The organism is Corynebacterium curieae (genome assembly GCF_027570035.1).
In the GTDB taxonomy this organism is placed as follows: domain Bacteria; phylum Actinomycetota; class Actinomycetes; order Mycobacteriales; family Mycobacteriaceae; genus Corynebacterium; species Corynebacterium curieae.
The window spans coordinates 1-108,176 of the sequence record NZ_JAKMUU010000006.1; the positions used below are offsets into that span (position 1 = coordinate 1).

Sequence of the window (108,176 nt, forward strand, 5' to 3'; positions counted from 1 at the left end):
CCGCGCGGGATCTGGGGGCTAATTGATCGAAATGCGAAAAAGAAGAGCGCACCGCGAAGGGACCCCGCGCTCCGCGCCGGGAACGGCGCTTGGAGAGGTTCGCTCTAGAGAATCTCACCCGGGTTATACGAGGCAGCCTTGGGGTGCTCGCCTACTAGGGCGTTGATGCGGTTGAGGACCTGGCTGACCTGGGACTCAGCGGCACCGATGAAGGCGTGCTTATCGGCTAGGGCGGCCTCGAGGTCGGACTCGTCCATGGGCAGGCGATCATCGGCAGCGAGGCGTTGGACTAGGTCCTGCTCTCCGCCGTTTTCACGCATATTAAGCGCAACGGCAACGGCGTTTTCCTTGATGACCTCGTGGGCGGTCTCGCGGCCCACGCCGGCGCGCACGGCCGCCATGAGGATGCGGGTGGTGGCCAGGAAGGGCAGGTAGCGCTCCAGCTCGCGATCAATCATGGCCGGGAAGGCGCCGAACTCATCGAGGACGGTGAGGAAGGTTTCGAATTGGCCGTCGAGGGCGAAGAAGGCGTCGGGAAGCGCGACGCGGCGGACCACGGAGCAGAAGACATCGCCTTCGTTCCACTGCTGCCCAGCCAGGTCTGCTGCCATGGTGAGGTAGCCGCGGAGGATGACTTGCAGGCCGCCGACGCGCTCGCAGGAGCGGGCGTTCATCTTGTGCGGCATAGCAGAGGAGCCGACCTGGCCCTCCTTGAAGCCCTCGGTGACGGTCTCGTTGCCAGCCATGAGGCGGATGGTAGTAGCCAGCGAAGATGGGGCGGCGCCGAGCTCAACCAGCGCGGAGATGGCGTCGAAGTCAAGGGAGCGCGGGTAGACTTGGCCCACGGAATTAAAGATACGGTGGAAGCCTAGGTAATCTGCGATCGCGGTCTCCAAGGAGGCGAGCTTGTCCTCGGATCCTCCCATGAGATCGAGCATGTCCTGAGAGGTGCCCATCGGGCCCTTGATGCCGCGCAGCGGGTAGCGCGCGAGGAGGTCTTCGACGCGTTCGATGGCCAGCAGCATCTCATCGCCGGCCGTGGCGAAGCGCTTGCCCAGCGTCGTGGCCTGCGCGGCCACGTTGTGGGAGCGGCCGGCCATGACCAAGGACTGGTACTCGGCGGCGTGGCGGCCGATGCGCGCGACCACGGCGATGGCCTTATCGCGGATGATCTCCAGCGAGGTATGGATCTGCAGCTGCTCCACGTTCTCGGTGAGATCGCGGCTGGTCATGCCCTTGTGGATGTGCTCGTAGCCGGCCAGCGCATTGAATTCCTCGATGCGGGCCTTCACATCGTGGCGGGTGACGCGCTCGCGCTCCGCGATGGACTCGAGGTTCACGTCCTCGACCACAGCCTCGTAGGCATCGATGGCCTTGGCGGGGATGTCTACGCCCAGGTCCTTCTGGGCGCGCATTACGGCAATCCAGAGCTTGCGCTCCAGGATGATTTTGTGCTCCGGGCTCCAGATATTGGAAAGCTCTGCGGAGGCATAGCGGGAGGACAGGACGTTGGAAATCTTCTTCTTTTCAGCCACGAGGCTATTATTCCATGCCTGCCCCACCGCGGGGTGAAGGGTTAGAGAGAAATCTCACCGTCTTCTGCACGCTTGCCGATGTCCCGGCGCACAAAGCCACCCGCAAACTCGATGCTGTCGACGGTGGCGTAGGCGTCGGCGCGGGCCTCGGCAAGCGTAGCACCCTTGCCGAGCACGCTGAGCACGCGGCCGCCTGCGGTGCGATAAGCCCCATCGGCGTGGGCAGTGCCAGCATGGAGGACGCGCTGCGGATCGTCGAGGGCAGCGCCGGAAATGGCATCGCCCTTGCGCGGGGAAGCCGGGTAGCCTTCGGCCGCCATGACGACGATGACGGCGAAGCCGTCCTCCCACTCCAGCGGCGCGAGCTCGGAGAGCATGCCGGTGGCCGTGGCGTGGAGGGCCTCAGCCAGCGGAGACTTGAGGAGGGAGAGCACGGCCTGGGTCTCAGGATCGCCGAAGCGGCAGTTGAACTCTACGACGGCTGGGCCTTCTTCGCCCCAGGCCAGGCCAGCGTAGAGCAGGCCGGAATAAGGGGTGCCGCGGCGCGCCATCTCCTTGGCTACGGGGATACAGACCTCGTCCACGATGCGCTGCACGCCATCCTCCGGCAACCAGGGCAGCGGGGTGTACGCACCCATACCGCCGGTATTGGGGCCCTCGTCGTTGTCATAGGCGCGCTTGTGATCTTGGGCCGGCAGGAGCGGGATAACGGTCTCGCCGTCGACCAAGCAGAAGAGCGATACCTCGGGGCCGTCAAGGAAGGATTCCAGCAGAACCGGGTTGCCGGCTGCGAGGACGGCATCGACATGGGCGCGGGCGGCGGCGCGGTCTGGGGTGACCACGACGCCCTTGCCGCCGGCCAAGCCATCGTCTTTGACTACGAACTGCGGGCCGAAACGATCGAGGGCGGTTTCAATCTCGTTCTCGTCCGCGCCTGGGCGCAGTTGTTCCGCGCGGGCGGTTTTGACGCCGGCGGCATCCATAACGTCCTTGGCAAAGGCCTTGGAACCCTCGATTTGGGCTGCTTCCTTGCTGGGGCCGAAGACCGCGATGCCGGCCGCACGCAGGGCGTCGGCTACGCCAGCAACGAGGGGAACCTCAGGGCCGATGACTACGAGGTCCGCGGCGATATTCCGGGCGAGCTCCACCATGCGGTCAGCGTCATCTACCTGGGAGTATTCCGGGTGGATGGTGGACAGGGCGGACATGGCCGCGCTGCCAGGAGCGGCGTGGATTTCGGTGCTCTTGGGGTCGGCGGACAGGCCCTTGACAAGGGCGTGTTCACGGCCGCCCGAACCAATTACGAGAATGCGCATGCCCACCATCATAACCAGCGGGTAGCCTGGCACACATGGCTTCTGTATTTACAAAGATCATTAAAGGTGAACTACCCGCTCGCTTTGTCTACCGCGATGAGACCTGCGTGGCTTTCCTCTCCATCGAGCCGCTGCGCTACGGCCACACCTTGGTCGTGCCCATCGAGGAAGTAGATAAGTGGACCGACCTGGATCCGCAGACTTGGGCCCACCTCAACGAGGTCGCCCTGGAAATCGGCGGCGCTATCAAGACCGCGTTTGATACCCCGCGTACCGGCTACATCATCGCCGGCTTCGATGTTCCGCATACGCACATCCACCTCTTCCCCACCGAGAAGATGGAAGAGTATGACTTTGCCAAGGCCTTCGACGCCGATAACACCGACGACGCCGCTATGGATGAGGCGGCCGCCCGCATTCGCCAGCACCTCGGCTGCAACGAGGAAGGCTTTCGGGAGGAGGATTAGGCCTCGGAGGGGGCGTCGGCAAGCGCGGGCAGGCGCACCGTGAAGGTGGTGCCGCGGCCGAGCTCGGAGTCGACGCTAATGCTGCCACCGTGCTGCTCCACCAGGGAGTGGACGATGGCCAAGCCCAGGCCGGAGCCGCCGGTATCGCGGGTGCGCGAGGTATCCGCGCGGTAAAAGCGCTCGAAGATATGCGCGGCATCTTCCTGCGACATGCCTTTGCCATCATCACTGACATCGACTAGCACGTCATTGGCCTCGCGGCGCAGGCGCAGCGTCACGGTCGCATCCTCGCCGCCGTGGCGGATGCCGTTGGTCACCAGGTTGAGCAACACCTGGTGCAGGCGGCTGGCATCACCATTGACCACCGGGATGGACTTGGCGTCATTGGCCACCGTAATCTCGCGGCCGGGGAAGGCCGCGCGCGCGGAAGAGCCCACGGACAGGGCCAGCTCCAATAGGTCCACTGGGCGCAGGTCTAGACGCGTGCCCTCGGCGCGGGTAAGGGCCAGCAGGTCCTCCACCAGTAAGGACATGCGCTTGGACTCATCATCGATCTTGGAAAAGACCAGGTCCACGTCCTTGGTGGCGCCGGAGCGATAAAGCTCGGTATAGCCGCGCAGGCTCGTCAGCGGCGTGCGCAGCTCATGCGAGGCATCGCCCACAAAGCGGCGCATCTGTTCCTCTTTTTCCTGCGCGCGCACGACGGAGCGCTGCAGCTGCCCCAACATGATATTGAGCGCAGCAGCCAGCTGGCCCACCTCGGTGTGCAGCGGCCACTTGGGCACGCGCTTGTCTAGGTCTCCGGCCGCGATTTGCGACGCCGTCTTTTCCACCACCCGCAGCGGCCGCAACGCCCTGCGGATAAACCAGAAACCTACGGCCGCAATGGCAGCCAAAGCGATGGCGGCAATGGTCACCTGCACCATGGCTAGGCCGTGCAGGATTTCCTTCTCATGGGTCATATCCTTGGCGATGACCGTGATGACGCCATTGGAATCCGCAAAAGCGAGCGCACGCCACTTCGTATTGTTCTCGATGGAGCCAACGGTGGTGGGATAGCCGCCGAGCGGGATATTTTCCGCATTCGGCGTGGTGGAAGACGGCCCCGAGTAGCGGATGGTGCCATTAGGCAGGTAATTCAGCACCACGTATTCGGTGGGCGGGCGCTTGGTGTGATCACCGATAAAGAAGTCATTGCTAATATCGCGTGCCCAGGTAGTTGATGCGGAGCGCAGCTCATCATCAACGTTATTGAACAGCACGTTGCGCATGATGGAGTTCACCGCAAAGGACGAGCCGGTGATGCCCAGTCCAGAAACTACGACGAGGAGGATGACCAGCCACGTGCGCAGCGGCATCGCCTGCGGAATCCGGGATAGCATCCGCCGCTTGGAGGATTTTCCCTCCCCCTCGTCTTGCCCCAGATCTTCATGCCACATGGACTGTGGGCGCGCCGCCGCTGGGGCTTGGTCCTGGTTCTCCTGTGAATCTTCCATCACTACAGCACTTTAGGAGCGCGGGGTGCGCAGTACATAACCCACGCCGCGCACGGTGTGGATCAACTGAGTATCACCCGTATCGATCTTGCGGCGCAGGTAGGAGATATAAGATTCCACCACGTTACCATCGCCGCCGAAATCGTAGTGCCAGACGTTGTCCAAGATCTTGGACTTGGAGAGCACCACTTCCTTGTTTTGCATCAGGTAGCGCAGGAGGTTGAACTCGGTGGGAGAAAGCTCGATGAGCTCGCCGGCTTTGGTGACCTCATGGGTGTCATCATTAAGCGTGAGGTCCGCGTAGCTCATGGTGGCATCGTTGGTGGACTCTTCCGCCGCACCGCCGCGGCGCATGATAACGCGCAGGCGGGTGATGACCTCTTCTAGGCTAAATGGCTTGGTCACGTAGTCATCCGCGCCAATGGTAAGGCCGTGGATGCGCTGGTCCACACCATCCTTTGCCGTCAGGTACAGCACCGGGCCATCCAGCCCCTCCTGGCGTAGCTTGCCCAGCAGCTCGAAGCCGTCCATTCCTGGCATCATGACGTCCAGAATGTAGGCATCTGGGTTTACCTCGCGGGCCACGCGCAGCGCCTCGTTGCCGGAATTGGCGCTGTAGACGTCGAAGTTCTGGAACTTCAACGATACGGTGAGCAGCTCCACGATATTGGGCTCGTCATCGACGACAAGAACCTTGGCGAGTTTATTGTCTTCCATGTTCTCTTCAGACTCCCTTAAAGGTTGTGATTTTCTAACACGCCATCATGACACGCTTGCTTCCCAGCCTACTGAAGAGTTTCTGCCTGATTCCTGTGAACGTGGATGCTCGCCCTGGCCTCCACATAAGAAAACCACGCCCCTCTCCTCGATGAGGAGCAAGGGCGTGGCAGCTAACGCGGTGGACTATTTAGAAGTCCTGCGGGCGCGGAATATTACGCAGGTTGGACTTTGCCATGGTGATCATCTGGCCCACGCCGCCGTCTAGGACGGTGCGGGTTGCAGCCTTGGAAAAGCCCATGAGCTGCTCGATGGTCAGCGTCGGCGGCAGGGACAGGGCGTTGGGGTCCGTGACGACGTCGATGAGAGCCGGGCCATTGTAGGCCAACGCCTTCTTGATCTGCTTCGGCGCGTCCTTCGGATCCTCGATGCGGAAGTGCTTGATGCCGGAAGCCTCTGCAATCTTGGCAAAGTTGACGGACTCATGATCGGTCTCGTGCTCCGGTAGACCCTGAACCAGCATCTCCAGCTTAACCATGCCCAAAGAAGAGTTATTGAACACGAACATCTTGATGGGCAGGTTGTGCAGCTTCACGGTGAGCAGCTCGCCCATCAGCATGGACAGCCCACCATCGCCGGAGAAGGTGATGACCTGGCGGCCCGGGTTAGCGGCCTGAGCGCCCAGCGCCTGCGGCAGAGCATTGGCCATCGTGCCGTGGCGGAAGGAACCGATCTGCTCGCGCTTGCCATTAGCGGTGATGTAGCGAGCGCCCCACACGTTGCACATGCCGGTATCGACGGTGAAGATGGCGTCCTCATCCGCATTCTGGTCAATAAGATCCGCTACATACTCTGGGTGGATCGGGGTGTGCTTGTCCACGTTGGAGGTATAAGCCTCCACGACGTGCTCCAGCTTGCCGTAGTGCTTCTTGAGCATCTTATCCAAGAAGGAACGGTCCTTCTTCTCATCCACGTGCGGCAAGATGTTTTCGATGGTGGCGGCTACGTCACCGGTGACTGGGTAGGAAATCTTGGTGCGGCGGCCGATGTGTGCGCCATTGATATCCACCTGTGCCACGTTGGCATCCGGCAGGAAGTCGTTGTACGGGAAGTCAGTGCCCAGCAGGATAAGCAGATCCGCCTCGTGGGTGGCCTCGTGCGCTGCGCCGTAGCCCAGCAGGCCGTTCATACCCACATCGAACGGGTTCTCGTACTGGATGTACATCTTGCCGCCCAGGGCGTGGCCAATTGGGGCCTTGATCTTCTCGGCGAGCTTAAGCACCTGCTCGCGGGCGTCCTTGACGCCAGCGCCTACGAAGAGGGTAACGGACTTAGCCTCATTGATGGCCTGGGTGAGCGCTGCAGCCTCTACTGGGTCTGGGTAGACAACTGGGCGGCCAGCGGAGATCTTGGACTCGACAAAGGCATCATCTTCCGCCTCCTGCATGGAGACGTCACCCGGGATAACAAGGACGGAAACGCCATTGCCCGCCATGGTGGACTGGATGGCATGGTGCAGGACAACGCCGCCCTGCTCAGCGGAGTTCACCATCTCGCAGTAGCCAGAGCACTCCTGGAAGATGGCCTCCGGATGGGTCTCCTGGAAGAACTTGGAGCCGATCTGGCGAGAAGGGATATGGGAGGCTAGGGCTAGGACCTTTGCACCGTTGCGGTGGGCGTCGTACAGGCCCTGGATGAGGTGGGTATTGCCTGGGCCGCAGGATGCGGCACACACAGCCAGCTTGCCCGTGGTCAGGGAATCTGCCTCAGCGGCAAAGGCTGCGGCCTCCTCGTTGCGGACGTGGATCCACTCGATGGAGGAGCGGCGAACGGCGTCCACAATCGGGTTCAGGGAGTCACCGACGAGGCCATAAATGCGCTCGACACCCTGCTTTTCTAGGGTGTCAACCAGCTGTTCTGCGTAGTTACGTGCCATTAACAATCATCCTTTAACTCTTAATTGGTGTTAATACCACTGTGCTACTTAGAACGCAGGAAAGTCCACTATTCTCTTATACACTCACACACCACGTTCAGCTGTGAGGAAGGTAATACTAACCTATCTTCAGCTGCAAACTGCAACGACCGTTCGGTACTGTTTACAGCGCTATGAGTATCCCCCCACCTCGCGTGCTTACTTCCACCGCCGCGGCCCCCTCGGCCAGACAGCGGTGGTCTTTGTGCGCCGTCATCTCTCTGGGGCTACTCATGGTTGGACTGGATAACTCCATCCTCTACACCGCGCTGCCACAGCTTGCGCAGCAACTGCACACCACCGATACCCAGCAACTGTGGATCATTAATGCCTATGCTTTGGTGCTCTCCGGCTTCCTTCTTGGGGCCGGCACGCTGGGAGATCGCACCGGCCACCGGCGGATGTTCCTCATCGGCTTGGCCATCTTTGGCGGCGCATCCCTACTCGCCGCCTATTCCCCCAGCGCTTGGACGCTGATAGCCAGCCGCGCGTTCCTAGGATGCGGCGCCGCCATCATGATGCCGTCTAGCCTCGCGCTAATCCGCCTTACTTTTCCCAACGAGGTAGAGCGCAACACGGCCATTGGCATCTGGAGTTCTGTCGCCGTCATCGGCGCGGCGGCCGGCCCCACCGTAGGCGGCTTTTTCTTGGAACATTTTTGGTGGGGCTCCGTCTTCCTCCTCAACGTCCCCCTCGTGGCAGTAGCCATAGCGTTGACTCTGCTGCTCGCCCCACCGAATGTCCCTAATCCCCATAAGTATTGGGACTTCCCCTCGTCCCTGTATTCCCTTATCACTCTTGCCAGCCTGGTTCTGGCCATCAAATCCCTGGCGGATAATTGGCCGGTATGCGCCGCTGCGGCCGTCGCCTTTGTCTGCGGTGCGCTCGCCTTTGCTCGCCGCCAGGCTCGACTCTCGGATCCTCTCCTGACCTTCGACGTTTTCCGCTCCCGCATCTTCAGCGGTGGGGCGCTAACGGCCGGCGGCGCTATGTTCTGCCTTGCCGGATTGGAGCTTTTAAGTACCCAAAAGCTCCAGCTTGTCGACGCCCTATCACCCCTTAACGCCGGCATCATCATCTCCGCCATGGCGCTATCCGCGATTCCCACCTCCATCCTGGGCGGCGCCACCTTGCACCGCGTGGGATTCCTTCCGCTCATTAGCGGCGGATTTCTCTTCATGGCCGCCGGCATGGCCTTAGTGGTGTGGACCGGTGGCACTATGCTTCCCTTAATGGTCTGCGGACTGGTACTTACCGGCCTTGGCGCAGGCCTCGCCATGTCCGTATCCTCTACCGCCATCATTAATGCCGCACCGCCCCACCGCGCCGGCATGGCCTCTGGCGTAGAAGCGGTCTCCTACGAGTTCGGCACCCTCATCTCCATTGCACTCACCGGCTCTCTCGTGCCGCTATTGATGGCCAGGAAACTGCCGCCCCATCTCTCAGAACTGGGAACAGACGCGCTCCACCACCATTCCTCCCACGCGGCCGCCACAAGCGCCTACAATGCCGGATATCTTTTCACCATTGGCGGCCTAGCCTGTTTTGCTTTACTCCTTGCTGCGATAACCGCCTGGTGTTTCCGCGATAATCCCAAATCAGGAGATCCGCATGCCGCGCATCAACAAAAAGACCGCAGCCCTTGAAGCTGCGCTCGACATCATTGCCGCAGAGGATGTCTCCGGCCTCACCTATGACTCCCTGGCGCAGGCGACTGGCATGTCCAAGTCCGGGCTTATCTACCACTTTCCTACCCGCCACGACCTACTGGTAGATTGTCACCGGTTTTGCGCCGAGCGCTGGGAAGAAGAACTCGAGCATCTAGCCGGCGGCCGCCCTGCTAGCGAGCTCAGCTTGGCCGAGCGTTCCCGCGCGCTCGTGTTGTCCATGGGCAAAAATGACCCCCTCGTCAAGCTTTTGATGTGCGTGCACTCCCAAACCCACCCAGATTTTTCCAATCAGTGGGCGGATGTGGATGCGCGGTGGATGGTGGACCCTTCCTCCGCCGAGACGGACGAGGATGACCTGCTGGTCATGCTGCTGAGTACCGGACTGTGGGTCCACGATCATCTCAACCAACGCAAGCTCTCCCCCGCCAATCGCCAGCGCATGGTTGACCGGCTGCGCGCGCTTATCGATTCCCCCACACAAAGCCACGAAGGCTAGGCCCCCATCTAGGCCCAGCCTCCATTTGAGCTGGAGACGAGACTTGAACTCGCAACCTACGCATTACAAGTGCGTTGCGCTACCAATTGCGCCACTCCAGCACCGCGGGAGAAACCCGCTCGTTGCATAGTACCCGAGCACCGGCCGCAAAGGGAAAGCCGGTCTCCCCCATCTATGCATCGGGTAGGTACAAGGGCTAAAGTTCAGGCAGAATCTATCCCAGTTTCCCAGCGCTTTATCGAGGGTTATTTCCGTGTCATTTTTGTCCGCTATGCGGGAGCGCCTGCGCGCTTCCTCGGGCCAAGTAGCCATCATCGACGCGGCTAAAGCCGCACCGCCGCCATCCCCACTCGCCCCGGTCGATCTCACCGACGCCGCCCAAGTTACCGGCGTCATGGAAATCGCCGCCCGCATTGGCGAACTCCTCATCGGCGCCGGCACCGCCAACTCGGATGCCCGCGCCCAGGTCCACCTGGCGGCCTCTTCTTATGGCCTGCACTACTGCCACGTGGACATCTTGATGAATGCCATTACCATCCACACCACCATCGGAACCGGCGAGCGGCGCCAGAACCTGCACGTCTTCCGCGTGGTGCCGAGCATTGGTGTGGATTTCTCCAAGCTCTCGGCCGTCGATAAGCTCATTCGCTCCATCCACTCCGGCCAGATGCCGCCGGCAATGGCGGAGCAGCGACTCGACGAGATTGACCGCATGCCCGCCCCCTATAAGCCGTCCACGGTGATGCTCGGCTGGGGCGCGATGGGCGGCCTGATTTCTATGATGCTTGGCGGCGACCTGCTCGTCGGCGTGGTGGCGTTTGTCGTTTCCGCATTCATTATGGGGTTGAACGCCTGGTTGGCCAACTACCGCCTGCCGCCGTTCTATCAAAATGTGGTCGGCGGGTTCTTTGCGGTCTTCCCGGCCGCCATTTTGTACAACGTGGCCGCCTCCTTCGGCATTAATTTCTCACCCGCGCAGATTATCGCCTCCGGCATCATCGTGCTGGTGGCGGGGCTGACGTTGGTGCAATCGCTTGTCGACGGCATCACGCGCGCCCCTGTTACCTCCTCCGCCAGATTCTTCGAGGCACTGCTGTCTACCGGCGCCATCATCGCCGGCGTAGGCGTGGGCATCCAGCTGGCCGATTCGCTGGGCTTTAACCTGCCGCCACTGGCCACGCTAGCCCCGCCGGTCTACCACGAAATTCCACTGCTGGTGGTGCTTGGCGGCACCGGTTCCGCTGCCTTTGCACTGGCCTGCGGCGCTGCTTGGATTGAGGTCACCATGTCCGGACTGACGGCCGCGGCCGGCATGATTTTCTACTACTTCGTGGTCGTGCCCTTCGGTGTGGGCCCAGTGATTGCCTCAGGTCTGTCCGCGGTGGTCGTCGGCCTCGCCGGTGGTTTGATGTCGCGCCGCTGGGGCATCCCACCGCTTATCACCATGATCGTGGGCTATACGCCTATGCTTCCCGGCCTTATGCTTTATCGCGGCATGTACGCCTCGCTCAATGAGCAGATGATTACCGGCTTTACCAATATGGCAACGGCGCTGGCTATTTCCGGCGCGCTGGCCGCCGGCGTGGTGCTGGGCGAGCGCGTGGCCCGCCGCCTGCGCCGCCCGCAGTACTTCCGCCCGTACACCACCTTCAAGCGCATCGGCCGGTTCTCCTTCCACAAGGCCACACACCTCGCTCGCAAGGCCCCGCGCATCCCGCGCGTGCCGATGTCCCCGTTCGCCCCGCGCGTTACCCGCCCAGAGCTACCGCCCAAGCTCGGGCCGAAGCCGCCGCAGCAAGACTCGCGCCACGAGGTCCAAAGCCGTGCGCCACACGCCCGCCCAGCAACTGACCTGTGGCCGGAGGATTCCCAGTGGCCGGCCCAGCCACAAGCGCGCGAGAAGACCACCTATACGGTGCCAGGCACCGAAACGTTCCAGGCGCAGAAGCCAGGGCAGCCGGGCACGGATTCCGGACCCGAGCGGCCGTAAACGCCGCCGGTAGCGTACAATATTTGCTCTGATAGCTTTTCTTGCAAGCGCTTAAGTAGTTTCCACAACGTTCAGGAGGACACGTCGTGCCACCCAAGGTCCAAGACACCCACCCACAGGCTGACCAGAATCACGCCCTTGAGGAAGAGACCTCCCGCGCAGCCCGCCGCATCGTGGCCACCTATGCGCAGGACTTCCTCGATGGCGTGACCCTGATGTCCATGCTGGGCGTGGAACCAAAGGGCTTGGTGCACAAGAAGGTCCTAGCGGAGCAAGCCGATGCCGCTCCGAAGAAGTCGACCAAGAAATCCAGCAAGAAGTCAACCAAAAAGTCCACTAAGAAATCGACAAAGAAGTCGACCAAGAAGGCCACCAAAAAGGCGACGAAGAAGGCCTCCAAGAAGGCTACAAAGAAGTCCGCTAAGAAGTCTTAAGCTATTCTTGCACCATGAGTGAGCGTGGCAATGACTTCGTGGTGGTGGCTAACCGCCTGCCGGTAGACCTAGAAACACAGCCCGATGGCAGCCATACTTGGACGCCCTCGCCCGGCGGCTTGGTTGCCGCCTTATCGCCGGTTCTCGAGGCCCACGAGGGCTGCTGGGTGGGCTGGCCCGGCGTGACTGATGCCGCGCCCGAGCCCTTCCGTACCGATGCCGGTGTGCTCTTGCACCCAGTCAAGCTCACCGAGGCCGATTTCGAGGGCTTTTATGAAGGCTTTTCCAACGCCACCCTGTGGCCGCTCTACCACGATCTCATCGTCACCCCCACCTATGACCGCGATTGGTGGCACGCCTATCGCGAGGTCAACCTGCGCTTTGCAGATGAAGTAGCCGAAGTCGCCGCCGAGGGCGCCACCGTGTGGGTACAGGACTATCAGCTACAGCTTTTGCCCGGCATCCTGCGCCAAAAACGCCCCGATCTCACCATCGGATTCTTCCTGCACATCCCGTTTCCCTCTGCCGATCTCTTCCGCCAGCTACCTTGGCGCGAAGAAATCGTGCGCGGCTTGCTCGGCGCGGATCTCATCGGCTTCCACTTAGAGGCTAATGCCCGGAACTTCTTGGGGCTCGCCCGCCGCCAGGGCCTCGAGGTTTCCGGCGAGGCCAGCACCCGCGAGGTCACCGCGCATATTCACCTTCCACAAGGCCGCACCATCGGCGTGGGCGCGTTCCCCATTTCCATCGCCGCGAAGGACTTTGCCGCATTCACCGCGGAGGATGAAAGGGGCGTTACCAAGCTGCGCGAAGAGCTGGGCTCACCCCAGCGCATCATCTTGGGCGTAGATCGCCTCGATTACACCAAGGGCATCCTGCAGCGGCTCACCGCATTTGAGGAGCTGCTGGAGACCGGCGCGCTCGATCCAGAGGAGGTCGCGCTGGTGCAGCTGGCCACACCTTCGCGCGAGCGCCTCGACCATTACAAGGCCACCCGCTCCAAGGTGGAAGAGGCCGTCGGCCGCATCAATGGGCGCTTTGCCCGCGTTGGCCACCCGGTGGTGCACTACCAGCACCGGGGCGTGGCCAAAAGCCTACTGCGCTGCTACTACCGCATGGCCGATGTCATGCTGGTCACCCCCTTCAAGGACGGCATGAACCTGGTAGCCAAGGAGTATGTGGCCTGCCACGATAATGGATCGGGCGCGCTCGTCCTCTCCGAGTTTGCCGGCGCGGCCGATGAGCTTAGCCAGGCCTACCTGTGCAACCCCTTCGATATCGAGTCCGTCAAGGCCGCCTTGCTCAATGCGCTCAAGGCTCTTGACGACGCCCCCTCGGCAATGTCTCAACGCATGCTCACCATGCACCAGCAGGTCACCGAGCACGACGTGCAGCTCTGGTCCCAATCCTTCTTGGGATGCCTGCGCGATGCCGACGCCCAGGGGGACGGCGCATGATGCCTCGCTTCCCCCGCCTTGCCGCCACACTGTTCACTGCGGTGAGTTCCGCGGCCCTGCTTAGCGGCTGCGGCTCTGACGAGGACGAGCCCCAAGCTCCCGGCGATGAGCAGATTCTGGATAAGCAGTGGCAGGTAGTCTCCATCAATACCAATCCGGATGCGGCCTCCACCATCCCGGAGTCCATCCCTCAAGCACCCACGTTGAGCTTTGGTGAATCCACGATGGTGGGAAATACCGGCTGCACCCAGATGGTGGGCAAGGTGACCTATTCCGCCGATGATGAGCGCGAAAATATTCGCGATGGCAACCGCCTCCACTTTGATGAGGTGGATTATGACGAGACCGCCAAGGATTGCCACGGCGCGTCCGTGTGGGCCGATAACCTGCTGCGCAACCTGATTTCCGCGGACCGCGATTTCCGCTATACCGTCAATAGCAATAATCAGCTGGTCTTGGAGCTAGTTTCGGATGCGGTGGACTCGCCGTCTATCAAGTTGGTTTCCCTCGGCGATTAATTACGTAGGCTGGAAGCCATGACGCTTTCAACCACCATCAAGGCCCTTGCCGCCGCCGAGCACCTCGCGGTGGTCTCGGACTTCGACGGCACGCTCTCTCCCTTTGCCACGGCCATCTATGAGGTCGAAATGAACGAGGAATCGCTGCGCGCCCTCGATAAGCTGGCCCACCTGCCGAATACCACCGCGGCGGTGCTCTCCGGCCGCCACCTGGAAGGCCTGCAGCGCGTCTGCCCACTGCGCGAGCCCGTGCTCTTCGGCGGCTCCCACGGCGCCGAATCCTCGTGGGAGAATACCGAACTCACTCCGTCCATGCGCGAGCACCTCGCCACCAAGGAAGCCGAGATTCGCGAGATCATGGAGCGCTTCCCCGGCGCGGATATCGAGGTCAAGCCCTTCCAGCGCGTGTTGCACCTGCGCGCGCTCGAGGACTCCGACCCAGAGGCTGCCGCCCAAGCTTATGAGGCCGGCCTCGCGCTCGATCCGGGCGGCTTCCCGCGCACGGCCGGCAAGTCCGTCGTGGAGTTCTCCGCCACCCAGGCCACCAAGGGCACTTGGTTAGACCAGCTACGCGAGCGCACCAGCGCCACCGCCATGGTTTTCTTGGGCGATGACGTCACCGATGAGGATGGTTTCCGCGCCCTGCACCAGCCGCCGGACGTTGGCGTGAAGGTCGGCGAGGGCGATACGGCGGCCGTAGTGCAGCTTGCCGACGTCGACGCCGTCGCCCACTTCCTCACCGAGCTCGCCGCCGCCCGCGCGGCCCACACCGGCGCCACCGACGCCACCAGCGGCACGGGTGACAGCGCCTAGCGAGGCGGCGCCACGGTCCTCCCAGCCGCAAAGCTCGTCTGCAGCACACGCCGCGGCACTGCTCCCTCATCCGCGCCGGATGACTCAGCGCCGGCGATGAGCTTGGCAAGCATGTGGCCGGCGGCCGCGCCTTTGGCCTTATTGGGCTGAATAATCGTGGTCAGCCCGATTCTTTGCGCAGCATCGATACCATCGAAGCCGGTAACGGAAAGATCGCCCGGAATATCGATGCCCTGCTCCCGCGCATAGGTCATAACACCTAGCGCCATGGAGTCGGTGGTGCATAAGACAGCGGTGAGGTCTGGGTGGGCGTCGAGAAGCAACTGCGCCGCCGCCCGCGTGGTCTGCGCATCGTTGATGTGCTGGGTGACCACGGGAACGGTCTCGGGCGCGATGCCCGCCCGCGCAAACACGTCCATAGCGCCCATCACCCGCGCGCGCTGGACGTGCATATCCGCACCTTGCAGCTCACCCCAAGAAATGGGGCCATCATGGCGCTCGCGCTTGAGACGAATCGCCAGCACACCAATCTTGCGGTGGCCAGCCTCCACCAGCGCACGGGCGGCCGGGGCAATCGCCGCACGGTCATCGATACCTACGAACGGCAGGCCCGAGTCCGTCGGCTGATCACAGACCACCACCGGTAGCCCCCGCCCGCGTGCCGCCTCGAGGTAGGCATCCCCGGCCGCCACGGAATAGACCACAAAGCCATCCACCGCGGCCGCGCCCACCAAGCTGGCGGCCTCCGCTTCGCCTTCCGGACCGGCCGGGATGAGGGTGAGCGTGGTCTGCGCGCCGGCCGAGGCCTCTGCCATGCCGGCCAAGAAATCCACCGAAGCCATGTCCTCGAAGGCATAGGACAGGTGCTCGGTCAACAGCACGCCCACCGAACCCGCGCGACGGGTGCGCAGGCTGCGGGCCGTGGGGTCCGGCCCGGGGTACCCCCGCGCCTTCGCGGCGGCCAGAATGCGCTCGCGGGTCGCGGCCGAAAGCTGGTCCGGCCGGCTATAGGCATTGGACACCGTCGTGCGCGAAACACCCAGTTCGGCGGCCAGTGAGGCCAGCGTCTTGCGGGTGGGGCTACGTTTCACCATGGCCGCAAGCTTACCCCGTGGCCGCGTTTTCAATACATATTCAATTGACAATGGTTCCCATCAAGGCCACACTGGGAGCTATGCAAAAATCACTTCGCGCAACCACCGCCCTCCTCGCGGCCGGTGGCCTTCTGCTTACCGCCACCGCCTGCGCTTCCTCCGACTCAAAGGACTCGGACGCCGAGCCAGGCGCGCAGAAGAAGATCTCCATCGTCGCTTCCACCTCCATCTGGGCCGATGTTGCCCAAGCCGTGGCCGATACCGCCTCTGGCGTGGATATCGAGGTCAAGCCCATCGTCGAGGGCAACGGCGTCGACCCCCACCACTTCGAGCCTTCCGCGGCCGATATAGCCAGGGCCGAGGACGCCGACGTGCTCGTGGTCAACGGCGGCGGCTACGATTCCTGGATTTATCAGGCCGTCTCCGAGCAGGACAACATCATCTCCGCCCTGCCGCTGACCGATCACGGCAAGCTGGCCGATGACCCCAATGTCATGACCATCGACGCCGCCAAAGCCACCGCCAAGAAGGACCCGGAAAAGGTCACCAATATCGAGGGCAATGAGCACATCTGGTACGACCCTGCCGCGCTCGACGAGGTCGCGGGCACTATCGCCGACCAAATCAATGAGCTAAATACCGACGCGCACGCCAGCACGGAACGCGTGGACTCCCACGTCGACCGCCTGCGCAACAAACTCAAGGAACTGCCGGACAATCTCTCCTACGCACAGACCGAGCCCATCGCGGACTACATCATGAAGTATGCCTCCGGCAAGGACGTCACCCCGGAGGGCTACCGCAAGGCCACCATTTCTGAGGGCGAGCCCACCGCGGCCGACCTCGCGGCCTTCACCAAGGCCATCAAGGAGGACAAGGTGGATCTGCTCATCTTCAACCCGCAGACCGAAACCGATACCGCCGGCCGCATCAAGTCCGCCGCGGAGGATGCGGATGTCACTATCGTCGAAATTGGCGAGACCCCGCCAGACGGTAAGGAATTCTGGACCTACTATGACGAAGTAACCGACTCCCTGGGGCAGCTATAGTGCTCATTCAATTTAAAGACGCGGCGGTCGCCCCGCTGTGGTCCAGCCTTAACCTCGCCGTTGACCGCGGCGAGTTTATCGCCGTTTTGGGCCCCAATGGCGTGGGCAAATCCACCCTGCTCGGTACCATCTTGGGTACCCGCAAGCTTACGGCCGGCAGCGTAGACGTCGGCTGCCGCGTCGGCTTCATCCCGCAGCAACGCATGTTCCCGGCCGATCTTCCCCTGCGCGCCCGCGACTTAGTCTCGCTCTCGCTCGCCCACGGCGCTTTCCGACGCAGCCGCCCGCCCCGCCACCGCGTCGACGAGCTCCTCGCCGAGGTAGGGGCCACCGGCCTGCGCGACCGCCGCGTGGGACAACTATCCGGTGGCCAACAGCAGCTCATCCGGCAGGCTCAGGCGCTGGCCAACGACCCCGAGCTCATCCTCGCCGATGAGCCGCTGCTCTCGCTCGACCCGGCGCGCCAGCAGGCCACCGTGGACAAGCTGGATGCGCTGCGCCGCGAGCGCGGTACCTCCATCATGTTTGTCACCCACGGCATCAACCCGGTGCTCGGCGTGACCGATAAGGTGCTCTACCTCGCCCCCGGCGGCCATACCTTCGGCACGGTGGATGAGGTCATGCGCTCCGATGTCCTTTCCGAGCTCTACGGTTCCAAGGTCAACGTCTTAAACGTCGATGGGAGGCTTATCGTTGTCTAGCTTTGTAGAAGACACCCAGTACCTGCTCAGCGTGGACTTTGTGCAGTCCTCGCTCATCGCCTCCGCGCTACTGGGCATTCTCTCCGGCGTGATGACCTCGCTCATCGTGCTGCGCCAGATGTCCTTTTCCGTCCACGCCACCTCCGAGCTTGCGCTCATGGGCGCCTCGGCCGCGCTGCTTTTCGGCCTCAACCTGGGCTTCGGCGCGGTGGCCGGTGCCATTGTGGCCGCCATTATCCTCGCCGTGCTGGGCTTTAAGGGCCAGCAAGACAGCGCCATCGGCGTGGTCATGAGCTTCGGCCTCGGCCTCTCGGTGCTGTTTTTACACCTCTACCCTGGCAACGCGAATACCGCGATGACGTTGCTGACCGGCCAGATCGTCGGCGTATCTTCGGCCTCGGTGTGGCTTTTGGCCGCGACCACCGTGGTCATCCTCGCCGCCGTGGCCATCCTATGGCGGCCCATGCTCTTCGCCTCGGCCGACCCGGTCATGGCCCAGGCGGCCGGTGTGCCCACCCGTTTCATCTCGGTCGCCTTCGCCGTGCTGGTGGGGCTCGCGGCCGCGCAGTCGGTACAAATCGTTGGCTCGCTGCTCGTTATGGCGCTGCTCATCACCCCCGGCGCGGCGGCCGTGCAGATTACTTCCTCGCCCCTGCGCGCGGTCATGTGGGCGACCCTCTTCGCCGAGGTTTCGGCCGTCGGCGGCTTCGTCTTATCGCTCGCACCCGGCCTGCCGGTCTCGGTTTTCGTCACCACAATTTCCTTTGTCATTTACCTGGTGTGCCGCCTCATTGGCTGGCAGCGCAACAAGAACGCGGTGCGAGACGAAGTCGCCGCCAAACGCTTCCATGCCGACTGCCACAGCACCGCCGAAGAGCACCACGCCGACTAGACTGGGCGGCTATGCACGTACACCGCCGCACCGCGGATGTGGATGGCCGCACCCGCCGCTTTCTCGTCATCGCGCCGGATAATCCCGGCCCGCGCCCTGACCTCTTGCTCTTCTTCCACGGTTCACTGCAATCCGGAAACGTGATGCGCCGCTTTACCAACGGCACCTTCGACGAGCTTGCCGACGCCACCAACACCATCCTCGTCTACCCCGACGGCGTCGACCGCCATTTCAACGATTGCCGCAGCATCCTGCCGGTCACCGCCCGCGCGGAAAACGTCGATGACGTTGCCTTTAGCACTTACCTGGTTAGCGCCATGCAGCGCGAGTTCGGCACTGAGCGCACCTTTGCCTGCGGCTATTCCAATGGTGGGCAGATGGTGCTCCGCCTGCTTTTCGACGCCCCCTTTAGCCTCACCCGCGCCTGCATTTTCGCCTCCACCCTGGGCGAGGGCGATAACCACGCGCCCAGTAACCCGGACGGCTACCGGCCCACGCCGCTGCTGTTTTTCCACGGCACCGCCGACCCGTACGCGCCTTATGAGGGCGGCGTCGCCGGGCTGGACGCCGAGCGCACCCGCGGCCGCGTGCTCTCCGCCCCGGCCACCGCCGAGCGCTTTGCACTAGCCAATGGTTGCCAACGACCGAGCGACTACCACCCCACCCCGGATGTCACCGCCACCGAATACGCCGGCGATTTTCCCGTCGAGCTGTGGACCATGGAAGGCCTCGGCCACGTGATTCCCTCTAACATGAAAACCGACCCACGCATAGGCCCAAATACGGATTCCTTCCGCGCTGTGGATAAAGTCCGCGAGTTCTTCGGCCTCGACACTGCGCAGGCTTAGTTATCCACACCCGCGCCCAATGCGCCGCGCGCCCGCTTGCGCCCGCACTTAACGTGTGGAGCCGTGAACGCGCTACAAACATTCTTGAAAGGCCTAGCCGCCGGCATGGACATCATCGCCGACTGCCATGGCTTGACTAAGCGCGCGCTTATCGACGCCGGCTGCCCCGATACCACCGCCGCTCGCCTTCTCACCCTCGCCGATGCCTACTTCGGCCCCACCGCTTTTAGCCGCCTCCAGCGCGAATCCATCGCAGCGGCCCGCACCAACGAGCACAGCCTCACCGCGTTGCTGGCCATCGAGCGCCACGCCTGCAAGCTGACAAATAAGCGCCAGGCCTGGGCGCTACGCCGGGAGCTATGTGGGATGAAGGGGGACGTGTCGGACGGCGAAAAGCAGGGGCGCAAGCGCGTGCGCGAGATTAAAGGCCCGCCGCAGCGCAAGCCCGGTGTCAAGCTCTACCGCCGCGCCGATGGGCCGTGGACCATGACGATTACCGGCAAATCCGCCGATATCGCGGATATGCACGCCGCGCTTGATAAGGACGCCCCGCTCGATTCTGTACGCAAGATTTTCCAAGGCGACGCCGCTGCTTCCCGCCCAGCCGTGACCACCAATGTGGTGCTGCACTTGGACGAGCTCGACCGCGTCGTCGACACCGCAGGCGATGACATCACACTGCAACTGACCAATGGCGCCCGGATGACCGGCGCGGATCTAGTGCGCCGCGCATTTACCGCGCACGGCTATGTCACCCTTATCCACCCCGTTAAAGGCCCGGTAAACCTCTACCGCACCGAGCGGCTCGCCTCACCGAAGCAACGCACCATGGCCGCCGCGGAAAATCCCACCTGCCCGTGGCCCCAGTGCAATTACCCCGCCGATGAATGCCAAGTCCACCACCTCACCGCGTGGCACCACGGCGGCGAGACCAACCCCGAAAATTTCACCATCGCCTGCCCGTATCACAACGGCGTCAACGACGATGACCCCAACGCCCCGCCGCTGCGCGGCCGCCTAGCCCGGGTGAATGGAACCATTAAGTGGCTGCCGCCCTGGGCAGAAAGTGGTTAGAGATTACTGGGCCGCGCGGCGTTGGCGTGCGAATTCGGAAAGCACGGAACCGGCCGCGACGGAAGCATTGAGAGACTCGACCCAGTCCGTCATCGGGATGGACATGATGACGTCGCAGTTTTCGCGCACCAAGCGGGAAATACCCTTGCCCTCGGAGCCGATGACGATGACTACGGGATCCGTCGCGCCGTTATAGGTATCCAGCGTGTGCTCGCCGCCGGCGTCCAGGCCGACAACCTGGTAACCGCTCTTTTGGAATTGCTGCACGGTGCGGGTGATATTTGTCGCGCGGGCGACCGGCAAGCGCGCCGCCGTGCCGGCCGAGGTACGCCACGCCACGGCGGTCACGGACGCGGAGCGACGCTCAGGGATAATGACGCCGTCGCCACCGAAGGCCGCCACAGAGCGGATAACCGCACCGAGGTTGCGCGGGTCGGTGATGTTATCCAGGATGACGAACATACCTGGGCGCGCATTCTCGGCCGCGCGGGCGATGAGCTCGTCGACGTCGGCGTACTTATACGGCGGAATCTGCAGCCCGATGCCCTGGTGCATGCCATTGCCGGTCATGCGGTCCATCTCGTGGCGCTGCACCTCGATGATGGGGATATTGCGGGTATTGCACATGGCCACGGCCTCGGACAGTCGCTTGTCATTGCGGGTACCAGCCACGATGTAGAGCGTGGTGGCCGGCACCTTTGCGTGCAGACACTCGATGACCGGGTTGCGGCCCACGACCATCTCGGCGGTCTCCTTCTGGTGGCGACCGGAGTTGCGGCGCTCGCGTTCCAGCTTCGCCTTGTGCTTGGCGTGGTAGATGCGGTCCTCCGCCTTGGGCGTCGGGCCCTTGCCGGCCAGCCCCTTACGGCGTTGGCCGCCTGAGCCCTTGGTTGCGCCCTTCTTATTGGTCTTGCGGATTCCCGCGCCACCGCGGCCGTGGGTACGTGCCATAATTTATGTCCTTTCGGGGTGCTTAACGCTGCGCCAGCGACCAAGTCGGGCCGTCTGGGGTATCGGTGATGGTGATGCCGGCGGCCGCGAGGCGGTCACGGACGCCGTCGGCAGTAGCGAAGTCCTTATCTGCACGCGCCTGGGTGCGCCGCTCCAGCTCAGCTTGTACCAGCGCATCCAGCGCAGCATCCGCCCCGCTAGCTTGCGCTCCATCTTCCCACTCCAACGGGTCAAAACCAAGTACGTGCGCCATCGCGCGCACCTGGCCGGCCAGCGTGCGTGCCTCGGCTTCATCACCGGCCGCCAGCGCCTTATTGCCGGCGCGGACGGTGGTGTGGATTTCCGCCAAGGCCTTGGGCACACCGATGTCATCATTCATCGCATCTTCAAAGCCCTGCGTCCATTCCCCGAGCTCCAAGTCATCGAAGTGGCCAAGGAAGTCCTCAATGCGGCGGTAGCCGGCGGCGGCCTCGGTCAGCGCGGCTTCGGAATACTCCAGCACGGAGCGATAATGCGCCGAGCCCAGGTAGTAGCGCAGCTCCACCGGGCGCACCAGCTCGAGCATATTCGGGATGGATAGCACGTTGCCCAGCGACTTCGACATCTTCTCGCCCGACATCGTCACCCAGTGGTTGTGCATCCAGTAGTTAGCGAACTTATCGCCGGCCGCGTGCGACTGTGCAATCTCGTTCTCATGGTGCGGGAACTGCAGGTCCAATCCGCCACAGTGGATATCGAAATTAGACCCTAGGTAATAGGTGGACATGGCCGAGCACTCCAGGTGCCAGCCAGGGCGGCCGTCGCCCCACGGGGTGGGCCAGCTGGGCTCGCCCGGCTTGGCGGCCTTCCACAGGGCAAAGTCCTGGGCACCGCGCTTGGCGGAATCCTCGCCTTCGCCCTGCTCCATTTCCTCCACTTTATTGCCGGACAGCGAGCCATAATCGGAGCCTTCGGCCTTAGTCCAGGCGGCAACGTCGAAGTAGACGGAGCCGTCGGCGGGGTAGGCAAAGCCGGCGTCGATAAGCCGCTGCATATAGTCGACCATCTGGGTGACAAAGCCGGTCGCGCGCGGCTCTACCGAAGGTGGGATAACGCCCAGGGTGTTATACGCCTTGGTGAACTCGCGCTCGTAGGTGGACACCCACTCCCACCAGGGACGATTATTCTCGGCCGCCTTGGTGAGGATCTTGTCATCAATATCGGTGACGTTGCGCACTAGAGCTACGTCGTAGCCTTGGGCGAGCAGCCAGCGGCGCAGAATGTCGAAGGCGACGCCGGAGCGCAGGTGCCCAATGTGCGGCTGCGCCTGCGGGGTGGCGCCGCACAAATAAATCGAGGCGTGGCCGGGGCGAATCGGCTCGAAATCGCGTTGGCTGCGGGTGGCTGTGTCATAAATGCGCAAAGTACTCACGCCAACCAGTCTAATTGACGCGTGCACGGGGTTAGTGTGGTGGGCTAGGCGCGCCAGACGACGGCCGTGGCAACCGCCGCGCGGCCCTCCTTCCGGCCGGTGAAGCCTAGGTGGTCCGTCGTGGTGGCAGAGACGGACACGGGGGCACCGAGGATTTCGCTTAACACAGCCTCGGCCTCTGCACGGCGCGGGCCCATTTTGGGGGTTTGGCCGATAAGCTGCGCGGCGGCATTGCCGATGATGAACCCTTCGGATTCGAGCAGCTCGCGGCACTCGCGCAGCAGCTGGGCACCAGCGACGCCGTCATATTCGGGGCGGCCGACGCCCACGAAGGAGCCAAGGTCGCCGAGGTGGGAGGCGGATAAGAGGGCGTCGACAAGCGCGTGCGCTACCACGTCCCCGTCGGAATGGCCCTCGCAGCCAGCATCGCCCTCGAAGAGCAGGCCGGCGATCCAGCAGTCCTTGCCGGCCTCGATCTGGTGGGCGTCGGTGGCGATGCCAACGCGCGGGATAATCGGGTTAGTCATGGGCCTCCTCGGTCAGGGCGTGGGCCAGGGTGAGATCGATGGGCGTGGTGATTTTGAACGCCAGGGTATCGCCCGGCACGGTTGCCACGCGCTCGCCGTGCCATTCCATGAGGCTGGCGTCGTCCGTCGCGGTAAACTCCGGCCGCTGGGCCCAATAATCCAGGTTGGCCTGGCGCAGCGCAGAAAGGCGGAATGCCTGCGGGGTTTGCACGGCGCGCAGGCGGGAGCGATCGGGAGTGCCAATCACGGCGTCGGCCGCGACTTCCTTGATGGTATCGGCCACGGGAACCACCGGCACGGCCGCGGGGGCGCCTTCCAGCACGCGCTTGGCGACGCCCCGCACCATCGCCGGCGGCGTCAACGCCCGGGCCGCATCGTGGATGAGCACCACGGCGTCCGCGTCCGGGATTGCTTGCAGGCCGGCCCACACGGAATCGGCGCGCTCGCTGCCGCCGTGTACGAGGCGGATGGGGGCTGGGGTGGCGGCGATTGTAGCGCCAGCGGTGTCGATGCGGCCGATGATGCGCGCGGCCTCGGCTTCCATGTCTGGGCTGACCAGCACGATGGCCTCTTCAACCACACCGGAGGCCAGCAGCGTCCGTACGGAGCGCTCCAGCAAGGTGCGGCCACGCAGTTCGACGAAAGCCTTTGGCACCTCGGCGCCGAGGCGGGTACCCTGCCCGGCGGCCGCGATGAGCGCGATGACGCGCGGTTTAGTCTTCGTCGTCGAAGGAGAGGTCATCGAGATCGATGTCGTTGTCGATATCGGTGGTGATGGACTTATCGTCTACCAAGCCGGCCGCGCGATGGCGCTCGATGGTGGCATCGATTTCTTCCATCATGGTATCGGCCTTCTTCTCATCGACCGGCTTGGCCAGCGCCAGCTCGCCTACCAGAATGGTCCGGGCCTTACCCAGCATGCGCTTCTCGCCGGCCGAGAGGCCACGGTCCTGATCGCGGCGCCACAGGTCGCGCACAACCTCGGCGACCTTATTGATATCGCCGGAGGCGAGGCGCTCCTGGTTGGCCTTATAACGGCGGGACCAGTTGCCGGCCTCTTCGACGTCCTCGTCACGCAGCACGGAAAAGACCTTTTCTAGGCCCTCCTTGCCCACAACGTCGCGCACACCGACGTTATCGGCGTTCTTAATGGGCACGCGGACGACTAGGTCGGACTGGTTGATGTGCAGCACCAGGTATTCCAGCGTTTCGCCGCCCATCTCGCGGGTCTCGATATCCTCGATAACGGCCGCACCGTGGTGCGGGTAGACGACGACCTCGCCGACCTTATACTCCATTGCCACTCCTTGTTTTCCCGTTTTATCCCGGTTGACTAAGGCCGCCATTTTATCACGAGCAGCCGCCCCGCCTGCGGATACCCCCGTATACCCCCACGGTCTACCCGCCCGGTTTGGGACAAACTGTGTACTTTAATGCGAAAGGGACTAGGCTAAAGCGTTGATAAGCCCTGTGATCGCAATTGATGGAGGATGCTCAACGTGCAGTCCCTGAAGTCCGCCGCCCGCCGCGGTGCCATTATTTCCGTTACCGCCGTCTCCGCTCTGGCGCTGGCTTCTTGCTCGGCGGGTCACGTCACCCAGACCGCTGAAAAGGTGGCAGCGGTCGATGGCGCTTCTGCAAGCACGGATGATAACAAGGTTGCAGTTCGCGATGTCACCATCTTGGTAGAGCCGGATGGCAGCGCAGCGTTGAAGTTTAGCGCGGTCAACCAGGGCTATGACACCGACGTCGTCTCCTTGGAATCCGTCAAGGTTGATGGCCAGAGCGTCGAGATGAAGCAGACCAAGCCGCTGCACCGCGATCAGTCCATCATTGCTGATTCCCAGAAGAACCTGGAAGCCCACCCCCAGCAGGATTCCGAAACCGTCCAGTACATCGCCACCAAGCTGAAGAACGATGACTTTGGCTACGCCGGCGACCGCCCGGTTACCTTCAAGTTCTCCAATGGCTCCGTTGATGTAAACGCCACCATCGCTGCCACCCAGATGCAGTCCGGCGAATTCGATCGTGATGTCGAGTCCCCAGAGGGTTACTCCGAGGCCCCGAAGGACTAAGCCGCAGCGCTTCCGCCCCCAGCCTCCCTTTCCGGGCTGGGGGCGTTTATGTGTTTTAGGCTAGAAGCTATGGCCAAGAAATCTCGCCCCATCCATACCTGCTCCGAATGCGGATACGTCTCCCCCAAGTGGCTCGGGCGCTGCCCGGACTGTGGGTCGTGGGGAACGTTGGAGGAAAGGGCACCGGTGGTGGCGAGCCCGGGGGCAGGGGCGTCGGCAAGCAAGGGCGTGGCGCCGTCGAGCCCGGCGCAGCCGATTACCAAGATTGGGGCGCAGGCGACAAAGACGGTGCGCACCGGCATCGGCGAGCTCGACCGCGTCTTGGGCACCGGCATCGTGCCGGGTTCGGTGGTACTTATGGCCGGCGAGCCCGGTGTGGGAAAATCCACGCTGTTGCTGGAAGTAGCCTCGCGGTGGGCGCAGCTCGGCCGCACCGTGCTCTATGCGACGGCCGAGGAGTCCGCCGGCCAGGTCCGCTCCCGCGCCGAGCGCACCGGGGCGCTGCAGGAATCGCTGTATTTGGCGGCCGAGTCCAACTTGGATGCGGTCTTTGGGCACGTCGATAAGCTTAAGCCGAGCCTTATTATCGTCGACTCCGTACAGACCATGCACGCCGTGGGTGTGGAGGGCGTATCCGGTGGCGTGGCGCAATCGCGCGCGGTGACGGCCGCGCTGACCTCCCTGGCGAAATCCACCGGCATTCCAGTGCTGCTGGTCGGCCACGTGACCAAGGATGGCAATGTGGCCGGCCCGCGCGTGCTGGAGCATCTTGTCGACGTCGTCTTAAACTTCGAAGGCGACCGCCAATCCAGCCTGCGCATGCTGCGCGGCATCAAGAATCGCTTCGGCGCCACCGATGAGGTGGGCTGCTTTGAGCAGACGGCCGGCGGCATTCGGGAGGTTGCAGACCCCTCTGGGCTCTTCCTCTCGCACCGCGGTACGACACCGGATGGCTCGGCCGTGACGGTCGCGATGGACGGCGTGCGGCCGATACTGGCAGAAGTACAGGCGCTGACGGTGGACCCGGTGGCGAAGAACCCGCGGCGCGTGGTTACCGGGCTAGATTCCAATCGCGTGCCGATGGTGCTCGCGGTGCTGCAGGCGCGGGCCGGCCAGCGCACCAACGACAAGGACGCCTACGTGGCCACGGTGGGTGGGATGCGGATTACGGAGACCGCGACGGATTTGGCGGTTGCGCTGGCGACGTGGTCCTCGCTGCACGAGCAGCCGCTGCCGGCCAAGACGGTAGTCATCGGCGAGGTCGGCCTGGCCGGCGAGTTGCGCCCAGTATCTAATGTGGAACGGCGCTTGATGGAGGGCGCGCGGCTGGGCTACAAGCACGCGCTCGTCCCGCGCGGGGATATCGAGCCGGTCGAAGGCATGCAGGTGCGCCAAGTGGCGACGCTGGGGCAAGCCATCGCTGCAGTGTCGGGGTAGCGCCTAGCGCAGGGTGAAATCCTGCGGCGGGGAGGAGTTATCGCCGATGACGGTGTGGGCAAAGTAGGCACCGGGCTCGGCCGCAGGGCGGTTGGTGCATTCGCCCGGCTTGGAGGCTTGGCGGGACCATTCGGCCTCGAATTTAACGTCCTTGCCGGCCGGGAAGGTCTGCGATCCGGTCTGCACGGAGGCATAGCAATCCGTATCGGACCACACGCGCTCATTATCGGCCATCTTGTAGACCTCGAAGCGCAATAGGTTCTTATCAAGGTCGATTTTGCAGTCCGCGGCCGTGGGGTTGGTGACGGTCATAAAGAATTTCGGCAGCTCGCCTTCCGGCACGGAGTAGTTCAGCATTGAGGTGCGGACATCGAGATCCGCGAGGTCGCAGGTTTTCTTGGCTGCCTCGGAGCTTGCAGGCGCAGCGCTCGACGGCTCGCTTTCGGCCGCCTTGCTTTCCGAATCCCCCTCGGCCGACGTCTCCGTCTCTGAGACGGCCGCGGAGGATTCCGGGGCGACAGAGGAGGAGGTTTCTTCAACTGCGGACGTAGGCGCAGGTGCGGCGGTATCGGCCGGCTCGTCGCTGCTGCCCCCGAAGGCGGCCACGGCCGCCCAGATCAGCACCACGGCCAACACGAGCACGATGATGAGCGCAGCCACGCGGCGGCGCTTGTAGATCTCTTCTGGTAGGGGCTTTTTCTGCGTCACGCTGTCAATTTTAAGCGGTGGGCGCGGGCCGGTGCGCTAAGCCCGCGCCGCGTGTCAGGCCGCTACTTCACGCCAAGGGTCTGCAGCGTCTCCACGCTGGAGTCCTCCAGCAGGTAGCGCGCGCCGACAACGCCCAAGGCGCCCTCGTCGAGCAGGCGGCGGACGTTGGGAACGCTGGCGACTAGTTGGGCGACGGTCTGGCGGGTGTGTTCCCGTTCGACGTCGTCAGTCGTGGCCTTTGAGCCTGCTACCAGCGCGGAGGCAGCGACCTTTTCAATGATGGGGCGCTGCAGGCCGGTGGGCAGCTCGCCGCCGCCAACAAAGCCGGTAGCCGCACCGACCGCGCCGCAAGATTGATGGCCCAGGACCACCAATAGGTTGGGCTTGAGGGCGGCGAGGGCGTAGTCGAGGGAGGCTACGACGGCGTCGTCAAGAATGTGGCCGGCGGTGCGGATGACAAAGGCATCGCCGAAGCCAATATTGAATACGTGCTCGATAGGGGCGCGGGAATCGGAACAGGAAATGACCACCACGCGGGGATCCTGGCCGTGGGTCAGGCCCTCGCGGTTATAGATCTCGCGCACGTCGACGGTCTCGCCGTCGAGAACGCGCTGGTTTCCGGCCTGGAGGGCCTCCCAAACGGCCTGGGGTTCGTGGGCAACATTACGTAAAGGCATAGGCCACATTCTAATGCCTTAGACTATCCCTCACGATGGATACGCAAGCTCTTCTTTCCTGGTTCGATGCCAATGAGCGCGACCTGCCGTGGCGCCGACCTGGCACCAGCGCCTGGGGCGTGCTGCTCAGTGAGGTCATGAGCCAGCAAACCCCCGTCGCCCGCGTGGCCCCCGTGTGGGAGGAATGGATGCGGCGTTGGCCCACCCCTGCGGACTTCGCACAGGCTACCCGGGCGGAGGTGCTGCGCGCTTGGGGCAAGCTGGGCTACCCGCGCCGCGCCCTGCGCCTGTGGGAGTGCGCGGGGGTAATTGGCATCGGCGAGGTTCCCGCGGACGTCGATGAATTGCTACGCCTACCAGGTATTGGGGACTACACCGCGCGCGCCGTGGCGTGCTTTCACTATGGGGTAAATGTGCCGGTGGTCGATACCAATGTGCGGCGGGTTTATGCCCGGGCGGAAGAGGGCCGGTTCTTGGCGCCGCAGCCCGCGAAGCGGGAGTTGGCGGCCGTAGCCGAGCTTTTGCCGGCCGAGAATGGGCCGCGCTTTTCGGCCGCGCTCATGGAGTTGGGCGCGCTAGTGTGCACGGCAAAGAACCCCTCCTGCGAGCAGTGCCCGCTGCGCGCAAGCTGTGCGTGGCAGTTAGCTGGCCGGCCGGAGCCCAGTGCGCAGGAGCAGGCGCGGGCGAAAAAGCGCGTGCAGAAGTTCGTGGGCACGGACCGGCAGGTGCGCGGCAAGATTTTGGATGTGCTGCGCGCGGCGGATGGGCCGGTGCCCCAGTCCGAGATTGATGTGGTCTGGCCCGATGCGGCACAGCGCTCTCGGGCGTTGGCTTCGCTGCTTGCCGACGGCCTCGCCGAGCAAAACGACGCCGGCCTATTCCACCTACCCATTTAGGGAGTTAATAACGGCCGGCTATATTCGCAGGTCGCGATCTTGCGGGTGTGATCTGTTTAACGCCACCGACCGCGGAAATTGAAGCCGCCGGGTAGATTTACCCACATTCCGCCGCGGGAATTAAACGTTACCGGCCCTACCTTGGTAGACATCGAGGCTCCGGAGCCAGAAACGTTGATCCAGCTATTCTTGCCGGTCTTTTTTCTTGAACGATACTGAAGTCCCATGGGCATTTATTTTAGCAATTTCACCTCCACCGTTCCTACTGACCAGTAGGTTTTGGATATGGAAAAGATTTGCATAAGGCTTTTGGCCGTTTGTTCACTAATTCTCGGTACCCTCTTCGTTCCGCCGACAGCGCAGGCGGCGGTGACCTCGGCCCGGCCTTCGCCGCATGTGCTCGATGGCGTCGGCCGCGGGCAGGTATTCACGTATGACACCACTACGGATGATGGTCGGCCGATTCAGGCCTCGGCAACCTTATACGAGCCGAATACACCGTGGCGCGGCAAAGGCGAGCGGCCGACCATCATCTTCGCGCCTGGTACCCGCGGCGCAGGCGACCAGTGCGCGCCGTCGCGTGCCGGCATGGGCCTGGGCTCGGTGGGGCTAAGCAAGGTCGGCTCCCCCACCATCAACGCGAACTACGAGTACGGCTTCTACATGGGTGCGCTCCAGCATGGTGCCCGAGTCATCGTGGCGGACCTCATCGGCCTTGGCATGCCGGGGCACCACACCTATGTCAATCACATTGAAGAAGCGCACGCCATGCTCGATGCCGCCCGCTCCGGCCTGGAGCTGGCCCACGCTCCAAAGGACGCGCCTATTGGCTTTGCGGGCTACTCTCAGGGCGGCGGTGCCTCGCTGGCCGCCGCGGAATTCGCCGACTCTTATGCGCCCGAGCTGAACGTGGCCGGTACCTACTCCGGCGCGCCGCCGGCCGACCTACCAAAGGTGATGAAGGCCATCGACGGCTCCTCCATCGTCCATGTGCTGGGTTACGCCATCAACGGCTTTGCTGAGCGCGACCCCAAGTTCCGCGATGCGGTCCTAGAAGAGCTCAATCCACGCGGCATTGATTTCCTGCGTTCGGCGGCCACCAGCTGCACGGGTGACTCCATCCTCATGTGGGGCTTTAGCACTACCCGCCAGCTCACTCGCACAGGGGAATCACTCTCTGATCTTGTGGAGCGCAAGCCCATCATTAAAGAGACCCTGCTACGCCAGAACCTAGGAAAACATGCGCTGAAGGGACCGGCGTTGATCGCCAGCTCGCCGCACGATGACCTCATCCCGCATGAACAAGTTCGGTCCACCGCAGGGGCGTACTGCCAGATGGGCGGGACCGTGGACTTCATGGCCGCGCCTGGTACCGCAACGATTCCGGGCGCCGGCGCCGATCACGCATTACCTCTATACGTTAATATCCCAGTGGGCTTGAAGTATCTCTTTGACCGCTTCGACGGGAAACCGGCGCCGTCGAATTGTGCGGGCTGAGCCGGCCCAGAAGATCCGAACCGCTCGCAACGCAAAACCACCCAGCCTCGCAGAAAGCGAGATGCTGGGTGGTTTTAACTCGTGCTCCTGATTACATCGGCTGGCCGGCGCCTGCTGGCGGCGGGTTGTGGCCGCCGTCATCAGAGTCGGAGTCAGACTCTAGGTCGGTGCCGGCGGCGGCGGAACCGCCATCGCCTGGGACGTCGGGGCTGATGGTGTCGGGCTCGCCGGAATCGGTGGGCTCGGCGTCGTTGTCGCGCACCTCGGCGTCGTCAAGCTGTAGCTCCTCAGTGTCCTCCGGCAGAGGCTTCGGGCGTGGGCTAAAGGTGAACTTCGCGCCCGTATTGTCCTTGGACTCGCCGTCCCAGCCTTCGACGTCGACGGTGATGATCTCGCCGGCGCCGATTTCGCCGAAGAGGATCTTCTCGGAGAGCTGATCCTCGATCTCGCGCTGGATGGTGCGGCGCAGCGGGCGAGCGCCCAAGACAGGGTCGAAGCCGCGCTGGGCCAGGAGGTTCTTGGCCTTGTCGGTGAGCTCGATGCCCATATCGCGCTCATCCAGCTGCTTGGCCACGCGGCCGATGAGCAGCTCGACCATCTCCACAATCTGCTCCTGGGTGAGCTGGTGGAAGACAACGATGTCATCGATACGGTTCAAGAACTCCGGGCGGAAGTGCTTCTTCAGCTCGTCGTTGACCTTCTGCTTCATCCGATCGTACTGCGCGTCCGCATCATTCTCGGAGGAGCCGGTAAAGCCCAAGCCCACCGGCTTCGAGATGTCCTGGGTGCCCAGATTCGAGGTGAAGATAAGGACGGTGTTCTTGAAGTCGACGACGCGCCCCTGGCCGTCAGTAAGCCGGCCATCTTCCAGCACCTGCAAGAGGGTGTTGTAGATCTCCTTGTGGGCCTTCTCGATCTCATCGAAGAGCACAACGGAGAACGGCTTGCGACGGACCTTCTCGGTCAGCTGGCCGCCCTCTTCGTAGCCAACGTATCCCGGAGGGGCACCGAAGAGGCGGGAGGCGGTGAAGCGGTCGTGGAACTCGCCCATATCGATCTGGATGAGGTCATCATCCGAGCCGAAGAGGAAATTAGCCAGGGACTTCGACAGCTCGGTCTTACCCACACCGGACGGTCCGGCAAAGATGAAGGAGCCGGACGGGCGGCGCGGATCCTTAAGGCCTGCACGGGTGCGGCGGATGGCACGGGAGACGGACTTGACCGCCTCGTCCTGGCCAATGATGCGCTTGTGCAGCTCTTCTTCCATGTTGAGCAGGCGGTTGGATTCCTTCTCCGTCAGCTTCAGCACAGGGATACCGGTCCAGTGCGCCAAGACCTCTGCGATCTGGTCCTCGCCCACCTCGGCGATTTCCTCAAGGTCACCGGAGCGCCACTGCTTTTCCTTTTCGGCGCGCTCCTCGCCCAACTTGCGTTCCTTATCGCGCAGGCCGGCTGCCTTTTCGAAGTCTTGGGCATCGATGGCAGCTTCCTTTTCCTTGCGGACCTCGGCGATGCGGTCATCGACCTCGCGCAGGCCCTTTGGCGCGGTCATGCGCTTGATGCGCATGCGGGCACCGGCCTCATCAAGGAGGTCGACGGCCTTATCCGGCAAGAAGCGGTCATTGATGTAGCGGTCCGAGAGGGAGGCTGCAGCGTGCAGCGCTTCGTCCGTATAGGAAACGCGGTGGTGTGCCTCGTACTTATCGCGCAGGCCCTTCAGGATCAGGAAGGTGTCATCCAGGGAAGGCTCGTCTACCTTGACCGGTTGGAAGCGGCGCTCCAGCGCGGCGTCCTTCTCGATGTGCTTGCGGTACTCATCCAGGGTGGTAGCACCGATGGTCTGCAGCTCGCCGCGGGCCAACTTTGGCTTCAGCAGCGAGGCAGCATCAATGGCGCCCTCGGCAGCACCAGCACCAACCAGGGTGTGGATCTCATCGATGAACAAGATGATATCGCCGCGCTGATTGATCTCCTTAAGGACCTTCTTCAGGCGTTCCTCAAAGTCACCACGGTAACGGGAACCGGCCACCAGGGAGCCCAAATCCAGCGAGTACAGCTGCTTATCCTTGAGGGTCTCCGGCACCTTGCCGTTAACGATGTCGAGCGCCAAGCCCTCGACGACGGCGGTCTTACCAACGCCCGGCTCACCAATGAGGACCGGGTTATTCTTCGTGCGGCGAGACAGCACCTGCATGATGCGCTCTACCTCAGACTCGCGGCCCACGACGGGATCGAGCTTGCCGTCCTTGGCGGCCTGGGTAAGGTTGCGGCCGAACTGATCAAGGACCAGGGAGTTGGAGCGTTCACCAGAACCACCAGAGCCGCCGCGGCCGCCAGCTCCGGCACCTGCACCAGCGCCCGCGCCCACCGGACCGGAGCCCTGGCCATTAGAGGAACCACCCTCCTGCTGGCCGCCCTCATAACCGGAGAGCAGCTGAATAACCTGCTGGCGCACACGCGGCAGATCCGCGCCGAGCTTGGTCAGCACCTGGGCGGCGACGCCGTCGCCCTCGCGAATGAGACCAAGCAAGAGGAACTCAGTACCGATGTACTTGTGCCCCATCTGCAGGCCCTCACGCAGGGAGAGCTCCAAAACCTTCTTGGCACGTGGAGTAAAGGGGATGTGGCCGGTGTGCGGCTGGCTGCCTTGGCCGATGATTTCCTCGACCTCGCGGCGGACATCCTCCAGGGAGATACCCATGGACTCCAGCGCCTTGGCGGCTACGCCTTCACCCTCATGGATAAGGCCGAGCAGGATGTGCTCGGTGCCGATGTAATTGTGGTTAAGCATGCGTGCTTCTTCCTGCGCCAAAACGATGACGCGGCGAGCACGATCGGTAAACCTCTCGAACATGATTCCCCTATACTTTCGCTTCTAATGTGGTACCCACTCTAACGCGGCAATCCGCCGATAATTTCCGGTTTTGTCCCCAGATGCCCGCAATGCCTCGAGAATCCACCATCCTCGCAGCTCACACGGGTGTACGCCGGTAGCGAACAGGGGCACGGGAATGTAATCTAGAATCGTTTTATTGTTCCCTGCCCTCTCCCGCATTGTTTAAGGAAATCTCGACCGTGCCCCAGCTTCCTGAGTTCTTTGCCACCCAGCACAACTTGCACGAATTGGCCGTAGTGGATGACGCCCCTTCCTCCACACTCTTCGCCGTAGAAGACGGAACCACCCACCAGCGGTTGAGCGTGGAGATCTTTGCCCCGGGCACCACCGGCATGGTGGAAAAGTCCACCGCGTTGCACGGATTGCATCACCCAGCTATCGCACCGCTGGTCGGCACGGGCACCACCGCAGACGACCAAGAATTCATCGTGCGCGAGGGTTTTTCCGGCACGCAGCTTTCGCAGCTGCCCAATAACCTCAGCCGCGAGGATGCCGTGGAGGTCTTCGGCCCGCTGGCGGGTGCGGTGGACTTTTTGGTTTCTCGCAATCAGGCGGATTTTGCGGTGCATGGGCTGAGGGAGGCCCGAGTGGGCGTCGATAAGCAACGCCAAATTTCGGTGCTGGCCGCGGCCGGCCCGTCTGGTGAGGAGCACGGCGATGCGGTAGCGGCATTTGAAGAGCTCGTCGCCCGCAAGTGCCCAGAGTATAAGCCCACCGGCAATGCGGGTAGTGCCAAGGATGTGGTGGCTGACCTGCGCCCGCAGCGCGAGTTTGATACCGCGCAGATTCCGCGCGTGCAGGAGCCGGAGCCGCGCCCACAGCAGCAATTCGCCCCACCGCAACAACAGCAACAACCGCAACCGCTGGCGATGGCACAGCCCACGGCGCAGCAGCCGATGGCCCCGGCGCCGAAGAAAAAGGGCAAGGGCGGACTCATTGCGCTCATCTCTGTATTGGCAGTGGCCGCGATTGCTGCGGCGGCCGCGCTGTGGTTCTTCCTGTCCTACCCCAGCTGGAATGACAAGGAGCAAAACCTGGCGGATGCCTATCCAAACCTGGTGGGCTCGCGCAGCGGCCAGGACGGCTTCGATGGGGCAAAATGCTCGTCGCGCGATCCGGAAACTGGCCAGGAGGCAAAGATTTCCTGCGTGGGCGATGGGTTTAGCTATATCGTGACCTACTACCCCAGCGTGGAGGAGCGCGACGCGATGCTTCCCGACGCCGAACCGGTCGAGCTTTCCAATGACCAATGCACCATCCAAAGCTTCGAGACTACTGCGGATGTGCCTACCTATGTCATGGCCGTTGAAGGCACACAGTCCGCATTCTTGGTGTGGGGCGATAGGGCCGAGGATGAGCGACTGAACCTGCCGCTATGTGCCTCTTAACCGCGCCATAATTTCAGGCCCGCATGCCACGCGTGCGGGCCTCTTGCATGCTCTGGTGGCTAGTTTGCGGATGGCACCCGCTTTAGGAATGGGGCAAGCACCACGACCACGATCGAGAGCACTCCAGCGAAAAGGAAGGCCCAGTGCGCACCGTGAGCGGTGGCGGCGGCCTCATTCATGCCTTGGGCGGCACCGGACTTGGTGCCGCGGGTGAGGAAGGTCATCAAAAAGGCGGTGCCGGCTGCGCCCGCCAGCTGCTGGAGGGTATTGAGGATGGCAGAACCGTGGGAATAGAGATCGTCCGGTAGGGAGGCCAGAGACGTCGTCATCAGCGGCGTCATCATGAGCGCAATGCCAAGGGCAAAGAGGACATGCATGCCAATGACCATCCATACCGCGCTGTCCTGGCTAAGTAGGGTCATCAACCAAGTTCCTGCGGCGAATATCAGGGCGCCGGGGATCATGAGCGGGCGGGGTCCGTGGACATCATAAAGGCGGCCGACCAAAGGCGAGATGCCGCCTTGGAGCAATCCGCCAGGCATGACGACGAGCCCGGTAACCAAGGAGCTTACCGCCAGAGAGGTTTGCAGATAGATGGGCAAAATATTGACCACGCCGAGCAGCAACCCGAACATGAGCAGCATGCCAAGTACCGCCACGGTGAAGTTCGGGACCGTAAACGGGCGCATGTCCAAAAGGGCACGGTTATCTTTGGCTAGGCGCAGTTGGCGGCGGGTAAATAGCGCTAGAGTCACCAAGCCAACCGCGAGGACGATGATGTCACCTACGCCATCGCCATCCAGCATGTTCTCGATGGAGGAAACAGCGTATACAAGCCCGCCAAAGCCGACGATGGACAAGATGACGGAAGGGAAATCCAGCGGGGTATCACGCTTATCGCCCACGTTGACTAGGCGGAAGTAGCCTGCGGCGCAGATGAGACCGAGCAACGGCACCATGGCCCAGAAAATGACATGCCAGGTAGAAACGCTCAAGATGACGCCACCTACCGTGGGGCCAAGCGCCGGGGCGACGGAAATGACCACGGAAATAATGCCCATGACGCTGCCGCGGCGCTGCGGCGGGACGAGGGTCATGGCCACCGTCATCAGGGTGGGGATCATCAACGCTGTCCCGACAGCTTGAAAGACGCGCCCCGCGAGTAAGACACCGAAGGCGGGGGCAAGGGCAGCCAACACGGTACCGGCTAGGAATACCCCAGACGAGGCCAGAAAGATCTGTCGGGTGGTGAACTTATCCATGAGAAAACCTGTGGTAGGGATGACCACGCCCATGGTGAGCAGGAAACCGGTAAGCAGCCACTGCGCAGAGGTGGCTAGGATCCCATAGTCCGCCATGATGGTGGGCAGCGCCACCGAAAGTGCGGTCTCGTTCAGGATCATCACCATCGCACCAAGGACGAGGATGGTGAGGTTGATTTTTACCTCTGCGGAAATGTGGGGATCTGGTTTCTGAGACACCCAGACAGGATACTGAGGCCTCGGGTATGGGGAAAGTCGGGGAGTATAATTTTAGTGTCTTCATTCGCGCGGTGATTCCGCGCCACCCAAGTACACAGAGAGGCCATCCCAGTGCGTTTTCTCAATGATTCCCACCCGCCGTATGAACTGACCTACTCCGATGTCTTCATGGTGCCCAGCCACTCCGAGGTGGGCTCGCGCCAGTCGGTGGATCTCACTACCGAAGACGGCACTGGCAACACCATCCCCCTCATCGTGGCCAATATGACCGCGGTGGCCGGACGCCGCATGGCTGAGACCATCGCTCGGCGCGGCGGGCTGGCCATTTTGCCGCAGGATCTCTCCTTAGAGGCGGCCGCTGACACCATTGCGTCAGTAAAAGCCGCCGACTTGGTCTATGACACCCCCATTACCGTAAAGCCGCACCATACCGTGGGCTATACCAATAATCTTTTGCACAAGCGCGCCCACGGCGCCGCCATTGTGGTCGATGGTGACATGCCCATCGGCATCATCACGCCAAAGGATCTGCGCGGCCAAGATAACTTCACCGCCGTTGGCCAGCTGATGACCACGGATCTGGTCACGCTGCCGGTGGGCATAGACCCGCAGGAGGCCTTTACCAAACTGCGCAAGACTTCCCGCAAGCTGGCACCGGTGGTGAATCCAGACGGCACCCTGGCCGGCATCCTCACGCGTAAGGGTGCGGTGCGGGCGAAGATGTATAAGCCGGGCGTCGACAAGCAGGGCCGCCTGCACATTGGTGCTGCGGTGGGTATTAACGGCGATGTGGAGGGCCGCGCCCGCGCCTTGGCGGAGGCCGGTGCCGATGTGCTGGTCATCGATACCGCGCACGGGCACCAAGACAGCATGCTCAGGGCACTGCGCAAGGTCAAGACCCTGAACCTGGGGCTTCCCATTGCCGCAGGCAATATCGTGACGGCCGAGGGTGTGCGCGAGCTGGCAGCGGCCGGCGCCGACATCATCAAGGTCGGTGTGGGCCCAGGCGCGATGTGCACCACCCGCATGCAAACTGGTGTGGGCCGCCCGCAATTCTCGGCCGTTCTGGAGTGCGCCGCGGCCGCCCGCGAGGTTGGCGCCCACGTCTGGGCCGACGGCGGTGTACGCGACCCGCGCGATGTCGCCCTCGCCCTAGCCGCAGGTGCATCCAATGTAATGATCGGCTCTTGGTTCGCCGGCACTTTCGAATCCCCAGGTGACCTACACAAGGACGCCGACGGTGCCTTCTACAAAGAATCCTTCGGTATGGCCTCGCGCCGAGCTGTGCGCGGCCGCAACTCCGATACCGAGGCCTTTGAGCGTGCCCGCCGCGAGATGTTCGAAGAAGGCATTTCTACCTCCCGCATCTACCTCGACCCCGAACACGGCGGCGTGGAGCACCTGGTGGACCGAATCATTTCTGGCGTGCGTTCCTCGTGTACCTACGCCGGCGCCGATTCTTTGGCCGCCTTCCGCGAGCGCGCCACCGTGGGCGTGCAGTCCGCTGCCGGCTTTGCTGAGGGGCAGCCACGGGCCACGAACCGTTGACAGGCTGCATGCTACGTTGACAGATATGTTGACTCGCTATGACCACGCGGCCTCCCGCGCGGCCGCGCAGGTTATGGGGCAGTACTCCACCAGTTTCTCACTGGCCACGCGGCTTCTGCGCGGGCGGGTGCGCGCCGATATCCGCCACCTATACGCGGTGGTGCGCATTGCAGATGAGCTTGTCGACGGCGCCGCTGCCCAAGCCCACACCGACCCCGCCGCCGCATTGGATGCCTACGAAAAGACCATCCTGGCTGCACCGCAGCAGCGACTGCACACGGATCCCGTGGTGCACGCTTATGCGCTTACCGCTCGTCGCTGCGGTTTCCAGCGCGAGCACCTTGCTGCATTCTTTCGCTCCATGCGCGCTGACCTTAATCAGCACGAATATTCCACGTCGGAGCTGCAGGACTATATTTACGGCTCGGCGGAAGTAATTGGGCTTTTGTGCCTGCAGATCTTCTTGGCCGAAGAAAACGTCTCCGCTGCCGACCGCGCCGCCATGGAGCGTGGTGCCCGCGCGCTGGGGTCAGCCTTTCAGAAGATTAATTTCCTTCGTGACCTTGGCGAAGACAGCTCAACTTTGGGTCGCACCTATTTTCAGCAAGCACCATCCGGGCACATAGATGAGGCCACCAAGTCCACGCTCATCGCGGAAATACGCCAAGAGCTCGCTACCGCCGCGCTCACCATCGACTTGCTGCCGGCCTCTGCGCGGGTGGGTGTGAGCGCGGCGGCGGATATCTTTGCCGAGCTCACCAATCGCCTTGCCGCCACCCCGGCTACGGACCTTGCCACCTCACGCGTATCCGTGCCGAACCACACCAAGGCTTGGCTAGCAGCCCGCGCAGTACGACGCCGCGGACACAGCAGCCAAACCCCACACCCAGCCGGAGATTAAGGAGAACGTCATGCACGCCGTCGTCATTGGAGCCGGCATCGCCGGTCTCGCCACCGCCGCTTTGCTCGGCCGCGAGGGCTACGAGGTCACCGTCGTGGATTCGCTGGATGAGGTAGGCGGGCGTGCCGGCAGCTTCGAGGAAGCCGGCTTCCGGTGGGACACCGGCCCGTCTTGGTACCTGATGCCAGAGGCCTTCGACCACTTCTTTGCGCTCTGCGGCACCTCCACCGAGGCGGAGCTGCATCTAGTGGACCTCTCCCCCGCCTACCGCGTATTTCACGGCGATGCGCCGGTGGACGTGCGCTCCGGCATCGAAGAAGTCACCGCTCTTTTCGAGTCACTCGAGCCCGGCGCGGGAGAAAAGGTGCGCGAGTATTTGGTGCAGGCCAGCGATACCTATGACATGGCACTCAAGCACTTCCTCTACACCACCTTCTCCGCGCCGCTAAACTTGGTGCACCGCGATATCCGCAGCCGGCTTTCCCAGCTGGTGGCGTTGCTTACGGCGAACCTAAAGCAGCATGTGGGCCGGACGTTTTCTGATGCCCGCCTGCGCCAAATCTTGAGCTACCCGGCGGTCTTTTTGTCCTCCGAGCCGGCCGCCGCCCCAGCCCTGTATTCCCTGATGAGCCATACCGACTTGGTGGAGGGCGTTCGCTACCCGCAGGGTGGGTTCGCGGCCGTGGTCCAGGCCATCTACCGCCAGGCACAGAAATTCGGCGCCACCTTCCGCTTGGGCGAGGAGGTTACTTCCATCAAGGTCGCCAATCGTCAGGTCACAGGCGTGCGCACGAATAAGGGCGCTATCCACGCCGATATTGTGGTGTCGGCGGCGGACTTGCACCACACCGAGACCCAATTATTGCCACCACAGCTGCGCACCTACCCGGAGCGCTACTGGGGCCGGCGCAATCCGGGCTTGGGCACGGTGCTCATTCTGGCCGGGGTGAAAGGCGAGCTGCCCGAGCTAGCGCACCATACGTTGTTCTTTAGCGAGGACTGGGATCCGGATTTCCGCGCCGTCTATTCCGGTCCGGAGCCCACCCGACCGTTGGGGGCCTCCGAGTCCATCTACGTCTCGAAGACTTCCGCCACCGATCCAGACGTAGCCCCCGAGGGACACGAAAACCTCTTTATCCTTGTGCCGGTGCCGGCCACAGAGGCACCCGGGTTTGGAAATACCTACCACGGCGAGGAATCCAGCCGCGTTGCCGCGATTGCCGACGCCGCCCTTAACCACATCGCAGCCACGGCCGGGGTGCCAGATTTGGTTGAAAGGGTCGTCGTCAAGCGCACGCTCGGCCCGGCCGATTTTGCCGAGCGCTACCATGCCTGGTCGGCCGGATCCATTGGACCCGCGCACACGCTGCGGCAATCGGCGTTTCTGCGCGGCCGCAACGCCTCGCGCAAGGTAGGCGGGCTCTACTACGCAGGAGCCACCACCGTGCCGGGCGTAGGCGCGCCAATGTGCCTGATTTCTGCCGAGAACATTATTAAGCGCCTGCGCGGCGATAAATCCGCCGGCCCGCTTGTGCGATAGATGCTCTAGGTATCCAGCAAAACTACGCGTCCGCTCCCGCTCATGTCTAAGCATTTGGGCAGGCGGTTTTCAGGCTCTGCATCGTTTAAAAATTTCGGCGCAGAGACATCGCACTGCCAGCCATCGACTCTGAGGAAGCCACGGGTATTCATTTCCTCCGGCTTAAATTCGTGGTGCACATAGCTATCCACTACCTGCATAGCTTTGGTGCAGTTCGTACCATCAACTTGGACGTAGACGTTCTTCCGTCCCCATTTGGTATCCATCTGCTCACAGATTGTGCCCATTCTTGCAGAGCCGTTGGAATCGGGCTTAGGCGGGAAGTTATCCGCATAGTACTGACCGTTATCTTTTACGGTGAAATGATGCCCCTTTGCCGTGACCGTGAACTCGTCCGAGTTTGGGGCCTCGAAGGTAACGCCTTCAATTTCAACCTTCTCCCCTGCCTTGAGCTGTTTCGCTGGGGTCGTATCGCCTGGCTCCACCACAGCTGAGGGGAAGAACCCCGCGCCCTTATTAAAACTGACCATATTCGCCTCCCACTGCGGCTGGTCTGGATCTGGAAGTAGCGGTGGATCTGCAAATTGTACGTTGCACCACGGGCCTTCGGCCTGCTTATTGAATGAGCACCGAACCTTTTTATCGGGACTTTCAACTCCCCATGCGTCTAATTGCGCGTGTTCGGGATCTTTCGCCAGAAAATCCTTGGCCGAGCGCATCTTGAGACCGGACGAGTCCGCGTTCTTTTCTGACTTGGTAGTATCCTGCGCTGTGGTCTCTGGAGAAGAGGTTTCTGCCGATCTGGCTGCGGAGTTTTCGGTCATCTGCGGCCGAAATCGAGGTGCTTCCTCGTGACTATCATCCGTGGAACACGACGCAAGTCCGGCAGCCAGCAAAGGTAGAGCGAGGAGAGAGAAAAATCTTTTCATGCCCCGCATTTTTCCATGTGGCGGGGTATCGCGCTGGACTTCCGGGACGCGGGTGTAGGCATGAACGCCGGCACGAAATAGCAAAGCCGCCAGCCACGCGGGCTGACGGCCAGCGATGAGCCGCTGTGGGCTACTTTTGTTCCGGCTTAACCAGCGGGAAAAGCACGGTTTCGCGGATGCCCAGGCCGGTCAGGGCCATCAACAGGCGGTCCATGCCCATGCCGGTGCCGGCTGTAGGAGGCATGCCCTGCTCCATGGCAGCAAGGAAGTCCTCATCCAGCACCATGGCTTCGTCATCGCCACCGGCGGCCAGGCGGGCCTGATCCTCAAAGCGCTCGCGCTGGATAACAGGATCCACCAGCTCGGAGTAGCCGGTTGCCAGCTCGAAGCCGCGTACGTAGAGGTCCCACTTCTCGGTCACGCCCGGCTCGGAGCGGTGCTGACGGGTCAACGGGGAAGTCTCAACTGGGAAGTTCTTGACAAAGATGGGGCCTTCCAGCTGGTCCTCGCACAGGACCTCCCAGATTTCCTCCACCAGCTTGCCGTGGCCCCAGCCGCCGTCCTTCGGGACGTCGAGCCCGATGGCATCGGCAATGCCCTTGAGCGTATCGATGTCGGTATCGATGGTGACCTCCGGTTGTCCCGGGAATTTGCGCTGCAGGGCCTCGTTCAGGGAAGGATACATCTCGATCTCGGGCCATTCTTCGCCGCCGAAGTCGAACTCGGTGCCATCCGCAAGAGTCACGGTGGTCGAGCCAAAGACATCGCGGGCTACGGCCTGGATGGACTCGCGCGTCATGCGCGCACAATCGTTGTAATCGCCCCACGCAGCGTAGGTCTCCAGCATGGCGAACTCTGGCGAGTGGGAGCGGTCCACGCCCTCATTGCGGAAGTTGCGGTTGATTTCAAAGACGCGGTCAATGCCGCCGACGACGGCGCGCTTCAAGTACAGCTCTGGGGCGATGCGCAGGTAGAGGTCAATATCCAGCGCATTGGAATGGGTGATAAACGGGCGAGCGGCCGCGCCACCGTGCAGGGTCTGCAGCATCGGGGTTTCGATCTCTACAAAGTCCTGGCTTTCCAGGTAGTTGCGCAGCGCGCGCATGACCTTCACGCGGATCATGGCGTTCTTGCGGGCATCTTCGCGGATAATGAGATCGTTATAGCGCTGGCGTACGCGGGTATCTTCTGCCATTTCGGCGAAGGAAACCGGCAGCGGGCGCAGAGACTTAGCAGCCATGGTCCACTCGGAGACCATAATCGACAACTCACCGCGGCGGGAGGAAATGACGCGGCCGCGCACGGAGATGAAATCGCCCAAGTCCACGTCGGCCTTCCAAGCGTCGAGGCGCTCTTTGCCTACCTCCGCTAGGGAAAGCATGGCCTGCACCTGGGTGCCATCGCCATCCTGCAGGGTGGCAAAGCACAACTTGCCGGTATTGCGCATAAAGATAAGGCGGCCGGCAATCGCGTGGGTAACCTCGGTTTCCTCACCAGCGGCCAGGTAGGTCACGCCCTCCTCATTGCCCGGCTCTTCGCCTTCGGCCACTACGCGGAAATCATGGCGCAAATCCTTTAGGGAGATGGTGCGCTCAACGGTTACCGGGTAGGCCTCAACGCCGGATTCCAGCAGGCGATCGCGCTTCTCACGGCGGATGCGCAGCTGCTCAGGGACATCATTTACTTCAGTATTCTTCTGCTCGCTCACGTTAGCCTAGGGTAGTCGATCCCCACTGCAGCACGCGATTTAGCCCATTCCGCCCCTACCCCGGGAAAGATTTACACATAGTTCACTTCACCGTCATCTCGAGGCCAACGCACAGTTACTGAAATCCCCTTATATAAATGGCTGACCCCATGTCTTATCAATATTTTCGAACTCCTTTGGAGCAGTAATAATGGCGCTTAAAGGCCGCAACCTTCTTTCTAGTCTCTTCGCATCCTCTCGTTCCAGCCTGACCTGCACTTACAAGTGCGGCAATGCCTGCTTCGGTGAATGCGAAAACAAGTCTGATAACCCATACTTCGGTGACCAGTTCTCCCGCCGTACCGCTCTGCGCGCGGGCAGCTTGTCCGTAGTAACCGTCGGTGGCGGCGCCGCGCTGGCCGCCTGCTCTAACCCGGATGATGCCTCCAATGAAGCCTCTTCCTCCGAGGACAAGGGTGGCAAGACTTCCGAGGCCAATGTAGAACTCACCTCCGCAGAGGGTATGAAGTTTGATCCAGTTCAACCGAATGAAAAGGACGAGGTAGTCATCCCGGATGGCTATGAGCAGTCCGTTCTCATCGCCTGGGGCGACCCACTGTTCAAAGATGCGCCGGAGTTTGATGATAAGAACCAGACGGCCGAGGCCGCCGAGAAGCAGTTCGGCTTCAATAACGACTTCGCCGGCCTTATCGAGCACCCGGATGATGACAATCGCCTTATCTACGTCTGCTCCCATGAGTACACCACCGAGCCGCAGATGTTCCCTAACTACGATGCGGATAACCCCACCGAAGAGCAGGCCAAGATTGGTTGGGCTGGCCACGGCCACTCCATCGTAGAGGTGTCCAAGGTGGGCGATACCGGTGAACTCAAGCGCGAGTTTGGCCCGCTCAACCGCCGCATTACCGCCACGACCGAGTTCACCCTGGTTGGTCCAGCGGCCGGCTCCGAGCTTGTAAAAACCTCCGCAGATAAGACCGGCAAGAAGGTCAAGGGCACCCTGAATAACTGCTCCGGCGGCATCACCCCGTGGAACACCATGCTCTCCGGCGAGGAGAACTTTGACCAGTACTTCGCTCACGCCAACCTGGATGGCAAGAAGGCGCAGGAATCCCTCGAGCGCTTCGGCATGGAAGATGGCGAATCCCAGCGCAAGTGGGAGCGCTTTGATAAGCGTTTCGACGTCTCCAAGGAGCCGAATGAGCCCAACCGCTTCGGTTGGATCGTAGAAATCAACCCACTGGACCCGAAGTCCACCCCGATCAAGCACACCGCGCTGGGACGCTTCAAGCACGAGGCTGGCAATATTCACATCGCTTCCGATGGCACCGTCGTGTGCTACTCCGGCGATGACTCCCGCTTCGAGTACATCTACAAGTTCATCTCCACCAAGAAGTACGAAGAAGGCAACATCGAGCACAACCTCAGCATCTTGGACCACGGCACCCTGTACGTGGCCAAGGTGGAGGGCAACTCCCCAGAAAATGAGATTGATGGCTCCGGCGTGCTGCCAGAGGATGGTGCCTTCGACGGCAAGGGTAAATGGATCAAGCTGCTGACCTCCGATACGGAGAACAACAAATTCGAATCCCACGTCGATGGCATGTCCGCCGAAGAGGTTGCCGTCTACACCCGCGAGGCCGCCGATAAGGTGGGCGCTACCAAGATGGACCGCCCCGAGGACATGCAGGTCCACCCAGACTCTGAGAAGGTCTACGTGGCCCTGACCAATAACTCCTACCGCGGCGCTACCGGTGAGAACGCCAAGAAGAACAAGGAAGAGCCGATGGAGTGGGCTCCCATAAAGGAAAATAAAAACGGCTTGGTCATGGAGATTGAAGATGACCACGCTGGTGAGAAGTTCACCTGGAACCTCTTCCTGGTCTGTGGTGATCCGAAGGAGGCCAATACCTACTTCGGCGGCTTTGACAAGGAGAAGGTATCCCCAATTTCCTGTCCGGATAACCTGGCCTTTGATAGCCACGGCAATATGTGGATCTCCACCGACGGCAACGCGCTCGAGTCCAACGACGGCCTTTACGCCGTAACCACCGAGGGCGATACCCGCGGTGAGCTCAAGTGCTTCCTGACGGTTCCGGCAGGCGCTGAGACCTGCGGCCCCATCGTCACCGATGAGCGCGTGATGGTCAACGTCCAGCACCCAGGCGAGACCGATGATGCCACCTTTGAAAAGCAAACCTCCCACTGGCCAGGTGGCGGCAAGTCCACCCCACGCCCAGCAGTGGTTGTGGTGTGGAAGAAGGACGGCAATATCGGCGTCGATAAGAAGTAAACGCCACCCGGTTTAAGCACCCACCGCGCGGCCCTCGTTCCTCTAGGAACAAGGGCCGCACTTTCCTTCTGTCGACAGCGGTTGAACCGGGATGTGTACTCCGGCCCGCCTTCCAAATATAAATCCGCCCACCGGTCTCCCCCACAGGCAAATACATATGTGAGTTATGGCATACTGTCCGCACGTGTGAGACACGCCACCTGCCCGCCTATGAGGAGACACACACTATGAACTCTCTTGTCCTCGCCATTGTCGGCATCGCGATGATGGTCGCCGGCTACTTGCTCTACTCCAAGTTCCTAGGAAAGAGCATTTTCCGGCTTTCCCCGAAATACTCCACCCCGGCCCACACCATGGAAGACGGCGTTGATTATGTACCTACCAATAAATACGTCCTGTGGGGCCACCATTTCACCTCTGTGGCGGGCGCCGCACCCATCATTGGTCCAGCCGTGGCTGTGATTTGGGGTTGGGTACCGGCGTTTTTGTGGGTAACCATCGGCACCTTCTTCTTCGCCGGCATGCACGATCTGGGTGCGCTGTGGGCCTCGCAGCGCCATAAGGGCCAATCCATCGGTACCTTGTCCGGGCGCTACATTGGCAAGCGCGGGCGCAACCTCTTTCTCATCGTCATTTTCCTGCTGCTATTGATGGTGAACGCGGCCTTCGCCGTGGTCATTTCAAACCTGCTGGTGTCTACCCCCACGGCCGTCATCCCCACGTGGGGCGCTATCGTCGTCGCGCTGCTTATCGGCCAGGCCATCTACCGCCTGAATTGGAACCTGCCGTTGGTCTCCATCGTGGGTGTTGTCGCACTCTACGCGCTGATGATCATCGGTGACCGCGTGCCCGTGGTCCTGCCAGATACCGTCCTGGGAATCCCCGCCAACGGCGTGTGGATCATCTTGTTATTCATCTACGCCTTCATCGCTTCGATGCTGCCGGTATGGGTGCTGCTGCAGCCGCGCGATTACATCAACGGCCTGCAGTTTTTCGTAGGATTGGCCATCCTATACGGTTCCTTCCTTTTCACCCGTCCTTCGCTTGCTGCCCCAGCCCTGCGCGATAACGTGCCAGAAGGCACCCCGGGTATCTTCCCGCTGCTCTTTGTCACCATCGCCTGCGGCGCTATCTCCGGCTTCCATGGCGTGGTGGCCTCCGGCACCTCCTCCAAGCAGGTGGATAAGGAAACCGATGTGCGCTTTGTGGGCTACTTCGGCGCCGTGGGCGAGGGCTTGCTCGCGCTAGGCACCATCATCGCTACTACCGCTGGTTTCAAAACCGCCGCGCAGTGGGAGAACATCTACTCCGAATGGAATGCCGGCGGCGTGGATGCCTTTGTGCAAGGCGGCGGCGCGCTCATGAACGAGGGCATGGGCATTCCTACCTCCCTTTCCGGCACCATCTTGGCCACCATGGCTGTGCTTTTCGCCGCCACCACCATGGATTCGGGCGTGCGCCTGCAGCGCCTTGTGGTACAAGAAATCGGCGAGATCATGGGAGTGCGCATCAAGGCTCTGGTATCCACCATCATTGCGGTGGGCTTGGCCTTCGGGCTGACTTTCTCCGCCGGCGCGGATGGTTCAGGCGGCATGACCATCTGGCCGCTATTCGGTACCACTAACCAGCTCATGGCGGGGCTCTCCTTGGCCATCGTGGTGGTTATCCTCACCCACCTACGCCGGCCGACGTGGCCGGTGGTTATCCCGCTCGTCTTCGTTACCGCAATGTCCCTGTGGGCCGCACTCTTGCAGCTAAAGTCCCTTTTCACCAGCCAGAATTGGCTTCTGTTCTGCATGGACGTCATCATCGTGGTGGCTGCCATCTGGGTCATTGTGGAAGCCATCGGCGCCATCTCCCGCGCGCGCAAGGAGGCCCCTCTGGAGTGGAACGATGAAGACCTTGACGCCCCGTTGCCCGAGCATGCTCGACAAGCTTAAGGCACTCGCGGCCGGGCTCAATGAGTACTACCAGGCCCCGTACCGCGCCAGCTTTGCCAAGGCCCAGCAGCAGGAAGACGATCTCTTCATGATGCTGGTTGCCTCGGAGGCCCTGGGCATTCCTAACCCGGCCAGCTACTACACCCTGGAGCTTTTGCCGCTGGTTTATGAGGATTTCCACGCCTGGCATACGCGCATGGGAATGGATAGATCCCCGCTGGAGAATATTCAATGTTGCTAGAGACCGCACCCATCATGTTTTTCGGTGGCAAGGGAGGGGTGGGCAAGACCACCCTGGCTACCGCCACCGCATTGCGCCTGTCCCGCGCGCACCGCGTCTGCCTAGTTTCCACCGACCCGGCGCATAACCTGGGGCATATTTTTGGCGCCTCGCTTGGTGACGCCCCCGTAGGCCTCACCCCTACCCTTTCCGCCATCGAGATTGACCCGGCGCGCGCCACGGAGCAACACCTAGCGCAGGTGGGAAACTCTATGCGCCGCTTTATGCCCGAGCACCTGCACGGCGAGGTGAAAAAGCACCTCGACTTGGCACGGCAATCGCCCGGCACGCAGGAGGCGGCGTTGCTGGAGCGCATCGCTGCCCTCGTCGTGGAGGAGTCCGACTTTGATTACCTCATTTTCGATACCGCTCCCTCTGGCCATACCTCGCGGCTGATGGCCCTGCCGGAGATCATGGCCGCCTATACCGATGGATTGCTCTCCCGGCGCGAGAAATCCGATAAATTCGGCTCGCTGGTGCGCGGAATGTCGCAAGGAAGCGGCGCGGATAATGACCCGGTGGACCGGCGCAATCAGGAAATTCGCGCCACGCTTTTCCAACGCCGCGAGCGCTTTGCCCAGCTGCGCACCGCGCTGACTTCCTCACGAACGGTCTTTCATATCGCGCTTACCGCCGAGCGTCTGCCCGTGCTGGAGTCGGCCGAATTCCATGCCGACCTCACCAGCAACGGTGTGTGGGTGGGTTCCATGCTGGTCAACCGGCGCACCCCGGCCGACCAAGGCGAGTTCTTGGCCGCCCGGCGCGCCGCCGAGGATGAGGCGCTCGCGCTGCTGCGTGCCAAACTCCCACAGACCCCGGTGCGCGAGGTTCCGTGGCTGCCGGAGGAAGTGGGGACTCCGGGGGCCGTCGGCAAGCTGGCGGCATACCTCTAGCTCTACCCACCCACGCCCCCAAAGGCGCGGGTCTGCTAAAACCGAAATATGTCTTTGCTCACCACGGAATACCTGTCCCAGTTGCGCAAGGAGGCCGCGGCCGATGCACGGCTGCGGCTGGCCCGCAACGCCATTACCAATGTCGGGGCGGCCAAGGCTGCGCTGGACCGCGACCGCATCACGGCCCTCTACCCCACCACCGAGGTCAAGCTGGATAGCCTGAGCGTATCGGACCAGAAACGCTCGGGCCGTTGCTGGATGTTCGCGGCGTTGAACGTCTTTCGCCACCGCGCGGCTAAGGAACTCAACGTAGATAACTTTGAGTTTTCCTTTACCTACCTGCAGTACTTTGACAAGCTGGAGCGCGCCAACCTGGTGCTCAACCAGCTACTGGATAAGAAGGAAGTCGGCTGGGATGAGCGCACCGTGGCCGCAGTACTCGATCACACCGGCGCCGATGGCGGCTGGTGGTGCTTCTTTAGCAACCTAGTGGCCAAATATGGCGCGGTACCTGCAGAGGTCATGCCGGAGGTGCGCTCGTCTGGAAATACCGCGGAGATGAACCGCGATCTTGCCACCGTGATACGCCGCGCCGCCGCACAGGACGGCCCGCGCGAAGAAATCCTGACCCAAGCCCGCAAAGATTTCCACCACATCCTGGCCATCCATCTGGGCACCCCGCCGGAGGAATTTACCTGGGCGTATCGCACCAAGGACGAGCAATTCGTGCGCCTGCACTCCACCCCGCGCGAGTTTGCCAATAAGTACCTGCCGCACTTGGACGAGTACGTGGTACTGGCCGATGACCCTCGCTCCACCAACCCCAAGCATCGCGTCTTTAGGAGTGCCGAGGAAACCAATGTGCTGGGTGGCGCACCGCAGGAGTACTTGAACGCAACCGTGGAGGAACTCAAGGAGACCGCCAAGCGCAGCCTGGCTGCCGGCGAGCCGGTGTGGTTTAGCTGCGATGTCAACCGCCAGTTCTCCTTCCTCAACGGCGTGTGGGACGAGGGCCTAGTGGATACTGATGGCCTCTACGGCATCGATTCCTCCATGAGCAAGGAGGAGCGTTTCACCTCCGGCGAGACCGCGCCTACCCACGCGATGGTGCTCACCGGCGTCGATGGTGACCGAGCTTGGCGCGTGGAGAACTCCTGGGGTTCCAAGCCACCGCGCAAGCACGACGGCGAGGACGTGCCAGGCAAAGGCTTTGCCACGATGGCTGATGCCTGGTTTGACCAGAACGTCTTCCACATCGCCGTGCGCAAGGAGCACCTCAGCGACGCGCTTGCCCAGGCCCTTGCCACCGAACCGATTGAGCTTCCCCTCTGGGACCGGATGAACTAAGGAGCATCGAGAAATGACCGAGATTAACCCGAACGAGGTTCATGCCGCCAATGCCGAGCTCACCAGCGATGCCGCGCTGCGCCTGGTGCACAATGGGGTGGCTCAAGAAAGCGCCGATAAGCTCAGCCTCGACCGCGAAGTACTGCGCACCCTCACCCCGGTAACCAGCCATAAGCTAGATTCCTGGGGCGTGGCCGACCAGAAAGCCTCTGGCCGCTGCTGGATTTTTGCCGGCCTCAATTCCCTGCGCGGCGGCCTCATGGACAAGGCCAACCTCAAGGATTTTGAGTTTTCCCAGACCTATATTTACTTCTTTGACAAGCTGGAAAAAGCCAATTGGTTCCTTACCGCCATGGCCGAGCTGAAGGACCGCGAAATTACGGACCGCACCGTTTCCAAGCTCATGGATGATCCCATCGATGACGGCGGCCAGTGGTCCATGTTCGTCGCCCTGGTGGAGAAGTACGGCGTGGTGCCGCAGTACGCGATGCCAGAGACCGCCTCCTCGGAGGCCACGGCGATGCTTAACCGCAACCTGCAGACCGTGCTGCGCCGGGCCGCCCACCACATCCGCAGCGGCGAAGCGGGCGCGCATGAGCAAGCGCTTGCCGACGTCTACCGTATCCTCACCGCCAACCTTGGCCTGCCGCCCGAGGACTTTATTTGGCAGTACCGCGATAAGGACGATGAGTTCCACCGCGCTGGTACTTATACCCCGCAGGAGTTTGCCAAGGAATACCTGCCGGCGGACCTAAGCGAGTACGTGTGCGTGGTAAACGATCCCCGCAACGCCTATGGCGAGCTCTACACCGTGGATTACCTGGGCAACGTAGCTGGCAAGCGCGTGACCTATTTGAACGCGCCTGTGGAGGTGCTGCGCGATGCCGCGCGTGCCTCCATCGAGGATGGCCAGCCGGTGTGGTTTGGTTGCGATACCGACCAGCAATCCGATGATGAGCACGGCGTGTGGGCCAAGCACCTGCACGATTATGAGGCCTTCTATGGCGTGGAGATGGATCTGGACAAGGCACAGCGTTTACGCCTGCATGAGTCCCTCATGACCCACGCGATGGTCTTTACCGGCGCCGATATCGCAGACGACGGCACCGTCAATCGTTGGCGCGTAGAGAATTCCTGGGGCCCGAAGAAGGCGGATAAAGGCTTTTGGACGATGGCGGATGACTGGTTCGACGAGTTCGTCTTCGAAATCGCCGTGCATCCCTCTCGCCTGCCGGAGCAGTACCAGGCGGCTCTCAAGTCCGATTCCGTGACTACCCTGCCGGCATGGGACCCGATGGGTGCGTTGGCGCGTTAAGCCTGCGGCACGCTAAGCCTGCGGCGTGCCAAGGCGCCGCACATAGAGCATGCACACCAAGTCGCGGTCCTCATTGACCGCGATGGTGCGCTCGCCCACCTGGGTGAAGCCACGGCTGTCGTAGAACTGGTACGTGCAGCCGTCATCGGTATACAGGTAGATATTCTTCCCCGCGTGGCGGGCTTCGAAGGCCTCCAGCAATGCCGTGCCCACTCCATTCACGCCAGAGTTCGGCTCGGCGACGAGGAAGCCGATTTCGCCGTCGACGGCGTGCCCGCCCAAGTACTCAAGCAACATGTCCTTATTAGCGGAATCATAATCATCGCGGTGTCCGCCTGGGCGCAGGTTATTGAAGATTTCCACCGCACGGACATAGGCCTTGCGCCACCACGGATACGGCAACGCGGGCTTGCCCTTCATGGAGGCCAAAAGCACGCCGAGGAAGCGGTCGCCATCGTAGGCCGCCAAAATATCGGTAGCCTTGGCGCGCTCTAAATCCCAAAAGTAGCGGCCGTAGGCGCGCTCAAAGCGCGGGTTCTTCACAAACCAGTGCAGGTGCATGCCCTCGATAGCGAAGGAAATGGCTTGGGACTCATCGCGCGGGTCGAGGTCGCGGATCTGAATATCGCTCATTAGTCCTCCGATGGCTGCGAAGTGCCGGAATTCTGCGTACGCTGTTTTTCGCGCTGCTGCTCGCGCTCGAGCTCGGCCTTGGCTTCGTGCTCTTCAATATTATTAAAGCCGATTCCCAGCGGCAGGCCCACATTATCGATGAGCCGGACGCCGCCGATTGTCGCGGCGACGAGCAAGCGGGCATCACCCTCCTCGGGAGGCGTGCCGAGGTCGCGGCCGCGCACCTCGAGATATTCGGGCTCAACGCCGGCGGCGCGCAGCACCTCCGCGGCGACCTCGCGGACCTGCTCGGCACCGGCCTCGGCGGCATGCGCACCAGCGGTCAGCGCGGCAGAGAGAGCCGCGGCCTGCTCGCGGGCGGCGGCAGGAACATCGGTATTGCGCAGGCTCATCACCACTCCATCGGGCATGCGCACGGCGGGCACGCCTTGCACGCGCACGCCCAAGTGGAAGTCTTGAACCGCATGGTAGATGGCGAGGAGGAGCTCGTAGTCTTTTTCGCCCAAGAGGACATCGGTAGGCGAAAGCGTCAGGATGAGCGTGAGGTAGAGCGTGAGATCCTTACTTAGCTCCGGTTCCAGCGGGGCCTCGGCGTTGGCCGGGGACACCGCGCTGCGGCGTCCATGCGGCCACAAGGTCTCTGTCGAGTAATTCCAGACTATGTCTACGCCCTCGGCGCGCAGGAGTTCAAGGTCCTCCTCGCGCGGAGACTGCAGGGCCACGACGGTAACGGCGCCTCGGATGCGCTTGGCCGCGCGCACCAGCGCGATATGGCCCGCATGCACGCCAGTAGTCAAGGGCACGAAGGCCACTGGGCGGCCAGTCTTGTGGAAGGCGCTGCCGACCATTCGGATACGCTCAATCTCGCTGATAACAGTGGCGTTTCCCAGCTCTAGGCTCATCGGCTCTCCTCTTGTAGGGCCCACATTTCTAGATCTTCGCGGCCGTCCACCTCGCCCAAGCGGCGGGCAACCTCCACGTAGCTGCGGCGCAGGCCGGGATCGGTGGCGCCACGGTAGGCGGCGATGATTTCTTCTGTGTCCATGTCCTCACCCACCAAGGGCGGTTCTTCTGAAGGCGAGACGAAAAGGGCGTCGACCGCCGCAGAGACATGCAAGCGGCGCAGCATCTCGGCGTAGCAGGCGCGGGCGGCAAAGGGGGGACGTTCGGCGTCGGAAAGCGCAACCGCTTCGCCTCGGAACTCGGTGATGTTGAGTTCCACCACGGTCTCGCCCAGCTCATCCAGAGTGGTCACGGCCCAGCGCATGGGCGCAAATGGCGCGAGTGCTGCAACAACGCAACCGCGGGTTTCTAGCGGATCTAATACTTGGACGCCTCGCGAAAGGCAGGTGTGGAAGGCGATGAGCCCGCGATGGACGTGCGGTTCGAGCAGCTCTACGGTGGCCTCCAAGCGGGTATCGCCGACCGCGATGATGAGTGCCTCAAAGGCAGAAAGCTCGGCCGGATCCGAGAGCATCTGCACCTCATGACCGGCACGTTCCATGGAATTAGCCAAGGTAAAGCCAGCCAAGCTACGGCCGAAGAGTGCTACCCGCATGCGTGGCGGGCGCATTTATTTATCCTTCTTTTTCTTTGCCTGGGCCAAAAGCTCGGCCACGGACACCGCGCCCTCGCGCTTGTCGTCGCTGCGACGGCGGCCGCGTGTCTGCTCCTCCGGCTGCGGTTCAGCCGCACGGTGATGTGGGCGGGCTGCCTTCTGGCGTACTGGTTCGGCCGATTCCGGAGCCACGTGCTGACCCGAGCCTGGATATTCCGCGCGTTCGTCGCGCTGCGACGCCTTCTGCTGTGGAATGTCCTGGGTTTCGTCGCTGGCGGTGGTAGCGGCCTCCGGCTTGCGGTGGCTGCCGTGGTGCTCGCTGGCTGCGGAAGTGCGGGAAATCTTCAGCGAATCATCACCGCCGGTATCCCAGCGCACGGCCTGGAAGCCACCGGTATCAAAGGTGGAGGCGCCTGAAGGCTTGCCGGAGGTGCGCTGTGCGCGCGTCTTTTCACTAATGATGTCATTGAGCGGGTTGGACTCGGTGTGCGCAGCGGATGGCTGGCTGCCCAGGCGGCCGGCGATGGCATCGGCGGATGGGGCGCCGGAGGAGGACTGGGTGAAGTCCACATTGCCTTCTTCTGCACTGGGGCGTGCGGCGGCCGCGGTCTGGGCCTCAAGCTGCATGATGCGGCGGGCCTCGGCGTGCAGTGCGGCCGGCTCATAGGTGAAGTCGTGGCCGGAGAGGTCTTCAATCTGCTTGCGGATAGAGGCAAGTTCGGTGCGGATCTCATCGAGCAGCTCCTGATCCGGCAGGGGCTGGCCTTCGGCGGCGCGGACCTGCTTAAGTTCGGCGCGGTGAGCGCGCTCCTGCAGCTCCAGCTTGGTCACGGACTCCTCTGCCTGGCGGCGGTAGCGCATGACCAAGAAGAAGCCGAGCACGGCGGCCCACAGGGCAGCAATGAGGGCGATCTTGAGAGCGGCGGCAGAGCCGGAGATTAGCATGACGATGCTGGCCACCACGGCCAGCACCACGAGGACGATAAGGCCGATCTGGCCCAAGTCCGGCTTGGTCGTCTTGGCGGAAGTTTTGCTAGAAGAAGAGCGCGGCTCAGTCATGCTCACTAATGTACCGCTTGAACCCCATCTGGTGGGGGCGGGGTCTCGCAGTGTCGCTCTAGCCGCAGGCCAGCGGCAGACATCGCGAGCCCACCGAGCGCGGAGGCAATGACCCCCACGAGGTCATCGGAAGCTGCCGCGAGCGTGCCTGCATTGGGGATAACATAAACGGCAATGCCAGCATAGATGCCGCCCACGATGGCGCCCGTCCACGCCGAAGCCTTGCCCACCAACATGAACTGCGTGATGGTCATGGGGTTGAGCTGCGAGTTATCCAGGCCGATTCCATGCTCGTCCTCGGTGGCTTGGTCCACCTTCCAGGTCAGCACCAGGCAGATAACGGCCATGAGCCACAGCGTGGCCGAAACCGTCACCGGGATTTGCAGCATGGAGCCATAAAAGCGCGTGGTGAGGATGGCCGCGGCGGCGGCAAAGAAGACCCCGGTGCCGATGAGGGCACCCAGCGAGGTCCGTGTCATAGCTCCTCCATCATGCCCAGCCGGCGAATCTCGGCGCGCTCTTTCGGGTCGAGTGCTGCTACCCGCTTGGCGACGCCCTCCCCACTCAACCTAGCACCACCATCGGCCGCCAACCAGGGAATCAGTACGAAGGCGCGCTCATGGGCATAAGGATGCGGAACGATAAGCTCTGGGTCGTCAGAGGTATAACCTTCAATATCGACGATGTCCACGTCCAGCGTGCGCGGGCCCCAGTGGCGCACTCGTACGCGCTCGGCGGCCTCTTCCAGTTTCTGTCCGCGGCGCAGGAGTTCCTTCGGGGACTCGTCGACGTCCACGATAAGCACGGCGTTGAGGAATTCGTCCTGGTCCGTAACGCCCCACGGCGGGGTGGCATAGACGGGCGAGGCGGCGACGATCTCGCCGGCGAACTCATCAAATACCGTGCGCAGAAGCCCCACGCGGTCATCCATATTGGATCCGATGGACAGCACCGCGCGCATTAGAGGGTCCTCGCGTGCTTGCGGGAGCGGCGGGCGACCACGGCGACGTCGGCAAAAGTGCGCGGAATCGGCGCCTTCGGCTTGTGGAGGGTGACCTCTACAGCGTGCAGGCCTTCGAAGGTCTCCATGATGGTATCGGCCACCTCGCTGGCGACGGTCTCGATGAGGTCGCGGGCGGGGCCTTCGATGATATTTGCGGCGACGTCGGCAAGCTCGGCGTAATTGATGGTCTTGGTCAGATCATCGGTGGCGGCGGCGTCGGCGAATTCGGACCAGCAGGTGATATCCACGATGAAGGGCTGGCCGGTGCGCTTTTCTTCCTCAAAGACGCCGTGGTAGCCAAAGCATTCCAGGCCGGTGAGCTCGATGCGGTCTGCCATGTTTTACTCCTTAGGGTTGCGCGGAAGAGCGGTGGATTTCATGGTGCCGTTGCCGTCGGAGCCGTTGCTATAGCTGCCGCTAGCATTGGCCCCGCCCGCGTAGGCGTTGCCGGCGTTCCACGCGGCCGCAACATCGACGGCATCGCGGGAGACGGCGACTTCATGCACGCGCACACCCCACGCGCCCATCTGGGCGGAAATGGCGGTCACGGCCGCGGTCGCGGGATCGGCCAGCAGCGGGCTGGACTCCACGCCGCGGTCCTCCCGAATGGCGGCGAGGAAACGCTTGCGGGAAGCGCCCACCAGCATGGGGAATTCGGCGTCGAGGAATCCCGGCAAGGCTTTGAGCAGCGCCCAATTATCCTGCGGGGTTTTGGCGAAGCCTAGGCCCGCATCGAGCACGATATTATCGCGGCGCACGCCGGCCTCCAGCGCGTTATTCGCCAACCGCTCGAGGGTCTCATGCACATCGCGCACCACATCGCCGCCATGATCGGCGCTGCCGGCCGCCGAGCCAAACGCGCCTTCCTGCAGCGTGCGCCAGTGCATTAAACAGACGGGCACGCCGGCCTCGGCCATCGCGCGATACATCTCCGGATCCGCCAGGCCGCCGGAGACGTCATTGATCATGTCCACACCGGCCGCTGCTGCCGCGCGGGCCACCGAAGCGCGCATCGTATCCACGGAGGTCCGAATGCCCAGCTCACTCAGAGCCTTAATGACGGGCACCACGCGGCGCTCCTCGACGTCCGCCTCTACGCGCACCGCACCCGGCCGGGTGGACTCACCGCCGACGTCTATCATGTCCGCGCCCTGGTCCACGAGCTCGCGGGCGTGGTTAATGGCGGCATCGAAGTCCAACCACCGGCCGCCATCGGAGAAAGAATCCTCTGTGACGTTGACGATGCCCATCACGAGCGTGCGGTTGGCGATGCTCAGATCCGAGACCGAGGTTGCCTGCTGCATGGTGTGCTCCTTATCGCTTTTAGTGGTCAACCGGGGGTTTAGCTGCGAATCAGGCTGAGCACCTCAGCGCGGGAAGCGGCGTTATTTTTGAATCCGCCGCGCACCGCGGAGGTAGTCGTCGTCGCACCAGGCTTGCGGATGCCACGCATAGCCATGCAGAGGTGCTCGCACTCGATGACCACGATGACGGACTGCGCGCCGAGAACCTCCACCAATGCGTCTGCCACCTGCTGGGTCAGGCGCTCTTGGACCTGAGGGCGCTTGGCGTACATATCTGCCAGGCGGGCAAGCTTGCTCAAGCCGGTGACGTGGCCATCCTTGCCTGGGATATAGCCGATGTGCGCCACACCGTAAAACGGCACTAGGTGGTGCTCGCAGGTGGAATAGATGGGAATATCGCGCACGAGGACCAGTTCCTGATGGTCCTCGGCAAATGTCTTGTGTAGGACCTCCGTTGGGTCTTCGTGCAGGCCGGCGAAGACCTCGCGGTAGGCGCGGGCCACACGGGCCGGGGTCTCGCGCAAGCCCTCGCGATCGGGGTCCTCGCCCACGGCGAGGAGCAGCTCGCGCACCGCTGCTTCCGCCCGGTCCTGGTCAAAGGGGGCGCGGGCGGGTATGTGGTTATCAGCCATTAGTTATCATCTTGCTTTTCTTCATCGCGCGCGTAGGGGTTCTTACGGCGATCCTTTTCCTTCCAGCCTGGGGTAAACCACTGGCTGGTATCAGCGTCCTGATCCGCACCGGCATCCGGCTTGTGGTGCTTGCCGCCGCCGGTGGCGGGGCGGGCGGCCGGGCCAGCGGCGGGATCGGAAGGCTGGGCCGACTGGTTGTCTCGCGGCGGCTTGGTGTCCTTCGCTTCCTTATTCTCGTTTTCCTTGGCTGGGCCGCGGCCCAGCTCGCGGGCGGTGTCCGGATCGACGTAGTCGCCTGCGTGCTGACCAAAGTTGAAGCCCACCTCGCCCTTCGGCTCTTCGCCGGCGAGGCGACGCTCGCGGGCGGCCCGAGAAGCATCGAGAAGCGTCATGCGCTTAGGCAGCTCCTCGCCGCGCTCCTTAGCCAGCTCGACCGGGGTCTTCACCGGAGCGTAACCAATCTGGCGCGGGAAGCGATCGTCCTCACCTGGGAAGACATCGAAGGCCTCGCGCGGCTCGATGCCGTCGAAGATGCGCTCGAGATCGGGGCGGCGCAGGGTCTCCTTCTCCAGCAGGGTCTCGGCCAGCTTGTCCAGGTAGTAGCGGTTATTGCGCAGAATGTCATAGGCCTGCTCATGCGCGCGCTCGAGCAGGTAGCGCATCTGCTCATCAATCTTGGACGCGACTTCATCGGAGTAATCGATGGAGCCGCCGCCACCCATCTGGCTGAAGGGGTCGCCCTGCTCCTTGCCGTACTTCACGGTGCCCAGGTCCGGCGAGAAGCCGTACTCGGTAAGCATGGAGCGAGCGATCTTGGTGGCGTTTTCGATATCGGAGGAAGCACCAGTGGTCGGCGCACCGAAGACCAGCTCCTCGGCCGCGCGGCCGCCCATGGCAAAGACCAAGCGGGAGAAAAGCTCGTCGCGGGTGTACATGCCCTTGTCATCTTCCTGCGAGGTCATGGCGTGGCCGCCGGTGCGGCCGCGGGCCAGGATGGTGACCTTGTAGACCCGCTCAATGTCCTTGAGCGCCCACGCGGATAGCGTGTGTCCGCCCTCGTGGTAGGCGGTGACCTTCTTCTCGTGTTCGGAGATGATCTTGCCCTGGCGGCGCGGGCCGCCCACCACGCGGTCGGTGGCCTCTTCCAAGGCGTCATAGGTAATGACGTTGCCACCGATGCGGGCGGTAAGCAGCGCGGCCTCGTTGAGCACATTGGCCAAGTCTGCGCCGGACATGCCGGCGGTGCGCTTGGCCAGCTGAGCTACGTCAACTTCTTCAGCCAGCGGCTTGTTCTTTGCATGCACGCGCAGGATCTGCTCGCGTCCGGCAAGATCCGGGTTGGTGACCGGAATTTGGCGGTCGAAGCGGCCCGGACGCAGCAGCGCCGGGTCCAGGATATCCGGGCGGTTGGTGGCGGCGATAAGGATAACGCCCTCACGGTCACCAAAGCCGTCCATTTCTACTAGGAGCTGGTTCAGGGTCTGCTCGCGCTCATCGTGGCCGCCGCCGGTGCCGGAGCCGCGCTGGCGGCCGACGGCGTCAATCTCGTCGACAAAGATGATGCAGGGGCTATTTTCCTTCGCCTGCTTGAACAGGTCGCGCACGCGGGAGGCGCCCACACCGACGAACATCTCCACAAAGTCAGAACCGGAGATGGAATAAAACGGCACGCCGGCCTCGCCGGCCACGGCGCGAGCAAGCAAAGTCTTACCGGTGCCCGGAGGGCCATAGAGCAGCACGCCACGCGGAATCTTGGCACCCAGCTCGTGGTAACGAGTGGGATCTTCCAGGAAGTCCTTAATCTCCTGCAGCTCATCCACGGCTTCGTCCGCGCCGGCCACGTCCTCAAAGGTATTGGTGGGCGTGTCCTTGGTCAGTTCCTTGGCCTTGGAACCGCCGATGCCAAACATGCCGCCGGCGCCCTGCTGCATGCGGGACATGAGCCAGAAGAGGAAACCAAAGAGGATGATCATTGGCAACAGCATGCTGAGCATGGAGCCGAGGAAGGATTCCTGGGTGACGTTAGTCTGGTATTTCTCGGCACCAGAATCCTTGACGGAGTTAAAGACCTGCTCGGAGGCGCGGGCCGGGTACTTGGCCACGATCTCTTTCACGCCGTCGCGCTCGTCTACCGTGATTTCGTCCTTGAGCTTGATGCGGAGGCGCTGCTCGCGGTCATCAATTTCCACCTCATCGACGTTTTTGTCCTTGAGCTGGGTCAGCGCAACGGAGGTATCCGCCTGCACGTAGCCGCGGGCATCGTTGCTGAAGAAGGTAAAGGCGTACAGCGCGATAAGGATAAGCGCCGCTATCCCGCCGTAGCGAAGAATCTTGTTGTTTTTCATTACTGCGCGATTTTAGTTGGTGGTATAGACATCAGGGTGAAGGGTGCCCACGTAGGGGAGATCGCGGTAGCGTTCCGCATAGTCCAGCCCGTAGCCGATGACGAATTCATTCGGGATATCAAAGCCCACATCCAAAAGGTCAATATCGGCTTTCACAACCTCTGGCTTGCGCAGAAGCGTGACCACATCGAGCGAGGCCGGGTTGCGCCCTTGCAGGTTCCGGATGAGCCACGACAGGGTGAGGCCGGAATCGATAATATCTTCCACGATGAGCACGTTGCGCCCTGCAATATCGCGATCCAAGTCCTTCAAAATGCGCACCACGCCGGAAGAAGAAGTGGAGGCGCCATAAGAGGACACGGCCATAAATTCCAGCTCGGAGGGGATGGATAGCTTGCGCGCAAAGTCCGTCAGGAAGAAAGCCGCGCCCTTGAGCACGCAGACCAAAAGCAGGTCTTGCTCAGCATCGGCATACTTTTCAGAGACCATATCCGCGAGCTCTTGGACGCGGTTTTGTAGTTCCTCTTCTCCAATGAGGATTGCTTCAACATCGTCACCGTAGCTATTTGCGGGAACGGTGAAGTCTTTCTTGTCGTGCACGTGTGCGCTCCTTTAATGACCAGACAATAGTGCCAGTTTGCCACCTATACGGGCTACTTCCAACCTCTGCCCCACATGCCGGGCCGATCGCACGGCCACCGGCCCTTGCCCGTGCCAGTGGGTACATAGCTTGCCGACGTCCCCCACGCCCTTCCTCGTGACCTCTACCCCCTCACCGACCAGCCACGCCGCAATCGCTCTCCGACGCCTCGGTTCCGCCATCGCCGCCAGTTCCGCACAGTCCGTGATGGGTGGGGTGCGCAGGGCGGCGTCGTCAAGCGCGGCATCGCTTGCCGCTTGCGCCAACGCTGGCACCGCATCCCCGCCGATAATGCGGCTCAGCTGCGGGATTACTTCGCAGCGCAGCGCCACGCGGCGGAAATTCCTATCCGCATTCTGCGGATCCTGCCACGCCGAGAGGCCCAGCTCCGCGCAGGCGCCCTCGGTATCGGCGCGGCGCACACCCAACAGCGGCCGCACCACGCGGGCGCCTTCCACCTCGCTGCGCTCGCTCATGCCGGTCACCCTCCCGCGCAGCGCACCAAGCAGTAGCGTTTCCGCCTGGTCATCGGCCGTATGCGCCACGGCGACTTCCAGTTCCTCGGCCGCGCACGCGTCAGCCAAGACCCGATAGCGCGCCACCCGCGCGGCCGCCTCCATCGACTCTGGGCCCGCCCCCGCTCCCGGGGCGGTCTCAACGCTGAGCACCCAGGCCCGCGCTCCCAGCTTTCGCGCCTGCTCGGCCGCGCGCTCGGCCTGCGCCCGCGAGCCGTCCTGCAATCCGTGGTCCACGCACAGCGCGAGCACGTCGTGCCCCTCCGCCACGAGCGCCGCCATAAGCGCCAGCGAGTCCGCGCCTCCGGACAGCCCCACCGCCACCGCGTGGTCGAAGGCGGCGGCGCGCACGCCGCGCCGACAAGCCAGAAAATGTGGCGAAACCCGCGGCCAGAAGGGCTTTTTAGAACTCATGCAACGCCGAAGCCAACGCGTCCTGGGCCTTGCGGGCGGCCAAGATATCGCCGTCATTAACAATGAATGCAAAGGCATACACGCGCCCGGAATTTCCCTGCGCGGTGCCGGCCAAAGCCGAGACCCCAGTCAGCGTGCCCGTCTTGGCGCGAACATAGCCCTTGGCCGCGGAATCGCCGTAGCGCTCATAGAGAGTTCCATCGCCGCCGGCCACCGGCAGGTAGGACGCCAACGGGCGCAGGCGGGGATCCTTGACCGCGCGATTGATGACCTGGGTCAGTAGCCCAGCTGTTAGCCGATTGTCCACCGATAGCCCCGAATTGTCCTTAATATCCACGCCATCGACGTCGAAACCTTCTTCCCGCAGGACATCCAGCGTGGCCTGCGTATCGCCCTCAAAGCTGGCTTCTTTGCCACGAGAAACCGCCAGCTCGCGCGCAATGGCCTCGGCCATGACGTTATCCGAGTGGCGCACCATCTCCCGGGCGCGGTCCGACAGCGGCGGCGAATCCACGCTCGCCACCTCCTGCGCGTTCTCCGCCACAGAGCTCATACCTACCTTGTCCGCGCCGAGGCGATCGCCTAGCTGCTTAGCGACGTCCAAAGCAGGCTCATGACTCCTCGGCGCATCCCCCGTCGTCGCGCCCAGGCGACCGCCGTAGAGCATGGCCGGTTCCATTGGCGCGACGAAGCCGCCGTCCACATTCTCCGGATCCCAGCCCGGGGCCTGTGCCTCGCCGGACCACGCGGAGGTATCGATGTAGACACCATCGACCTGCTCGACGTTCTTCGAAATCTGCTCGGCCAAATCATCGAGCTGTTCGTGCGTCATCCACACATCACCCGCGGCCTTGATGACCACGTTCTTCTCGTTCGACCCGCGGTAGACCTTGGTGGTGATTTTCTCGTTCTCATCCAGCGCCAACGTCGCCGCCGCGGTGGTGAGCACCTTCGTAGATGAGGCCGGGGTGAGCTGCTTATCCGCGTCGCGCTGCCACACCACGTCACCGGTTTCGGTATCGATCACCTCGCCGCCAAAGGTGGCAAGGTCCTTATTCTTAGCGAGCTCATCCAGCTTCGCACCGAGTGCATCCAGGTCCGCCTCGCCCGGCTCCGCAGCACGCAAGGGCTCCTCTGGAGCCTCCACCGCCTGTGCTTCTCCGTGCGAGAGATCGCCGTATTCGCGCTGGAGGGTAACGCCCAGCGCAGCCGTTCCTCCGACCGCCGCTGCTACCACGAGCGCGGTCGCTGACCACCAAACATGCTTTGCTTTCATTGCCACTAACACTAGCGCGAATCCGCAACGCGCTAGACTATGGGCAGTAATTGATACCCAATCCCCCATGGAGGACATCGCTGTGAGCGTTGAAGTAACCATTGAAATCCCGAAGGGCTCCCGCAACAAGTACGAGGTTGACCACGAGTCCGGCAAGGTCTACCTCGACCGTTACCTGTTCACCCCGATGGCTTACCCGGCTGACTACGGCTTCATCGACCACACCCTGGGCGAGGACGGCGACCCGCTCGACGCCCTGGTCATCCTGCCGGAGCCGGTCTTCCCGGGCGTTGTCGTTGAGGCCCGCATCGTCGGCGTCTTCAAGATGACCGACGAGGCCGGCGGCGACGACAAGCTACTCGCCGTCATCGATGACCCACGCTGGGAGCGCTACCAAGACATCAACGATGTGGAGCAGCACATCAAGGACGAAATCGAGCACTTCTTCGTCCACTACAAGGACCTGGAGCCGAACAAGGAAGTATCCGGCTCCGGCTGGGACGACAAGGCCGAGGCAGAGAAGATCCTCGACGAGGCTAAGGCTCGCTTCAAGTAAGCGTTCTGGGCTCCCCTTAGGGCGTTTCGATCAAATAGCACCGCGGAAGCGGCGGTTTTCAAGACCATATTTGATCGAAACGCCCCCTTTTTACCCTGCTTCACACCCGCAAGGCCCTCCCCGCGACATCACCCCACTCCCGCAGTACAATTCGATCACATAGCAGGCCGAAATCACCGGCCTCGGGGGACCTAAATGATCGAAATGAACGCCTAGGGGTGGGCGCATGAGAATCTTCACCACGCGCGCGGCCGCGCGCCGCGCTATCAACAACCAAGCCGTGAAAATCTGCCACGGCCTCTACACCGATAGGGAGCCCTCGCCGCGCGAACTCGCGGAAATCGTCTCCCAGCGCTGGCCCGATTCGACGCTCGACGGCTACTCCTGCGCCCATCACTACCTCGGCCACGCCTTAACCTTCCCACTGCATTTCCTACGCGCGGGAACGATGGCCTCCAGCCCCTACTTCCGCAGCCGCCGCGCTCGGCCGAAGGCGCTCGGCCGGCTCAATGGGATTAACGTGTGCAATCCGCTGCAGGCCACAGAAATCATGGCGGAGGAAGACGCCATCGCGTTCCTCGAGGCCTACTTTGCCGGCCGGTACGGCACTTCGCAGATGGAAGGCCACATGCTCGATTTCCAGCGATTCCCGCAACACACCCGGTGCGTGCTGGAAAACACCATCCTCGGCGCCGATAGCGTGCCGGAGCGCAACCTCACCCGCGCACTCCGGCCCCACGTCGCCGTCTACAACAACAGGTACATTGGCCCGTACCGTTGGCACCTACTCTTGAAGGAGCACAAGGTAGCCATAGAAGTCGACGGCTACGCCTACCACCAGGGCGAGAACCGGCAACGATTCGAAATTGACCGCCAGAAGCTTAACGACGCCGTCCAGAGGGGCTACAAACCCCTCCACTTCACCGCCGCCACAATTGAGCACCACCTCGACGTGGCCGTGAGCCAAGTTCTCGCGATAGTTCGCGAGAAAGGCGGCTTTTTAACCCCTCCCTGGCAGTGGCACCACTACTGGCGGTTCCAGCACTAGCTCAGAGGCGCCGCCCGGCCGATCCAGAAGCACGCTAGTAACTAAGGTGAATGGCATGAAAAACGTTCAACCAACTGAAGTACCAGAAGGCGCACAGCTCATTGATGTCCGCGAGAATGAGGAGTGGGCGGTGGAGCGCGCGAAGGGCGCGACCCACATCCCGATGAGCGAGATTACGGGTCGCATCCAGGAAATCGATCCGGACAAGGACATCTACGTTATTTGCCACGCGGGCGGCCGCAGCATGCAGGTCTGTCAGTATCTGGAGCATGCGCTGGGCTGGGACACCATCAATGTGGAGGGCGGCACGGATAATTGGAAGGCTTCCGAGCTTCCCATCGAAACGGATTAATTGGCCTTAACCAATCTTTTGGGATTATGATGATGGTATGGCTTCCACGAATAATTCTGTAATCCCAACGGCCCTGCTCGAATCCCCGTCGTTCCAGCTGGAGCGTCTCCGCCGCCGCACCCGCGATGGCGTCGAGGCTGCCCTGCAGACTAAGCAGACGACGCTGCGCGAGTACTGGGTCCTGACCTGCCTGGTGGACGCGGATGCCGCGTCGCAGTCCTACCTGTCCGAGACCCTGGCCATTGATGCCTCTGACATGGTGCGTCTTATCGACGCCCTCGAGGATCGCGGCTGGGCCAAGCGCGAGCGCGACCCGAAGGATCGCCGCCGCCAGATCGTCGCGTCCACCAAGAAGGGCGCAAAGGTCCATAAGGACTTGGCGGAGCTCGTTTCCGCCGCCGAGGACGAGGCTTTGGATGAGTCCACCAATAAGCAGCTCAAGCACCTGCGTAAGTTGGCCAAGTCCATCATTGCCGCGGACGAAGAAGAGGCGTAAATGGCAGGACCCGAATCACGTGTCCCGCAGCAGTACCTTTTAGGTAGCGCGGCTCCGCGGCCGCGCACGCTGTGGGACATCATCACGGCCACCGCGGAAATGCACCCAGACGCCGCCGCGCTTGACGACGGCGAGATCATCACCTACTCCGAGCTCATTCACGAAGTCGAGCTGTGGGCCACCGAGCTGCATGCCAATGGCGTGCGCCGTGGCGATCGCATCGGCATCCGGATGACCTCGGGCAAGCGCGAGCTCTACCTCGCCATTTTGGCGACCCTGGCGGCGGGCGCGGCCTACGTGCCTGTCGACGCCGACGACCCGGACGAGCGCGCCGAGATGGTCTTCGGCGAGGCTGATATCGACGGCGTCTTTACGGACGAGGGCTTCCGCTTCCTACGCGATTCCGCGCGCCCCGACGCCCCAGACACCTCCGCCGAGGAGCCGGCCGAGAAACGCAATGCCCCGCGTCCGGAGGACACCGCGTGGATCATCTTCACCTCCGGTTCCACCGGCAAGCCGAAGGGCGTGGCCGTCAGCCACCGCTCCGCGGCCGCCTTCGTGGACGCCGAGGCAAGCCTCTTTTTGGTCAACCACCCGCACGGGCCGCTCGGCCCGGAGGATCGCGTGCTCGCCGGCCTGTCCGTCGCCTTCGATGCCTCCTGCGAGGAAATGTGGCTGGCCTGGGGCCACGGCGGCTGCTTGGTCCCGGCACCGCGCTCCCTGGTGCGTTCCGGCATGGACTTAGGTCCGTGGCTCATCCGCCGCGATATCACCGTCGTGTCTACCGTGCCTACCCTGGCGGGGCTGTGGCCGGCCGAGGCGCTGGATAATATCCGCTTGCTCATCGTCGGCGGCGAAGCCTGCTCGCAGGAGTTGGTGGACCGCCTGGCCACCGAGGACCGCGAAATGTGGAATACCTACGGACCCACCGAGGCCACCGTCGTCGCCTGCGCGCAGCAGATGCTGCCAGGACGGCCGGTGTCCATCGGGCTTCCGCTGAATGGGTGGGATTTGGTGGTCGTCGATAAGCAGGGCATGCCTGTGGAAATGGGCGGCGTCGGCGAGCTGGTGATCGGCGGCGTGGGGCTGGCGTCCTACCTGGATCCGGCCAAGGACGCGGAAAGGTACGCGCCGCTGGAGTCGATAGGCTGGCAGCGCGCCTATCGCACCGGTGACCACGTGCGCTTGGAGGAAGACGGACTGTACTTCGTTGGCCGCGTAGATGACCAGGTGAAAATTGGCGGGCGCCGCATCGAGCTTGGCGAGGTCGAAGCCAACGTCGCGGCCCTGGATAACGTCTATAACTCGGCCGTGGCCGTGCAAAAAACTCCCGGCGGCGAGTCCGTCCTAGTGGGCTACGTTTCCCTCGAGGATGAGGCCAAGGGCTTCGATCACGAGGCCGCGCACGCCCGCCTGGCCGATACCATGCCGGCCGCGCTCGTCCCGCGCATCTGCGTGATGGAGGAGCTGCCGGTGCGTACCTCCGGCAAGGTGGATAAGAAGGCCCTGCCGTGGCCGCTGCCTGGAGTGGGCGTGGAATCGACCACGCTGACCGAGACCGAGAAGTGGCTCGCGGAGCTGTGGGTAGAAACGCTCGGCGTGTCCGTAGAGGACGAGAACGCCGACTTCTTCTCTCTCGGCGGCACTTCGCTGGCGGCCGCGACCCTCGTAGGCCATATTAGGGAGCGCTACCCCAACGTGGCGGTGCGCGACCTTTACGACCACCCGCGCTTGGGTTCGCTGGCCGAGCTCATCGCCGGTGCCGAGCCGCGCCCCGCGGCTGCCGATGTCCCCATGCGCGAGGTCACCAAGGTCGGCTTCGGCACCCGCCTAGCCCAGACCCTGATTCAGATTCCCGTCATGACGCTGGCCGCCTCCAGCTGGCTGGCCTGGCTCATGCTGGGTTCCACCGTGGCGGCATCACTGGACTTCGAGTGGGCCACGGCCTTCCCGTGGTGGCTGATTATCGCCATGCTCGTTGTCTTTGTCACCCCGATTGGCCGCATCCCCATCGGCGGCTACGGCGCGCGCCTCATTACGGCCGGCATCACGCCGGGCGATTACCCGCGCGGCAGTTCGACGCACCTGCGCATCTGGGCGGCTGAGCGCTGGGCTAATGCCTCTGGCGCGAGCTCGCTGGCCGGTGCCACGCGCGTAAATAACTACGCCCGCGCGCTCGGCGTCAAGGTCAAGCGCGGCGTGGATCTGCACTCCCTGCCGCCGGTTACTGGGCTTCTCACGCTGGGCAAGCACGCCGCCATCGAGCCCGAGGTGGACCTCTCCGGCTACTGGTTGGACGGCGATATCCTGCACGTGGGCGCCATCGACGTTAAGGAAGGTGCCCGCGTGGGCGCGCGCTCCACCCTGCTGCCTGGCACCGTGGTGGGCAAGTATGCGCACGTGGAGGCCGGTTCCACCGTCACCGGCCGCAAGAAGATCAAGGACGGCCAGCGCTGGTCGGGCTCGCCTGCCAAGAAGGTGGGCCGCTCCAAGCACCGCTTCCCGTCCCATACGCCAAAGCGCCGGCCGTGGTGGGTGGCTATCTATGACGCCACTTCCGTCCTGCTGGCCATCCAGCCGGTCGTGGCGCTGGCGGTAGGCGCGGCCGTCGTGCTCGCCCTTGTGCATTCCACCGGCGGCGATAGCTTCGTCGGCGCGATCTTCTTCGCGCCCGTCGGCGCGCTGGCGGCCTTCGCCACCTACATGCTGCAGACCTGGCTGGGCGTGCGCATCCTCTCGCTCGGCATTAGCCCGGGCGTGGCACCCGTACGTTCGGTCAAGGGCTGGCGCCTATGGGCCATAGAGCGGCTCATGGACGAGGCGCGCACCAAGCTCTTCCCGGTGTATGCCTCGCAGCTAACCCCGGCGTGGCTGCGCTCGCTCGGCGCGGACATTGGCGCGAATGTGGAAATCTCCACCGCGGTGATGATCCCCAAGCTCACCGAGATCAAAGAGGGCGCCTTCTTGGCCGATGACACCATGATCGGCGGCTACGAGCTCGGCGGCGGCTGGATGCGCACCGGCGAGACCAAGGTGGGCAAGCGCTCCTTCGTGGGCAACTCCGGCATCACCGCGCCCGGCCGCAAGCTTTCGAAGAACTCACTGGTTGCCGTGCTTTCTTCTACCCCGAAGAAGACGAAGGCCGGCGCCAACTGGTGGGGTGCGCCGCCAGAGCGCATGCGCCGCGTGACCGTGGAGGTGGACTCCCCTGCCAACTCGGGCGAGGCGCTGACCTATAACCCGGGCTTTGCCGTTAAGGCCGGCCGCGGCGTGGTGGAAACCATGCGCCTTTTGGCACCGATGTTTTCTGCCATGCTGCTCGCCGCGACCCTTAGCGTGTACTACTCGCTTCTCGACGCCCTCGGCTTCCCCCTCACCTGGCTCCTCTCCGGCCTCGTGCTCATGGGCATGGGTGCCGTAGCCATGGCCGTTACCGTTGCCGTGAAGTGGATTTGCGTGGGCAAGCACCGCGCGGCCGATCACCCGCTGTGGTCCGCCTTTGTCTGGCTCAACGAGCTGCAGGATACCTTCGTGGAGGTCGTTGCCGCGCCATGGTTCTTCCAGCACACCTATGGTTCCGGCGAGATCAACCTGGGCCTGCGCGCCCTCGGCGTGGAAATCGGCCGTGGTGCGTGGATCGATTCCTACTGGTTCCCGGAAACGGACCTCATCCGCATCGGTGAGGCCGCGACCGTGGGCCCTGGCACGGTGGTGCAAACCCACCTTTTCCAGGACCGCGTGATGAGCCTGGATACCGTCACCGTCGAGGCCGGATCTACGCTGGCTTCCCATTCGGTGGCGCTGCCGGCCTCGCTGATTGGTAAGGCCTCCACCGTAGGCCCCGGCTCGCTGGTCATGCGCGGCGACCGCGTTCCCACCAACGCCGTGTGGCAGGGCAACCCCATCGAGCCGTGGAAGCGATAGGCCACCGGCAGGCACCTTCGCCCTACCGGGCGAAGTCCTGATACTTAATCATTTCGCCGGATTTGAAGTCCCAGGCCTCCACTCGGACGCGGTCAGCAAAGACCTTGACCCGCAGTCCGGTGGAGGCCTCTTCCTTTTCTTTGACGATTTTCTCGTCATTATCGCCATCTGGCAGGTACTCATTGAGGATGGCACCGGTATTGACTACCGGGAAGCCGGTGCGGCCGGCCTCGCCCGTGCCGTCGTAGCGGCGGGTTCCCCACCAGTTATTCTGGCGCAGCGAGGAGTGGCTGTGGCTACTAAACCACACGATGTTGTTGTACTTATTGACCACGTTGGATAGCGCTTCAAGGTCCTCGAAATCATTCTGGTACCACGCCGAATGGGACATCGATACCGTCTGCGGTAGCAGCGGATGGCTAAAGACCAGCGCCGGCGTGCCCTTAGCATCCCAATAGGCCAGACGCTCATCTAGCCAATCGAGCTGCTCTTTGCTGATGCGCTGGAACGGCTCCTTGCCGTGGCGCAGGATATCGGAATAGAACTCGGTATTCACCGAAATCAGTGGCACCCCGTCAACTACCTCTTCCTTCCACGGCTTATCCTGGCCGGAGTATTTGAGGAAGCGCTCCAGGTAGGTCTCAGATCCTTCCTTGCCGTACATTTCGTGGTTGCCGATGGTCCACAATTCCTTGCCCGAATCGTGCGGCTCCTCGCTGTGCGCGGCCAGGAAATCGTCCCACTGCTCCTGCGAGCCATCGTCCACGAGGTCGCCGTTAAGCACCAGCGCCCCGGCCTTGTCCTCCATGCCATTCAACTGGCGGACCGCGTCTTTGTAGTCTTGGGGGTCGCCTTGGACGTCGGAAAGCACGTCCACGATAGCCTGCGGCGAACCTTTGAGCTCACCCAGCGGCTTGACGACGCCCACGTTGTCCACCGCCCACCACCAGTCATCATTGCCATTGTTGTAGCTGAAGCTGACCTGCATGGTCTTCGCGCCGGCCGGCACGTCCACGCCGATGGACTCGTGCTTGGAGAATACGTCCTTGTCAAAGGCGGCGATTTCCTGAGGTTCCCCACCATCGAAGGCGACCTTCACCGTCGCGTTCTGTCCTTCCTTGCCCTGGCGGTAATGGTGGTCGAATTCCACATTCACCCGGTCCTGCCCCGCCACCGAGATGGCCGGGCTCTTCAGTCCGGCGGTCATAGAATCGCCCTCGGCCAAACGCTGCTGCTTATTGTCAATGATGGCGAAGGTGTCATGCGCCTGGGTGAAGTAGTGGCGCATATCGGTTCCGGCCGCCCAGGTCCAATGCCGCATATCGCCAAAGGTCCACCCCTTCCAACGGGCCTCGCCCGAGTCCACGCCCTGCACGTCGGTCTTCCACCCCTCCGGCGCGCGGTGGGTAAACCATGCCGGGGTATCTACCTCATCGAAGCTTTCTTGCCACAACACTCGCGAGTTGACGCCTTCGCCTTCTTCCGCTTTCGGTTGCTTGGCCTCTCCTTCAGAGGATCCCTGGGAAGAGCCATAAGAAGAGCCAAGCGACGACCCCAAAGACGTGCCAAAGGAAGATCCAGGAAGCGAAGACTGAGCCGCCGCCATGGGCGCACCCAGGACTCCGGTAAGAACTAGGACAGATGAGAAAGCACAAAGTTTATTTTTCATAACTTTATTTCTATCTGGCCTGGGCAACGAGGGGGTTACATATACGTAAACTCTTGGCAAGCACTACAAGCCTGCCAAGAGCTTTAGCGATTATTCTCCCTAGGGACCCTTCCGTTTAGGCGTGGCGGTCCAGCCAATCAACCACCGTATCGAGGGCCTGGTCGGCAGCCGGCTCATTAAAGACCTCGTGCTTCTGCCCCTCCCAGGTCACGTACTCCACGTCCTTGGAAGAGATGGAGTTATACCAATCCTGCGAAAAGTATGGCGGAACGATGCCATCCTTGGTGCCGTGCATGATAAGCGTCGGTGCGCTAAAGAGGTCCGCATTGACGGCGTCATAGTTCGCAATCGCCGCCAGCTGCAGGGCGGTTCCAGCGCTGGTCTTCTGCGCGATGAGCGGGCTAGAGGCATACTCGTCCTTCACCGCTTGGCTGGTGGAGATACCATCCGTAAATGGATTAGACAGCTGAATGCCCTTGCTCCACTCCGGCGACTGTGCACCGATCTCAGTGCGGTGCGGAATTAGGTTTTGCGCGTAGCGCGCATTGAAGCTAGTCAGCTGAGCGAGCGGTAGGCGCTCAAAGATGGTGGGATCCAGCTTCTTCTGGGTCTCAGAAATATCATCCGGAGTGATATTCTTTCCGGCCACGTTCTTGCCCGAAAGGTTCAGCGGTGCGCCACCACCATTGGTGATGATGCCATCTGCCTTGCCCGGCTCGCGAATCCCATAGGCTTCCACGGTCAGTGCACCCATCGAGTGGCCCAGCAGGAAGGTCTTTACTCCCTGATTTTCTTCCTTCGCCATGTCTACAACACGGTCGAAATCATCGAGGATGTACTGGAAATTATCGATATGCCCCATTGGTACGCTGCCGCCGGCGGATTTTCCGTGGCCGCGGTGGTCAACGCGGTAGACGTTGTAGCCTGCATCGAGCAAGCGCTTGGCGACGTAATCGTAACGCCCCGAGTGCTCCGATACACCGTGCGCCAAAACCACTGCGCCGCGGGGGTTTGCCACCTTCTGCTTCCGATAGTAGATCTTTACACCCTGACCGCGCTGACTATCGAAGTAGCCGTCCTCATCAGAAACCTGCTTGTCAGAGACGGTCGGGCGTCCCAATACATCTGGTTTCTGGTCTGCCGCTGGCGCCGGCGCCTCCTGGGCGCCCGCGCTTACTGTAAGCGTTCCGGATACCGCCACTGGTGCCGCCATGACAGCAGCCGCCGTCAAGCAAGCGGTTATATGCTTCTTTATCATCACCGTCTCCTCTTGGTGTTGTAGCTCATATTGTTTTCCCAGATGAGATTGAGATAACAGTGATGCTAAATACGCGACGGCATAGAGCACAAATAACTTTCAATAATGTCACCTACGGTTCCGTAAAATAACCGCACGGAAACAGACTTTTAGAAAGAACAAATCCTGCCGAAACTATTTCCCAAATCCACCCCCACTATTCCTCCTAATACAAAAAGCGGGAAACTCGGAGTTTCCGAGTTTCCCGCCTACGGGTTAACTAATTCAGCTCAAGCCTAGTCACCAATCTGGTCGCGACCACGCTTAACAATGTTCTCGTCAACCTCGCCTACCAGCTCGTGGTCCTTGTTCGTGTACTCGAACTTGGACAGGACATAGCGCATCGCATTAATACGGGCACGCTTCTTGTCATTGGACTTAATGGTAATCCACGGCGATTCTTCCGTATCGGTGTAACGGAACTGCTCTTCCTTCGCACGGGTGTAGTCATCCCACTTATCCAGCGAGGCCAAGTCCATCGGGGACAACTTCCACTGGCGCACTGGGTCAATCTGGCGAATAGCGAAGCGGGTGCGCTGCTCCTTACGGGTAACCGAGAACCACAGCTTGGTCAAAGAGATACCCGAGCCGAGAATCATATTCTCCAGCATCGGAACCTCGCGAAGGAACTCCGCGTGCTGGCTTTCGGTACAAAAGCCCATAACTCGCTCCACGCCGGAGCGGTTGTACCAAGAGCGGTCAAAGAAGACGATTTCGCCACCGGCCGGGAAATGCTCGATATAGCGCTGGAAGTACCACGAGGTGGACTCACGCGGCGACGGCTTTTCCAGTGCCACGGTGCGGGCACCGCGCGGGTTCAGATGCTCGTTAAAGCGCTTAATAGTGCCACCCTTACCGGCTGCGTCGCGCCCTTCAAAGATAATAATGTGGCGCTGGCCAGTTTCCTTGGTCCAGTTCTGCCACTTCAGCAATTCAATCTGCAGCGCGCGCTTAACGGACTCGTACTCATCGCGAGTCATACGCTCATCGTAGGGGTAATTTTCACGCCAAGTCTGAACCGGGGAACCATCCGGCATGATCAGCGAAGGATCATCCTCGTCGGTTCCGTCGACGACGTAGCCGTCAGTTTTTGCCAGGTCAATCTCGGGAAGGTCGTCGTCTTTAATATCAGCCATGCATTTAGTGTAACCCGAATGTAGACGGCAAGCGCGCTAAACTTTCGCAGTTACCCCTTCTCTCGAAACAGCAAACAAAACAAAAAGAAGGCCTACCGAAACGGTAGGCCTTCTTACTTCAGTAAGCTTTAAAGCTCAGAACTGAAGGATGTTCTTATGCGAACATGCCGATCAGCTGGGAAGCACCCTTAGCAACCTCGGTCAGCGGCTCAATGAGGGTGTAAGCAGCATTGAACAGGCCACCGAAGATGTCGAAAGCAAAGTTCAGGGTAGAGGAAAGGTTCTCCATTTTAGTGTCTCCTTAGAAAATTAGAGCTGGTTGAATTAGTTGGAGCTGAGTGCCGGAAGGGCTGCGTCGACTACCTCAAGGGAGGTCTTGAAAGAGTCGAAAGCATTAGCAATGCCAACCCAGTTGGACAGACCCTCGACAACCTTGTGCCAGCCTTCCCAGGTGTTAACGAAGTTGTCCAGGTGCATCTGGATGGTGGAGAGATCCATGTTTGAACTCCTAAAATAGATCCGAAGCTATCTTGCCCCGGAGGGGTTTGCAGTTTGCAGACACCCTCAGTGGGCGTCACAAGAGATATTTTGGCACAAGTTTGAACGAAATCAAGTCAAATTTGCATAGATGTCCCTACACGCAGGCAACTTGATAAGGATAAGTTTATGACTTATAGCAGTCATTAGAAACTTTTTATCTTAATTGAAAGCCTGCTGAACTGGGCTTTTATGTCACGCTTTAAATAGTTGGACTAAATAAGACTTAACACTGTAACGCTTTCCGGTGTAACGAACGATAGGTAGGCGCAAAACCCGCTCTCTGAGAGCGAAAAACTTTTTTAGATTGCGCCCCTTCAGTTACCCCTATACGGGGTCAATGGGGCACATGGTTCGCGTGTTAAAAGCTGGGGCGGCGATTGGCGCGCCATTTTCCACAGCGGATTGCCTGAGTTTTCTTTGCACTACGGCCTAAATCGAAACCGTCTATGACGAGCAATTTCGGAAAATCTATCCGTGAAGACGCAGCGCCCACATATCGCATTGGTTAAGCAAAGTGCTGCAGACACGCCGAAACACCCCGTTTCATGCGCTCTAAAGCACAGAAACGGGGCGCTCAAGCTTATTCGCCAAGCCCGTTGTTACGGGTGGCCAATGGGCGTATAGCGTTTAGAAGCCCATGCCGCCCATGGCGTCAGCGTCCGGCATGCCGTTGTTGGCGCCGGCCGGCTCAGGCTTGTCGGCAACGACGGCCTCGGTGGTCAGGAACAGAGCTGCGATAGATGCAGCGTTCTGCAGTGCGGAGCGGGTGACCTTGACCGGGTCATTGATGCCAGCCTCCATGAGGTTGACGTACTCGCCGGTAGCAGCGTTCAGGCCTTCGCCTGCTGGCAGGGAGGCAACCTTGTCTGCCACAACGCCCGGCTCCAGACCAGCGTTGTGTGCGATCTGCTTCAGCGGTGCGGACAGGGCCTCGCGGACAATCTTGACGCCGGTAGCCTCATCACCCTTGAGATCATCCAGGGAATCCAAGACGGAAGCGGCCTGCAGCAGGGCTACGCCACCGCCGGCAACGATGCCCTCTTCCACGGCAGCCTTGGCGTTGCGGACTGCGTCCTCGATGCGGTGCTTGCGCTCCTTGAGCTCGACCTCAGTAGCGGCACCAACCTTGAGGACGGCAACGCCACCGGAGAGCTTAGCCAGGCGCTCCTGCAGCTTCTCACGGTCATAGTCGGAATCGGAGCTTTCGATCTCGGCGCGAATCTGCTTGATGCGGCCGTCGATCTGCTCCTGGGAGCCAGCACCCTGAACGATGGTGGTCTCGTCCTTGGTGACAACGACCTTGCGTGCCTGGCCCAGGTACTCGAGTTCGGCGGTCTCGAGGGAGAGGCCGACCTCTTCGGAGATGACCTGGCCGCCGGTAAGGATGGCCATGTCCTGCAGGGTGGCCTTGCGGCGATCGCCGAAGCCTGGTGCCTTTACAGCGACGGACTTGAAGGTGCCGCGGATCTTGTTCACCACGAGGGTGGACAGGGCCTCGCCCTCAACGTCCTCGGCGATAATCAGCAGCGGCTTGCCGGACTGCATGACCTTCTCCAGCAGCGGAACGAGGTCCTTGATATTGGAGATCTTGGAGGAGACCAGCAGGATGTACGGATCCTCCAGGACTGCCTCCTGGCGCTCCATATCGGTAGCGAAGTAGCCGGAGATGTAGCCCTTATCAAAGCGCATACCCTCGGTTACCTCGAGGTCAACACCGAAGGTATTGGACTCTTCCACGGTGATAACGGAGTCCTTGTTTACGGAGCCGTTGCCCACGGTGTACATAGCCTCGGCGATCTTCTCGCCGATTGCTGGGTCCGCAGCGGAGATGCCAGCGGTGGTGGCAATCTGCTCCTGGGTTTCTACTTCCTTAGCGGAAGACAGCAGGGAGTCGACGACCTTCTTGGTAGCGGTCTCGATGCCGCGCTTGATGCCCATTGGGTTGGAACCTGCGGCCACATTGCGCAGGCCTTCGCGTACCAGTGCCTGTGCCAGCACGGTTGCGGTGGTGGTGCCGTCGCCAGCGACGTCATCGGTCTTCTTGGCAACTTCCTTGACCAGCTCGGCGCCGATCTTCTCGTAAGCATCCTCGAGCTCAATTTCGCGAGCGATGGAAACACCGTCATTGGTAATGGTCGGAGCGCCCCAGGACTTTTCTAGGACGACGTTGCGGCCCTTGGGGCCGAGGGTGACCTTGACGGCGTCGGCAAGCGTGTTCAGGCCGCGCTCAAGGCCGCGGCGGGCCTCTTCATCAAAAGCGATAATCTTTGCCATTGTGTTTGTGCTCCTTGGTTTATTGAGGACGACACTCACGTCTTTCTCGCTGCGGACGCCCGCGACGGCATGGCTGGTGAGTGTGAACCAACCTCAACCACAACGATGTAGATTTATCTAGCACTCATACTGTGCGAGTGCTAACGACCATTCTGGCACTCTCCCACCGTGACTGCAAGAAAAAATGGCGCCCCGCGAAGGGACGCCATTATATTAAGGAATGGATCAGGAACTAAGCGCTTTTCACCGTGCGCTTGGTCCAGCGGTAGATGAACGTCAGCGCGACGATAAAGAGGATCACGCCGACGATGGTGGCAGACGTGCCGCCCTCGAAGATCTCTAGCGGGCTATCGCCGCCGGCAGCGGCGATGATGCCGGCATTGACCACACCAAAGAGGGACTCGCCCACGATAAGGCCGGTGGCCAAGAGGGTGCCCATGCGCTTGGCAAATTCCGGACGGGATTGCTTAGCAGCCCACTTGTCATAGAAAGTGCCCAAGATGGCGCCAATTGGAATGACGATGGTCAGCGCGGCTGGCAGGTACATTCCCATGCCTACCGCCAGCGGCGAGAGCGAGTACTTATCGGTAAATTTGCGCAGCAATTCGTCAACAATAATTAAGACAGCGCCGATGGCCATGCCGATAAAGATGAGGTTCCAGTCCAGCGAGCTATCGAAGATGCCGGAGGCAACGGAAGACATCAGGGCGGCCTGCGGGGCTGCCAGGGCGTCTTCGCCGGCGCCCTCCATGCCTTGGAAACCGAAGCCGTTGAGCATAACCTGCAGAATCGGCGGGATGACCAAGGAGCCAAAGACCACGCCGATAATGAGGGCGACCTGCTGCTTCCACGGGGTGGCGCCAACGAGCTGACCGGTTTTGAGATCCTGCAGGTTGTCATTGGAAATGGTGGCGATGCCAAAGACAATGGCCGCAGTAAAGAGCGTGTAGGCCACCAAGGAGAGCGGATCCGCGGTGGTGCCGCGGGTGACGGCGGCGATGAGCAGCGAGGCGGCGAGCACGGCGATGATGCCGATGGAGGAAATCGGCGAGTTAGATGCGCCAATGAGGCCGGCCATATAGCCGCAAACGGAGGCAATAATCAGGCCTACCAGCAGGGTAAAGAGAACCGAAACGGTAATGAGCACAGCCATGTGCTCGTGGATATCGGTTCCGCGTACGAAGTCCCACAGCAGCAAGGCAATCGGCACCATGGACGCCACGATGGTGGTAACTACGTACGGGAACGGAATATCGCGCTCGGTCACATCCACTTCGGAACCGGCCTTGCGGGCGCGCGAGGTTGCCAAGGACTGGCGGATGCCCACAGCAATGGGGCCTGCAATCTTCAGCAGCGTCCAGATAGCGGCAATGGCCATGGTGCCCACGCCGATGAAGCGGATGTCATCGGAGAAGGTGGTATCGACGACGTCGGCAAGCGCAGCGGCGCCCGAAACATCGCCGGCGGTGAAAATGGGCAACAAGATGAAGTAAGAAATCACCACGCCAACCAGCATCGCAATGCCTACCGGCAGGCCGACCAAGTGGCCCACACCAATGAGGGCCGTGGACAGGCTGGTACCCAGGGTGGTCGCGCCGGCGCCCAGCTTGAAATACGCGGAAGCCTCAGAAGCGGCAGCCTTCATCGCCGCCAGCAGCGCCATTACGGCCGAGGTAATGCCGCCGGCGACGATGACGCGCAGGCCCTTGGCATTTTCCTCATGGCTCGCGCCATCGGCGTTCTCGTCGCCTACCTTGAGGACCTCGGCCGCGGCCACGCCTTCTGGGTACGGCAGATCGGAGCCGGTGACTAGGGCACGGCGCAGCGGGATGGAGTACATCACACCGAGTACGCCGCCGATAACGCACACGCCGGCCGTCTGCAGGAAGCCAAAGCCCTGCCAATAGCCCACCATGACCAGGCCTGGGAGGACGAAGATGATGGCGGACAAGGTACCCGCGGCAGAGGCAATAGTCTGGACAATATTGTTTTCTTTAACGTTATGACCCTTGAACCGGCGCAGCACCGCCATGGAAATCACGGCGGCCGGGATGGAGGTAGCAAAGGTCAAGCCCACCTTCAGCCCCAAGTAGACGTTGGCGGCGGTAAAAATGAGGGTGATCAGGCCACCGATAATGACGCCGCGCAGGGTTAGCTCGGGCAGGGTGGCTTTGGAACCTGCGGCGGATGATGCGTTCGCCATGCCAGGTCCTTTCTATTCTCGGCTATGAAAGTTTCTTGTCTCACCCCGCGTAGCAAGCCGCAGCCAGCAACGCCCGTTTCGCCCGCTTCACCCCGGTTTAAGTTCCGGTTTATATCCGAACGGGCAGAATCCGCACAGGGTGGAATGAATAAATTTTAGTTCACCACCCCGGTGTTTTCCTATTCCGGTTGCTCTATAGCTTGGGGCAGGCGGGTACCGTAGAGGGCATGACTGCACTTAATGAAAGTATCCGCAACGATCGCGAGACCATCTTCCGCCAGCTCAGCGAGCTGGTAGCCTTCAACTCCGTCCACAACGAGGAGGGCTTGGAAGACCAGACCAAAGGCGCTAGCCAGTGGGTAAAATCCGCGCTGGAAGAGTCCGGCGTGAGCGTGGAGACCATCACCACGGCCGATGGCTCCACCGCCATCTTGGGCGAGCGCAAGGGCGACGAAGGCGCCAAGACCGTTCTACTTTACTCCCACTATGACGTGGTGCCGGCCGGCAACCGCGAGGCCTGGGAGTCTGATCCCTTTACCCTTAGCGAGCGCCAAGCCGCAGATGGTTCCACCCGCTGGTACGGCCGCGGCGCCGCCGATTGCAAGGGCAATGTAGTCATGCACTTGGCGGCCCTGCGCGCGGTGGACAATAATGGCGGCGCCAAGGTTAATCTGAAGTACCTCATCGAAGGCTCCGAGGAGCGCGGAGGCGAGGGCCTATCCCAGCTCATTAAGGATCGCCCAGAGCTTTTTGCGGCCGACGCCATCCTCATCGCCGATGCCGGCAACTCCGCCGTGGGCCAGCCCACCTTGACCACCTGCCTACGCGGCGGCGCACAGATTGGCGTGCAGGTTGATACGCTGGCCTCCGCCGTTCACTCCGGCCAATTCGGCGGCGCGGCACCGGATGCCGCCAAGGCACTGATGCGCGCGATTGATTCCCTCTCCGATGAATACGGCCGCACCGTTATCGATGGCGTAGATACCACCGCTGAATGGTCCGGCCAGGAGTACTCGGCCGAGGCTTTCCGCGCCGATGCCCAGCTGCTGGAGGGCACCAAGATCATGGGCGAGGAGGATCCCGCCGGCGCCACCCCAGTGGCCAATATCGTCTGGTCCCGCCCGGCTATTACGGTCACCGGCTTTACCTCCACCCCGGTTTCGGAGGCGGTCAACGCCGTGCCTGCCACCGCTTCCGCCCAGCTCAACCTGCGCGTTCCAGCAGGCGCCGATGCCGCTGCAATTGCCGACGCCGTCTGTGAGCACCTACGCGCCCACACCCCATGGGGCGCACACGTGAAGGCCGAGGTGCTGGAATCCAACGCCGGCTTTGCCACCGATCCCGAAAAGCCTGCCGCTGCCCTGCTGGGCGAGTGCCTGTCTGAGGCTTATGGCAAGGAAACGGCCGCACAGGGCATGGGCGGATCCATTCCGCTGACCACCGAGCTACAAGAAGCCCACCCGAACGCGGAGATCGCCCTCTACGGCGTGGAAGAGCCCAAGTGCACCATCCACTCCGCCAACGAGTCCGTGGATCCCACGGAGATCGAGAATATCGCCGCCGCCGAGGCGCTCTTCCTGCAGCGCTACGCCTAAGGCTAAACCCCTAGGTCCAGCCTGGGCTCTGCCTGCCGCCGCGGTTAACGCGGCTTACCCCGCACCCAGTGTGCGGGGTTTCTTTATGCCGCGAAATGGCACCATATAATACAGTGCATAAAAATAATCCTTTCGAAGCCGTAGAAAAACCGGTAAAGTGGCAGAAAGTTGGCCCCGCGCTCGGCCATGTTGCTTGCATCGTGCCGCCGCAGCGTACTCAGCGGCGCGCGGCACGTGAATGTTCTCGCCTCTCAGCAGTTGTGGTGTTTGTGGTGTTCGCGGCAGCGGGGCAGGAGAACTTGACACAACCATAAGGAGCGCAGAAACCAACGTGCTATTACTTCTGGGTGCTCTCATCGCCGCGACCGTGGCCGCACCGTTACTCATCATGCGGATGGGGCGCCCGGCTTTTGGAATTCTGGCGCTAGTTCCCGCCGCAGGGTTCGTGTGGACGCTCACGCATTTTCTGCACGGAACGTTCCAGGATGGCGGCGGTGTGGACTACACCGTGGCATGGATGCCGTCCGCGAACTTAAGTTTTGACCTGCACCTAGACGGTTTGGGCGCCCTTTTTAGCCTGATCATTTTAGGCATGGGTGCACTCGTGCTGGTGTATTGCTGGGGCTATTTCGATGGCACGCGGCGCCGCTTAGCTATGTTCGCCGCCCAAATGGTCGGCTTTGCCACCGCCATGTTTGGGCTGGTGGCCGCGGATAGCTTCCTGCTGATGTATGTGTTTTGGGAGATTACCTCCGTGCTGTCCTATCTCTTGGTCAGCTACTACGCGGAGCGCGCCTCATCCCGCCGCGCCGCACAGCAAGCGCTCATGGTCACCGCCCTGGGCGGGCTATCCATGCTCATGGGCATCATCTTGCTCGGACGACAAACTGGGGCGTGGACCTTTAGCGACATCGCGGCCTATGAACACTTTGCGCAGACGCCCTACGTGACGGTAGCTATCGTGCTCATTTTGGTCGGCGCGCTCACCAAGTCCGCTATCGTGCCGGCACACTTCTGGCTTCCCGGAGCCATGGCGGCACCGACGCCGGTCTCGGCCTACCTGCACTCCGCAGCGATGGTAAAGGCCGGAATCTACTTGGTCGCGCGCCTGGCGCCTTTTATGTACGAAGTGGTCACCTGGCATCTGGTGGTTATCCCCCTCGGCGTATTTACCATGCTGCTAGGTGGATGGATGGCCCTTAAGCAGCGGGACCTAAAGCTGGTCTTGGCCTATGGCACCGTCTCCCAGCTGGGCTTTATCACCTCCATCGCGGCCGTGGGCTCGCGCGAGGCCATGCAGGCCGGTCTAGCGCTGACCTTTGCGCACTCGCTATTTAAGGCCGCGCTCTTCATGGTCGTCGGCGCGATCGACCATTGCTCGGGCACGAGGGATATCACCAAGCTATCGGGTCTTGGGCGCAAGGAGCCGTTCCTCTTCGGCATTGCGATCATCTCTGGGTTTTCTATGGCCGGCGTGCCGCCCCTTTTTGGCTTCGTGGCCAAGGAAGCAGTGCTGGAGGCCACCATGCATGAGGAGCTTCTAACAGGCATGCCGCGCAATATGATGCTGGTGGCCTACGTCATCGGTTCCATCCTCACCATGGCCTATACACTGCGCTTTCTGTGGGGCGCCTTTGCCACGAAGAAGGAGATTAATGGCGCGGAGCCGGCAGAGGCCGTCGCCAAGATGCATCCCGCCAGCATCGGACTTTGGCTCTCCCCTGCCGTGCTCACTGCTGTGACTGTGGTGCTCGGCGTATTCCCCAGGCCGCTCTCGGCAGCCTTTGACCAGCACCTCAATTCCATCTTCGGCCCCAAGCCACATAGCGAACTGGCCTTGTGGCATGGCTTTAGCGTGGCGCTGGGCCTCTCGGCGCTCATCATCGTTGCCGGTATCATCCTGCACTGGCAACGGCAGGTGCTGGCCAAATGGCAATTCTCCTACCCCGCTCTGGGCAATGCGGATGATGCCTATGATTCGGTCATTGCTCACCTGCGCAAGCTCTCACTGCGCACGACGGCAACCACGCAGCGCGGTTCCCTGCAGCTGAACTTGACGGTTATTTTTGCCACCTTGATGCTGCTACCGCTAGCCATGCTCATTAAAGGTGACCTCACCGATATCCGCATGATCGTGGCAGAAAACCCCTGGCAGATCGTAGCCGCCTGCATCATCATGGTGGCCGCTGTGGCCGCTACGGTAACCGATAATCGCTTATCCGCCGTCATTATCGTTGGCGTAACCGGCTATACGCTTTCTTTCATTTTTGCGCTGCACGGCGCGCCGGATTTGGCGCTTACCCAGCTGCTGACGGAGACCATCGTCATGGTTCTTTTCATGCTGGTGCTGCGCCGCATGCCGGCCTCCACCGAGTGGAAGCAGGATCCCAAGATGGGGCGCCTGCGCGCGTGGCTTTCGGTGGGCACGGGCCTGACGGTAACCGTGGTGGCGATGTTTGCCATCAACGCGCGCCAGTCCAAGCCCATCTCTGAGTTCATGCCGGATCTGGCAAAAGAGATTGGGCACGGCGCCAATACCGTCAATGTCTTGCTGGTGGACTTGCGCGCATGGGATACCTTTGGCGAGATCACGGTCATCATCATCGCCGCGCTGGGCGTGGCCTCGCTGATTTATCGCACCCAGTCTTTCGCCCGCGCGAGCCGCCGCCCCACCCTGCAGGTTACTGGGCGGCGCTGGCTGGCGGCCGGCGTGGAATCAGAGCAGGCACTTAACCGCTCGCTGATGATCGATGTCTCTACCCGCGTGCTCTTCCCGTCTATGGTCGCGATTTCCTTCTATTTCTTCTTCGCGGGCCATAATGCACCGGGTGGCGGCTTCGCCGGTGGACTCGTCGCCGCCTTGGCTCTTATCCTGCGCTACCTGGCCGGCGGGCGCGCAGAGCTTGATGAAACCCTGCCTATCGACGCCGGCCGCACCATGGGCACCGGGCTCTTCCTGTCCGCAGTCGCCGTGGTAGCCCCAATGTTCTTTGGCCACCCGCCGCTAACTAGTGGGTATACCTCACCAGAGATCCCGCTCATCGGCGCGGTATCGCTGCCTTCGGCGTTGGTCTTTGACGCCGGCGTCTACCTCATCGTCATCGGCCTTACGCTCTACATACTCAGTTCCTTGGGCGCGAAGCTGGATGAAGAAGAGGATATGCGTAAGCAGCGCGCCCGCGACCGCGCCCGCTCGCTGGCCCGCCAGCAACGCCAACGCACCGCCAAGCAGAAAGCGCAACGGGCGCAACGCAAGGAAAAGAAACAAGCCACCACGGCAAGCACAGCCGCTACGACAGGAAAGGAGAAGTAAATGGAAGCCAATCTCTTCCTCCTGCTCGCCGCCGGCGTGCTCGTAGCCGCGGGCATCTACCTGCTGCTAGACCGCGCCATGACCAAGATGCTGCTGGGCCTCTTGCTCTTAGGCAACGGCGCCAACCTCTTCCTGCTGCAGGCAGGCGGCTCGGCCGGTTCCCCACCTATCGATGGCCGCGAATCGGAGCCCTTTGGCGCCGAGATTGCAGATCCCCTAGCCCAAGCGATGATCCTTACCGCCATCGTCATTTCCATGGCGCTGACAGCCTTCATACTGACCTTGGCTTACCGCCAGTACCGCTACCGCACGGACGATGTCATTGAGGATGACGCGGAGGATACCGCCATTGCCGCCAAGGCTGCGCGCCCTGGCAATGCGGCCGCAAGCCCGGATCACGATGCCTCGAACGATCCCACCACGGGCCGCGCAACCAAAGAAGGCGATAATTTCGGCCCAGAGTCCTTTGAAGAGCCTGTAAAGGGGGCCCGCGATGAGTGAGACCATGCAGCCGCTTGTCGATGCCCTCTTTCCCTACATCGGCTACCTCATTCCCCTGCCCATCATCATCCCGGCGATAGCCGCAGCGCTCGCCTTGATCTTTTCCCGCGTGCCCAATGCGCAGCGCCAAATCGTATTTTTCTCGCTGCTTATAACGGCGGTAGTCAACGCCGTGTTGATCCTCATCGCGGATTTTGAGGGCATTCAAACACTGCAGGTCGGCGGCTGGGACGCCCCAGTGGGCATCACGCTAGTGGCGGATCGCCTTTCTGCGGTGATGCTTTTTACCTCTTCCGTGGTGCTCTTTTCTGTCATTTGGTACGCCATCTCCCAGGGTGTGCGCGATGGCACCAAGGACGAGCCGGTGGCCGTATTCTTGCCCACCTACATGTTGCTGACCATGGGCGTAAATATCTCCTTCCTGGCCGGCGACCTCTTCAACCTCTACGTGGGGTTTGAGGTCTTCCTCGTCGCATCGTATGTGCTGCTGACCTTGGGTGCTTCGGCCAGCCGCGTGCGCGCTGGTGTGGGATACGTGATGGTGTCCATGGCCTCGTCAATGATTTTCTTGCTCGCGCTGGGCTTTGTGTATTCATCAGTAGGCACCGTGAACATGGCACAGATTGGCCAGCGCATGCAGGACCTCCCGGAAGGCACCCGCACCGCGATCTTTGCCACGCTGCTCGTTGCCTTTGGCATTAAGGCGGCCGTCGTCCCGCTGGACGCCTGGCTGCCGGACTCGTATCCCACGGCGCCTTCACTAGTCACTGCGGTTTTTGCCGGCCTGCTGACCAAGGTGGGTGTCTACGCCATCATCCGCGCCCGCTCCTCTATTTTCACCGCCGGCGGCCTCGATACCGTGCTCATGTGGGTGGCCCTAGCCACGATGTTGGTGGGTATTTTGGGCGCCATCGCGCAGTCCGATATTAAGCGCCTTTTGTCCTTTACCCTGGTCAGCCACATTGGCTACATGATCTTCGGCGTTTCGCTCGGTACCGCGCAAGGGCTTTCCGGCGCCATCTTCTACGCCGTGCACCACATTTTGGTGCAAACCGCGCTCTTCTTGGTGGTCGGACTCGTTGAGCGCCAAGCCGGCACCTCTTCGCTGCGCCGTTTGGGCTCGCTGATGTACTCCGCCCCGCTCATTGGAATCTTGTATTTCATCCCCGCGATCAACCTGGGTGGCATCCCGCCGTTCTCGGGCTTTTTGGGCAAGGTTATCTTGCTAGAAGCAGGTGCAAACGAGGATTCCTGGATGGCCTGGGTGCTTATCGTCGGCGCCGTGGTTACCTCCCTGCTTACCCTCTACGTCATGATGCTGGTGTGGGCCAAGGGCTTCCAACGCGACCGCGCCGATGCCCCTGAAGGCAACGTGGCACTCGCTCGCCCGGCGCCGCTCTCTGATATCACCGATGAGGTGGAATTTTCCTCCCGCCAAGACGTGGGCAGGGTTCCCTTTGGCATGATCGCCTCTACTACCCTGCTGGTGGCCGCTTCTACCTCCATCACCTTCCTGGCCGGGCCTATCTCGGGCGTCACCTCGCGCGCAGCCGAATCCGCTCAGGATACGTCCATTTATCAGTACGCGGTATTGGGCGATAGGGCAGATGACCCCACCCGCCACCTCAATCAAAAGGAGCGCTACACCGGCGGCGCGGATTCCTATGAAAATCGCCGGCATCCCTCCCCGGAGGCGGAGCCGCCCGCCGAGCCCGGGCTGGATGCACGCACCGACCCGGAAGCCGGCGGACGCGAGTCCCATTCCGGCACTGTAAAGACACCGGACGCCGCCAAGAGGAAGGATATTAGCGATGACTAACGCACGCTTTTCCGGCCTGCGCCACCGCTTCCGCCCGTGGTTCATCGTCTGGCTGACCATCATGTGGTGCATGCTCATGGGGGAGGTCACCGTGGGCAATGTGGTGGCCGGGCTCCTCATCGGCACCGTTATCGTCTTTGCCCTGCCGCTGCCGGCCATGCCTATCTCAGACATCGATGTTTCTTGGGGCAAGCTCATCGCCTTCATGGCCCGCTGGTTCTGGGAATTGTTCTATGCCTCGCTCAAGGTGGGCTGGCTCGCCGTGCGACCGCAGCCGGTGCCCAAGACCGCGATCTTGGAGCTGCCCATGCGCTTGGATAATGAGTTCGTCCTATCCCTGGCCGTAACGCTGTATAACCTGCAGCCCGGCGGCACGGTTACCGATATCGATATTGCCAACCGCATGATCACCGTCCATATCCTCGATGCCCGCGATGAGGCCCAGATTCAGCGCGAGATCGGTGCCGTGGCCCACCTTGAGGCCTCATTCATCGACATCTTTGAAAGGAGCCACCCCTAATGGACCCGCAGATCTATAACGCGATTTTGCTGGTGGCCGCCGCGCTACTGGTGGTCTCCTTCCTCATTACCGTCTGGCGCATTATCACCGGCCCCAACTCACTGGACCGCCTCGTGGGCATGGACGGCTTTACCGCGATGTTCCAATGCGCGCTGGCTACCTACATGTGCTGGTCGCTCAATACCACGGTGGTCTCGGCCATGCTGGTCATCGCGCTCTTGGGCTTCATCTCCACCGTATCCGTCACCAGGTTTAGGAAGAGGGATAATCAATGAGCTGGTCTTTCATTGCAGATGTGCTCTCGCTCATCCTGATCATCGGCGGCAGCGTCCTCACCCTTGCGGCGGCGATCGGCATCGCCCGCTTCAAGGACACCATGTCTCGCGTGCACGCGGTCAGTAAGCCGCAAACCACTGGGCTTATCCTCACCATCCTTGGCGCCATCATTCGCATCACCGGCGCAGAATCCTTCAGCGTTGCCGAGCGGGGGGATTTAGGAATGCTCGTTTTGCTGGTACTGTTTGCCATGTTCACTAGCCCGGTAACCGCGCAGCGCACCTCGCGTATTGCTCGCCGTGAAGGCCTGTACGGCACCGAGGAAACCATGTCCCGCAACGACCGACCTGCCGCGAAGTCGCTGCGCCGCAAGTAGGAGACGCTTTTCACCGTGAAAAAGCTTTATGGGCTTCCCACTGTGGTGACTTTGCTCGCCGCTCTTATCGGCGTCATCGTCTACCGCTTTAGCATCTACGATGGCAATAGCGCCTTTGTGTGGCGTGTGCCCTTGGACCTGAAGATTTATTGGCTTGCTGGCGGCGAGGTAGCCGAGGGCGCGGACTTGTACGATAACGCCTATATCGGCGACCTCCCTTTTACCTATCCGCCCTTTTCCGGCACTTTATTCAAATGGCTTTCCCCGCTTGCCGACGACCCCCTGATCCTCCTCTGGCAAGGCGGCACTGCCCTTGCCCTGTTTACGGTCATCATGCTGGTCCTGCGCGAGCGCGGGCTCAAGCTTTCCCCAGCAATCTGGTTGCTCGGCATCCTGCTGGTGTGCTGCACCCCAGCCAATGAACCGGTACACGGCACCTTATTCTTTGGCCAGATCAATATCTTTTTGATGCTACTGGTGGCCTTGGACATTCTCCCGCGCAAGTGTGCCCTGCCGGGCATCGGCATCGGTCTGGCCGCCGGCATGAAACTCACCCCTGCGTATATGGGGTTGGTGCTTCTCTTTCAGAAGCGCTGGTGGCAAGCCATTATCGCTATCCTGACATTTGCGGTAACCGTTGCCATTGGTTTTGTCACCATCCCGGATGCCGCCGATTTTTGGACCGATGCCATCTTCAAGTCCTCCCGGGTGGGCGAGCACACCAATCCCGGTGCGCAGTCCATCCGCTCCGTCATGGTCCGTGCTTGGGGCATCGATGGCGGCTGGATCTGGCTTGCCGCGGTGGCCGTGGTTTTCGTGCTGACCTGCCTGGCGCTGCGCACCGCAATGAAGCACCGCAATAATTCGGCCGCGCTCGCGCTCGCCGGGATCAGTTCCTGCCTGGTCTCGCCCTTTTCCTGGTATCACCACTGGGTGTGGACGGTGCCGCTGGCCGTCGTGGTGATGGTCTCCGTCAACCAAGCACTAGGCAAGCGCCTGACCGGTTTCCTCGGCGCGCAGTTTTCAGGGCTCGTTTCTGTGCTCGCCATGTGCGCGGTGACCATGCCGTTTATTTCCGCACCCGTGTGGCTTTCTGCAGCCAGCCGCTCGCTCAATCACTGGGATTTGCAGCCGTGGGGCATGCTGGCCTTTACCGGCGCCGGCGTCCTCTATATCGCCTTCTACGCGCTGTGGGGCTTTATCCCTGGCACCCAGCCGGCCGAGGAAGCGCCCTCTCCGGGTCGCCATCATCTGCCTACCCAGCCCGAGCCCGCTACCGCGGAAACCGCAGTACGCCCAGCGCGCTCATTTAATGCCGAGGCCACGAGCCGTGGGGGCCATCCGAGAACGGCGCGAGCTATCAGCGATGAGACGGCAGAATTGCCTGCGGTAGGACCCGAAACCCGCGCGTTTCCTGCCGCCCAGGACATCACCGATATCCCCGATACCCCGGCCTACGGGCGCCACTCACGCCCCGAGGATTAAGGCCGCGGGTTTTAGAGCGGGCGGAAGGTGCGCAGTTCGCGGCAGGTCTCCTCCACTACCTTGCGCCAGCTGCCGGTCTCTTCGAAAAGGCGGCGTTGCCGCTCATAGCCGGCACCATTATCGATAATTTCATGGATGAGCTCTAGCTCGTTAACGCATCCCAGCTCGCGCGCGATGGGGGTTAGTTCTTCGACCATCTCCGCTAGCTCGTCCTTGACCCAAGCCTCATCGGTCTCGCGGGAGGTAATCACCAAAGCGTCCATGCCGTAGCGGGCACCGCGCCACTTATTTTCTGCAACATGCCAGAGCTGCAAGGTGGGGAGGGGTTCCGCGGCGTCGATAAGCCGGTCGTAGTAGACCACCAAGCAGTGGGTAAGCGCAACGATGGCGGAAAGCTCGCGCAGGTTCGACGTCGCATCGGAAACGCGCACCTCCACCGTGCCCCACTTGGAGGCCGGCCGGATATCAAAGTGCATGGAACCGGTGTGGTTGATCACGCCCGAAATCGCTTGGTCGCGCATATAGGACTGCCACTCGGCCCAGTCGCGGAATTGATAAGGCATGCCTGCGGTAGGCAGCTGTTGATACAGCATGGTGCGGTTTGAGGCATATCCGGTATCGAGCCCCTCCCACCCTGGTGAACAGGCGGAAATGGCCAAAAGGTGCGGGTACTTGGTCATCAGTGCATTAATGATGGGCCAGACGCGGTCCTCGTGGCTGATGCCTACATGCACATGCGTGCCCCAGAGCAGCATCTGCTTTCCCCAGTACTGGGTACGGGCGATAATTTCCTTATAGCTGGGCTTATCAGAAAGCGGGTTTTCCCGGAAGTCCGTAAAAGGGTGGCCGCCAGAGGCCCAAACATCCACGCCCAATTCATCGGCCGCTGCTTCCACCGCATTTAGCGAGTTCTGCAGGTCAGCAATTGCTTCTGGCACCGTGTGGCAGATGCCGGTAACCAGCTCCACCGTATTCTGGAGGAATTCCTTTTCCAGATGGATCTCGGGGTGGGCCGCATTGGCAAGATCGATAAGCTCCGCGCCGCGCGGGACGAGGTCGCGCGTCTCGCGGTCCACGAGCGCTACCTCCCACTCCACACCAAGGGTTGGTTCGGGCGAGCGGGCGAATTGTTCTGCCGGAATCTTCACCCATTCAGCTTAGCTTTTGACAGGTATTAAGACGTGAATTTTATTTAACCGGATTGCTTCCGCGGACGTGCGGGCACGCAATGGTCAGAACAAAAAGCCCAAGGACATCCGGTGGAAGAACAGTAGTGTTCCTTTTCGTCCGGATGGCCTTGGACTTTAATCCAGGGTGCGGCTTGCTTAGGCCTGCGGCACCGCTAGGGCCACGACGACGGCGCCGTCATCGGTGGCTTCCTTAGGCAGGTCGCGGTTCATGGGGGCGACATCGGCCTGGTAGCGGGCGGCTACCTCCTTGGCCAGCGCCTCAGCAGAAGCGTCACCCTCGGGGAAGAAGACGGTGGTCTTCGGGACGGTGAGGACGTCGCCAGGCAGGTTGCCCACATAGCCAACCTTGAAGCCGCCGCCCTTGAGGGAATCGGCTTCCTTCTTGGCCTTGTCCACCTCGCCGGAGTTATTAAGCACGCTGACCTTAATGTCATTGCGATCGCGGGCGGCGGAGTGGGCGTTTTCCTCGCCTGCGGCGTCGCCTTCAGCTGCGGCACGCTCGTCAGCGTCACCGGAAGCGGCTGCATCACGCGGCTTATCACCCTCGCCTGCTGGGGCGGGGGCAGGAGCGCCGGGTCGATCGGATGCCTCTGGGGCGCCTGGGGCGCGGGAGCCTGCGGCATCAGGGCCAGTGGAGCCTTCAGGCGCAGCACCGAGGGTGGAACCGGTGGAGTTTTCCTGCTTGCTCTCGGAGGCAACGGTGGAATCATCGTCTCCCGAGGTCATGGAGTACAAAGCCCAAAGGCCAAGCATGACGGCCACGGCGATGAGGACCATAGCCAGGCCACGCAGCGGCAGCCCGCCCTTCTTAGCGTGCGCGCCGCCACCAGCGGGGCGCTTAGCTGCACGGGAAGCGGACGCACCGGCAGCGGAGCCGGCGCGAGTTTCGTCGGATACCTTGTCGGTTGAATTTTCCGGATTCACATCAGTCACATACGCAACACTAGTACCCAGTATTAACTAGATGGGGGATTTCCCCGCGCGGCGCGCCGCGTGTTTTCCCGCTCTTCGCGCAGCCGGCGCAGCCGTGCAACCAGGAGGGGATGGGATTGGGCGGCCGCGGGGGCGTCGAGAAGCAGGTTAAGACGCTGGTGGTAACGCACCGGGGAGATATCCAGCTGCGCGCGGATGGCCTCTTCTTTGCGGCCGATGCTGCGCGGCGCGGTTTTCTCAAAGTCCAAAATGGCGGCGTCTAGGTCAGACAAGGGGTTCATGCCTAAACTGTAAGGCATGACTATTCGCCCCATCGTTATCCACGGCGAGACCGTGCTTCATGAACCCACCCAGCCGGTAGATGAATCCGAGATTTCCACCCCGGAAATGCAGCAGCTCATCGCGGACATGTATGAGACCATGGACGCCGCCAATGGCGTGGGCCTAGCCGCAAACCAGGTAGGAATTAGCAAGCGCCTCTTTGTCTACCACTGCCCCGATACCGACGGCCCCAATGGCACCGAGCTGCCGTCCGAGAAAACGGGCATGCGCAAGGGCTGCGTCATCAACCCAGTGCTGGAGACCTCCGAGATTCCAGAAACCATGCCGGCTGATGACGGCTCCGATGACGAGGGCTGCCTCTCCGTGCCGGGCGAGGGCTTTCCCACCGGCCGCGCCGACTGGGCGCGCGTAACCGGCAAGGACGAGCACGGTAATGACATTTCCGTCGAGGGCTATGGCTTTTTCGCCCGCTGCCTGCAGCACGAGACCGGCCACCTCGATGGCTTCCTCTACACTGATACCCTCATCGGCCGCTATAAGCGCCAGGCCAAGAAGGCCATTAAGCGCCACGGCTGGACCGAGCCGGGTTACTCCTGGGTACCGGGCGAGGACGCCGATCCCTTCGGCCACGACGACTAATGTCTCGCATCTTCCGCTCCGATGCCGTCCAAGTGGGCGAGCGCGTGGTTGCCCGGCGCGATTTCGGCGATGTGCATAGCGATGTCATTGGGCACGTAATTTGCCTCAATCCACTGGTCATCCGCCCGCAGGAGGTCGGCGGCTACCCCTCCGACCTAGAGGCGGTAGAGATTCCGCCGGAGCAGCTCAAGATCATCAAGCGCCTGTCCCCGCGCATGGTCCGCAACTCCGATATCCGCGCCGTAGAGGTTGCAGCGGCCGCGGCTTTCCCCGGCAAAGAGCACGCTTGGACCAGCGATGGTTCCTGGCTCATGCGCGCCGGCGATGGGGTTACTGGCCGCTCCAACTCGGCCGTTCCCTTGGGCCCTTCCGCGGGCTTTACCCCGGTGCCGTTGGAAGAGATTAAGGCCTTCTACGCCCGCCACGACCTGCCGGTGCGCCTTTTGGTTCCGGAGCGCATTGGCAAGCCGGCCGAGCGTCTGCTTGCCGGCTCCGCCTGGGAGACCGAGCCAGAGATCCTCACTATGGTTTTGCGCGATTTGCCCGCGGTTGCCGACGCCCCCTCTGCCTCCCCCACCTTCCGCATCGACGACCAACCCGATGCGGACTGGCTGGCGATGTATCACTTCCGTGGCAAAGCCCTTCCGCCCGAGGCGCTGGAGTACCTGCGCACCCGCATCGAGGGAACGATGGGCTTTGGCCGCCTAGTAATGAATGGCGAAACGGTCGCCATTACCCGTGGCACCATTACCGAATCCGGCGATGGAACCAAGTGGCTGGGCTACTCCGCCGTTGAGGTGGCCGAAGGTTTTCGCCGCCGCGGGTTTGGCACCCTGCTGGGGCAACATATGCTGCGCTGGGGCCGCGAAAATGGCGCAGAGCACGCCTATCTCAACGTGCTGGCCTCCAATACCGCTGGCGTGCGCCTGTACGAAAAGCTCGGCTTCATCGAGCAGCATCGCCAGGTCTATGCCCGCCTGCGGGACTAGGGCTCGCCGATTCCTTCCGGCCCGGGCACTACGCCTAGTGGGACTGCCCGCTGATTCCTTGTGTGCTGGGTAGTGAGCCTTATGGGCCTGCCCGCTGATTCCTTGTGGACTGGGTAGTGAGCTTGACTCACTACCCAGGTAACCTATGTGGCATGCGCATAGCCACGTGGAATATTAACTCCGTCCGCACCCGCACTCAGCGGGCTCTGGACCTTATTGCCAAGCACGATATTGACGTTTTGTGCCTGCAAGAAACCAAGGTCAAAGACGATAAGTTTCCACGCGAAGCCTTCGAAGAGGCGGACCTGCACGTCATCTGCCACGGGCTCAACCAGTGGAATGGCGTGGCCATTGTGTCCAAAGAAGAACCAGAAGACCAATGGGTAGGATTTCCGGGGCAGCCCGGCTTTGCCAAAGACCCAGAAAAGCCACAAGACCGCGAGGCCCGCGCGCTGGGAGCGCGCATCCGCGGGGTAGAAATCTGGTCCCTATACGTGCCCAACGGCCGCGAGATTACGGACCGCCACTACGACTACAAGCTGGACTTTCTCTACCACTTAGCCCACTATGCGGAAAATAATGCGCACACCAAGCTTTTGCTTACCGGTGACTTCAATATCGCCCCGCGCGATGAGGACGTGTGGGATATAGAGGCCTTCCGCGGCAAGACGCACGTTACCGAACCAGAACGCGCCGCTTTTCAGATGCTAGAAGAAGCCGGCCTCGAGGAAGTTACCCGCCGGTTTACCCAGGATCAGCGCTATACCTACTTCGATTACAAGGGCATGCGTTTCCAGAAAAATGAGGGCATGCGTATCGATTTCCAGCTGGCCTCGGCACCACTGGCCCAGCACGTGACCGGCGCAGAAGTAGATATGGTCGAGCGCGCCGGCGATAAAACCTCCGATCACTGCCCGCTTATCGCAGACTATAATCTGCCCGATTTTGATTCCGTTCGTTAGATGTCCTGGTCGCTTGATCTCAGCTTTTGGCAGCTCGTATTCCTAATCCTGGATTACGGCATCAAGATTATTGCCGTTGGTTTTGTGCCGGAAGGCCGCCGCCCTTCCAGTTCCACCGCGTGGCTATTGGCTATTCTGGTGCTGCCCTTTATTGGCCTGCCGCTGTTTTTGCTCATGGGCTCGCCATATATCAACCGGCGCCGCCACCGCATCCAGCAAGAAGCAAACGAGCAAATTGAAAATGTCACGGCCCGCACCCCGGACCACCCGCAAGGTATCCTTTCGGCCGAAATTGAATCGGTCATCAGACTCAACCGGGAGCTTACGGGATTTCCGGCGTTGGTTGGCCACAATCTTGGCCTGCACGCGGACTATGACGAATCCATCCGGGCCATCGCTGCCGCCATCGACCGCGCCGAAAAGTACGTGTCCATAGAGATCTACATCCAGTCTTGGGATGAAGTTACGGACGTATTCTTTGAGTCCTTGCGCCGCGCGACGGCACGCGGCGTGAAGGTGCGGCTCTTGCTCGACCAAATTGGCAGCTTTAAGTACAAGGGGTATTTCAAGCTGGGCAAGCGGCTGACCGAAATTGGCGTCGACTGGCGGCTAATGCTCCCCATCCAGCTGCACAAGGGCCGCTTCCGCCGCCCGGACCTGCGCAACCACCGCAAGCTGGTCATTATCGATGGCAAGGTCGGCTTTATCGGCTCGCTGAATATGATTAAGCGCCAGTACAAGACCAAAGACCGCTTCTGGATCGACTATATGGTGGAGCTCTCGGGCCCGATTGTGACCTCCATGTCCGCGGTATTCGCCGTGGATTGGTACTTGGAGGCGGACGAAAACATTCCCCTTGATGAGCTGCCTTATGATGACGCGCAGACTGCCGACGCCAACCACCTCCAAATGATCCCCTCCGGTCCCGGCTACACCACCGAGCCAAACCTGCGCATGTTCAATTCCCTAGTCCACCATGCCAAGGACCGCCTGGTGTTGTGCTCGCCCTACTTCGTACCGGATGAGTCCCTGCTTGAGGCCGTGACCACAGCCTGCTACCGCGGTGTAGACGTGGAGCTTTATGTCTCCGCCAAGGCTGACCAATTCATGGTCAACCACGCCCAATCCTCCTACTACCAGGCGCTGCTGGAGGCGGGCGTACGCATCTACCAATTCCCCTATCCCTTTGTGCTGCACTCCAAGTTCATCATCACCGACCCGGATGACCCCGGCCGCGATCCGCTGTGCATGTTTGGCTCTTCCAATATGGATCCGCGCTCTTTTGGCCTGAACTATGAGTCCACCATGCTGGTGGCCAAGGGCGACCTCATTGACCAGTTCAACCAGCTAGCGGCCAACTACCGCGCCGTATGCCATGAGCTGACCTTGGAAGAGTGGAATAAGCGCAGCTTTGTCCGCCGCTACGTGGACAATGTCATGCGCCTTACCTCCGCCCTGCAATAAAACTAACCTCGGGGCTCGCGGCTTAGACAGAGTCAAGAAACCGCCCCGGCCGCAGCAACAAACGGCTGCCGGCCGGGGCGGTGAAGCGCTTAAGCGATGAGACGCCTAAGCGTCACGCTTTTGCAGCACGAGGACACCGAGGCCCCACAGAATAACGGCCCAAGCAATGAATACTAGGCAGAATCCCCAGTTTTCCTTCCACGGAGCATCAACCGGTTCCATCTCCAGCAGCCACGACTGGAAAGACTTGAACGGCATGAAGTTAACCAGCTTGTTACCAAACTTTGGGATGGTAGCCACGAGATTATCCACGCCGAGGAAGAGGATGAGGCCAATGGCCACGGAACCAGCAGTTGAGCGCAGTAGCAGTCCAAGACCTTGGGAGAAAAGGACGAGCAGCGCGGCAGCCAACGGGTACTTCCACAATTGCTTTTGGCCCATCTCATCATCCCAAGGCTGGAATTGCGCGGCTACCTCATCGTAGGCAAAAAGCTCGGTAAGCAGGTAGGCACCCGCCACCGCAATAAAGGTCAGCGCGGCCGCGATAACCGCGTAAATGAGCAGCTTGACCAAGGCCACCGACCAGCGGCGCGGGGTAGCCATGAAAGTGATGGTCTGCGTGCCAAAGCGGTACTCGGTGGTCACGATCATGATGGCTTGGATCATCAGTACAGGCAGGCCGAGGAACAAAAGGAATGACACCGCGCCATCCGGGGTGATAACCCCCACGCCCATCGCTGCATCCTCAGGGGTTTCTGCTGGCTTTGTCAAACGGGCATTGAGGATGGCCCAGCCCCAAGCAAAAAAGAGGAAAATAAAGGTAGTCCACCAGAAGGAGCGGGTGGTGTGCAGCTTGGTCCATTCGGACTTCAAGGTATTCAGCATGGCGAATTAAACCTCCTGCTGGGTGGGTCGAGCGAGCGGAGTTGCGGCGCCGGTACCGGAACCAGCACCGGTAGCGGCCGCGGCTGTTCCGGTGGTTTGAGCGCCGGTAGAACCGTGGTACTGCACGGAATCACCAGTAAGTTCCATGAAGGCGTCCTCCAAGGAGGCGCGCTTGAGGCTTAGTTCATTGAGCGGCACACCGGTGGAATAAGCCAGCTGTCCCACGAAATCGGTGGTTTGGTTGGCAATCTCCAAGCGGGGGCGGCCCTCTTCGTCGGTGGACTCGGTAAAGAAAATTCCCTCGGCGCGCAGGGCGGAGCCGAAGGCATCCAGGTGGTCGGAGCGCACCAACACGGAGGACTGCGAATGGTCCTTCACAAATTCATAGGTGGGCTGGTCAGCCACTAGGCGGCCCTTGCCAATAACCACGAGGTGATCGGCGGTCTGAGACATCTCCGAAAGCAGGTGGGAAGAAATAAGGATAGTGCGGCCTTCTTCGGCTAGGGCCCGCACGAGCTGGCGCACCCAGCGGATGCCCTCAGGGTCGAGGCCATTGACCGGCTCATCCAGGATGAGGATTCCCGGGTCACCGAGCAGTGCGCCGGCAAGGCCTAGGCGCTGGCCCATGCCGAGGGAGAAGCCGCCGACCTTTTTACCGGCGACGTCGGAAAGCCCCACTAGCCCCAAGACTTCATCGACGCGGGAAGTAGAAATGCCGTTGGACTGTGCAATCCATTTTAGGTGATTGGCGGCGCTGCGGTTGCGGTGCACCGACTTGGCATCGAGCAAGGCGCCGACCTCGCGCAAGGGATCCTTCAACTCGTGGTAGTGCTTGCCGTTGATGCGCGCCCTACCGGCCGTAGGAGCATCCAACCCTAGGATCATGCGCATGGTGGTGGATTTGCCCGCGCCATTGGGTCCCAGGAACCCGGTAACCATGCCGGGCTTTACCTGAAAGGTGAGATCATCAACGGCGCGGACAGACTTATATTGTTTAGTCAGTCCTTCTACTTCGATCATGGCACTAGCGTGCCATAAATTCGGCTACTTTACCTGTTCAATACCTCCACGCGCTCGCGCAGGGCCGGGAAAGCACGCCGGAAAGCGGCCAATAGAGGGAGGCTTTCTACCTCGTCGAAAGGCACCCAGCGCAGCTCATAGGATTCTTCATTAGCCGTGGTAGGCAGCGGATCGCCCGTACGCGTGCGGGCCAAAACGGTGGTATAGGTCCACTCCCCCGGCAGATCCCCCGCTGCCGGATAGGGCCCGGCCGTTACCCGCGCATCGAGCACCTCCACATCTTGGGGTGCAATGGCGCATTCTTCGTGGGTCTCGCGCAATGCGGCCTGCGTGGGTGTCTCCGTAAAATCGCGCGCCCCGCCGGGGATTCCCCAGGTATCGCCGTGATTAGTCCATGCGGCGCGGTGCTGGAGGAGCACCTCGCGCCCGGCTACAAGGAAGAGGCCGGCGGCACCAAATTTTCCCCAGACGCGAATGCCGCCGGGGCCTGCCGCCCAGCCGTCTCCACTGTGAGGGTTATGCATGTTGCCTATCCTAGCCACACACGCGGGTATATGGTGGCGCCCAGCACACTGCGGACGCTATTCTGAGTGAATGACCGAGCAGGCAGTCCGGGCAGAAGGCGTGCAAGACGAGCACGCTCACCCGAGCGATCACTGGCTCGATGAGGTCACCGCGCCCACCGACCCGGCCTTCAGCGGGCTCAGCCGCCGCGCAATGGAATGGTTCGCGGGCCCGGCGCGCCTGTTGCGCCGCTTCTACTACTTTGCCTCCACTACCCCAGGCAAGCTTTTTACCGTCACCCTTATTCTCACCGTGGCCCTGGGCGCCGCCGGCTTATCGATGTCCCAGTCATCCGCCGCCCGCCACTCTGACCTGGATGAGCTGCTCAGCACCACCGAGCCGATGTCCAATGCGGCGCACCACCTTTATAGTTCGCTCTCGGTGGCCGATACCGTGGCCACCACCGGCTTCGTGCAGGCTGGCGTGGAATCGGAGCAAAACCACAATCGCTATAGTGAGGCCATCGATGCCGCCTCCATCGCGGCCACCGAATCCGTACTAGGCACCACGCAAGATGATGGCCGTGTGCGCGAGCTGGTGACCTATATCCAGCGCGAGCTTCCGGTCTACACCGCGATGGTGGAAAAGGCCCGCTCCAATCACAGGGCGGGCAATGCGGTGGCTAACTCCTATATGTCCAATGCCTCTGCGCTGATGCGCGAGCATATCCTGCCGGCCGCCTCCGAGCTTTTCCAGCTGACCACCGCGAAGGTCAATCAGCAGCAACAAAAGCTCACCTCCCCGCAGTGGGTGCCGCTATCCGGCCTGCTGGCCGCGCTTTTCTTCCTCGCCGTGGCCCAATGGTGGCTCTGGCGCCAGACTCGCCGGCGTTTTAATCGCGGCTTTTTAACTGCCAGCGTGCTGTTGTTCCTGGCCATTTCGTGGGTAGCGCTGTCCAACCTCGCCACCTGGTCCACCGGCCACCAAGGTTTTGAGACGGCCTCGCGCCCGTGGGATTCGCTAACGGCTTCGCGGATTGAGGCGCAACAGGCGCGCACCTCTGAGACCCTGGCGCTGGTGCTGCGTTCTTCCAAGGAGGATACGATGGTGCGCTTTTCCAGTTCGATTGGCTCCATCGAAACGGCCCTGGAGGATTATGAAAAGGCCCTCAACGATGAGGACGTAGAAGTCACCGACCCAGAGCTCATCCACAGCGCACGTGCCGCCGCTGAGCAGTGGCGTGGCACCCATGAAAAACTCATTGGCGCGCTGGAGGACGGCGACTATGACGAGGCCATCTATCAAGCCACGGCCACCGAACCCAAGGATGGCGAGATGACCGCGGCGCGCTCCTTTGACGAGCTTGACGGGGAGCTTTCCGAGCTTATCGGCCAGGCTCGCATCGCTATGCGCAGCTACCTGGAGCGCGGCCTTACCGCCATGACTGCGGTTTCTTCGGCCGTATTCCTGCTGACGCTGTGCGCCATTATCGCGGTGTGGCTCGGCATCCGCCCCCGATTGCAGGAGTACCTCTAATGCGCCGCCCACACGCCACCCTCGCTGTACTCGCCTGCCTGAGCCTCGCACTGCCGCTTGCCGCTTGCGACGTTCGCTCTACCCCGCCGCTGGAAGCACCTGCTGAGCACGCGCTGGATTCACGGCCGGGCCCACCGCTACCGGAGGGGGCAAAGATTGAGAAAGCCGGCTCTACTCCCCCACATCGCGCTAAGGATGAAGAGCTCAAGGGAAGCTACCGGCCGGACGATAAGAAGGCGAAGGACCGGGTACCGGACATCATGAAGCGTGGCCGCCTCATCGTGGGCGTGGACCGCTCCAATAACCTGATGAGCTACCGCGATGCCGCCACCGGAGATGTGCGCGGCTTTGAGGTGGACATAGCCCGCGAAATCGCCCGCGATATTTTTGGTGACCCGAATAAGGTGGATTTCCGCTTCGTGGAATCTTCCGAGCGCGTCGATGCCCTCAATGCCGGCACAGTGGACATGATTGTGCGCACCATGACCATCAGCCCGGAGCGCGAGCGCGAAGTGGCCTTTTCCATCCCCTATATGAGCACTGAAACCCGCATGTTGGTGCTGACTAGCTCGGGGATGAAATCGATCGAAGATACCGCCGGCAAGACCCTCTGCGGCGTCGGGGGTTCCACCGCGCTGGAAACCATCCGCGCCCACGCCCCCAAGGCCGATATCTTGGTTACCCGTTCCTGGGGAGACTGCCTCATGGCGCTGCAGCTTAACCAGGTCGATGGCATCGTCGTCGATGATGCCCTGCTTTCCGGCATGGCCGCTCAAGACTCCTATACCTCCATCGTCGGCGAGCCGCTGGAGACCGAAAATTACGGTGTGGCCGTGCGCCGGCCCAGCAAGCAGCACGACACCCGCCCGCTGCTGCGCCAGGTCAATTCCACGCTAGAGCGCATTCGCCGCGATGGCACATGGTCCACAATCTTTAATGAGTGGCTGGGCACCTACCTGGAAGAGCCCACGCTGCCGGCCGGGAAATACATCGAGGAGGACGCTAAGTCATGAGTCATAACCCGAACTTCAGCGATGACGAGCTGGAGTACATCGAGCCCGAAAACCTCGATACCCAACGCGCCTTCCGCCAGCCCACCAACGCGGCCAACTCCGCGCAAGAGCCTGATGCGCTTGGCGATGCCCCCTCGGACGACGGCCCAGCCACCGCCGCCGTTGCCTTCGACCCGTTTGGGGACGAGGACGAAGAAGGAACCGCGGCCGTGGCCTTTGATCCCTTCGCAGACGAGGAGTCCGGGGAGGAAACCGGCACCGCTGCTGTGGCCTTCGATCCGTTCGCGGACGAGGATGAAGATGACGACGGTTCCATCGACCCAGACCATATCTCCAGCTTGCTGGCGGACCTAGACAATATCCGCGCCCGGCGCGAACAACAAAGGGCGCACAAGTCCCAAGAGGACTCCTCACAGCGCTCGCGGCGCCGCGCCCTCGATACCTTCCGCGAACGCCGCGGCACCCACCGCACCGAGCGCCGCGTGGCCGATGGCATGGTGCGCCTGCCCTTTATCACCCCGTCCGAACCCACCGATGCCCTGATCGATCCGGCAGAGAAAACCGCCGGCAAAAAGATCCCGCCGCCGCAGCTGCAGCCCGGTGACGTGGTGGCCGGCCAGTATGAAATCTTGGGTGTTATCGCCCACGGCGGTATGGGCTGGATTTACCTGGCCAATGACCACTTTGTCTCCGGAAGAGTGGTGGTTCTCAAAGGTATGCAGGCCCAAAAATCGGCCGATGAAGCCGCCGCTGCAGTGGCCGAACGCGAGTTCCTCGCGGATATTACCCACCCCGGTATCGTCAAGACTTTCAACTTCATCGATGACGAGCGAGTGCCCGGTGGCTTTATTGTCATGGAGTACGTTGGCGGGCCGTCGCTAAGAAGCAGGCGCAAAAAGCAACCCGATAAGCTCCTGCCGGTTGATATCGCCATCGCCTATATTCTGGAAATCCTGCCTGCGCTGGAATACCTGCATTCGCGCGGAGTCGTCTACAACGACCTTAAGCCAGATAACATCATCGTCACCGAGGACCAGGTCAAGCTCATTGATTTGGGAGCGGTTTCCGGAATCGGCGCCTTTGGCTATATTTACGGCACCAAGGGTTACCAGGCCCCAGAGGTAGCCACCGAAGGACCCTCCATCGCCAGCGATATCTACACCATCGGCCGCACCCTGGCCGCGCTCTGCCTCAAGCTGCCTACTGAGGACGGCGTCTATCAGCCCGGCATCCCTACCCCCACCGAGGAGCCGGAGCTGCGCCGCTTCCTCTCGCTGTACCGCCTGCTCCAGCGCGCCACCGACCCGGACCCAAAGCGCCGCTTTACCTCCATCAAAGAGCTGCGCACCCAGCTCTACGGCGTTTTGCGCGAGGTCATTGCCATCCGCGACGGCCTCCAATACCCCTCCCAGCACTCGCTCTTTTCGCCACAACGTACCACCTTTGGCACCAAACACCTGGTCTTTCGCACCGACCAGCTTATCGACGGCATCGATCGCACCGTCCAAATCACCGCCCCCGAGGTCGTCGCCGCGCTGCCCACCCCGCTGCTGGACCGCGACGATGTGGGCGCCGGCCTCCTCCAGGGTGCATCCTATGCCGAGCCACAGGAAGCCCTGGAGACCCTCCGCCAGGCTATGCAGACGCCCGAGTATGAACACTCCGCCGAAATCCCGCTGGGCGTGGTCCGCTCCATGATCGACCTGGGCTATACCGGCCAGGCCCGCCAGTGGCTTAGCTCCATCGAAGACCGCCTTGGCCAAGACTGGCGTTTCCGGTGGTACGCCGGCATTACTGAGTTGCTTCACGATGACTACCGCGACGCCCAAAAATACTTCTCTACCGTCCTCGACCTCCTGCCGGGCGAGGCGGCCCCCAAGCTCGCCATCGCCGCCATCAACGAGCTCATTCTGCAACAGCTCGACTACAGCGATACCTCTCTCATTGACCCCACTGTGGCCCGTGCGTGCTCCAATATGCACTCCACCCTGGCCGATCTCCCCAACTCCGCCTTTGAGGGCCAACCCGAAATTTGGAACCACGTTACGGAGGACCCGGCCGCGCTGCGTTTTAACTCCATGCGCCTCTACGGGATCGTGTGGTCTACCAACCCCACCACCGTCTCCTCCTCCTTTGGCCTCGCCCGCCAGCTGCGCGCCGAAGGCCAGGTGGAGGTGGCTGTCGTAGTTCTAGACAAAGTTCCCAATGCCTCGCGCCACTACCGCATGGCCCGCTTGACGACGATCCTCCAGCTCATCGTCCACGACCTTTCCGAATCCCGCATTCGCCGCGCTGCCCGACGCCTCGAAGAGGTCCCCACCAACGAGCCGCGCTTCCTGCAGATCAAGATCGCCGTCATTTCCGCTGGCCTGAACTTCCTGCGCAATGCCGATCTTTCCCGCGCCGCTTCCCCCAACGATCTCTTTGAGTACGCCTTTACCCAGCGCGGCCTGCGCACCGGCCTGTCCGAGACCCTCCGCGCCCTCGCCCGCCAGGCACCGTTTAGCCGCCACCGCTACGCCCTCGTGGACCTTGCCAACCAGGTCCGGCCCGTCACTACCTTTTAGTCTGCTTTCTTACTATCAGCCAGGAGGGCGCAGAAAACTAAAGAAGGGCGCGTGGTCTTTTAAACCACACGCCCTTTTGTTCAAAATCCGGTCACTTCCACCGGAAGGAGGGACTGTTTTACTTGTAGAGCCCAGCCTCACGCGCCATAGCGGCGATTTCGGCGGACTTCTGAGCGATAGCTAGCTCCTCATTGGTCGGAACAACAAATACCTTGACTGGGGAGTCATCGGTAGAAATCATGCGCGGCTCATCGGAACGAACCAAGTTGCGTTCCTTATCAAAGTCAATGCCGTACATATCCAGGTTGTAGAGGGAATCCTGGCGGACCTCGGTATCGTTTTCACCTACGCCGGCGGTGAAAGTGATGGCATCAACGCGGCCGAGGGAAATCATATAAGAACCGATGAAGCGACGAAGCTGGTGGATGTAGATGTTATAGGCCAGCCAGGCGTCCTGGTCCTCGTTATCAATGCGCTCGCGCAGCGTACGGAAGTCATTGACGCCGGCGATGCCCTTGACACCAGATTGCTTATTGAGCAGGGTGTCAATCTCGTCCACGCTCATGCCAGCTTGGCGGACGAGGTGGAAAATGATGCCCGGATCAATGTCACCGGAACGAGTACCCATAGCCAGGCCGGCCAACGGGGTAAGGCCCATCGAGGTATCGATAGCGCGGCCGTTGCGGATAGCCGCCGCAGAAGCACCGTTGCCCAGGTGAAGGGTGATCTGGTGGGTGTGCATCGGGTCGCGGCCCAAGAGACCTGGCACCTGCTGGGAGACGAACTCGTGGGAGGTGCCGTGGAAGCCGTAGCGGCGGATATCGTACTTGGAGGCCACCTCATTATTGATGGCGTAGAGCGCGGCAGCCGGCGGCAGGGTATTGAAGAAGGCGGTATCGAAGACGGCAACGTGCGGGATATCCGGCAGCATCTTGCGAGCCACGCGAATGCCGTCCAAGTTTGCCGGGTTGTGCAGCGGCGCCAGCGGAATGAGATCTTCAATCATGGACTCGATTTGATCCACGATGAGCTGCGGCTCAGAGAAGAGGCGGCCGCCGTGAACAACACGGTGACCAACGGCGATGACGTCCACGTCGGTCGGGCCAACATTGTGCTCGCTCATGATGGCAAAGGCGCGCTCGAGGCCGAAGGAGTGGGTGGGGATCTCCACCTCTTCCTTATACTTCTCGCCGCCAGTCTTCACGGTGACAGCGCCGAGGGGCTCGCCAACCTGCTCGACCAAGCCAGAGACCAAGGGGGTGTCCTTGGCGCTGGACTCTGGATCGACCAGCTGGAATTTAACGGAGGAAGAACCTGAGTTAAGGACCAGAACGTATGACATTTATTTCTCTCCAGCCTGAATAGCGGTGATTGCAACGGTGTTGATGATGTCCGGAACGGTCGCACCACGCGACAAGTCATTAACCGGCTTGTTCAAGCCCTGCAGGATAGGGCCTACAGCGAGCGCACCGCCGGTGCGCTGTGCGGTCTTGTAGCCAATATTGCCGGCCTCAAGGTCCGGGAAGACGAAAACGTTTGCCTGACCGGCAACCTCAGAATTCGGCATTTTCTTAGCCGCAACTCCTGGGTCGCAGGCGGCGTCGAATTGCAGCGGGCCATCCACCTTGACGGAGGAATCCAGCTTCTTGGCTGCTTCGACGGCGGCCACTGCACGGTCAACGTCCGGGCCGGAGCCGGAGGTGCCGGAGGAGTAGGACAGCATGGCCACGCGCGGGTCGATGCCGAACTGGGAGGCGGTCTGTGCGGAGACGATGGCAATCTCGCCCAGCTGCTCGGCGGTGGGGTTCGGGTTGACGGCGCAGTCACCGAAGGCCCACAGGCGGCCGCGCATAACCATCAGGAAGATGGAAGAGACCACGGAGGCATTCGGCTTGGTCTTGATGATCTGGAAGGAAGGCTTAATGGTGTGCGCGGTGGTGTGAGCAGCGCCGGAGACCATGCCATCGGCCAGGCCCTTGTGCACCATCATGGTGGCGAAGTAGGAGATATCCTGCATTGTCTCGCGAGCCTGCTCGAGGGTAACGCCCTTCTTCTTGCGCAGCTCGGCAAAGTCAGCGGCGAATTCCTCTGCCAGTGGGGACTCGAGGTGATTGATGATATCGGCGCCGGACAGGTCAAGCTTGAGCTCTGCGGCGCGGGCCTTGATATCGGCCTCGTTGCCCAGGATGGTCAGCTTGGCAACCTTATCGCGTAGCAGCACGTGGGCGGCCTCAAGGATGCGGTCATCGTCGCCTTCTGGCAGGACGATGTGTGCACCTGCAGCGCGGGCCTGGTCAATGAGCTGCTTCTGGAAGAGGTCTGCGGACATGACCGGGGAGACGTCGCCAAGCGAGGCAAGTGCGCCCGGAACCGCTTCCAGGTCGGTGAAGATGCCAGCGACGGTGGCACCCAGGGATTCCGCATTGTGTTGCGCAAGTTCGCCGGTGCGCTGCGGTGCACCGGAAATGATGGCTAGCGGCAGGCCGAGGGCGGCGGCTGCCTCGGCATCGAAGGCGATATCGCCGGTACCCTGCGCCACGATGTTCTCGGCGGCAGGCGCGTTATCCAGGACGGCGCTGACGGTAGCATCGAAGTCTTCGAGGCGGATGAACTCCGCGCCCAGTTCTTGTGCCAGGGCCGGCACGTCGAGGCCATCGAAGCCCCGGCCAATAGCGCTAATAACTGCGGAATGGGATGCAGACATGCAAATTACCTTTCATTCACGGTCACTTGAACACAATTAACGCGCGTCATAACTTCATGTCATACGTCACAGTTATTAACACGCGGTGACTATTCCACTGTACGCGATTTACCCCCTCCTATGCCCTATCGTGACCTCCCTAGACTGGGGTTAGTAATGCTGTGGTTTTTATCGCATAGTGACCGCGTAGAATATGCAGTAAAACGAAAGAAAGGACACCTACAACACATGACTACCCCCGTGCGCGTCGCCGTGGTCGGCTCCGGCCCGGCCGGCATCTACGCCTCTGATCTTCTAGTGAAATCCGACCTCGATGTGCAGATCGATCTTTTTGAAAAGATGCCGACGCCGTTCGGATTGATCCGCTACGGCGTGGCACCGGATCACCCGCGCATTAAGGGCATTGTGCAGTCCCTGCACAACGTTATGGAAAAAGAAGATATCCGCTTCCTAGGCAATATCGAGGTGGGCAAGGACATCACCGTCGAGGAGATGCGCGAGTATTATGACGCCATCGTCTTCGCCACCGGTGCTACCGCCGATAAGCACATGGGCATCCCAGGTGAGGATCTCAAGGGCAATCACGGCGCAGGCGAGTTTGTGGGCTTTTATGATGGCAACCCCAACTTCGAGCGCGATTGGGATCTCTCGGCAGAATCCGTTGCCGTCGTCGGCGTGGGCAATGTTTCCCTCGACGTCTCCCGCATCTTGGCCAAGACCGCAGATGAGCTGCTGGTTACTGAGATCCCGGATAACGTCTACGCAGCGCTGAAGAAGAACCGGGCCAAGGAGGTCCACGTATTTGGCCGTCGCGGTCCAGCGCAGGCTAAGTACACGCCAAAGGAGCTCAAGGAGCTGGACGAATCCCCGACCATCGAGGTCATCGTCAACCCCGAGGACATCGAGTATGACGAGGCTTCTGTAGAGGCCCGCCGCGCTGCCAAGTCCACCGACTTGGTGTGCCAGACGCTGGAGTCCTACGCCATGCGCGAGCCGGGCGATGCCCCGCACAAGCTTTATATCCACTTCTTCGAGTCCCCGGTAGAGGTACTGGGCGAGGACGGCCACGTCACCGCCATTAAGACCGAGCGCACCGAGCTCAACGGCGATGGCTCCGTAACCGGTACCGGCAAGTTCACCGAGTGGCCGGTGCAGGCGGTGTACCGCGCGGTGGGCTACCACCCGCAGTCCGTCGACGGCGTACCTTTCGACGAAACCCAGGCCACCATGCCCAACGATGGCGGCCACGTGCTGGCCAATGTCGATGGCGAGAAGATCCCCGGCCTCTACACCACCGGCTGGATCAAGCGCGGCCCGGTGGGCCTCATCGGCAATACCAAGTCCGATGCCAAGGACACCACCACCATGCTCATCGCGGATTACAAGGCCGGCGATTTGGAGCCTGCCACCAAGCGCGATCCGCAGGACATCCTGGATTTCTTGGCCTCCCGCGATATCGCCGTGACCACCTGGGAAGGCTGGCACCGCCTGGATGCCGCTGAGCGTGCCGCCGGCGAGGCCCACGGCCGCGAGCGCATCAAGATCGTCGAATGGGACGAGATGGTTAAGCACGCCGGCCCGCAGGCCTAACCCGTGCCGCATGTCATTTCCGCCGCGCCCTTGGGGCAGCTGGCGGCCCTGGACGTCCATCAGCTCTATAAGCTGCGGGTGGACGTCTTTGTCCACGAGCAGCGCTGCCCGTATGCCGAGATTGACGCCACCGACGCCGATTCCCAGACCATACACCTACTGGCCTGGGACGCGGACAGCCACGAGCTGCTCGGCACGGCCCGCGTCTTTCCGGCTGCGCCTGCCGACGCCACGCCTGCCGGAAACGGCGCACAAATCGGCCGCTTCGCGCTCGCGCCGGCCGCGCGCGGCACGGGACTCGGCCGCGAGCTACTCCAGGCGGCGATAGACCTTGGCGAGCGCATGCGCCCAGGCCAGCCGCTCTATCTGGAGGCGCAGGCCGGCCTAGTGGACTACTACGCTTCCTACGGCTTCACGCCGATTGGTCAGCCTTTTGATGACAAGGGAGTCCCCCACCAGCCGATGCTGCGACCCGCTTCTTAGTCGGCGTCGTCCACGCCGGAGGCAAGCTTCGGGTCGAGCTCCACGCCGCCCTCGTACTCCACGACTTCGATATCGGGGACATTCTCGGCCTCTGGATCGATGCCGCGGGCACCGCCTTGCGCCAGCAAGCCCGGCGTGGAGGTCACCTCGATCTTATGCGCCGCCAGCGCCGCTCGATCGCGCGCTTCTTCCACGTTTTCTGCAGTAGAAGAGACCAATCCCATGCGGCGGCCCTTGTAGGCATCGGGCTTGCCAAAAAGCCACACATCCGTTTCTGCATAGCTAAGGGCGGAGGCGATGCCGGTATAGGCGACGTCGGCAAGCTGCTCATCCGCATGGACCACCACGCTGGCGCCTGGGGTAACCAAGGTGGCGTCGATGGGGTAGCCCAAAATCGCGCGCGCGTGCAGGTCAAACTCGGAAAAGCGCTGCGTGTAGGCGGTAAGCATCGCTGTATCCGAGGGTCGCGGGGACACGGAAGAAAAGTACACGTCATCGCCGGCGACGAAGAGCTCCACGCAGTACACGCCGCGCCCGCCCAGCTCATTGGAAATGCGCGCGGCCACCGAGCGCGCATTCTCCAGCGCAATCTCGCTCATGCCGGTAGGTTGCCACTCCTCCACGAGGTCACCACGCTCATGGCGGTGGCCGATAGGCTCGCTAAACCACGTGGCCAACTTGCCGGTGGCCGGATCGATAGAACGGATGGCCAGCAGGGTAACCTCAAGGTCAAAGTCCACGAAGCGCTCGGCCACCACGCGCTGCGAATCCGAGGACACGCGCCGCACGGTCTCCCATGCGGTGCGCACATCCTCCTCGTCGCGAGCAATCATGTGGCCCTTGCCGGAGGTGGACACATCCGGCTTAATGATGCACGGAAAACCCAGCTCCCCCACCGCCTCTTCCAGCTCCTCCACGGAGCTAGCAAAGCGATACGCGGAAACCGGCAGCCCAATATTCTCCGCCACCTCGCGCACGCACTGGCGGTCCTGCGTCATGGCGCAGGCGCGGGCGGAGGGGACCACGATGGCGTCGCTATGCGCCTCCATCTCCTCCAGCGCCTCTACCGCAACGGTTTCTACCTCCGGAACCACAAAATGCGGCTGAATCTCTTGGGCCAGCTGCAGGATGCGCCCGGCGTCCTTGATATCTGCGACGTAGCTATACTGCGCCACCTGGTGCGCCGGTGCACCCGCATACGAGTCCACCGCGTGGACCTCCAAGCCCAGGTTCTGGAAGGACATGGCCAGCTGCTTGCCCAGCTCGCCCGAGCCCAACAGCAATACCTTGGTGGCATTGCTGGTCAGCGGCGTGCCAATATGACCGGCGATCTCGCCTGGATTATCCATGAAAATGCTCCTTCTAAGCCGCAGGCAGCGGCGTTTACTGCCCTAAATTATTTCATATTTAGGCCCCAACCCCACCACCTACATGCCAGGTGAGCCGGATAAGCAAAAGCGCCCTGTGGGCAATTCC

General features: G+C 61.8%; 97 protein-coding genes and 1 tRNA gene. 50 read left to right on the forward strand and 48 right to left on the reverse strand.

Annotated features, from left to right (window positions below; translation table 11 throughout):
• Positions 1-104 precede the first annotated feature (104 nt).
• Together purB and purD are read right to left on the reverse strand one after the other, a co-directional pair.
• Positions 105-1,535 carry an adenylosuccinate lyase gene (gene purB / locus L8V01_RS09560; RefSeq protein ID WP_269946838.1) on the reverse strand — a complete coding sequence of 477 codons (1,431 nt, stop codon included), beginning with the start codon at positions 1,533-1,535 and terminating at the stop codon, positions 105-107.
• 41 nt (positions 1,536-1,576) lie between these two features.
• Positions 1,577-2,851, reverse strand: a complete 1,275-nt coding sequence (gene purD, locus L8V01_RS09565; RefSeq protein ID WP_269946839.1) for a phosphoribosylamine--glycine ligase — start codon at positions 2,849-2,851, stop codon at positions 1,577-1,579.
• 35 nt (positions 2,852-2,886) lie between these two features.
• Here purD and L8V01_RS09570 point away from each other — a divergent pair, with 35 nt between their 5' ends.
• Entirely contained in the window at positions 2,887-3,318 is a 432-nt protein-coding gene (locus L8V01_RS09570; RefSeq protein ID WP_259886640.1) for an HIT family protein, read from the forward strand.
• On the opposite strand, the gene L8V01_RS09575 is transcribed toward L8V01_RS09570, so the two are convergent.
• The 3 genes from L8V01_RS09575 to L8V01_RS09585 all read right to left on the reverse strand — a co-directional run bounded on the left by L8V01_RS09575 (position 3,315) and on the right by L8V01_RS09585 (position 7,467).
• On the reverse strand, positions 3,315-4,814 hold the full coding sequence (locus L8V01_RS09575) for a sensor histidine kinase (RefSeq protein WP_269946919.1): 1,500 nt from the start codon (positions 4,812-4,814) through the stop codon (positions 3,315-3,317). The two genes, L8V01_RS09570 and L8V01_RS09575, sit on opposite strands and share 4 nt — an antisense overlap.
• A 12-nt stretch (positions 4,815-4,826) precedes the next feature.
• Complete coding sequence (locus L8V01_RS09580) at positions 4,827-5,531, reverse strand: response regulator transcription factor (protein WP_269946840.1); 705 nt, start codon at positions 5,529-5,531, stop codon at positions 4,827-4,829.
• 190 nt (positions 5,532-5,721) lie between these two features.
• Positions 5,722-7,467 carry a pyruvate dehydrogenase gene (locus L8V01_RS09585; protein WP_269946841.1) on the reverse strand — a complete coding sequence of 582 codons (1,746 nt, stop codon included), beginning with the start codon at positions 7,465-7,467 and terminating at the stop codon, positions 5,722-5,724.
• Positions 7,468-7,640: 173 nt separating this feature from the next.
• Between L8V01_RS09585 and L8V01_RS09590 the strand changes: the two genes are divergently transcribed.
• The gene (locus tag L8V01_RS09590) at positions 7,641-9,152 is read left to right on the forward strand and encodes an MFS transporter (protein WP_269946842.1); all 1,512 of its coding nucleotides are present in this window, start codon (positions 7,641-7,643) and stop codon (positions 9,150-9,152) included.
• A complete protein-coding gene (locus L8V01_RS09595; protein ID WP_269946843.1) occupies positions 9,118-9,672 on the forward strand; it encodes a TetR/AcrR family transcriptional regulator in 555 nt (184 codons plus the stop codon). The genes L8V01_RS09590 and L8V01_RS09595 overlap by 35 nt, the downstream gene beginning before the upstream one ends.
• Before the next feature lie 28 nt (positions 9,673-9,700).
• Here L8V01_RS09595 and L8V01_RS09600 read toward each other — a convergent pair.
• A tRNA-Thr gene (locus tag L8V01_RS09600) sits at positions 9,701-9,773 on the reverse strand.
• A 152-nt stretch (positions 9,774-9,925) separates the two neighbouring features.
• Between L8V01_RS09600 and thrE the strand changes: the two genes are divergently transcribed.
• The 5 genes from thrE (at position 9,926) to otsB (ending at position 14,884) form a co-directional block, all read left to right on the forward strand.
• A complete protein-coding gene (gene thrE, locus L8V01_RS09605; protein ID WP_269946844.1) occupies positions 9,926-11,662 on the forward strand; it encodes a threonine/serine exporter ThrE in 1,737 nt (578 codons plus the stop codon).
• An 86-nt stretch (positions 11,663-11,748) separates the two neighbouring features.
• Positions 11,749-12,096: a hypothetical protein gene (locus L8V01_RS09610; RefSeq protein WP_269946845.1), complete on the forward strand. Its 348-nt coding sequence runs from the start codon at positions 11,749-11,751 to the stop codon at positions 12,094-12,096.
• Between the two features lie 14 nt (positions 12,097-12,110).
• Positions 12,111-13,553, forward strand: a complete 1,443-nt coding sequence (locus L8V01_RS09615; RefSeq protein WP_269946846.1) for an alpha,alpha-trehalose-phosphate synthase (UDP-forming) — start codon at positions 12,111-12,113, stop codon at positions 13,551-13,553.
• Positions 13,550-14,071 (forward strand): META domain-containing protein, encoded by a 522-nt coding sequence (locus L8V01_RS09620; RefSeq protein ID WP_269946847.1) that lies wholly within the window; start codon positions 13,550-13,552, stop codon positions 14,069-14,071. Before L8V01_RS09615 ends, L8V01_RS09620 begins: the two co-directional genes overlap by 4 nt.
• Before the next feature lie 18 nt (positions 14,072-14,089).
• Positions 14,090-14,884: a trehalose-phosphatase gene (gene otsB / locus L8V01_RS09625; RefSeq protein WP_269946848.1), complete on the forward strand. Its 795-nt coding sequence runs from the start codon at positions 14,090-14,092 to the stop codon at positions 14,882-14,884.
• On the opposite strand, the gene L8V01_RS09630 is transcribed toward otsB, so the two are convergent.
• Positions 14,881-15,978: a LacI family DNA-binding transcriptional regulator gene (locus tag L8V01_RS09630; protein ID WP_269946849.1), complete on the reverse strand. Its 1,098-nt coding sequence runs from the start codon at positions 15,976-15,978 to the stop codon at positions 14,881-14,883. The two genes, otsB and L8V01_RS09630, sit on opposite strands and share 4 nt — an antisense overlap.
• An 80-nt stretch (positions 15,979-16,058) precedes the next feature.
• Between L8V01_RS09630 and L8V01_RS09635 the strand changes: the two genes are divergently transcribed.
• The 5 genes from L8V01_RS09635 to L8V01_RS09655 all read left to right on the forward strand — a co-directional run bounded on the left by L8V01_RS09635 (position 16,059) and on the right by L8V01_RS09655 (position 20,542).
• Positions 16,059-17,027, forward strand: a complete 969-nt coding sequence (locus L8V01_RS09635) for a metal ABC transporter solute-binding protein, Zn/Mn family (protein WP_269946850.1) — start codon at positions 16,059-16,061, stop codon at positions 17,025-17,027.
• The gene (locus L8V01_RS09640) at positions 17,027-17,728 is read left to right on the forward strand and encodes a metal ABC transporter ATP-binding protein (RefSeq protein ID WP_269946851.1); all 702 of its coding nucleotides are present in this window, start codon (positions 17,027-17,029) and stop codon (positions 17,726-17,728) included. The genes L8V01_RS09635 and L8V01_RS09640 overlap by 1 nt, the downstream gene beginning before the upstream one ends.
• Entirely contained in the window at positions 17,706-18,620 is a 915-nt protein-coding gene (locus tag L8V01_RS09645) for a metal ABC transporter permease (RefSeq protein WP_269946852.1), read from the forward strand. The genes L8V01_RS09640 and L8V01_RS09645 overlap by 23 nt, the downstream gene beginning before the upstream one ends.
• Positions 18,621-18,631: 11 nt before the next feature.
• A complete protein-coding gene (locus tag L8V01_RS09650) occupies positions 18,632-19,468 on the forward strand; it encodes a CE1 family esterase (protein WP_269946853.1) in 837 nt (278 codons plus the stop codon).
• 63 nt (positions 19,469-19,531) lie between these two features.
• Positions 19,532-20,542 (forward strand): HNH endonuclease signature motif containing protein, encoded by a 1,011-nt coding sequence (locus L8V01_RS09655; protein ID WP_269946854.1) that lies wholly within the window; start codon positions 19,532-19,534, stop codon positions 20,540-20,542.
• 3 nt (positions 20,543-20,545) lie between these two features.
• Here L8V01_RS09655 and rlmB read toward each other — a convergent pair whose 3' ends face one another.
• From rlmB to L8V01_RS09680, 5 genes are read right to left on the reverse strand one after another with little or no spacing between them, the layout of a single operon-like run.
• A complete protein-coding gene (gene rlmB, locus L8V01_RS09660) occupies positions 20,546-21,493 on the reverse strand; it encodes a 23S rRNA (guanosine(2251)-2'-O)-methyltransferase RlmB (RefSeq protein ID WP_049377351.1) in 948 nt (315 codons plus the stop codon).
• A 22-nt stretch (positions 21,494-21,515) separates the two neighbouring features.
• Positions 21,516-22,904, reverse strand: coding sequence for a cysteine--tRNA ligase (gene cysS / locus L8V01_RS09665; protein WP_269946855.1), 1,389 nt, complete (start codon positions 22,902-22,904; stop codon positions 21,516-21,518).
• A gap of 44 nt (positions 22,905-22,948) precedes the next feature.
• Entirely contained in the window at positions 22,949-23,431 is a 483-nt protein-coding gene (gene ispF / locus L8V01_RS09670; RefSeq protein ID WP_259886613.1) for a 2-C-methyl-D-erythritol 2,4-cyclodiphosphate synthase, read from the reverse strand.
• Positions 23,424-24,173, reverse strand: coding sequence for a 2-C-methyl-D-erythritol 4-phosphate cytidylyltransferase (gene ispD, locus L8V01_RS09675; RefSeq protein ID WP_269946856.1), 750 nt, complete (start codon positions 24,171-24,173; stop codon positions 23,424-23,426). Before ispD ends, ispF begins: the two co-directional genes overlap by 8 nt.
• Positions 24,145-24,729, reverse strand: coding sequence for a CarD family transcriptional regulator (locus L8V01_RS09680; RefSeq protein ID WP_005325718.1), 585 nt, complete (start codon positions 24,727-24,729; stop codon positions 24,145-24,147). The genes ispD and L8V01_RS09680 overlap by 29 nt, the downstream gene beginning before the upstream one ends.
• 192 nt (positions 24,730-24,921) lie before the next feature.
• On the opposite strand from L8V01_RS09680, the gene L8V01_RS09685 reads away from it, so the two are divergent.
• Together L8V01_RS09685 and radA are read left to right on the forward strand one after the other, a co-directional pair.
• Positions 24,922-25,506: a hypothetical protein gene (locus tag L8V01_RS09685; protein ID WP_269946857.1), complete on the forward strand. Its 585-nt coding sequence runs from the start codon at positions 24,922-24,924 to the stop codon at positions 25,504-25,506.
• 69 nt (positions 25,507-25,575) lie between these two features.
• A complete protein-coding gene (gene radA / locus L8V01_RS09690) occupies positions 25,576-26,943 on the forward strand; it encodes a DNA repair protein RadA (RefSeq protein WP_269946858.1) in 1,368 nt (455 codons plus the stop codon).
• 3 nt (positions 26,944-26,946) lie between these two features.
• On the opposite strand, the gene L8V01_RS09695 is transcribed toward radA, so the two are convergent.
• On the reverse strand, positions 26,947-27,651 hold the full coding sequence (locus L8V01_RS09695) for a flagellar basal body-associated FliL family protein (protein ID WP_269946859.1): 705 nt from the start codon (positions 27,649-27,651) through the stop codon (positions 26,947-26,949).
• Positions 27,652-27,713: 62 nt separating this feature from the next.
• Complete coding sequence (locus L8V01_RS09700; protein WP_269946860.1) at positions 27,714-28,328, reverse strand: carbonic anhydrase; 615 nt, start codon at positions 28,326-28,328, stop codon at positions 27,714-27,716.
• A gap of 35 nt (positions 28,329-28,363) precedes the next feature.
• Here L8V01_RS09700 and L8V01_RS09705 point away from each other — a divergent pair, with 35 nt between their 5' ends.
• A complete protein-coding gene (locus L8V01_RS09705) occupies positions 28,364-29,224 on the forward strand; it encodes an HhH-GPD family protein (RefSeq protein ID WP_269946861.1) in 861 nt (286 codons plus the stop codon).
• 56 nt (positions 29,225-29,280) lie between these two features.
• Here L8V01_RS09705 and L8V01_RS09710 read toward each other — a convergent pair whose 3' ends face one another.
• Complete coding sequence (locus tag L8V01_RS09710) at positions 29,281-29,451, reverse strand: DUF4236 domain-containing protein (RefSeq protein WP_080970400.1); 171 nt, start codon at positions 29,449-29,451, stop codon at positions 29,281-29,283.
• A 58-nt stretch (positions 29,452-29,509) separates the two neighbouring features.
• Between L8V01_RS09710 and L8V01_RS09715 the strand changes: the two genes are divergently transcribed.
• Positions 29,510-30,721, forward strand: coding sequence for a lipase family protein (locus tag L8V01_RS09715; protein ID WP_269946862.1), 1,212 nt, complete (start codon positions 29,510-29,512; stop codon positions 30,719-30,721).
• 91 nt (positions 30,722-30,812) lie between these two features.
• Here the strand turns inward: L8V01_RS09715 and L8V01_RS09720 are convergent, their stop codons facing one another.
• On the reverse strand, positions 30,813-33,575 hold the full coding sequence (locus L8V01_RS09720; RefSeq protein ID WP_269946863.1) for an ATP-dependent Clp protease ATP-binding subunit: 2,763 nt from the start codon (positions 33,573-33,575) through the stop codon (positions 30,813-30,815).
• Positions 33,576-33,796: 221 nt separating this feature from the next.
• On the opposite strand from L8V01_RS09720, the gene L8V01_RS09725 reads away from it, so the two are divergent.
• A complete protein-coding gene (locus L8V01_RS09725; RefSeq protein ID WP_269946864.1) occupies positions 33,797-35,005 on the forward strand; it encodes a serine/threonine protein kinase in 1,209 nt (402 codons plus the stop codon).
• 59 nt (positions 35,006-35,064) lie between these two features.
• Here the strand turns inward: L8V01_RS09725 and L8V01_RS09730 are convergent, their stop codons facing one another.
• Positions 35,065-36,486: an MDR family MFS transporter gene (locus L8V01_RS09730; RefSeq protein ID WP_269946865.1), complete on the reverse strand. Its 1,422-nt coding sequence runs from the start codon at positions 36,484-36,486 to the stop codon at positions 35,065-35,067.
• Positions 36,487-36,597: 111 nt separating this feature from the next.
• Between L8V01_RS09730 and L8V01_RS09735 the strand changes: the two genes are divergently transcribed.
• The 3 genes from L8V01_RS09735 to crtI are packed head-to-tail and all read left to right on the forward strand — an operon-like array spanning position 36,598 to position 40,475.
• Positions 36,598-38,034, forward strand: coding sequence for a GuaB1 family IMP dehydrogenase-related protein (locus L8V01_RS09735; protein WP_269946866.1), 1,437 nt, complete (start codon positions 36,598-36,600; stop codon positions 38,032-38,034).
• Between the two features lie 25 nt (positions 38,035-38,059).
• On the forward strand, positions 38,060-38,935 hold the full coding sequence (locus L8V01_RS09740; protein WP_269946867.1) for a phytoene/squalene synthase family protein: 876 nt from the start codon (positions 38,060-38,062) through the stop codon (positions 38,933-38,935).
• A gap of 10 nt (positions 38,936-38,945) precedes the next feature.
• A complete protein-coding gene (crtI, locus tag L8V01_RS09745) occupies positions 38,946-40,475 on the forward strand; it encodes a phytoene desaturase family protein (protein ID WP_269946868.1) in 1,530 nt (509 codons plus the stop codon).
• A gap of 5 nt (positions 40,476-40,480) precedes the next feature.
• Here crtI and L8V01_RS09750 read toward each other — a convergent pair whose 3' ends face one another.
• Entirely contained in the window at positions 40,481-41,404 is a 924-nt protein-coding gene (locus L8V01_RS09750; RefSeq protein ID WP_269946869.1) for a hypothetical protein, read from the reverse strand.
• A gap of 130 nt (positions 41,405-41,534) precedes the next feature.
• The gene (gene lysS / locus L8V01_RS09755; RefSeq protein ID WP_269946870.1) at positions 41,535-43,112 is read right to left on the reverse strand and encodes a lysine--tRNA ligase; all 1,578 of its coding nucleotides are present in this window, start codon (positions 43,110-43,112) and stop codon (positions 41,535-41,537) included.
• Between the two features lie 190 nt (positions 43,113-43,302).
• Here lysS and L8V01_RS09760 point away from each other — a divergent pair, with 190 nt between their 5' ends.
• From L8V01_RS09760 to L8V01_RS09785, 6 genes are all read left to right on the forward strand, one after another.
• A complete protein-coding gene (locus L8V01_RS09760) occupies positions 43,303-45,405 on the forward strand; it encodes a PhoX family protein (protein ID WP_269946871.1) in 2,103 nt (700 codons plus the stop codon).
• A 227-nt stretch (positions 45,406-45,632) separates the two neighbouring features.
• On the forward strand, positions 45,633-47,345 hold the full coding sequence (locus tag L8V01_RS09765) for a carbon starvation CstA family protein (RefSeq protein ID WP_269946872.1): 1,713 nt from the start codon (positions 45,633-45,635) through the stop codon (positions 47,343-47,345).
• Positions 47,329-47,586 carry a cory-CC-star protein gene (locus L8V01_RS09770; protein WP_200435736.1) on the forward strand — a complete coding sequence of 86 codons (258 nt, stop codon included), beginning with the start codon at positions 47,329-47,331 and terminating at the stop codon, positions 47,584-47,586. The genes L8V01_RS09765 and L8V01_RS09770 overlap by 17 nt, the downstream gene beginning before the upstream one ends.
• Positions 47,577-48,518, forward strand: coding sequence for an ArsA family ATPase (locus tag L8V01_RS09775; RefSeq protein WP_269946873.1), 942 nt, complete (start codon positions 47,577-47,579; stop codon positions 48,516-48,518). The genes L8V01_RS09770 and L8V01_RS09775 overlap by 10 nt, the downstream gene beginning before the upstream one ends.
• A gap of 48 nt (positions 48,519-48,566) precedes the next feature.
• Positions 48,567-49,865, forward strand: coding sequence for a C1 family peptidase (locus L8V01_RS09780; protein ID WP_269946874.1), 1,299 nt, complete (start codon positions 48,567-48,569; stop codon positions 49,863-49,865).
• 13 nt (positions 49,866-49,878) lie between these two features.
• Positions 49,879-51,180, forward strand: a complete 1,302-nt coding sequence (locus tag L8V01_RS09785) for a C1 family peptidase (RefSeq protein WP_269946875.1) — start codon at positions 49,879-49,881, stop codon at positions 51,178-51,180.
• A 12-nt stretch (positions 51,181-51,192) separates the two neighbouring features.
• Here the strand turns inward: L8V01_RS09785 and L8V01_RS09790 are convergent, their stop codons facing one another.
• Genes L8V01_RS09790 through dacB form a run of 13 tightly spaced genes read right to left on the reverse strand, consistent with a single transcriptional unit; the run spans position 51,193 to position 62,559 of the window.
• Positions 51,193-51,813: a GNAT family N-acetyltransferase gene (locus L8V01_RS09790; protein ID WP_269946876.1), complete on the reverse strand. Its 621-nt coding sequence runs from the start codon at positions 51,811-51,813 to the stop codon at positions 51,193-51,195.
• Entirely contained in the window at positions 51,813-52,715 is a 903-nt protein-coding gene (locus L8V01_RS09795) for a pantoate--beta-alanine ligase (RefSeq protein ID WP_269946877.1), read from the reverse strand. Before L8V01_RS09795 ends, L8V01_RS09790 begins: the two co-directional genes overlap by 1 nt.
• Positions 52,712-53,386, reverse strand: coding sequence for a 6PGD fold domain-containing protein (locus L8V01_RS09800; RefSeq protein ID WP_269946878.1), 675 nt, complete (start codon positions 53,384-53,386; stop codon positions 52,712-52,714). The genes L8V01_RS09795 and L8V01_RS09800 overlap by 4 nt, the downstream gene beginning before the upstream one ends.
• Positions 53,387-54,430, reverse strand: coding sequence for a DUF6779 domain-containing protein (locus tag L8V01_RS09805; protein ID WP_269946879.1), 1,044 nt, complete (start codon positions 54,428-54,430; stop codon positions 53,387-53,389).
• Positions 54,431-54,435: 5 nt separating this feature from the next.
• On the reverse strand, positions 54,436-54,909 hold the full coding sequence (locus L8V01_RS09810) for a DUF3180 domain-containing protein (RefSeq protein ID WP_259886571.1): 474 nt from the start codon (positions 54,907-54,909) through the stop codon (positions 54,436-54,438).
• Positions 54,906-55,391, reverse strand: a complete 486-nt coding sequence (gene folK, locus L8V01_RS09815; protein WP_269946880.1) for a 2-amino-4-hydroxy-6-hydroxymethyldihydropteridine diphosphokinase — start codon at positions 55,389-55,391, stop codon at positions 54,906-54,908. The genes L8V01_RS09810 and folK overlap by 4 nt, the downstream gene beginning before the upstream one ends.
• Positions 55,391-55,771: a dihydroneopterin aldolase gene (gene folB, locus L8V01_RS09820; protein ID WP_269946881.1), complete on the reverse strand. Its 381-nt coding sequence runs from the start codon at positions 55,769-55,771 to the stop codon at positions 55,391-55,393. Before folB ends, folK begins: the two co-directional genes overlap by 1 nt.
• Positions 55,772-55,774: 3 nt before the next feature.
• A complete protein-coding gene (folP, locus tag L8V01_RS09825; protein ID WP_269946882.1) occupies positions 55,775-56,737 on the reverse strand; it encodes a dihydropteroate synthase in 963 nt (320 codons plus the stop codon).
• Between the two features lie 38 nt (positions 56,738-56,775).
• Positions 56,776-57,369, reverse strand: a complete 594-nt coding sequence (gene folE / locus L8V01_RS09830) for a GTP cyclohydrolase I FolE (RefSeq protein WP_259886564.1) — start codon at positions 57,367-57,369, stop codon at positions 56,776-56,778.
• Positions 57,369-59,714 carry an ATP-dependent zinc metalloprotease FtsH gene (gene ftsH / locus L8V01_RS09835; protein ID WP_269946883.1) on the reverse strand — a complete coding sequence of 782 codons (2,346 nt, stop codon included), beginning with the start codon at positions 59,712-59,714 and terminating at the stop codon, positions 57,369-57,371. The genes folE and ftsH overlap by 1 nt, the downstream gene beginning before the upstream one ends.
• Before the next feature lie 12 nt (positions 59,715-59,726).
• Positions 59,727-60,314: a hypoxanthine phosphoribosyltransferase gene (gene hpt, locus L8V01_RS09840; RefSeq protein ID WP_269946884.1), complete on the reverse strand. Its 588-nt coding sequence runs from the start codon at positions 60,312-60,314 to the stop codon at positions 59,727-59,729.
• 12 nt (positions 60,315-60,326) lie between these two features.
• A complete protein-coding gene (gene tilS, locus L8V01_RS09845; protein ID WP_269946885.1) occupies positions 60,327-61,283 on the reverse strand; it encodes a tRNA lysidine(34) synthetase TilS in 957 nt (318 codons plus the stop codon).
• On the reverse strand, positions 61,273-62,559 hold the full coding sequence (gene dacB / locus L8V01_RS09850; RefSeq protein WP_269946886.1) for a D-alanyl-D-alanine carboxypeptidase/D-alanyl-D-alanine endopeptidase: 1,287 nt from the start codon (positions 62,557-62,559) through the stop codon (positions 61,273-61,275). The genes tilS and dacB overlap by 11 nt, the downstream gene beginning before the upstream one ends.
• A gap of 82 nt (positions 62,560-62,641) precedes the next feature.
• On the opposite strand from dacB, the gene L8V01_RS09855 reads away from it, so the two are divergent.
• From L8V01_RS09855 to L8V01_RS09875, 5 genes are all read left to right on the forward strand, one after another.
• Positions 62,642-63,115, forward strand: a complete 474-nt coding sequence (locus L8V01_RS09855) for an inorganic diphosphatase (protein ID WP_269946887.1) — start codon at positions 62,642-62,644, stop codon at positions 63,113-63,115.
• 226 nt (positions 63,116-63,341) lie between these two features.
• Positions 63,342-64,163, forward strand: a complete 822-nt coding sequence (locus tag L8V01_RS09860) for a PDDEXK family nuclease (protein ID WP_269946888.1) — start codon at positions 63,342-63,344, stop codon at positions 64,161-64,163.
• 55 nt (positions 64,164-64,218) lie between these two features.
• Positions 64,219-64,515, forward strand: coding sequence for a rhodanese-like domain-containing protein (locus tag L8V01_RS09865; protein ID WP_269946889.1), 297 nt, complete (start codon positions 64,219-64,221; stop codon positions 64,513-64,515).
• A gap of 37 nt (positions 64,516-64,552) precedes the next feature.
• A complete protein-coding gene (locus L8V01_RS09870) occupies positions 64,553-65,011 on the forward strand; it encodes a MarR family winged helix-turn-helix transcriptional regulator (protein WP_198492088.1) in 459 nt (152 codons plus the stop codon).
• A complete protein-coding gene (locus L8V01_RS09875; protein WP_269946890.1) occupies positions 65,012-68,935 on the forward strand; it encodes a Pls/PosA family non-ribosomal peptide synthetase in 3,924 nt (1,307 codons plus the stop codon).
• Positions 68,936-68,957: 22 nt separating this feature from the next.
• Here L8V01_RS09875 and L8V01_RS09880 read toward each other — a convergent pair whose 3' ends face one another.
• The 7 genes from L8V01_RS09880 to L8V01_RS09910 all read right to left on the reverse strand — a co-directional run bounded on the left by L8V01_RS09880 (position 68,958) and on the right by L8V01_RS09910 (position 78,054).
• Positions 68,958-70,604, reverse strand: a complete 1,647-nt coding sequence (locus L8V01_RS09880) for a metallophosphoesterase family protein (RefSeq protein ID WP_269946891.1) — start codon at positions 70,602-70,604, stop codon at positions 68,958-68,960.
• Positions 70,605-70,719: 115 nt separating this feature from the next.
• Positions 70,720-71,862 (reverse strand): alpha/beta hydrolase, encoded by a 1,143-nt coding sequence (locus L8V01_RS09885; RefSeq protein WP_269946892.1) that lies wholly within the window; start codon positions 71,860-71,862, stop codon positions 70,720-70,722.
• A gap of 275 nt (positions 71,863-72,137) precedes the next feature.
• Complete coding sequence (gene ppk2 / locus L8V01_RS09890) at positions 72,138-73,037, reverse strand: polyphosphate kinase 2 (protein ID WP_023019951.1); 900 nt, start codon at positions 73,035-73,037, stop codon at positions 72,138-72,140.
• A gap of 154 nt (positions 73,038-73,191) precedes the next feature.
• Positions 73,192-73,326 carry a hypothetical protein gene (locus tag L8V01_RS09895; RefSeq protein WP_255632127.1) on the reverse strand — a complete coding sequence of 45 codons (135 nt, stop codon included), beginning with the start codon at positions 73,324-73,326 and terminating at the stop codon, positions 73,192-73,194.
• 35 nt (positions 73,327-73,361) lie between these two features.
• Positions 73,362-73,535, reverse strand: coding sequence for a hypothetical protein (locus tag L8V01_RS09900; protein ID WP_225746395.1), 174 nt, complete (start codon positions 73,533-73,535; stop codon positions 73,362-73,364).
• A gap of 669 nt (positions 73,536-74,204) precedes the next feature.
• The gene (gene groL / locus L8V01_RS09905; RefSeq protein ID WP_086588229.1) at positions 74,205-75,851 is read right to left on the reverse strand and encodes a chaperonin GroEL; all 1,647 of its coding nucleotides are present in this window, start codon (positions 75,849-75,851) and stop codon (positions 74,205-74,207) included.
• A 232-nt stretch (positions 75,852-76,083) separates the two neighbouring features.
• Positions 76,084-78,054 carry an OPT family oligopeptide transporter gene (locus L8V01_RS09910; protein WP_269946893.1) on the reverse strand — a complete coding sequence of 657 codons (1,971 nt, stop codon included), beginning with the start codon at positions 78,052-78,054 and terminating at the stop codon, positions 76,084-76,086.
• A gap of 227 nt (positions 78,055-78,281) precedes the next feature.
• Here L8V01_RS09910 and L8V01_RS09915 point away from each other — a divergent pair, with 227 nt between their 5' ends.
• The 9 genes from L8V01_RS09915 to L8V01_RS09955 all read left to right on the forward strand — a co-directional run bounded on the left by L8V01_RS09915 (position 78,282) and on the right by L8V01_RS09955 (position 87,939).
• Positions 78,282-79,649, forward strand: a complete 1,368-nt coding sequence (locus L8V01_RS09915) for a M20/M25/M40 family metallo-hydrolase (protein ID WP_269946894.1) — start codon at positions 78,282-78,284, stop codon at positions 79,647-79,649.
• Positions 79,650-79,762: 113 nt separating this feature from the next.
• On the forward strand, positions 79,763-79,963 hold the full coding sequence (locus tag L8V01_RS09920) for a hypothetical protein (RefSeq protein ID WP_269946895.1): 201 nt from the start codon (positions 79,763-79,765) through the stop codon (positions 79,961-79,963).
• A 17-nt stretch (positions 79,964-79,980) separates the two neighbouring features.
• Entirely contained in the window at positions 79,981-82,962 is a 2,982-nt protein-coding gene (locus L8V01_RS09925) for a Na+/H+ antiporter subunit A (protein ID WP_269946896.1), read from the forward strand.
• On the forward strand, positions 82,963-83,463 hold the full coding sequence (locus L8V01_RS09930; protein ID WP_269946897.1) for a Na(+)/H(+) antiporter subunit C: 501 nt from the start codon (positions 82,963-82,965) through the stop codon (positions 83,461-83,463).
• A complete protein-coding gene (locus L8V01_RS09935) occupies positions 83,456-85,282 on the forward strand; it encodes a Na+/H+ antiporter subunit D (RefSeq protein WP_269946898.1) in 1,827 nt (608 codons plus the stop codon). Before L8V01_RS09930 ends, L8V01_RS09935 begins: the two co-directional genes overlap by 8 nt.
• The gene (locus tag L8V01_RS09940; protein WP_269946899.1) at positions 85,275-85,802 is read left to right on the forward strand and encodes a Na+/H+ antiporter subunit E; all 528 of its coding nucleotides are present in this window, start codon (positions 85,275-85,277) and stop codon (positions 85,800-85,802) included. The genes L8V01_RS09935 and L8V01_RS09940 overlap by 8 nt, the downstream gene beginning before the upstream one ends.
• On the forward strand, positions 85,802-86,077 hold the full coding sequence (locus tag L8V01_RS09945) for a monovalent cation/H+ antiporter complex subunit F (RefSeq protein WP_086588236.1): 276 nt from the start codon (positions 85,802-85,804) through the stop codon (positions 86,075-86,077). The genes L8V01_RS09940 and L8V01_RS09945 overlap by 1 nt, the downstream gene beginning before the upstream one ends.
• Positions 86,074-86,454: a monovalent cation/H(+) antiporter subunit G gene (locus L8V01_RS09950; RefSeq protein WP_049360307.1), complete on the forward strand. Its 381-nt coding sequence runs from the start codon at positions 86,074-86,076 to the stop codon at positions 86,452-86,454. Before L8V01_RS09945 ends, L8V01_RS09950 begins: the two co-directional genes overlap by 4 nt.
• Before the next feature lie 15 nt (positions 86,455-86,469).
• Positions 86,470-87,939, forward strand: coding sequence for a glycosyltransferase 87 family protein (locus L8V01_RS09955; protein WP_269946900.1), 1,470 nt, complete (start codon positions 86,470-86,472; stop codon positions 87,937-87,939).
• A gap of 11 nt (positions 87,940-87,950) precedes the next feature.
• Here L8V01_RS09955 and L8V01_RS09960 read toward each other — a convergent pair whose 3' ends face one another.
• The 3 genes from L8V01_RS09960 to L8V01_RS09970 form a co-directional block, all read right to left on the reverse strand.
• Complete coding sequence (locus tag L8V01_RS09960; protein WP_269946901.1) at positions 87,951-89,087, reverse strand: glutamate--cysteine ligase; 1,137 nt, start codon at positions 89,085-89,087, stop codon at positions 87,951-87,953.
• Between the two features lie 177 nt (positions 89,088-89,264).
• Complete coding sequence (locus L8V01_RS09965; RefSeq protein ID WP_269946902.1) at positions 89,265-90,062, reverse strand: LytR C-terminal domain-containing protein; 798 nt, start codon at positions 90,060-90,062, stop codon at positions 89,265-89,267.
• Positions 90,063-90,085: 23 nt separating this feature from the next.
• Positions 90,086-90,361: a DUF3263 domain-containing protein gene (locus L8V01_RS09970; RefSeq protein ID WP_269946903.1), complete on the reverse strand. Its 276-nt coding sequence runs from the start codon at positions 90,359-90,361 to the stop codon at positions 90,086-90,088.
• Here L8V01_RS09970 and L8V01_RS09975 point away from each other — a divergent pair.
• The 4 genes from L8V01_RS09975 (at position 90,360) to cls (ending at position 94,398) form a co-directional block, all read left to right on the forward strand.
• The gene (locus L8V01_RS09975; protein WP_269946904.1) at positions 90,360-90,983 is read left to right on the forward strand and encodes a peptide deformylase; all 624 of its coding nucleotides are present in this window, start codon (positions 90,360-90,362) and stop codon (positions 90,981-90,983) included. The two genes, L8V01_RS09970 and L8V01_RS09975, sit on opposite strands and share 2 nt — an antisense overlap.
• Positions 90,983-91,972, forward strand: coding sequence for an N-acetylglutamate synthase, CG3035 family (locus L8V01_RS09980; protein WP_269946905.1), 990 nt, complete (start codon positions 90,983-90,985; stop codon positions 91,970-91,972). Before L8V01_RS09975 ends, L8V01_RS09980 begins: the two co-directional genes overlap by 1 nt.
• Before the next feature lie 152 nt (positions 91,973-92,124).
• On the forward strand, positions 92,125-92,934 hold the full coding sequence (locus L8V01_RS09985; RefSeq protein ID WP_269946906.1) for an exodeoxyribonuclease III: 810 nt from the start codon (positions 92,125-92,127) through the stop codon (positions 92,932-92,934).
• Entirely contained in the window at positions 92,935-94,398 is a 1,464-nt protein-coding gene (cls, locus tag L8V01_RS09990; protein ID WP_269946907.1) for a cardiolipin synthase, read from the forward strand. It abuts the gene before it with no gap.
• 105 nt (positions 94,399-94,503) lie between these two features.
• Here the strand turns inward: cls and L8V01_RS09995 are convergent, their stop codons facing one another.
• Genes L8V01_RS09995 through L8V01_RS10005 form a run of 3 tightly spaced genes read right to left on the reverse strand, consistent with a single transcriptional unit; the run spans position 94,504 to position 96,827 of the window.
• Positions 94,504-95,283 carry an ABC transporter permease gene (locus L8V01_RS09995; protein ID WP_269946908.1) on the reverse strand — a complete coding sequence of 260 codons (780 nt, stop codon included), beginning with the start codon at positions 95,281-95,283 and terminating at the stop codon, positions 94,504-94,506.
• Positions 95,284-95,289: 6 nt separating this feature from the next.
• Positions 95,290-96,303: an ABC transporter ATP-binding protein gene (locus L8V01_RS10000; protein ID WP_269946909.1), complete on the reverse strand. Its 1,014-nt coding sequence runs from the start codon at positions 96,301-96,303 to the stop codon at positions 95,290-95,292.
• A 29-nt stretch (positions 96,304-96,332) separates the two neighbouring features.
• Complete coding sequence (locus L8V01_RS10005) at positions 96,333-96,827, reverse strand: NUDIX domain-containing protein (protein WP_269946910.1); 495 nt, start codon at positions 96,825-96,827, stop codon at positions 96,333-96,335.
• Positions 96,828-96,897: 70 nt separating this feature from the next.
• Between L8V01_RS10005 and L8V01_RS10010 the strand changes: the two genes are divergently transcribed.
• Genes L8V01_RS10010 through L8V01_RS10020 form a run of 3 tightly spaced genes read left to right on the forward strand, consistent with a single transcriptional unit; the run spans position 96,898 to position 101,923 of the window.
• On the forward strand, positions 96,898-98,343 hold the full coding sequence (locus L8V01_RS10010) for a hypothetical protein (RefSeq protein ID WP_269946911.1): 1,446 nt from the start codon (positions 96,898-96,900) through the stop codon (positions 98,341-98,343).
• Positions 98,343-99,356, forward strand: a complete 1,014-nt coding sequence (locus L8V01_RS10015) for a glutamate ABC transporter substrate-binding protein (RefSeq protein WP_269946912.1) — start codon at positions 98,343-98,345, stop codon at positions 99,354-99,356. Before L8V01_RS10010 ends, L8V01_RS10015 begins: the two co-directional genes overlap by 1 nt.
• Positions 99,353-101,923, forward strand: a complete 2,571-nt coding sequence (locus tag L8V01_RS10020) for a serine/threonine protein kinase (RefSeq protein WP_269946913.1) — start codon at positions 99,353-99,355, stop codon at positions 101,921-101,923. Before L8V01_RS10015 ends, L8V01_RS10020 begins: the two co-directional genes overlap by 4 nt.
• A 118-nt stretch (positions 101,924-102,041) precedes the next feature.
• On the opposite strand, the gene L8V01_RS10025 is transcribed toward L8V01_RS10020, so the two are convergent.
• Positions 102,042-103,265, reverse strand: coding sequence for an acetate kinase (locus L8V01_RS10025; protein WP_269946914.1), 1,224 nt, complete (start codon positions 103,263-103,265; stop codon positions 102,042-102,044).
• Entirely contained in the window at positions 103,266-104,627 is a 1,362-nt protein-coding gene (gene pta, locus L8V01_RS10030; protein ID WP_269946915.1) for a phosphate acetyltransferase, read from the reverse strand.
• Between the two features lie 228 nt (positions 104,628-104,855).
• Between pta and L8V01_RS10035 the strand changes: the two genes are divergently transcribed.
• Positions 104,856-106,217: an FAD-dependent oxidoreductase gene (locus L8V01_RS10035; RefSeq protein WP_269946916.1), complete on the forward strand. Its 1,362-nt coding sequence runs from the start codon at positions 104,856-104,858 to the stop codon at positions 106,215-106,217.
• A gap of 3 nt (positions 106,218-106,220) precedes the next feature.
• Complete coding sequence (locus L8V01_RS10040; RefSeq protein WP_269946917.1) at positions 106,221-106,700, forward strand: GNAT family N-acetyltransferase; 480 nt, start codon at positions 106,221-106,223, stop codon at positions 106,698-106,700.
• On the opposite strand, the gene purT is transcribed toward L8V01_RS10040, so the two are convergent.
• Positions 106,697-108,049: a formate-dependent phosphoribosylglycinamide formyltransferase gene (gene purT, locus L8V01_RS10045; protein ID WP_269946918.1), complete on the reverse strand. Its 1,353-nt coding sequence runs from the start codon at positions 108,047-108,049 to the stop codon at positions 106,697-106,699. The two genes, L8V01_RS10040 and purT, sit on opposite strands and share 4 nt — an antisense overlap.
• Between the last annotated feature and the right edge of the window lie 127 nt (positions 108,050-108,176).

Coding starts and splice junctions, on each gene's coding strand:
- L8V01_RS09810 (WP_259886571.1), bottom strand. CDS start 54,909: ATGACACGGACCTCGCTGGGTGCCCTCATCGGCACCGGGGTCTTCTTT.
- L8V01_RS09770 (WP_200435736.1), top strand. CDS start 47,329: ATGCTCGACAAGCTTAAGGCACTCGCGGCCGGGCTCAATGAGTACTAC.
- L8V01_RS09685 (WP_269946857.1), top strand. CDS start 24,922: ATGCTCAACGTGCAGTCCCTGAAGTCCGCCGCCCGCCGCGGTGCCATT.
- L8V01_RS10025 (WP_269946914.1), bottom strand. CDS start 103,265: ATGTCATACGTTCTGGTCCTTAACTCAGGTTCTTCCTCCGTTAAATTC.
- pta (WP_269946915.1), bottom strand. CDS start 104,627: ATGTCTGCATCCCATTCCGCAGTTATTAGCGCTATTGGCCGGGGCTTC.
- L8V01_RS09700 (WP_269946860.1), bottom strand. CDS start 28,328: ATGCCTTTACGTAATGTTGCCCACGAACCCCAGGCCGTTTGGGAGGCC.
- L8V01_RS09775 (WP_269946873.1), top strand. CDS start 47,577: ATGTTGCTAGAGACCGCACCCATCATGTTTTTCGGTGGCAAGGGAGGG.
- L8V01_RS10000 (WP_269946909.1), bottom strand. CDS start 96,303: ATGATCGAAGTAGAAGGACTGACTAAACAATATAAGTCTGTCCGCGCC.
- crtI (WP_269946868.1), top strand. CDS start 38,946: ATGCACGCCGTCGTCATTGGAGCCGGCATCGCCGGTCTCGCCACCGCC.
- L8V01_RS09895 (WP_255632127.1), bottom strand. CDS start 73,326: ATGGAGAACCTTTCCTCTACCCTGAACTTTGCTTTCGACATCTTCGGT.
- L8V01_RS09915 (WP_269946894.1), top strand. CDS start 78,282: ATGACTGCACTTAATGAAAGTATCCGCAACGATCGCGAGACCATCTTC.
- L8V01_RS09790 (WP_269946876.1), bottom strand. CDS start 51,813: ATGAGCGATATTCAGATCCGCGACCTCGACCCGCGCGATGAGTCCCAA.
- L8V01_RS09590 (WP_269946842.1), top strand. CDS start 7,641: ATGAGTATCCCCCCACCTCGCGTGCTTACTTCCACCGCCGCGGCCCCC.
- L8V01_RS09595 (WP_269946843.1), top strand. CDS start 9,118: ATGCCGCGCATCAACAAAAAGACCGCAGCCCTTGAAGCTGCGCTCGAC.
- L8V01_RS09710 (WP_080970400.1), bottom strand. CDS start 29,451: ATGGGACTTCAGTATCGTTCAAGAAAAAAGACCGGCAAGAATAGCTGG.
- L8V01_RS09870 (WP_198492088.1), top strand. CDS start 64,553: ATGGCTTCCACGAATAATTCTGTAATCCCAACGGCCCTGCTCGAATCC.
- L8V01_RS09860 (WP_269946888.1), top strand. CDS start 63,342: ATGAGAATCTTCACCACGCGCGCGGCCGCGCGCCGCGCTATCAACAAC.
- L8V01_RS09570 (WP_259886640.1), top strand. CDS start 2,887: ATGGCTTCTGTATTTACAAAGATCATTAAAGGTGAACTACCCGCTCGC.
- L8V01_RS09800 (WP_269946878.1), bottom strand. CDS start 53,386: ATGCGCCCGCCACGCATGCGGGTAGCACTCTTCGGCCGTAGCTTGGCT.
- folB (WP_269946881.1), bottom strand. CDS start 55,771: ATGGCAGACCGCATCGAGCTCACCGGCCTGGAATGCTTTGGCTACCAC.
- L8V01_RS09630 (WP_269946849.1), bottom strand. CDS start 15,978: ATGGTGAAACGTAGCCCCACCCGCAAGACGCTGGCCTCACTGGCCGCC.
- L8V01_RS09705 (WP_269946861.1), top strand. CDS start 28,364: ATGGATACGCAAGCTCTTCTTTCCTGGTTCGATGCCAATGAGCGCGAC.
- L8V01_RS09585 (WP_269946841.1), bottom strand. CDS start 7,467: ATGGCACGTAACTACGCAGAACAGCTGGTTGACACCCTAGAAAAGCAG.
- L8V01_RS09930 (WP_269946897.1), top strand. CDS start 82,963: ATGGAAGCCAATCTCTTCCTCCTGCTCGCCGCCGGCGTGCTCGTAGCC.
- L8V01_RS09580 (WP_269946840.1), bottom strand. CDS start 5,531: ATGGAAGACAATAAACTCGCCAAGGTTCTTGTCGTCGATGACGAGCCC.
- L8V01_RS09985 (WP_269946906.1), top strand. CDS start 92,125: ATGCGCATAGCCACGTGGAATATTAACTCCGTCCGCACCCGCACTCAG.
- L8V01_RS09780 (WP_269946874.1), top strand. CDS start 48,567: ATGTCTTTGCTCACCACGGAATACCTGTCCCAGTTGCGCAAGGAGGCC.
- L8V01_RS09880 (WP_269946891.1), bottom strand. CDS start 70,604: ATGAAAAATAAACTTTGTGCTTTCTCATCTGTCCTAGTTCTTACCGGA.
- L8V01_RS09765 (WP_269946872.1), top strand. CDS start 45,633: ATGAACTCTCTTGTCCTCGCCATTGTCGGCATCGCGATGATGGTCGCC.
- folK (WP_269946880.1), bottom strand. CDS start 55,391: ATGCGCGCGGTGCTGTCCATCGGATCCAATATGGATGACCGCGTGGGG.
- L8V01_RS09575 (WP_269946919.1), bottom strand. CDS start 4,814: ATGGAAGATTCACAGGAGAACCAGGACCAAGCCCCAGCGGCGGCGCGC.
- L8V01_RS10035 (WP_269946916.1), top strand. CDS start 104,856: ATGACTACCCCCGTGCGCGTCGCCGTGGTCGGCTCCGGCCCGGCCGGC.
- L8V01_RS09865 (WP_269946889.1), top strand. CDS start 64,219: ATGAAAAACGTTCAACCAACTGAAGTACCAGAAGGCGCACAGCTCATT.
- L8V01_RS09805 (WP_269946879.1), bottom strand. CDS start 54,430: ATGACTGAGCCGCGCTCTTCTTCTAGCAAAACTTCCGCCAAGACGACC.
- folE (WP_259886564.1), bottom strand. CDS start 57,369: ATGGCTGATAACCACATACCCGCCCGCGCCCCCTTTGACCAGGACCGG.
- L8V01_RS09995 (WP_269946908.1), bottom strand. CDS start 95,283: ATGCTGAATACCTTGAAGTCCGAATGGACCAAGCTGCACACCACCCGC.
- L8V01_RS09720 (WP_269946863.1), bottom strand. CDS start 33,575: ATGTTCGAGAGGTTTACCGATCGTGCTCGCCGCGTCATCGTTTTGGCG.
- tilS (WP_269946885.1), bottom strand. CDS start 61,283: ATGAGTTCTAAAAAGCCCTTCTGGCCGCGGGTTTCGCCACATTTTCTG.
- L8V01_RS09750 (WP_269946869.1), bottom strand. CDS start 41,404: ATGAAAAGATTTTTCTCTCTCCTCGCTCTACCTTTGCTGGCTGCCGGA.
- L8V01_RS09885 (WP_269946892.1), bottom strand. CDS start 71,862: ATGATAAAGAAGCATATAACCGCTTGCTTGACGGCGGCTGCTGTCATG.
- L8V01_RS09635 (WP_269946850.1), top strand. CDS start 16,059: ATGCAAAAATCACTTCGCGCAACCACCGCCCTCCTCGCGGCCGGTGGC.
- L8V01_RS09620 (WP_269946847.1), top strand. CDS start 13,550: ATGATGCCTCGCTTCCCCCGCCTTGCCGCCACACTGTTCACTGCGGTG.
- ftsH (WP_269946883.1), bottom strand. CDS start 59,714: ATGAAAAACAACAAGATTCTTCGCTACGGCGGGATAGCGGCGCTTATC.
- L8V01_RS09910 (WP_269946893.1), bottom strand. CDS start 78,054: ATGGCGAACGCATCATCCGCCGCAGGTTCCAAAGCCACCCTGCCCGAG.
- L8V01_RS09740 (WP_269946867.1), top strand. CDS start 38,060: ATGTTGACTCGCTATGACCACGCGGCCTCCCGCGCGGCCGCGCAGGTT.
- L8V01_RS09935 (WP_269946898.1), top strand. CDS start 83,456: ATGAGTGAGACCATGCAGCCGCTTGTCGATGCCCTCTTTCCCTACATC.
- ppk2 (WP_023019951.1), bottom strand. CDS start 73,037: ATGGCTGATATTAAAGACGACGACCTTCCCGAGATTGACCTGGCAAAA.
- otsB (WP_269946848.1), top strand. CDS start 14,090: ATGACGCTTTCAACCACCATCAAGGCCCTTGCCGCCGCCGAGCACCTC.
- L8V01_RS09940 (WP_269946899.1), top strand. CDS start 85,275: ATGACTAACGCACGCTTTTCCGGCCTGCGCCACCGCTTCCGCCCGTGG.
- L8V01_RS09900 (WP_225746395.1), bottom strand. CDS start 73,535: ATGGATCTCTCCACCATCCAGATGCACCTGGACAACTTCGTTAACACC.
- ispF (WP_259886613.1), bottom strand. CDS start 23,431: ATGACTAACCCGATTATCCCGCGCGTTGGCATCGCCACCGACGCCCAC.
- purT (WP_269946918.1), bottom strand. CDS start 108,049: ATGGATAATCCAGGCGAGATCGCCGGTCATATTGGCACGCCGCTGACC.
- cls (WP_269946907.1), top strand. CDS start 92,935: ATGTCCTGGTCGCTTGATCTCAGCTTTTGGCAGCTCGTATTCCTAATC.
- radA (WP_269946858.1), top strand. CDS start 25,576: ATGGCCAAGAAATCTCGCCCCATCCATACCTGCTCCGAATGCGGATAC.
- dacB (WP_269946886.1), bottom strand. CDS start 62,559: ATGAAAGCAAAGCATGTTTGGTGGTCAGCGACCGCGCTCGTGGTAGCA.
- L8V01_RS10020 (WP_269946913.1), top strand. CDS start 99,353: ATGAGTCATAACCCGAACTTCAGCGATGACGAGCTGGAGTACATCGAG.
- L8V01_RS09785 (WP_269946875.1), top strand. CDS start 49,879: ATGACCGAGATTAACCCGAACGAGGTTCATGCCGCCAATGCCGAGCTC.
- L8V01_RS09615 (WP_269946846.1), top strand. CDS start 12,111: ATGAGTGAGCGTGGCAATGACTTCGTGGTGGTGGCTAACCGCCTGCCG.
- L8V01_RS10015 (WP_269946912.1), top strand. CDS start 98,343: ATGCGCCGCCCACACGCCACCCTCGCTGTACTCGCCTGCCTGAGCCTC.
- L8V01_RS09975 (WP_269946904.1), top strand. CDS start 90,360: ATGACTATTCGCCCCATCGTTATCCACGGCGAGACCGTGCTTCATGAA.
- L8V01_RS09650 (WP_269946853.1), top strand. CDS start 18,632: ATGCACGTACACCGCCGCACCGCGGATGTGGATGGCCGCACCCGCCGC.
- purD (WP_269946839.1), bottom strand. CDS start 2,851: ATGCGCATTCTCGTAATTGGTTCGGGCGGCCGTGAACACGCCCTTGTC.
- L8V01_RS10010 (WP_269946911.1), top strand. CDS start 96,898: ATGACCGAGCAGGCAGTCCGGGCAGAAGGCGTGCAAGACGAGCACGCT.
- L8V01_RS09760 (WP_269946871.1), top strand. CDS start 43,303: ATGGCGCTTAAAGGCCGCAACCTTCTTTCTAGTCTCTTCGCATCCTCT.
- rlmB (WP_049377351.1), bottom strand. CDS start 21,493: ATGGCACGTACCCACGGCCGCGGTGGCGCGGGAATCCGCAAGACCAAT.
- folP (WP_269946882.1), bottom strand. CDS start 56,737: ATGCAGCAGGCAACCTCGGTCTCGGATCTGAGCATCGCCAACCGCACG.
- L8V01_RS09715 (WP_269946862.1), top strand. CDS start 29,510: ATGGAAAAGATTTGCATAAGGCTTTTGGCCGTTTGTTCACTAATTCTC.
- L8V01_RS09795 (WP_269946877.1), bottom strand. CDS start 52,715: ATGAGCCTAGAGCTGGGAAACGCCACTGTTATCAGCGAGATTGAGCGT.
- groL (WP_086588229.1), bottom strand. CDS start 75,851: ATGGCAAAGATTATCGCTTTTGATGAAGAGGCCCGCCGCGGCCTTGAG.
- ispD (WP_269946856.1), bottom strand. CDS start 24,173: ATGACCTCTCCTTCGACGACGAAGACTAAACCGCGCGTCATCGCGCTC.
- L8V01_RS09980 (WP_269946905.1), top strand. CDS start 90,983: ATGTCTCGCATCTTCCGCTCCGATGCCGTCCAAGTGGGCGAGCGCGTG.
- L8V01_RS09970 (WP_269946903.1), bottom strand. CDS start 90,361: ATGCCTTACAGTTTAGGCATGAACCCCTTGTCTGACCTAGACGCCGCC.
- L8V01_RS09945 (WP_086588236.1), top strand. CDS start 85,802: ATGGACCCGCAGATCTATAACGCGATTTTGCTGGTGGCCGCCGCGCTA.
- L8V01_RS09645 (WP_269946852.1), top strand. CDS start 17,706: ATGGGAGGCTTATCGTTGTCTAGCTTTGTAGAAGACACCCAGTACCTG.
- L8V01_RS10005 (WP_269946910.1), bottom strand. CDS start 96,827: ATGCATAACCCTCACAGTGGAGACGGCTGGGCGGCAGGCCCCGGCGGC.
- L8V01_RS09950 (WP_049360307.1), top strand. CDS start 86,074: ATGAGCTGGTCTTTCATTGCAGATGTGCTCTCGCTCATCCTGATCATC.
- L8V01_RS09680 (WP_005325718.1), bottom strand. CDS start 24,729: ATGGAGTATAAGGTCGGCGAGGTCGTCGTCTACCCGCACCACGGTGCG.
- L8V01_RS09875 (WP_269946890.1), top strand. CDS start 65,012: ATGGCAGGACCCGAATCACGTGTCCCGCAGCAGTACCTTTTAGGTAGC.